Source organism: Streptomyces anulatus, from assembly GCF_014650675.1.
GTDB lineage: Bacteria > Actinomycetota > Actinomycetes > Streptomycetales > Streptomycetaceae > Streptomyces > Streptomyces anulatus.
The window spans coordinates 696,551-809,124 of sequence record NZ_BMVK01000002.1 but is presented as its reverse complement, the minus strand read 5'-3'; the positions used below and the strand labels follow the sequence as shown (position 1 = coordinate 809,124).

Sequence of the window (112,574 nt, the reverse complement as noted above, 5' to 3'; positions counted from 1 at the left end):
CTTGGAGCCCATCACGTCGTACGCGCCGCCGAAGGCCTTGCGGGTGATGACGGTGATCAGCGGGACCGTCGCCTCCGCGTAGGCGTAGATCAGCTTCGCGCCGCGCCGGATGATGCCGCCGTACTCCTGGTCCACGCCCGGCAGGAAGCCCGGCACGTCCACGAAGGTGATGACGGGGACGTTGAACGCGTCGCAGGTGCGGACGAAGCGCGCCGCCTTCTCGCTGGCGTTGATGTCCAGGCAGCCGGCGAACTGCATCGGCTGGTTGGCGACGATGCCGACCGGGTGGCCCTCGACCCGGCCGAAGCCGGTGATGATGTTCGGCGCGAACAGGGCCTGGGTCTCCAGGAACTCGCCGTCGTCCAGCACGTGCTCGATCGCGGTGTGCATGTCGTACGGCTGGTTCGCCGAGTCCGGGATGAGCGTGTCCAGCTCGCGGTCCTCGTCGGTGGTGGCGAGGTCCGCCTCCTCCGGGAAGGACGGGGCCTCGGAGAGGTTGTTCGACGGGAGGTACGACAGCAGCGACTTGACGTACTCGATGGCGTCCTTCTCGTCGCCCGCCATGTGGTGCGCCACCCCGGAGGTGGTGTTGTGCGTACGGGCGCCGCCCAGCTCCTCGAAGCCGACGTCCTCGCCGGTGACCGTCTTGATGACGTCGGGGCCGGTGATGAACATGTGCGAGGTCTGGTCGACCATCACCGTGAAGTCGGTGATCGCGGGGGAGTAGACCGCACCGCCCGCGCACGGGCCGACGATCAGCGAGATCTGCGGGATCACCCCGGAGGCGTGCACGTTGCGGCGGAAGATCTCGGCGAACAGGCCGAGCGCGACGACGCCTTCCTGGATCCGCGCGCCGCCGCCGTCGTTGATGCCGATGACCGGACAGCCGGTCTTCAGCGCGAAGTCCATGACCTTGACGATCTTCTCGCCGTAGACCTCGCCGAGCGAACCGCCGAAGATCGTGAAGTCCTGCGAGTACACGCAGACCGGGCGGCCGTCGACCGTGCCGTAGCCGGTGACGACGCCGTCCCCGTACGGGCGGTTCTTCTCGATGCCGAAGTTGGTGGAGCGGTGCCGGGCGAACTCGTCGAGCTCCACGAAGGAGCCCTCGTCCAGCAGCAGCTCGACCCGCTCACGGGCCGTCAGCTTGCCCTTGGCATGCTGCTTCTCGACCGCGCGGGCCGAACCGGCGTGCGTCGCTTCGTCGATGCGGCGCGTCAGGTCCGCGAGCTTGCCCGCGGTGGTGTGGATGTCGCTTAGCGGCTCGGACATCGGGGGGCGGCTCCCTGCCTGGTCACGGGGACGACGTCTGGCACCGGTCACGGGGGGACGGCCAGCCGTCAGTCCGGCTCTGGCTACTGACTCGTAGGGTATCGGCGCGCCTCCGGAAAGGCAGTGCGTCCTTTGCCACACCTAGGCTGGGTTGCATGACACCACCGGATGCGCCACACAACCGCTGGTCGGACCTCGACCGGCCGCCCCTCAACGGGACCGCGCTGCGGCGCGGACTCCTGCGGCCGGACGCGCTGTGGACGTCGCTGGAGGTCGTGGAGTCCACCGGATCCACCAACACCGACCTCGCCGGGCGGGCCCGTGGCGGGGCGGCGGACGAGGGCACGGTGCTGGTCGCCGAGGAGCAGACCGCCGGGCGCGGACGGCTGGAGCGGACCTGGACCGCACCGCCCCGCTCCGGGCTGTTCTTCTCGGTGTACCTGGAGCCCGGCGACATCCCCGTGGAGCGGTGGGGATGGGTCCCGCTGCTGGCCGGGGTCGCCGCCGCGACCGGGCTGGCGAAGTCGGCCGGTGTCGACATGTCGCTGAAGTGGCCCAACGACCTGCTGGTCACGGTGGAGGGCGAGGAACGCAAGACGGGCGGCATCCTCGGCGAGTTCGCCGGGGACGGCATCGTCGTCGGCCTGGGCATCAACGTCTCGCTCCGCGCCGACGAACTGCCCGCCCCCACCGCCGGGTCGCTGGCGCTCGCCGGGGCGGTCTCCACCGACCGGGAGACCCTGCTGCGCGCCGTCCTGCGCTCGCTGGAGGACTGGTACGGCCGGTGGAAGGCGGCCGACGGCGACGCGGCCGCGAGCGGGCTCCAGGCCGCCTACGCGGCGGGCTGCGCGACGCTGGACCGGACCGTGCGGGCGGAGCTGCCGGGAGGGACGTCCCTGGTCGGCGAGGCGGTCGCGATCGACGGGGACGGGCGGTTGGTCCTCTCCACCGAGGGCGGGCTCCAGCAGCCGGTGTCGGCCGGGGACATCGTCCACCTGCGGGGCGCGGCGGGCGGCCTGACCTGAGAGGGCGCCGCCCCCGATGGGCGTACGGGCGGGTACCGCGTATGCCTGAGATGTCACGCGCGACGCACCGGGAGCGGGCAACCAAGGACGTGAGCTGGGGCACACCTGCCGTATCGTTGAGGCGATCCAGCGACAGATCGGCAGGGCAGTGCGCAGGGAACGGGCAGGAGGCGGCTGGTGACCGTCGGCGACACGACGTCCGGCGCGGGTGAGGAGCCCGGGCAGGACTCCTCGGTCCACGCCACACCCCACCACGAGGTCGACCACACGGTGGAACCGACCGACGACCCCCTCGCCATCCGCCTCGAAGCGCTGATCCTGGGGGCCGACCGGCGCTACACGCCCTTCCAGGCGGCCCGCACCGCCGGGGTCTCCATGGACCTGGCCTCCCGGTTCTGGCGGGCCATGGGCTTCGCCGACATCGGCCAGGCCAAGGCGCTCACCGAGGCCGACGTGCTCGCGCTGCGGCGGCTCGCCGGTCTCGTCGAGGCGGGGCTGCTCAGCGAGCCGATGGCGATCCAGGTCGCCCGGTCCACCGGGCAGACCACCGCCCGGCTGGCCGAGTGGCAGATCGACTCCTTCCTGGAGGGTCTGACCGAGCCGCCCGAGCCCGGCATGACCCGCACCGAGGTCACGTATCCGCTGATCGAGCTGCTGCTCCCGGAGCTCCAGGAGTTCCTCGTCTACGTGTGGCGGCGCCAGCTCGCCGCCGCCACCGGCCGGGTCGTGCAGGCCGCGGACGACGAGGAGATGGTCGACCGGCGGCTCGCCGTCGGCTTCGCGGACCTGGTCGGCTTCACCCGGCTGACCCGGCGCCTGGAGGAGGAGGAGCTCGGCGAACTGGTCGAGTCCTTCGAGACGACCGCCGCCGACCTGGTCGCCGCGCACGGCGGCCGGCTCATCAAGACCCTCGGCGACGAGGTCCTCTTCGCCGCCGACGACGCGGGCACGGCCGCCGAGATAGCGCTCCGGCTGATCGAGGCCATGTCCCAGGACGAGACGATGCCCGCCCTGCGCGTCGGCATCGCCTTCGGCACGGTCACCACCCGGATGGGCGATGTCTTCGGCACCACGGTGAACCTCGCCAGCCGGCTGACCTCGATAGCGCCGAAGGACGCCGTCCTGGTCGACGGGGCGTTCGCCAAGGAGCTGGTCCGGCACGGCGATGCCCCGGAGTCCGAGGCGCAGGCCGCCGAGGCCGTCGCGGCCGCCGCCGAACGGGTCCGGGTCGCCGAGAAGGAGGGCCGCGAGCCCGACGACGAGCCGCCGCTGCCGACGTACCGCTTCGGGCTCCAGCCGATGTGGCAGCGCCCGGTGCGCGGGCTCGGCGTGGTGGAGCCGTGGCTGCTGGCCCGGCGGGGGAAGACCGGCTCCTGAGCGCGCCCCGCCCCTCCGTCACGCCCTCTGTCGTCGCGCCCTTGCCCCGGTCGTCACGTGCCCGTCCCCGTCCCGCCCTGTCCCGGCGGGGACGTCCTGTCTAGGATCCGTGACGGTAACGCTCGTTAACAGGCCGTCCATGACAGGGGTGCAGCCATGACCGTCACGTCCGAGCAGCGGTACGGGGAGTTCGTCGTCGTACGACGGCACGAGGGGCAGGACCACGTCGCCGAGCTGGTCCTCGACCGGCCCAAGGCCATGAACGCCGTCTCCACCGACATGGCCCGCTCCATCGCCGCCGCCTGCGACGCGCTCGGCGCCGACCGGGACGTCCGGGCCACCGTCCTGACCTCCAGCCACGAACGGGCCTTCTGCGTGGGCGCGGACCTCAAGGAGCGCAACTCCTTCACCGACGCCGACCTCGTACGCCAGCGGCCCACCGCCCGCGCCGCCTACACCGGCGTCCTGGAGCTGCCGATGCCGGTGATCGCCGCCGTGCACGGCTTCGCCCTCGGCGGCGGCTTCGAACTCGCCCTCGCCTGCGATGTGATCGTCGCCGACGCCACCGCCGTGGTCGGGCTGCCCGAGGTGTCCGTGGGCGTCATCCCGGGCGGCGGGGGTACGCAGTTGCTGCCGCGCCGGGTGGGGGCGGCGCGCGCCGCCGAGCTGGTGTTCAGCGCCCGCCGTGTCGAGGCCGCCGAGGCACGCGAACTGGGGCTGGTCGACGAGCTGGTCGGGGCGGGGCGGGACCGCGAGGAGGCCCTCGCGCTCGGCGGCCGGATCGCCGCCAACTCGCCGGTCGGGCTGCGCGCGGCCAAGAAGGCGCTCCGGCTGGGGCAGGGGCTCGACCTGCGGGCGGGCCTGGAGGTCGAGGACGCGGCCTGGCGGTCGGTGGCCTTCTCCGGGGACCGGGCGGAGGGGGTGGCCGCGTTCAACGAGAAGCGGCGTCCCGACTGGCCCGGCGAATGAGATCCGATGACACAGCGTGAGCATCGTGCGGTATCTCGCGCAAAAATAGTTGAAATTAGTTACGCATCAAACTGATCAAAAGGGGACAAATCTACATAAGCTGTAGCAATGGGTGGTGACGATGCGCGGCTGCGGGCCGTGGTTTCGCTGGCGCAGGCCATGGCCGCGGCCTACACGCCGCGCGAATCGTGGCGGGCGGCGGCGCTGGGCGCCTGCGAGGCGCTGAGCGGCAGCTTCGCCGCGCTCTCCGTGTGGGAGCGGGACCGGGGCAGGCTGCGGGTGCTGGTGAACGCGGGGCAACGGGCCGAGGGGGAGGAGGAGTTCCCCGAGGAGGAGGCCTACCCGGTCCACGAGTTCCCGGAGATCACCGAGTTCCTGCACGAGCGCTGGGCCGGCGGCGGCGAGCCCGACGCCTGGGTGGAGACCGCCGACGGGCAGCCCGGCGCGGGCGGTCCGGCGCGCGGGGCCCGTCCCTACTGCCATCAGCGGGTCGCGGCTCTGCGGCGGCGCGGCCGGGGCTGCTGCGTGGTCGCGCCGATCGTGCTGCACGGCCGGGCGTGGGGCGAGCTGTATGTGGCGCGGCCGGCCGGGCAGCCCGTCTTCGACCGGGCCGACGCGAACTTCGCGACCGTGCTCGCCGCCGTCGTGGCCTCCGGGATCGCCCAGACCGAGCGTCTTGAGGAGGTCCGCAAGCTGGCCTTCACCGACCCGCTCACCGGTCTGGCCAACCGCCGCGCGGTCGACATCCGGCTCGACGAGGCCGTCGAGCGGCACCGTGTCGACGACACGGTCGTCAGCCTCGTCGTCTGCGACCTGAACGGCCTCAAGGCGGTGAACGACACCCATGGCCACGCCGTCGGCGACCGTCTGCTGGAACGTTTCGGCTCGGTGCTGTCCCTGTGCGGGGCGATGCTGCCGGAGGCGCTGGCGGCCCGGCTGGGCGGCGACGAGTTCTGTCTGCTCGCGGCGGGCCCCCCGGCCGACGCGGTGGTCGGCGTCGCCACCGAGCTGTGTGACCGGGCGGCGGTGATCGAGCTGGGCGACGGGGTCGCCTGCGGGGTCGCGTCGACCGGCGACCCGATCGGCCCGGTGCGCTCGGCCCGCCGGCTGTTCCGGCTCGCGGACGCCGCCCAGTACCGGGCCAAGGCGGCCCGCTCGCTGGGCCCGGTGGTGGCCGGGCGGGACGGCGAGGTCATCCGGCTCGCGGACTCCCCGCCGAAGTCCGCGCACGACCGGCGCAGGCTGCGCGGCAACCGGCCGTGAGCCCGGGTGGCGCGCCGTCCGGGGCGAGCCCGGGCGCGTCGCTCGGCGTGGTGGCGCATCAGACCCCGGCGCGGAGGCGCCTGAAGGTCTCGGTGCGCTCGGTGCGCTCGGCGTGGATCGGTGCGGCTCAGTGCGGTGGCGGCATCCGGTCCAGGGCGTTCTGGATGGTGCAGCCGCCCTCTCCGCGCATCCGCTGCACCCGGGACGGCACCCACACCTCGGTGGCGCCCGGGCTCACCCGGCCGAGAAGGCAGTCCTGCGGGTCGTAGCCGTTGCCCTCCACCGACAGGAGGACGCCGACCCGTCCGGCGCCCGCCTTCACCTCGGTACGGATCGCCCGGTCCATGTCCAGCGCGGCGACCACCCGGCGCACCTCGGCCTCGTCCACCCGGCCGCCCTCCGGCACCCGGGGAAGCTTCGCGCGCAGCTCCTCGTGCGGCAGCGCGGGCGGTTCGGGCGGCGGCGCGAAGGTCAGCCGGGGGCCGTCCGGGCAGTCCACGTCACGGGGGTCCTCGCGCCACTCCGACTTCGGCGACACCCGCACCGCGAAACAGCGCCGCACGGTGACCGGCTCGGGGTCGAACTTCTGGTCGTACGCCGTGCCGGACGTGCGGACGACCACCTCGATGCCGTCCCCGTCGCGGGTCGAGGCGCCCTTCACCCGCAGTACCTCGACCCCCTCGATACCGGAGGTGATGTACCCGACCTCCTCCGCCGTGCGCGGACGCTGACCGTAGAGCCGCTCGCCCGCCTTCCTGGCCACGTCCCGTGCGGAGTCCGTGGCCTCGTCCTCGGAGGACTGGAGCACGCCGCAGCCGGAGACGGCGAACAGCAACAACGGGGCGAGCAGCAGGAGTCGACGCATGGGTGCAGCCTCCCGGCAGCGCGCGCGGCGGGCAACCCGTTCACGTACTCATCCGCTCCCGTAAGGGGCCCTGCGCGGCACCACTAGTGACATGAAGGCTTTCAATACGTACGCTGCTGAATATGGATATGCACACTGTTGTGGTGGGGACGTCCGGAACCACCGCCGAGGACGTCGTCGCCGTGGCCCGCCACGGCGCCCGGGTCGAGCTCTCCGCCGCCGCCGTGGAAGCCCTGGCCGCCGCCCGTCTCATCGTGGACGCGCTGGCCGCCAAGCCCGAGCCGGTCTACGGCGTCTCCACCGGCTTCGGCGCCCTCGCCAGCCGCCACATCAGCCCGGAACTGCGGGCGCAGCTCCAGCGCAACATCGTCCGCTCGCACGCGGCCGGCATGGGCCCCCGCGTCGAGCGTGAGGTCGTGCGCGCGCTGATGTTCCTCCGGCTGAAGACGGTCGCCTCCGGACACACCGGCGTACGCCCCGAGGTCGCACAGACCATGGCCGACCTGCTGAACGCGGGCATCACGCCCGTCGTCCACGAGTACGGCTCGCTCGGCTGCTCCGGCGACCTCGCCCCGCTCTCGCACTGCGCGCTCACCCTGATGGGCGAGGGCGACGCGGAGGGCCCCGACGGCACCGTCCGCCCGGCCGGCGAACTCCTCGCCGCGCACGGCATCACCCCCGTCGAGCTCCGCGAGAAGGAGGGCCTGGCCCTCCTCAACGGCACCGACGGCATGCTCGGCATGCTGGTCATGGCCCTCGCCGACCTGAAGAACCTCTACACCTCGGCCGACATCACCGCCGCCCTCTCCCTGGAGGCGCTGCTCGGCACGGACAAGGTCCTCGCCCCCGAACTGCACGCCATCCGCCCGCACCCCGGACAGGGCGTCAGCGCGGACAACATGCTGCGGGTGCTGGCCGGTTCCGGACTGACGGGGCGGCACGCCGACGTCACCGGCGACGCGCCCCGGGTCCAGGACGCCTACTCGGTGCGCTGCGCCCCCCAGGTCAACGGCGCGGGCCGCGAACTGGCCTCCTCCGTGGACAACCCGGTGGTCCTCCCCGACGGCCGCGTCGAGTCCAACGGCAACTTCCACGGCGCGCCCGTCGCGTACGTCCTGGACTTCCTCGCGATCGTCGCCGCCGACCTCGGCTCGATCTGTGAACGCCGCACCGACCGGCTGCTCGACAAGAACCGCTCGCACGGCCTGCCGCCGTTCCTCGCGGACGACGCCGGGGTCGACTCGGGCCTGATGATCGCCCAGTACACCCAGGCCGCCCTGGTCAGCGAGATGAAGCGGCTCGCGGTCCCCGCCTCCGCCGACTCCATCCCGTCCTCCGCGATGCAGGAGGACCACGTCTCCATGGGCTGGTCCGCCGCGCGCAAACTCCGTACGGCCGTGGACAACCTGGCCCGGATCGTCGCCGTCGAGCTGTACGCCGCGACCCGCGCCGTCGAGATCCGCGCCGCCCAGGGCCTGACCCCCGCCCCCGCCTCGCAGGCCGCCGTGGACGCGCTGCGGGCCGCCGGCGCCGAGGGCCCGGGCCCGGACCGCTTCCTCGCGCCGGACCTGGCCGCCGCCGACACGTTCGTACGGGAAGGGCGTCTGGTCGCGGCCGTGGAGCCGGTCACGGGGCCGCTGGCCTGAGCCGGCCCCGTACGCACGGAAGAGGGCCCCGCGCCATCGTCGCGGGAGCCCTCTTCCGTGCGTACGGGATGCTCAGAGCACCGGGCGCGTCCCGGAACCGGAACGGCGCACCGAGTAGGTGACGAAGCCCGCGCCGAGGCCCAACAGGGCTGTGCCGCCGATGAGATACGGGGTCGTGTCCGGGCCCGGCCCGGTGTCGGCGAGGAGCGCGCCGGAGGCGTCGTCGGGGCTCCCGGCGGACTGCCCGGCGGTCCGGTCGGAGGTGGCCGCCGGGGCGCCCTGGGCGCCGTTCTCACCGGTCGCGTTGGCCGACGGGACGAACCAGAGAGCGGCCAGCAGCGTGCCTGCGGCGGTGGCGGTCAGGAGTGTGCGACGAGCGACGGACACAGATTCGATCCCCTTGCGACAACCATGAGTTAGCCCCGTACGCCGATGCTAAGCAAAGCAGCGGGTCGGTGGAAAGTCGTGGCCCCGCCGGGCCTTACGCTCCGGCCTATGAGCACAGAAGAGACATCCAGGTTTGTTCGACTTCGCGTGGAGATGGTGCTGGAGGTCACCGACCTCGACGCCCTGACCGGCACCGCCCTCGAATCCATCGCCGCCGAGTACGGAGAGCCCGTCGCCGCGGTCGCCGGGAGCGACACCGCCGAGGAGCGGATGCATGCCGAGGCCACGGTCCGGGCAGACGGAGCGGAGGCCCTCGCCTCGCTGGTCGACCCCTTCGACCTGGTCAGCGAGGTGCCCGGGGTCGAGCTGGCCCAGGCCTCCTGGAGCAGCGAGAGCATCGAGTACGACCCCGACGCGGAGGGCTGGGACGACGCGGACGACGGCGACGAGGAGCTCTTCCTGCCGCCGGACGAGGACGACGAGGAGGGGTATGGCGACGCGGTCGCGCACAATGGGAAGAACGACGGCGAGGACGGTGACCCCGCGCAGCGGGTGTGACGTGTGAGAACACCGGCCCCGGCCCCGCTCACCGGCGGACCGGGGCCACGGCGCACGGCGGCGGAAAGCGGGACCGGGATGCGGGAACCACCGCTGCCGGGGACGCGTCGATGAGTGGTGTTCCCCACATCTGTCATGGATGTGGAACGGAGCACCCTTTCCGGGTGTTCTTGGAACATTGACGGGGAATAGCGGCCTGGCGGCCCCGTCCGGGGATTTTGGGGAATCGGCAACGATGGAGAAGCGTGTGATGACGGACAGCAAGCGGCGCAGGGGCCTCATGGCCATGTCCGCACTGCTCGGCGGCGTGCTGGTGCTTTCGGCCTGTAGCGACGACGGCGACAAGGGCGGCAAGACGAACGCCGGGAGCTCGGAGTCGTCGCAGCAGGAAGTGGACAAGGCGGCAGCCGCGGACGCCTCCGAGGCGCAGATAGCGATCAAGCCGAAGAACGGCGCGACCAACGCCAGCATCAACAACGCGGCCCAGGTCACCGTCGCCAAGGGCAAGCTGACCAAGGTCGTCATGACGACCGCGGCGGGCGACCCGGTCGAGGGCACGCTGGCGGCCGATGGATCCAGCTGGAAGCCCGCGGGTCAGCTGGAGCGGTCCACCACGTACAAGATCGACGCCACGGCGGCCGACTCGAAGGGCCGCGAGGCCCACGAGAACAGCTCCTTCACCACCGTCTCGCCCGACAACAGCTTCATCGGGAACTTCACCCCCGAGGACGGCTCCACGGTCGGCGTCGGGATGCCCGTCTCGATCAACTTCAACAAGGCGATCACGGACAAGAAGGCCGTCCAGGACGGCATCACCGTGACCTCCAGCAGCGGCCAGGAAGTCGTCGGCCACTGGTTCAACTCCCAGCGCCTGGACCTGCGCCCGGAGGACTACTGGCAGGGCGGCTCCACCGTCACCCTGAAGCTGGCCCTCGACGGCGTCGAGGGTGCGGACGGCGTCTTCGGCGTCCAGCAGAAGACCGTGACCTTCAAGGTCGGCCGCAACCAGGTCTCCACCGTCGACGCGAAGACCAAGCAGATGACGGTCACCCGCGACGGCAAGACGATCAAGACGATCCCGATCTCCGCGGGCTCCCCCGAGAACCCCACGTACAACGGTCAGATGGTGATCTCCGAGAAGCACAAGGAGACCCGGATGAACGGCGCCACCGTCGGCTTCACCGATGACGACGGCAAGGGCGAGTACGACATCAAGGACGTGCCGCACGCCATGCGCCTGTCCACGTCGGGCACCTTCATCCACGGCAACTACTGGGGCAAGGGCATCTTCGGCAACGCCAACACCAGCCACGGCTGCGTGGGCCTCGCCGACGTGAAGGGCGCGAACGACTCCAGCGCGCCGGGCGCCTGGTTCTACGACAACTCCCTCGTCGGCGACGTGGTCATCGTCAAGAACTCCCCGGACAAGACCATCACCCCGGACAACGGTCTCAACGGCTGGAACATGAGCTGGGCCGAGTGGACGGCCGGCTCCCAGGCCTGATCCACCCGCCGTTCCCCCTCGGCACCACCCCCGTCCCCGCCCGAAGGCGGCGGCCCCGGAAGACTCCGGGACCGCCGCCTTCGGCGTGTCCGGCGCGCCCCTGCGACGCTGTGTCCGGTCGGTTCGCGCGGAGGCGTACGCCGGGGCTCAGGCCGGCCGGGCCGGCCGTCCTGGCCGGGTTGGCCGGGCTGGTCAACAACCCGCCCCCCGACTTGACTTCGGGGCGGGGGAGGCGCCGCGCGCGCCGCCTCCCGGAACCCGGTTCGTGGAACACTCCGGCAGGTGTCTCACTGGATAACCTGGATAACTCCGCGCCGCCTGGGCGCCGCCGCCGCCCTGTACGCCATCTTCGTCTGCGGTTGGTACCTCGGCCAGCCCCTTCCTCTCGTCGGCTGCGAAGAGGAGACGACAGCCGCTTCCTCCGTCCCGGTGACGATCGGGGAACCCGGGGACGTCAGCGGTGGCCTCAACCGGGTGGCCCGGGATGTCGGGCAGGTCGTCACCCGGGACTTCGTCTCCACCAGGGTGATCGCCGCATGCGACCCGTACACCGCCCACCCCCGCCTCGTGGCCTGGATCACCGGCGACTGGCGCTGAAGCGGCCCTTCTCGCCCGGGGGCGTCACGGAGCAGGCTCAGCCCGTACGCCCCTGCACCGCCGCCCGGTAGGACCGCAGGTCACTGCGGCGGACCTGGCGCACCCCCGCGAGGTCATCGGGCGCCTCGGTGCGGTGGCCCGGGGCTCTCTCCGGGCCACCGGCCGCCGCCCGGTCGCGGAACCGGCGCCACGGCTGGCGCGGCAGCCAGAGGAGCCCGTACAGCCAGCGCAGCACCAGCAGGCGGAATCCCGGCCGGCCCGCGTCGGGCAGCCGGATCACCCGGACGCCCATGATCAGCTTTCCGGCGCTCGCCCGGACGGCCAACGTCAGCAGCACCTGGTTGGCGAACGACAGCGCGACCAGCTGGACGACCAGCAGGGCGACCGCGCGCCCCGTCCCGCCGGAGTCCAGGCACGACCGCACCAGGAGTCCGACGGCCAGCAGGCACAGATAGCTGTCGAGCCCGACCGCCAGATAGCGCCGCATGTCGCCCGTGCCCTTGGGGATGCGCGGCTGCCCCCGGGGCGCCGGGGCGGGATACGCCGAGCGGGCGTACGCCGGATAGGCCGCGCGCGGAAGCGCGTGCCCGTACGGCGACCGGCCCGGCGTCGAGGGCGGGCCCGGAGGCGTGGGCGGGGCCGGCCGGGGTCGGGCGGTGCCGTTCCCGGTCCGGCGCACTCCGTACAGCGCCTGTAATGCGTCAGGAGGCTGTCCTCTCCGACGCCCCCGCGGCTTCGTCATGGGGGCATCATGACTGATCGTCAGGCGGGGTGTCCCTGTTCCTGACGGGTAACTCCCGTGCCCCGGCGTTGTTTTCACGGGACCGCTACGGTTGCCTTCCGCCGGCTCCACGCGTGCTTTCCCCGCGGACCGGCTCGTCATGGCCCTCGGCCCGCGCCGCCCGCCCCCGGGAGGGGGTGGAGCCTGCTGCACCCCCGATACGGGGGCCCGCTCCCTCCTCGCGGCGCGCCCCGGCCGACAGGCTGGACGTATCACCGACCACGGAGGCATCACCGTCATGAAGTCCTTGCTCTGGCTCGTCCTGTCCGCCGCGCTCGCCGCCAACGTCTTCCTCAGCATCGCGGTCGAGGAAAGCGGCTTCCGGATCGCCCTGAGCGCCGTCGCGGGGGTCATCGTGCTCGCCTCCGGAGGCGGGCTCTGGGCGCTGCGGGGCTCGCGTGAAAGCCGATCCGACATGTGACCTTGGCCACTCGGGGCGTCGCGGCCGGGGAGCGGACCCGAGCCGCTCGGGCCGCCCGGAACGCTGGATCGGGGCCCGGCCAGGGCCCCGCGCGGCGGTCCGGGCGCTGATCAAAACGGCTGATCATGGCCAATATGTGGATGGTCCTCGAAGATCATCGGGCCGCACGGGAGAATCGGACCGTACGACGGTCCTGCGCATCGCCCTGCCGGGCGACGGCCACGCGGTCCTCCCGGGAGGGAGTCCGCGGGGCTCCGGCGGGGGAGGCGGACCGGTGGTGCTCCCCGGGGCGGGAGCGCCGACGCGCACGAGCCGACCACGGAAGGTCTTGATCAGATGCCGGTCATCCCCGACTCGCCCGACTCCGCCCGCACGCACGATGCCGCGGCCCGCGTCATCGAGCCGCTCTACGCCGAGATCCTGCGCCGCAATCAGGGTGAGCAGGAGTTCCACCAGGCGGTCCGCGAGGTCCTGGAGACGCTCGGGCCGGTGCTGACCCGGCGCCCCGAGTTCGTCGACGCGCGCATCATCGAGCGCATATGCGAGCCCGAGCGCCAGCTGATCTTCCGGGTGCCGTGGTCGGACGACTCCGGCGACATCCACGTCAACCGGGGCTTCCGGGTGGAGTTCTCCAGCTCGCTCGGCCCCTACAAGGGCGGGCTGCGCTTCCACCCCTCGGTCAACCTCGGCATCGTGAAGTTCCTCGGCTTCGAGCAGATCTTCAAGAACGCCCTCACCGGCATGCCCATCGGCGGCGGCAAGGGCGGTGCGGACTTCGACCCCAAGGGCCGGTCCGACGCCGAGATCATGCGGTTCTGTCAGTCCTTCATGACCGAACTCCACCGCCACCTGGGGGAGTACACGGACGTTCCGGCCGGTGACATCGGTGTGGGCGGCCGCGAGATCGGCTATCTCTTCGGCCAGTACAAGCGGATCACCAACCGCTACGAGTCCGGCGTCCTCACCGGCAAGGGCCTCGGCTGGGGCGGCGCACAGGCCCGTACGGAGGCCACCGGCTACGGCACGGTCCTGTTCACCGCCGAGATGCTGCGCAGCCGCGGCGAGTCGCTGGAGGGCCAGACCGTCGCGGTCTCCGGTTCCGGCAACGTGGCCATCTACGCCATCGAGAAGGCCCAGCAGCTCGGCGCGACCGTGGTGACCTGCTCGGACTCCAGCGGCTATGTCGTCGACGAGAAGGGCATCGACCTCGCCCTCCTCAAGGAGATCAAGGAGGCCGGCCGGGGCCGGGTCTCGGAGTACGCCGAACGGCGCGGCGCACACGCCCGGTTCGTACCCGGTACGGGGGTGTGGTCGGTCCCCGTGGACGTGGCCCTTCCCTGCGCCACGCAGAACGAACTCCACGAGGCCGACGCGCTGGACCTCGTGCGCAACGGGGTCAAGGCGGTCGCGGAGGGCGCCAACATGCCCACCACGCCGGAGGCGGTCCGGGTGTTCCAGGAGGCGGGCGTCGCCTTCGCCCCCGGCAAGGCGGCCAACGCGGGCGGCGTCGCGACGAGCGCGCTGGAGATGCAGCAGAACGCGTCCCGGGACTCGTGGACCTTCTCCCACACCGAGGAGCGGCTCGCCGAGATCATGCGGCACATCCACGACTCCTGCTACACGACCGCGGAGCGGTACGGCAGCCCCGGCAACTACGTGGTGGGCGCGAACATCGCGGGCTTCGAACTGGTCGCGGACGCGATGCTGGCGCAGGGTCTGATCTGACCGTACGCGGGGAGGCGTCGGTGTTGCGCCGCCGCCGGTACCGCTACCCCGCGCGGGCGAGGCTGCCAGGTGTGGTCTCCCCCGGGCGGGGGAGCGGGTTGGCTCGCGCGGGTGATTCGTCGTCGTGCCTGCCCCGCGAGGGTGGAGTCATGACGCTGAAGATCCTTCACCGGCCCCCGCCCGTCGATGACACCGAGCGGCCCGTTCCTCGCTGGGCGATGCGCCTGGCCCACGCGCTTCCGCTGCTTCTGCTGCCGTCGTGCCTGTGGCGGCTGCCCTTCGCGCTGCACTTCGAGATGGGGCAGGTCCAGGACGGCGGTATGCCCGCCTACTGGCTGAGCGTTCCGTACGTTCTCGGGCTCAGCTTGTTGACGGAAGTGATCGCGATCCTGACCATCGGTCTGGTCCGGGGCTGGGGCGAGGTGGCGCCCGCCTGGATACCGGTCATCGGCGGCAGACGGGTCCGGCCGATGGCGGCTGTCGTCCCCGCCGTGCTCGGCGGCCTGATACTCACCGCCCTGTTCACCGCCTTCCCCATCGGCGGCGATCGCCATCTCACCCTGTTCGGCGTCATCGACTCCGTCGCCTACGTCAACGGCGCCTGGAAGGCGCTGGCGACGGTGTGCGTCACCCCCATCGCCGCTTGGGGGCCCATCACCATCGCTCTCGCGATCGCCTACTACCGGCGTCGATCCTCCGCCGTCGCCGTCACCGGGTGAGGCTCGTTCAGGTGGGCGGGCGGCGGCGGTAGTACTCCGCGCACCCCGTGTTCAGGGCCAGGACGACGGTGAACACCCCGGCCACGACCGGGTGCCCCGTTCCGTACACCGCCGCAGCGCTGCCACCGAGGACCAGGGTCTTCACCGCCAGCACCCCCGCGAGCGGCGGCCTGAACCGGGCGCGGGGCGCGGCGAACAGCCCCCACAGGGTCACGGCCGCCGCAGGCACCCCGAGGCCGAGCAGGACCGATACGAGGACCCCGTCCACGGCGGTGAAGCCCCACCAGGCGAGGCAGCCGATCGCCACGAGCTCCAGCAGGAAGGCGAGGATTTCGTTGGCGGCGAACCAGGGGCGCCGCCGGAGCGCCTGCGGATCGTGGTGCCCCGAACGCCCTGCTGCCTGCTCCCGTGTCATCCCGAACCCCCTACGGAGAAACCGCTGTCGGGCGTGACGATAGCGGCCGCGCCCTGGACCTGCCTGTTTCCCCGGAACCGGCAGTCTCCCGGGGCCGGCGGCCTGTCACGCGACTTCGCCATCAGCAGATCTGCCCGGAGCGCAACGCCGGACCGGTGCGGGGGAGGCGCGGCGCTCCTAGGCTGGGGAAGGTGAGCATCCGAGCGACGAACCAGGCCGACGTGATCCCTCTGCGCCCGCTCCCGGCGGTGGCCCCGGCTCTGCCCCGGGAACCGCTCTGGCGTGACCTCGTCGGGGAGGTGCTGCGCCGCGAACGCCAGGCCCAGGGGCGGACGTTGAAGGACGTCGCCGAGGCGGCCCGGATCTCCATGCCGTATCTCTCCGAGGTGGAGCGGGGCCTCAAGGAGGCCTCCTCCGAGGTGCTGGCCGCCGCGGCCCAGGCGCTCGGCCTGAACCTCGCCGACATCCTGGCGTTGGCGGGGGAGCGGCTGGTCAGCCTGGCCGCGGCCCGCTCCCGGCCGCGTTCGCTCGGGTCGAGTGCGGCCGGCGGCCACCGGTCCGTGCGGTCGACAGGTCCGGCCGGTTCGGTCGGTGCGATGCGCCCGTCGGGCCCGATGGGCGGCGTGCTGCTGGCTGCCTGACCCGGGGGGCCGGGTCGTTACGCACGGCTGCCTGACCCGAGAGGGAGGGGTGTTGGCGTGCGGCCGCCTGGCCGGGGAGACGGCCGTTACGTGTGGCCGTCGACCCGGGCGGCCCGGTCCGCGAGCGCCCGTATCTCGGCGGCGACGGCGGTGTGCCGCTCGCGGGGGATGTCGTGGCCGACGCCGGGCTGGAGGACGAGCCGGGCGCCGGGGATCGCCGCGGCGGTGGCCCGGCCGGCGGAGGGCTTGAGCAGCGGGTCGTCCGTGCCGTGCAGCACCAGTGCGGGGACGCGCAGTTCGGCCAGGGACGGGCCGTGCCAGGGTGCCCCGATCTGGCGGGACTGGGCGTCCGGGTCGGCGATGCCGGTGTCCACGTCGGCGGTGATCCGTTCCAAGGCCTCCGCCTCGTCGAACGGGTAGCCGGGCGACGCGCAGAGCCGCGCCACCGCGAGCCCGGCCGCGATCCGCTCCTCCCGGTCCTGGGCGGGCTTGATGCGGGCGAACTTCGCGAGCGTGCCGAGCCGCAGATGGCGGAAGGCTCCCAGGCCGCCGACATCGCTGGGGAGCGCGGCGGACGAGGTGAGCGTGCGCACCCGGCCCGGGTGGCGCAGGGCGACGCGCTGGGCGACGACGCCGCCCAGCGAGTGCCCGAAGAGGTGGGCCGACTCCCAGCCGAGCGCGTCCATGACGGCGACGGCGTCGTCGGCCATGTCCTCGGCGGTGTAGGCCGCACCGCGGCCGGCGGCCAGGGCGGCGAAGGGATTGCCCCGGGCGGTGCGCTTGGGCAGCCGGGTGGACTCGCCCGCGTCCCGCTGGTCGTAGCGGGCGACGGCGAACCCGGCGTCGGCGAAGGCCGCGCACAGCTCCCCGGGCCACCAGTGCCGGGAGACCGCCAACCCCATCACCAGGAGCAGCGGTTCGCCGTCCGCGCCCTCCTGGAGCCGGTCGTGGGCGAGCTCGACCGCACCGTTGCGGGCGAAGCGGCGTTCGGTCCAGGTCATGACGGGCTCCTCCGATGGGCGAGAATACTGCGAACGATGTTCGCAGTATTAGACTACAGCCAGTTCCGGACCCCGGACGGGGACCTGAAGGGAAGGTGGCGGCCCGTGGCCGATCGCGAGACCCGGCCGACGACCGTATGGTCACGCCCCGAGCGGGGCGCGCGTGGACCCGCACCCGAACGGAGCCGTCCCCAGATCGCGGCGGCCGCCCTCGCCCTCGCCGACGCGGAGGGACTGGCGGCCGTGTCGATGCGCGCGCTCGCGCAGAGGCTGGGCACGGGACCCGCCTCGCTCTACCGCTACGTGGGGAGCCGGGACGAGCTGCTGGACCTCATGGCGGACGCGGTCGCGGGCGAACTGGACCTCTCCGGGGCCACCGGCGGCGACTGGCTGGACGATCTCGTCGGCCTGGCCCTCCAGTCCAGGGACGCCCACGTCCGGCACCCGTGGCTCGCCGATCTGAACGACCGGCGCGGCGAGGTGCTGGGCCCGCACGCGATCGACTACCTCGACCACGCGCTCGGCATCCTGGCCCCCGCGCCGGGCACCGCCGGGCAGAAGCTGGAGGCCATCGGCCTCCTCGGCGGCCTGGCGGTCCTCTTCGCCCGCCGCGAGGCCGCCGCGACGCCCGCCGGCGCCCCGTCCACCGGCGACCCGGCCGGCCGGGCGGCCCACCTGGCCGCAGTCGCCGCCGAGGGCCGCCACCCGCACCTGCTCGCCGCCCTCACCGCGGCGGGCGCACCGCCCCCGGCCGACCGGGACGCCCTGTTCGTACGGCTGCTGCGGCGGCTGCTTCCGGCGATGCTCGGCCAGGGGGAGCCGTAGGGCCCGGGATCAGCCCTCGACCGGGGCCACGCCGATCGGGCAGGAGACGCCCGTGCCGCCGATGCCGCAGTAGCCGCCCGGGTTCTTGTCCAGGTACTGCTGGTGGTACGCCTCCGCCGGCCAGAACGGGCGGCCCTCGGCCGGGAGGATCTCCGTGGTGATCTCCTTGTGGCCCGACGCCGTCAGGACCTTCTGGTACGCCTCGCGGGAGGCGTCGGCGGCCGCTGCCTGGGCGGGGGAGTGGGTGTAGATCGCGGAGCGGTACTGGGTGCCCACGTCGTTGCCCTGGCGGAAGCCCTGGGTCGGGTTGTGCGACTCCCAGAAGAGCTTCAGCAGCTCCGTGTACGGGACGACGGCCGGGTCGAAGACCACGCGTACCGCCTCCGTGTGCCCGGTCAGGCCCGAGCAGGCCTCCTCGTACGAGGGGTTCTCCGTGTAGCCGCCCTGGTAGCCCACGAGCGTCGTCCAGACGCCCTCGGTCTGCCAGAACTTCCGCTCGGCACCCCAGAAACAGCCCAGCGCGAAGTCCGCCACCTCCAGGCCCTCCGGATACGGGCCCACCAGGGGGTTGCCGAGGACCGTGTGGCGGGAGGGGACGGTGAATTCGGGGACGGGGCGGCCGCGCAGGGCCTGCTCCGGGGTGGGGAGCTCGGGGGTGCGGTGGTTCAGGAACATGCGGGGGCTCCTCCGGGGGTCGGTGTTCGGTACGTACAACACGGGAGCGGCCACCGGGATTCCGGGGCAGCGGCATGGGCAGGGGCGGGGCCGGGTGCCCGCCACCGGCCCCCGCCGTTCATCCGGCGGACGCGGCGGCGGACGCCAGTGCCCGTGCGAAGCCCCGCGTCCGGGCCGTCTCGTGGTTCCGGTGCCACACCAGTGCGAGGGACGAGTCCGGGAGACCGGTCACCGGGACGAAGGCCACCGCGTGACTGCCGTAGTAGTCCGCCGTCGGGTCGCACAGCAGCATCGCGCCCCGGTCCGCCCGCACCAGGGCCAACCCCTCCTGCAGGCTGCTCACCGCCGGCCCGGCCGGGATCGCGCGGCCGCCGGGTGTGACGGCCGGGGCCTGGGCCAGCCGCCAGTACTCCGGGGCCGCCCCGGAGACGCCGATGAGCGGGCAGCCCGCCAGGTCCTCGGCGTCGATGCCGGGGCGGCGCGCGTACGGGTGCCGGTCGGAGACGGCGAGCGTCAGCGGCCGGGCGGAGAAGACCGGGCCGAGCACCAGCGCGTCGTCCAGGACCGGCATCAGCACCACCGCCGCGTCCACCTCCCCGCGGTGCACCGCGCCGAACGGGTCGGAGAGCGGGATCTCCACGATCTCGGCGGCGCAGTCGGGGTGCCCGTCCCGGAAGGCCGTGACCGCCCGCATGAACGGGTCGTTCGCCGTCCCCTGGAAACCGACGCGGAACACGCCGCCGACGCCCCGTGCCACCTCCCGCACCTCGTCGATCGTCGCGACGATCGCGTCGAAGGCGGGACGCAGACCCGCGTGGAGCTGTTCGCCGAGCGGGGTGAGCCGGACCCGGCGGCTCGTGCGGTCGACCAGCCGGCCGCCGATCCTGCTCTCCAGGGCCCGCAGCAGTTGGCTGATCCGGCTCTGCGAGAGAAAGAGCCGCTCTCCGGCCCGGCCGAAGTGCAGCTCCTCGGCCAGCGCGAGGAACGCCTCCAGCTCCCGGATCTCCGGGTTGCTCATGCGGCCCCGCTTTCCTGGCCCGGATCAGCTCCGGATCGATGAGTCCACCTCATAGAAGGATGAGGGTTCGGCCGTTGTTCCCGGCCCCCGCCCCCGATTGGCTGGGGACATGACGCAGGTTCAGGAATCCTCAGCAGCCCGGGCCGCCCGCCCGGCGCCCTCCCGCAACGGCTGGCCGGGTGTGGCGGCCCTCGCGCTCGGCACGTTCACGGTGGTCACGTCCGAGATGCTGCCCGTCGGGCTGCTCACGCCGATGGGCCGCTCGCTCGGCGTCCCGGAGGGCGTGGCCGGTCTGACGCTGACCATCACCGGCCTCGTCGCGGCCCTCTCGGCCCCCGCCCTCGTCCCGCTGCTCGGCCGCGCCGACCGGCGTACGGCCCTGTGCGTGCTGGTCGCGGTGCTGGTCGTCGGCAACCTCGGTGCGGCCTGGGCGCCGGACTTCGGGACCATGGTCGTCGCCCGCGTCCTGGTCGGCATCGGCATGGGCGGCGTCTGGGCCGTCGCGGCGGGGCTCGCGGTGCGCCTGGTCCCGGCGAAGTCCGCCGGCGCCGCCACCTCCCTGGTCTTCAGCGGCATCGCCGTGGCGTCCGTCCTGGGCGTCCCCGCCGGAACGTACCTCGGCGCCCTCGCGGGCTGGCGCGCCGCGTTCCTGGCGGCCGCCGGGCTCGGGGCCGTGGTGCTGGTCGCGGCGGCGCTCCTGCTGCCCCGGCTGCCCGCCGAGCGCACGGTTCCGCTCGGCGGGGTGCTGCGGCTGACCCGCGACCCCCGGCTGCGCACCGGTCTCCTCGTCGTCGGCCTCCTCGTCACCGGGCACTTCGCCGCGTACACCTACGTCAGGCCGGTCCTGGAGGACGTCACCGGCGTCGGAGCGGGCACGATCGGCGCCCTGCTCCTGGTGTACGGAATCGCCGGAGTGGCCGGGAACTTCCTCGCCGGGGCCGGAGCCGCCCGCTCACCGCGCACGACGCTGCTGGTGATCGGCACGGTCCTGGCGCCCACCGTGGCCGCTCTGCCGTGGCTGGGCGGTTCCCCCGCCCTCGCAGCCGTACTGATGGCGGTCTGGGGCCTCGGCTACGGCGGTGTCTCGGTGGCCACGCAGACCTGGGTGCTGCTCGCCGCCCCCGACGCCCGCGAGGCCGCCTCCTCGCTGTTCGTCGGGGTGTTCAACGGAGCCATCGCGCTCGGGGCGCTGGCCGGCGGACTGGTCGCGGACCGCGTCGGCGTCACGGCGGTCATGGGGACGGGCGCGGCTCTCGTGGCCGGTGCGCTGGTGACCACGGCGGCAGGCCGGGCCCCCGCACCCGCGCCTGAACCCGCGCCCGCGCCCGCCAGGACGTGATCCCCGTACGGAGATCAGTGCGGCAGCGTCGCCGGGCTGCCGCCGTTCGCCTCGTAGCCGGCGACCGCCAGCGCCCGGTAGACCGTGTACTGCGCGGCCGGGTCCGCGTCCGCCGTCCACGGCAGCGCGCCCACGTGGCCGTCGATCCGGATCAGCTGGTGCATCGCCTCCGACCAGCGCTCCATGTGGACCAGGAACAGCACCAGCAGATGGCGGACATGGGCCAGCATCGGATCGTCCGACCGCGCCGCGTGCACCGCGAACATCGCGCCCTCGACCGCCTTGGTCACCACCTGGCCCCGGTAGAAGCCCTGCACGAGGTTGACCTCCGGCAGGTGCTCGTACACCGCGAACAGCGGCAGCGCCGCGAGCAGCGAGCCCTGCGGGGCGCGCGCGGCGGCGGCCGTGGCGAAGGCGTCGGCCTCCGCGCGCGAGCCGTGCCACCTCTCGGAGTGGAAGTGCAACGCCGCGATATGCGCGCCCATATGGGCCGGAGCCCGGTCGATGATCTTCGCCCAGAGCTGGTCGAACTGCTCGGGGGTGTAGCCGAGCCCCCGGGCCACCGCCAGCTCCACGATGTACGGGACGGGGTCGCCCGGCGCCAGGAGGGCCGCCTCGCCGCAGACCGTGCGGGCCTCCTCCAGAATAATCCGGAAGTCGTCGCTCCCCGCCGACGAGGACCGCCACGCCTGCTGCACCAGGAACTCCGCGTGCACCGCCGCCCCGCCCGCGTCCTTCGGGGACTCCGCGCGCCAGGTCCGCAGCCACGCGCCGCCCACCCCGGGCCGCTGCGCCAGCTCCAGCGAGGCCGCGCCCGCGAAGGCCTGGATCCGCTGCCAGCGGACCTCGCCCTCCTTCGGCGTCCCCGCGAGCAGCTGGGAGGCCGCCCGCCAGTCCTGGGTGCCCTGGACGACGTCGAGCACGTCCAGGAGGTCCTGGTCGGGGCCGGGCATCCGGACGTCCAGCTCCTCCTGGCGGGCGAAGCCGTACGTGTCCGGATCGGCGGCGTCCGGCGAACCGGGGGCGACCTGGCGGATACCGCCCCGGCGGCGCATGACCCAGGGGCCTACGACCGCCGCGAACAGGCACATCGCGAGCAGGAACAACAGAATCTCCATGGCTCCATTGTCCCCGGAGCGGCGAGTGGCCGGTAAGGGCCTCCGCCAGGAACTACGCTCGGGCCTCATGAGCGACCAGCACAGCTTCGAAACCCTCGCCATCCACGCGGGGAACACCGCCGACCCCCTCACCGGCGCGGTGGTTCCGCCGATCTACCAGGTCTCCACGTACAAGCAGGACGGCGTGGGCGGACTGCGCGGCGGCTACGAGTACAGCCGCAGCGCCAACCCGACCCGCACCGCGCTGGAGGAGAACCTCGCGGCCCTCGAAGGCGGCCGCCGCGGCCTCGCCTTCGCCTCCGGCCTCGCCGCCGAGGACTGCCTCCTGCGTACGCTGCTGACCCCCGGCGACCACGTGGTCATCCCGAACGACGCCTACGGCGGCACGTTCCGGCTGTTCGCGAAGGTCGCCTCGCGGTGGGGCGTGGAGTTCTCGGTGGCCGACACCTCGGACGTGGCCGCCGTACGGGCCGCGCTCACCCCGCGCACCAAGGCGATCTGGGTGGAGACCCCGTCCAACCCGCTGCTCGGCATCACCGACATCGCCGCCGTGGCGCAGGTCGCGCGGCAGGCCGGGGCCCGCCTCGTCGTCGACAACACGTTCGCCTCCCCCTACCTGCAGCAGCCCCTCGCGCTCGGCGCGGACGTCGTCGTGCACTCCACCACGAAGTACATGGGCGGCCACTCCGACGTCGTCGGCGGCGCGCTCGTCGTCAGCGACCCGGAGCTCGCCGAGGAACTGGCGTACCACCAGAACGCCATGGGCGCGGTCGCCGGACCCTTCGACGCCTGGCTCGTGCTGCGCGGCATCAAGACCCTCGCCGTCCGCATGGACCGGCACACCGAGAACGCGACCAAGGTCGCCGACCTGCTGACCCGGCACCCCAAGGTCTCCCAGGTCCTCTACCCGGGCCTGCCCGAGCACCCCGGCCACGAGGTCGCCGCCAAGCAGATGAAGGCCTTCGGCGGCATGGTGTCCTTCCGCGTCGCGGGCGGCGAGGAGGCGGCGGTCGAGGTCTGCAACCGGGCGAAGCTCTTCACGCTCGGCGAGTCCCTCGGCGGGGTGGAGTCCCTCCTGGAGCACCCGGGCCGGATGACGCACGCCTCCGCCGCGGGCTCCCCGCTGGAGGTCCCGGCCGACCTGGTCCGGCTCTCCGTCGGCATCGAGAACGGCGACGACCTGATCGCCGACCTCACCCAGGCACTGGGCTGATCCCGGAGCCCTGAGCACGGAACACCAGGGGCGCCCGCCGGAACCGGTGGGCGCCCCGCACGTTCAGACGCTCACCCTCTCGTCCTCCAGCATGCCCCTGATCTGCTCACGCAGTTCGGGATTGTTCTCGTGTCCATGGACCGACGCGGCGTGCTCGCTCGCGGCCCGGACGACCTCGTCCTCCTCACCGGCGATGGTGAGGGTGCAGTTCATCTCGCTCGGATACTTGCGGCAGTCAGCGATCTTCCTCGTCATCACGGCCTCCTCGGCTCGTTCGACGACCGACCCCTCCAGCGTAGGCCCGCAGGGGGGCGGACCCCAACGGCTCACCAGCCCTCCAACGGCGGAGTGACCTGCGCGGGCTCGGTCGCCCACGGCTGCTCGACCCCGACCCAGACGAGGAACACCGCGAGCACCACCGCCAGCAGCCAGCCCGCCGTCCGTTGTACCGCCCGGCGCTGCCGCAGGCGCCGTCCGCCGCGCCGGACCGCCCGCGCGGCCAGGTCCGGCGGCAGGGCCGGGTGCGGGCCGTCCAGCATGCGGCGGACCTGCTCCTCGCGCGGGTCCCGGCGGCCGGCGCTCACGGTGTCGCCCGGGAGTCCGGGGCCGGCCGCGGCCCGGCCGTACCGTGCGGGGCGGTGGGCGCCGCCCCGGGCCGCCGCCCACCCGCGCGCAGCGTCGCCACCGCCCGGGCGGTGACCGCGCGGACCCGGTCGGCCGGCAGCCCGAGCAGCGCTGCCGTCTGTTCCTCGCCGACCTCCTCGTACATCCGCAGGACGAGAACGAGCCGCTCGACGGGCGTCAGCCGGTCCAGCAGACCGCCGCGCGGCCGCTGGTGGCGCCGGGCCTCCCGGGCGAACCGGAGGGCCAGCTCCCGGCGGGCCCGGTCGTAGGGGTCGCCGCCGTGCAGCCGGTCCCAGTCGGCGTACGTACGGGCGAGCGCCTCGTACAGCAGCCGCTCGGCCCGCGGATACGCGCCCGGCGGGTGCGACGGTTCGCCGGTGAGCAGCGTCGCCGTGTGCAGCAGGCGTCCGCCCGCGCCCGCCACGAAGGCCTCGAACTCCAGGGCGCGGAGCCGGTCCCGGTGGGTCGCCCGCTCTGCCATGGACCACATACGAGCCCCGGCGCACCGCCCCGGTCAAGAGGCCGGACGCGGCGCTCTCGTCGTCAGTCGGACTGCGGCGGGTGGTGCGCCGCCTGCCGGGCGGCGAGGGAGGAGTTGAACCGGGTGAGCAGGGCGCAGAACGTGTCCCGCTCCTCCTGCGACCAGCCGTCCGTCACCTGGGACATCAGCTCGCGCCGCGAGGCCCGGACCTCGTCGAGGCGGGCCTGGCCGCGCGGCGAGAGCTGGAGCACCACGGCCCTGCCGTCCTCCGGGTGCGAGGTGCGCTTGACCAGACCGGTGTCGACGAGCGGCGCGACCTGCCGCGTCACCGTCGAGGAGTCGATGCCCATCCCGGCAGCCAGCGCCTTGACGCCCATCGGACCTTCCCGGTCCAGCCGGTTCAGCAGCAGATACGCCGCCCGGTCCATCGAGTTGCGGACCTGGCCGACACCGCCGAGGCGGGTCTGCTCGGCACGTCGGGCGAAGACCGCCACCTGGTGCTGGAGCGAGTCCAGCAGGCGGTCGGGGCCCGGGTGTTCGGGGACGGCGCCCCCGGAAGGAGACGCAGCAGTCGTCATGTCCTGAGGGGGCATGGCCGGGGGCTCTCTTCGTGCGGTGTCGGGTGGGTGGGGGACAGAGTACGCGGCCCCGGGGCAACGCGTACCAGTGCCGCACAAACCTGCGGACACCACCGCAGGCCCCCATGAGACAAGTCTGCCGAGCGGTGTCCGAGCTGCAAGACTTGCGGACATGAGCTTCCGCACGACCGCCCCCCACCCGGCCCTGATCCTCGACGACGTCCGGGGCGCACAGAAAATGCTGTCGGGGGTGGCGAGGGTGACCGCCCTGGAGGGAAGCCGTCATCTGACCGAGCTGGTCGGCTCCCCGGTCCACCTCAAGTGCGAGAACCTCCAGCGCACCGGCTCCTTCAAGCTGCGCGGCGCCTACGTCCGGATCTCCGGCCTCACCCCGGTGGAACGGGCGGCCGGGGTGGTCGCCGCCAGCGCCGGGAACCACGCCCAGGGCGTCGCCCTCGCCTCGTCCCTCCTCGGCGTGCGCTCCACGGTCTTCATGCCCGTCGGGGCGCCCCTGCCCAAGGTCGCCGCGACCCGGGAGTACGGGGCCGAGGTGCGGCTGCACGGCCAGGTCGTCGACGAGACCCTCGCCGCGGCCCAGCGGTACGCGGAGGAGACCGGCGCGGTCTTCATCCACCCCTTCGACCACCCCGACATCATCGCGGGCCAGGGCACCGTCGGGCTGGAGATCCTGGAGCAGTGCCCCGAGGTCCGCACGATCGTCCTCGGCATCGGCGGCGGCGGTTTCGCCGCGGGCGTCGCCGTCGCGGTGAAGGCCCTGCGCCCCGACGTCCGGATCGTCGGCGTCCAGGCCGAGGGCGCCGCCTGCTACCCGCCCTCCCTGGCCGCCGGGCACCCCGTCTCGCTCGACTCCCCGGCCACGATGGCCGACGGCATCAAGGTGGGCCGCCCCGGCGACGTACCGTTCGCACTGATCGAGGAGCTGGTCGACGAGGTCCGCACGGTCACCGAGGACGAGCTGTCCAGTGCGCTGCTGCTCTGCCTGGAGCGGGCCAAGCTGGTCGTGGAGCCGGCCGGGGCCAGCCCGGTGGCCGCGCTGCTCAGCGACCCGAAGGCGTTCCGGGGGCCGGTGGTGGCCGTGCTGTCCGGCGGCAACGTCGACCCCCTGCTGATGCAGCGCATCCTGCGGCACGGAATGTCCGCCGCGGGCCGCTACCTGAGCCTGCGGCTGCGTCTGACCGACCGCCCGGGAGCGCTGGCCGCCCTGCTGGCCGCGCTGACCGTGGCCGACGCCAACGTCCTCGACATCAGCCATGTGCGCACCGATCCGCGCCTCGGTCTGACCGAGGCGGAGGTCGACCTGCACCTGGAGACGAAGGGGCCGCAGCACTGCGCGGAGGTCGAGGCGGCGCTGCGGGCGGCGGGCTTCCGGGTGATGGGCTGAGGAACCCGCCCGGAAGGGCCGCTCCCGTGCCGGGTGGCCGCGATGTGCCCGTTCACCGGGCGGTGGGGGCCCGCCGATCCTAGGATCGGACCGGAAAGCCGCCACGACACCATCCGCGAGTGACGGGGGAGCCTCTCCATGCCAGGTGCGATCCACGCCGAAGGACTGGTGAAGACCTTCGGCGACGTACGAGCCCTCGACGGCGTCGACCTCGATGTCCCCGAGGGCACGGTCCTCGGGCTGCTCGGGCCCAACGGCGCGGGCAAGACCACCGCCGTACGCGTGCTGACCACACTGCTGCGCCCGGACAGCGGCACGGCGTTCGTGGCCGGGATCGACGTACTGAAGAAGCCCGACGACGTACGCCGCTCGATCGGGCTCTCCGGACAGTTCGCCGCGGTCGACGAGTATCTGACCGGCCGGGAGAACCTCCAGATGGTCGGGCAGCTCTACCAGCTGACCGCCCGGGACGCGAAGGCCCGGGCGGGCGTCCTGCTGGACCGGTTCAACCTCGGCGACGCCGCCGACCGCACCGCCAAGACGTACTCCGGCGGTATGCGCCGGCGCCTCGACCTCGCGGCGGCGCTCGTCGTGTCGCCGCCCGTGATGTTCATGGACGAGCCGACGACCGGCCTCGACCCGCGCAACCGGCAGCAGCTCTGGGACGTGATCGAGGATCTGGTGGCGGGCGGTACGACCCTGCTGCTGACCACGCAGTATCTGGAGGAGGCCGACCGCCTCGCCCACGACATCTGCGTCATCGACCACGGCAAGGTCATCGCCCGCGGCACCTCCGACCAGCTGAAGGCCCGCACCGGCGGCGAGCGCGTCGAGGTCGTCGTGCACCGCCCGGACGAGATCGAGCGCGCCCGGTCCGTGCTGACCGCCCTCGGCAAGGGCGAGGTCACCGTCGTCCAGCTCTCCCGGAAGCTGACCGTCCCGGTCAGCGGCGGGGCCAAGCTGCTGGCCGAGATCATCCGCGACCTGGACGCCCAGGGCGTGGAGATCGACGACATCGCCCTGCGCAGGCCCACTCTCGACGACGTCTTCCTCTCCCTCACCGGCCATGCGGCCGAGGTGCACGAGAACGGGGACGAGGAGTCCGCCCGGGCTCAAGCGGAACGTTCCACCGACGCCCGGAGCAAGGAGGACACCCGGTGAGCGCGATCGCCAAGGACGCCCCCGCACTGGTTCCCCGTCCCGCCGGGGGCATCACGAAGTCCGTGAGGGACTCCCTCGTCGTCGCCAAACGGAACCTGATCCGGATGACCCGGATCCCCGAGATGGTGATCTTCGGGCTGATCCAGCCGATCATGTTCGTGGTGCTCTTCACCTACGTCTTCGGCGGCTCCATCAGCATCGGCGGTTCCACCGACCCGCAGCTGTACAAGGAGTTCCTGATGGCGGGCATCTTCGCCCAGACCGTCACCTTCGCCACGGCGGGCGCCGGTGCCGGCATCGCCGACGACATGCACAAGGGGCTCATCGACCGCTTCCGGTCGCTGCCCATGGCCCGGGGTGCGGTCCTCACCGGACGGACGCTCGCCGACCTCGTCCAGACCACGCTCACCCTCGTCGTGCTCGCGGGAGTCGCCCTGATCGTCGGCTGGCGCACCCACGAGAACCTCGCCAAGGTGATCTGCGGCTTCCTGCTGCTGCTCCTCCTGGGCTACGCGTTCTCCTGGATCGGCGCCCTGATCGGCCTGTCCGTGCGGACCCCGGAGGCGGCGACCTCCGGCGGGCTGATCTGGCTGTTCCCGCTGACGTTCATCTCGAACGCCTTCGTGCCGGTCACCGGCATGCCGACGTTCCTCCAGCACGTCGCCGAGTGGAACCCGTTCAGCGCCACGGTGGCGGGGGCCCGCGAGCTCTTCGGGAACACGATGCCGGGCGTGCCGAAGTCCGTCACCGGGGCCTGGCCGATGGAGCACCCGATCCTCGCCTCGGTCATCTGGTCCGTGCTGATCATCGTGGTCTTCCGCACCCTCGCGGTCCGCAAGTACCGCTCGGCCGCCGTCTGACGCCCGCCCCGGGCGTCGCGATGAGTTCCGGCGGCGCCGCGAGTCCGTACTGGTGGGCGCCGCCGGGCGTCGCACGACGGCCCGGGCGTCCCCCGTGACCGCGGCATCCCCCGGCACGCGACACCAGGGAGGACACCATGACCACCGCACCGGACGACCCGGCCACCGAGCTGCCCGGCGCCCCGCCCGTCGTCGACCTCGCCACCTGGCAGGCCGCCCGGGACGAGCTCCTGGTCCGCGAGAAGGCCCACACCCGCCAGGGCGACGCGCTCGCCGCGGCCCGCCGCCGACTGCCGATGGTGGAGGTCGACGGGACGGCCGAGGTCGTCGGACCCGAGGGCCCGGTCCCGTTCCTGGACCTCTTCCAGGGCCGCCGGGAGCTCGTCGTGTACCAGCACATGTGGTACGACGGCGCACCGCACCAGGGCCAGTGCGAGGGCTGCACCGACGCGGTCTGGCACATGAAGGACGCCGTCTACCTCAACGCCCGGGGCGTCTCGTACGCCGTCCTGACCACGGGGTCCTGGGAAGAGGTGGCCGCCTACACCGCGTTCATGGGCTACACCCAGCCCTGGTACTCGGTGCGGGGCCTGGACGCGCCGATCGGCGGCGAAATGGGACACCTCGCCTGCTTCCTGCGCGACGGCGGGCGGGTGTTCCTCACCTACTCCACGACGGGCCGCGGAATCGAGTCGGCCAACGGCTCCTTCGGCCTGCTCGACCTGACGCCCTACGGCCGCGGCGAGGCGTGGGAGGACCGGCCCGAGGGGCGGCCCGCGATCGGCAGCGTCCGGGAGGGGTATCCGGGCGAGGGCGGCCAGGCCTGCTGGTACTGGCGCACCGACGCGGACGGGACCGCGAGCTGGGGCGAGGCCAGCCGCCCCACCCCGCAGTGGACCCGCCCCGGCGTGACGCCCGAGAAGACCCTCGGCCGCAGCGGCGACTGCTCCTGACCCGGTCCGGGGGAGCGACCCGGGTAGGGGCGACGACGCACGGGAGCCCCGGCCGTACCCGGCCGGGGCTCCCGCGTCGTTCCGTCGTGACCGGCCGGATCAGCCGGCGTAGGGCTTCGCCGCCAGGATCCTCACCGAGGCCGTCTTGCCGTTCGGCAGCTCGTAGTCCGCGTCGTCGCCCGTGCGCTTGCCGTTCACGCCGAGGCCGAGCGGGGACTGCGGGGAGTACGTCTCGATGTCCGCGCTGGCGTACTCGCGGGAGGCGAGCAGGAAGGTCAGCGTGTCGCTCTCGTCGCCGTCGAAGGCGATCGTGACGACCATGCCGGGCTCGACCACGCCGTCGTCGGCCGGCGCCTCGCCGACCTTCGCGTGCTCCAGGAGCTGGGTCAGCTGGCGCACCCGCAGCTCCATCTTGCCCTGCTCCTCCTTGGCCGCGTGGTACCCGCCGTTCTCCCGGAGGTCACCCTCCTCACGGGCCGCCGCGATCTTGACGGCGATCTCCGTGCGCGCGGGACCAGACAGGTGCTCCAGCTCGGCCTTGAGCTGGTTGTACGCCTCCTGCGTGAGCCAGGTGACGTTTTCGCTGGTCTGGGTCACAGGGTGCTCCTCGTCGGTGCTGGGAAGTGCTGGGAATACAAAGCAACGCCCTACCCAGAAGCATGTGCCTCTGTGGGTGGGCGAAACCACGAGCCTAACAATTCCGCAGGAAAAGGGGGAGAAGGTAAACCGTCACACCCCCCGCCCGGCCGATGTGACCTGCATCGTCACAGGTCACAGGGGGTGCGGCTGGGATCAGCCGGTCGGGCCGTCGTCGGCGGTGCAGCCCATCGGCTCGACCGCGGTCGCCCTGGACCGGGTCACCACGGTCACGACCTCGTCGATCCGGTCCACGGCCCGGTCGAAGCGGACCTCCTTGCGGCCCACCTCGGAGCCGTCCTCGCTGAGCGCCCGCACCAGGCAGTAGCCGTGGCCCTCGCGGTCCTTGCGGACCTCCAGGTGGACATCGGCCCGCGCGTCGGAGACGACCTTGAACTTGATCATCTCGGCGCTGATGCCCTGGCCGCCCACGTAGTCGAAGCCGATCCACCCGATCACGCCGAGCAGGGCGACGCCCAGGACCGATCCGACGATCTTCAGCTTGCGGTCCGCACGCTGATCCTCGGTCCGGCCGTACCGCCCCTCGGGCAGGGCCTCACGAACCGTCGTCATGATCGTTCCCTCCGGACCGGGCATCGAGGAATTTTCCGGCCCCTCGTTCAGTCACTATAGAAGCCGCCCGCCCGGCGCCCGACCGCGCCCCACATCGATGCCGCGCGGGCGCGGCACCTCTTGAGACAGAGACCCGGACCGGCTCCGACAGCGACCCGGACCGGCCTGACCGACCCATGATCGACCAGAGCGACCAATGACTGAGGATCGAGCTTTGACTGAGCAGCTGCGACTGATGGCCGTTCACGCCCACCCCGACGACGAGTCGAGCAAGGGCGCGGCCACCATGGCCAAGTACGTGTCCGAGGGGGTGGACGTGCTGGTCGTGACCTGCACGGGAGGCGAGCGCGGCTCCATCCTCAACCCGAAGCTCCAGGGCGACGCGTACATCGAGAAGAACATCCACGAGGTGCGCAAGAAGGAGATGGACGAGGCCAGGGAGATCCTGGGCGTCCAGCAGGAGTGGCTCGGCTTCGTCGACTCGGGGCTCCCCGAGGGCGACCCGCTGCCGCCGCTGCCCGAGGGCTGCTTCGCCCTGGAGGACCCCGAGGTCGCCGCGGGGCGCCTGGTGGCGAAGATCCGCGCGTTCCGGCCGCAGGTCATCACCACGTACGACGAGAACGGCGGCTACCCGCACCCCGACCACATCATGACGCACACGATCTCGATGATCGCGTTCGACGGTGCGGCCGACGCGGAGCGGTTCCCGGAGGACGAGTTCGGCCCGGTCTGGACGCCGCGGAAGCTCTACTACAACCAGGGCTTCAACCGGCCGCGCACCGTCGCCCTGCACGAGGCGCTCCTCGCCCGGGGCCTGGAGTCCCCGTACGGCGAGTGGCTGGAGCGCTGGGAGGAGTTCGAGCGCGTGGAGCGCACGCTGACCACGCACGTTCCCTGCGACGAGTTCTACGAGATCCGCGACAAGGCGCTCATCGCGCACGCCACGCAGATCGACCCCGAGGGCGGCTGGTTCCGCGTCCCGATGGACATTCAGCGCGAGGTCTGGCCCACCGAGGAGTACGAGCTGGCGAAGTCTCTGGTCGATACCTCCCTCCCCGAGAGCGACCTCTTCGCGGGCATCCGCGACAATGCCTGATATGTACGCGACCCAGGCACTGACGCACCTCGTCCCGCTCGCCGCCGAAGAGCTCGACAAGAACAAGGTCACCCCCGGCGTCCTCGGCTTCCTCGTCTTCGCGGCGCTCGCCGTCGGCGTGTGGGCCCTGATGAAGTCGATGAACCGCCACATGGGCCGGGTGAACTTCGAGGAAGCGCCCGACCCGGACGCGGTGGCGGCCGAGCCCGTCGCCGACGGGGCGGCCGCCCCCCGGAAGTAACCCGCGCCGGGCATCGCGCGTGCGGGAAGGGCGTCCGGCCCCGGTGCCGGACGTCCGTCAGCCGGTGACCGGACGGGCGCCGGTCCCCGACGCCCGTCCGTGCACGCCCGTCCGTGCACGCCCGCGCCCGGCCACGGCCGTTCGTGCGGGCCCGGTCACGGCCGGGCCAGCCACGGTTGTTCGTGCACGGCCGCCCAGCCACGGCCGCCCAGCCACGGCCGCCCAGCCACGGCCGCGCCGTGACGCCCGCGCCGTGACGCCCGCGCCGTGACGCCCGCGCCGTGACGCCCGCGCCGTGACGTCACGGACGTGCCGTCACGGCCGGGCCGGCTCCGCCGTGACGCCCATGATCTGGCCGGCGGCGCGGGTCGGGGTGAGCCCGAGCCGCCACGCCTGCCAGCCGTCCTCCAGGTCCACGCCCCGCTCCAGGGCCACCGCGAACGCCGCCGCCGACTGCTCCAGCTTGCCGTCCCGCGCCGGATGCCGGGCCCCGATCAGCTCGGCCAGCTCCTGCTGCGCCACCACCGTGCCCACCTCGATGCCCCCGGGCGAGGCGTACGGCAGCAGCGTGCACCGCAGGAACCGGGCCCAGTCGCCGCCCCGCGCGTCCCCGTACGAGGCGAACAGCTCCGCCGCCTCCCCGCACAGCTCCAGCGCCTGCGGCGCCCGCCCGTTGCCCGCGTCGATCAACGCCAGCTCCACGCACGCCCACGCCTCCCCGTACGGCACCTTGATCCGCCGGAAGTCGGCCCGCGCGTCCATCAGCAACTGCCGGGCGAACCCTGAATTGCGCAGGTTGCCCGTCTGCGCGGCCCGCTGGTCCCGGGTCACCCGGCCCGAATGGTGCCGGGCGCAGGCCAGCCCGTACACGTCCCGCATCCGCGAGAACATCGTGCGGGACCGCTCCAGCTCACGCACCGCCTGATCGGTGTCCCCCTCCTCCTCCAGCGCCTGCCCCAGGTAGTACAGGGTCCACGCCTCGCCCCGCGCGTCCTCGTTGTCCCGGTGCCGGTCCAGCGCCTCGCGCAACTGCTCCAGGGCGGCCGCCGGATCGCCGTCCAGCAGCCGGGCCCGGGCCAGCTGGGTGAGCGCCCACGCCTCGCCGCGTCCGTCGCGGGTGCGCCCGTACAGCTCCAGGGCGGTGTTCAGCGCCTCCTCGGCCGGGGCGACCTCGCCCGTCCGCAGCCGCACCTGCCCCAGCTGGAACTGGGTCCAGGCCTCACCGTGCAGCGACTCGCCCTCCCGGTGCAGCCGCAGCGCGTCGGCCAGCAGCGACAGCGCCCGCGCCAGATCGCCCCGGTCGCGCTCCACGGCGGCCAGGGCGTGCAGGGTCCAGGCCCGGTCCTCGGCCTGCGCCTCGGACGACTGGAGCGCCAGCGCCTCGCCCAGCCGGGCCGCCGCCTCGGTCAGATTGCCCTGGTGGTGCAGGGTGATCCCGAGCGAGCACAGCGCCAGCGCCTCGCCCGCGTCGTTCTGCGCCTCGTGGTAGAGGCCGACGACGGAGGACAGCGTGGTGCGGGCCTTGTCCAGCTCGCCGAGCTGCCGGGCCGCGATACCCGTACGCCACTGCACCGAGCGCTCCAGCAGCCCCTGGTCCACCGCCTGCGTCAGCTCGCTGATCTCGCCCAGGCGGTACAGGTCGCCGCGCAGCAGGCAGTAGTCGCACAGGGCGCCCAGCAGATGCAGCACCGTGCCCTGGTCGACGCCCTCCGCGTGCCGCAGCGCCGACGTGATGAAGCTCGACTCGTCGTCCAGCCAGCGCAGCGCCGAGTCCAGCGAACCGAAGCCGTGGGAGCCGAACTGTCCGGCCCGCGTCGACATCTTCCCGTCGACCATCCGGATCACCGCGTCGGCCAGCTCCGCGTAGTTCGTCAGCAGCCGCTCCTGCGCCGCCGTCCGCTCGGCCGGCTCCTCCTCGTCCAGCAGCCGGGCCAGCGCGAAGGCCCGCACCAGGTCGTGCAGCCGGTAGCGCGATCCCCGTACGCGGGTGAGCAGCCCGGCCCGCGCCAGCACGGTCAGCAGCCGCTCCGCCTCCTGCTCGTCCGCCGCCAGCAGCGACGCCGCCGCCGCCGCGCCCAGGCTCGCCCGGCCCGCCAGCGCGAGCCGCCGCAGCAGCCGCCGGGCCTGCTCGCCCTGGTCGGTGTAGCGCAGCCAGAGCGCCCGCTCCACCGGGTCCACGGGCCCGTACGCCCCCAGGTCCTCCGCCAGCGTGTGCCGACTGCGCGCCCCCAGCGCGGAACCGGCCACCCGCAGCGCCAGCGGCAGCCCGCCGCACAGCTCCACGACGGCGTCCGTGGACGGGTAGTCGTACGGCCCGGCCTCCTCTTCCTCGGCGACCTCGCGCAGCAGCTCCTCCGCGCCCGCCGCGTCCAGCGGGCCGACCGGCAGGTGGTGCACCCAGGCCGGTAGGTCCCCGGGCAGCTCCAGCGGTTCCCGGGCGGTGACGATCACCAGACTGTCCGAGCGCTCCGGCACCAGGGTGCGCACCTGCCCGGCGTCCGTCGCGTCGTCGAGCACGATCGTGACCGGCGTCCCCGTGAGGTGCTGGTGGTACAGCTCGCCGAGCCGCCGCACCTGCTGCTCGGCCGAAGCGCCTTCCCGGAACAGCAACTGCTCGCGCGGTGCGCCCAGCCGGTTCAGCAGGTGCAGCAGGGCGTCCCGGGTCGGCAGCGGGCTCTCCCCGGCCACCTCGCCGCGCAGATCGACCACGCACGCGCCCCGGAACTGGTCCTTGAGCGCATGGGCGGCCCGCACCGCGAGCGCCGTACGCCCCGCCCCCGGCTCACCGTGCAGCACGACGACCGTCGGCCGGGTCTGCGTGGAGGCGCGGGCCGCGTGCACCCACTGGGCGATCTGCGCCAGCTCGGCCCGCCGCCCGGTGAACGGCCCGTCCGCCTGCGGGAGATGCCCGAAGGACTGCTCCAGCACCACCCGGGTGCGGGCCGCCGCGCTGCGGTCCCCGCCGCGCAACTGGCGCCCCACCGGGGCGGTTTGCTTCTTCGGGGCGCGCGCGGTGGGCGTCAGCATGCGCTGCTGGTCCAGGTACGGGCGGATGCCCCGTACCTCCAGGGCGGTCAGCCACTGGAGCCGCAACTGCTCGGCCCCACCCGGCTGTCCGGCCGCCCCGGCGCGGCGGTGGGCGGCGGGCCAGTGCGAGGCGGTCGCCTTCGCCACGGTCGTCGCCGTGCCGGCCACCGCGACGGCCGCGCCCGCGCCGAGCGCCAGGCCGGTGTTCGCGCCGAGTGCCAGATCCGCGCCGAACGCGGCTGCCGCGGCAACCCCCGTCACCAGCAGGGGGGTTCCGAGAGTCGCTCTGCTGAAGCGCTCCGAGAGCGGGCGCTCTCCCGCCGCCACGGAGTCCAGTGCCTGGGTGTACGCGGCGTACTCCTCGCCCGCGTTGGCGGCCATGGTGTCGAGCGCGGCCCGCGCCCGCGACATCAGCGCACCGGCATCCGTCCGTCCGCCGGTGCGCCGCGTCTCCTCCTCCACGGCGCGCACCAACAGCCTCTCGGCTTCCGCCCGATGGCTGTCCCGCATATGCGTCCCCCTCCGAGTGCCGCGCTCCGGACCTCGGGTTCCGGAGCGTCGGATACCAAGCGTCAGATACCAAGCGTCGGGGTCAAGTGTCCTGCGTGGCGCGCTCCGGCGCGAGGGGTGCCGGGCAAGGGGCGGGTCAAGGCGTGGGCCGGCGCCTCACCCCTGCTGCTCGCCGCCGCCCGCCTCCTCGTCCTCCACCGGCAGCACCAGAGCGAGTCGGGCCTCCCACTCCTCCCCGGACGCGTCCTCGTCGCCGTCGATGTCCCAGCGCTTCTCGAACTCCGCCCGGGTGGGGGCCCTTGACGCGGACCGGTGGATGCCGGACAGGGCGTCGAGCCGGTTCGCGAGCGCGGTGACCGGGCCGCGTGCCCGCGCCGGGAGGCCGTCGATCGCGCGCAGCAGCTTCGCCGACTCGACGCCGCCCTCCGCCATCCGCTCGGCCCACGCGGTGGCCGCGGCCAGGTCGGTGTCCACCTTCCCGGAGGCGCTGAACCACGCTTCGGAGGAGGGCCGCATCGCCTTCAGGTACGCCCGCTGACCGGCGTCCCACGCGCCCGGGTCCTGCCGCAGGGAAACCTCCGGCAGACCGTCCTCCGCGCCCAGCCAGCACCGCACGGTCCGGTCCCCGCCGGTCCCGCTGACCGACTCCGGGTAGTAGGAGGAGAACCCGACGTCCGGCAGGGCCCAGGTGTCCGGTGCGAAGTCGTGGAGCAGCGGCACGCAGCCCTCGAAAGCCTGCGCCGAGACGGTCGCGGGGTCGGAGATGGCGTGGTCACCCTTCAGCCGGAACGTTCCGTAGACCTGGGCCGGATGAGGCCGGTCGCACGGCACGATCTCGACGGACGTGTCCGTCATCCGTTCGTGCTCGACCTCTTGGGGGGAGAACAGCCCGCCCGCCGGCGCGAAGCAGTCCCCGGCCTTCAGGTGGATCAGGGTTCCCGCCTTCGTGTCCCGGGAGCCGAGGAGGCCCCCGCCCTCCTCCGTCCAGGCGTCGAACCGTGCCCCGCCGACCACCAGCAGCAGGGTGGCCAGCGCGACCACCGCCCCGCCGACGGCCGTCCCGGCAACGGCCAGCCCCTTGCCGCGCTTGCCGTTGCCGGGGATCCGCACCAGCGCGACGATCCCGAGGACCAGCCCCAGCGGCGCGAGGCAGACGAGCAGCGACAGGACGAGCGAGGCGACGGCGACCCCGCTGAGCGGCGGCTGCGGGGCGGGCTGCCCGGGGCCGTACGGGCCCACCGCAGGGGCGAGGTCAGGCGCGGGAGGCCCGGAGGCAGGGGAGGACGGCGGAGGCGGCGGCACGGTCATGACCCTGTGCCCTTTCGTCAGGGTGAGCAGCGGGGGAGTCCGTGTGGGGCCGGTGTGCCGGAACGGTAGCACCGTGAATCTCCGCGTTCCTGACCGCCCGTCCCGCTCCACCTCCGCGTTTCCCTCGCGGAGGGGCCGAGCTGTCACCGATGGCTGAAGGTCACCGCCTTCGCGTCCTCCGTGTAGTCGAAGTCACCGGCGAAGCCCCAGTTCTTCCAGCCGCCGTCGCCCCGATTGGTGATCGTCCCGCTGTCGACGGCGAACACGTCGACCCCGTCCACCACCGCGAGGTGCTCCAGGCCGGAGACTCCGGAGAAGGAGAGGTCGTCGAACGACTTGGCGGTGATGATGTTCTTGCCGGGGAAGCTGCGGCCGTACGCGTCGAGGAGCGAGTGCGTCAGCTCGGCCTTGTCGCCGGGCACCTCGCCGGAGTAGTCGGTGCCGGGATACGGGCCGCCACCGGTGTACTTCGGTGTCCCGTCGTCGAAATGGACGGTGCCGGATCCGGTGGGCGTGGAGTCCGCGTCCAGGTCGGCGGGGGCGGGCCGGTCGAAGGCCGCCTCCATGCCGTCACGCTCGAAGTTCCCGTACATGGCCCAGTTGGTGTAACCACCGTCGCCGTCGTTCCTGAACGTGCCCTTGCCGAAGACGTGGACGTCGAACACGGCCCGGCCCGAGGCGATGTCGTCGCCCTCCTCGTCCTCGTGGTGCTCGCTGGAGTTCAGCCGGTACCGGCCCTGGTGCACGAAGGAGTCAGGCTCCTCGACCCAGTGCGAGTCCTGCTCGGAGTGCATCGCGACGACGTTGTAGTCCGGGTAGCAGCGGCGCATGTCGTTCACCAGCATGCGTACCGCCTGGGTTGATCCCTCGTCGTCCAGCGGCGAGTACGTGTTGTAGTACCGGCTGCGGTCGGGCGGCTTCCGGCCCTCGACCTGGCAGCCCTCGTCGCCCGGCTTCCAGCCCTCCTTCCGCTTCGGCTCGGGCGGCTCCTGGAACGTGACGGTGCGGCGGTCCTCGCTGACGTCGAACACTCCGTGGAACGCCCGGTTCTTCCACCCGAGGTCGGCGTCCTCGGCCCAGGTGAACTTCCCGGTCCTGAAGGCGTAGACGCGGTAGGTCGTGCCGCTGATCCGCACGGTCTCGATCAGTGCGGTGCCGTCCATCTCCTGGAGATTTCCCTCGTGGGGCTGCGCGATGACGATGTTGTAGTCCGGCAGGCAGTAGGCGAGGTCGTCGAGCGCCAGCTTGACCCGCTTCTCCTTGTTCTTCTCGTTGTCGATCTTGTCGATGACGAGGTTGACCAGCCAGGAGTAGCCCCAGGCCGCTGTGTTGCCGAGCACGCCGCTGCCCGGCACCTTCACCGAGGAATTCGACTCCCGGGGCTCGAAGCACAGGTCCGGCAGGGCGTTCGGCTCGCTGCCGGGAGGCAGTTCCACGGACCTGCGGACCGGTTCGTCGAGCGTCACTCCGAGGGGTTCGCCGGCGCCGTCGTCGACAGGCGCGGCGGATTCGGAGGTGTCCGGCCCCGCCGCCCGCACGGTTTCGACATCGTTGTCATCGGAGCAGTCGACGCCCACGAATCCCGCAGGGCCGATGCGGCAGACCTGCTCCTGGGCGGATCGGGACAGCGAGCCGCCGATGCCGGTCGCGACGATCCCACCGACCACGGCGAGCACCACGGCGAGCAGCGCCAGGTACTCGATGGCGGTCTGCCCGGTGCTCGCGCGCACACCCAGGCGTATCCGGTCGCTGCGTTTCACGCGTCACCTCATCCTCGCCGCCGTACGGCCGGGCACACGCCCGCCGGGCATCGACGGTAGCGACGGCCCGGGGCCCGGGCACAGGGCCTGCGGGCCCGTCGGCGGGCCCAGACACGGGCTTCGCGACCCCGGGACGCCGACCGTCGGACGGTTCCCGGGCCCACGGTCACGGCGAGGGCGCGGCGCCCTCGGTCACGCCGGGACGCCCGTCTTCCGAAGGCGCTGAGTGAACAGGCGCTCAGAAGGCACCAGGGGTGTCGGTGTAGTAGTCCAGCTTTCGCAAGTCGTCCAAGATCCTCTTGTCGATGTGATTGACCACCGGCCAGCCGAAGAGAGCGACCGCCATGGGCACTGTGGCCGGGTCGTACGCTTTCGAGGCATTCCGCGCCCTCGGGTCCAGCTCCGCGTGGTGCTCACGCGCGAGTCGCAGGGCGAGTTCACCCTTGCCGGTCGCAACGGGCAGCGTCGGCGCGTGCACCGCTCCCGAATCCGATGCCACGCCCAGCGACACCAGACCGAAGACCAACACCAGGCCGGCCCGGACCCACGCGTGGTCCAGCGCCAGTACGACGGCCACCCCCACAGCCGCCGCCGCGGCCGCCGTCGACCACCACCCCCTGCGTCGCCGCACATCCGGAAGGGGTTGCCCCGGCTCCCGCACATAGCCTTCGTCGAGCATCCACGTCACGACGCCGGCCTGGAGGTGGGGCCCGTCCGGCAGGTCGTACAAGTAACACCCGTGCTCACCACCGGACGCTTCCAGCAGCTCACGTTCGTACTCGTCCAGCCCCTTGGGCAGGGGACCACCGGCACGCCACCGCTCAGGGCTCACGGCATCGGCCGACGACCGGTGCAACGCCCCTTCGGCCACAAGCCTGGCCACCGCCCGGAGTTTCGGTGAGCTTTTCCCGTCTAGCCGACTCAGAGTCATCGGATCGAGCTGCCGCACGGCATCCGGCTCGACACCGGCATCGCGCCGCTCGTCGGCCTTGAACGCCTCGAGCCGGGCCTCCACGGCAGCCCTGGCCGCCCTGACGTCCAACCGCCAGGCCGCCGACGCGATCATCAGGAAGCCCACGAAGATCAGCCAGTCAGTCATGCCACCGAGTATGAGCCGCCGTGTCATGCGCACGGAAGACGCTGACCCGCGTCGGAGCCGTCTCCGGGATGCAGCCCAAACCGCATGACGTCAATCGCCAAAGCCATCCTCACCCTGGAGAGGCAACGTTGAAGAAGCTCAGTGATTTCACGAGCGCCGAAAGTGATGACCTTGACGCCCAGATCGACGCCTGGACGCAGGAGCAGCTAGCCGCCTCGCCTGCTTGGTCCGTGGAGAAGTGGACGAGCGTCATGGCGATCCTAGAGCCGGACGACCGAGGCAACCCCACCTCGCGACAGGCTGGCATGAGATGACCTGCCCGCCCGTCAACCTCGTTTCTTTCTCCGCACGGAGTGGTGGGCATGGAACCGTGCTCGCAGGTTCACCGAGATTAGCCGCACAAGCCTCCTCGTACCGGGGGTGGTCTCGCCTGGACACGCTGTCCGTACCTAGGAGTGCTGGTGCGTTGTTGCATTTCTAGCCTGGCCCCCGCAGGGTAAAGGGGTGGGAGCAGGATGCCGAAGATGCCTGAGATTCGTCGCGTTGGGCGCATGGCCGTGAATGCTGGTTTGGGAGCGTCAAGGGGTCGGCCGCTGGGCTGACATGGCGGACGGAACGAGTACGGCGAACCCATGATCTTCTGGCAGAAGACAGCGCGGAAGCGCACTGGCTCACGGGGTGCTTCAGTTCCACAGAGTGGTGCCGCCGACCGGTCGAGTGAACCGATCTTTCCTCACGGCGAGGTTCCTTGGCGCTGCTACATCTGACGTCGCGCCTGTCACTTCAACGTCTCATCAATGTGGGTGAGCGGAGGGGTGATCACGTCGAACTGCGTGTGGGGTGGCTGCCCACGTCGGCAACTGCTCGGGCGAAGGCACGGAAGGTCAAGACCCGCTCGGGCGCACCAAGGCCGCGTAGCGCGCACAAGAAACCGACCAGAAGGGTCAGGGGGTAGATGGCGCGCTGGAGGGTGAGTGCACCAGCGCAGATCACGGTAGACAGCAGTGCCACGGTCACGATGTGAATCCTTTCGGGCCGACGGCGCACCGCCCGGTGCGCTGACCTCATACAAGGCTGCGCGGTGCCTGAACTCCGAGGCGCGTTGCGTGCCAAGGCGTTCAAAGTTCCTGGTCGAGCCGACAATGTCCGGATTTCCGGTCCGGATCGTCTACCGGGAGTTGTCGTCCCGCCTCGTGTTCACATCTGGGTCGAAGGAGGAGTGGCGGCTGCCCGTAAAGTCGGTTCCTTTGTCGAGGCTGAGGCGGATGGCCGCCTTTGCTGCCGCGCCGGAGCCGCTTGCGGATTTGGTCAGCCCGCTCGGGAACATGCGCGGGATCCCGGGTGTCGCAGCCAGGTCCGGACTGCTCCGGAGGGCGCAGCCCTTGGTGCTCCAGCCGCGTCCAAGGGCCCCTCTCGCGTCCATCGCCGCGTGAACCGCATGCAGTCGTTGGTGTTCCGGCCTGCGACACTCAGGAGGGCCAACGGCCCAGCGCACCAGAAGCCAGGTCCATCCTGGCGGTCGATTCTCCGGAAAGCGGCCGAGTGCCAGGCCGTGGAGACCCTCTCTCGATGCCTGACGGCAGGCTGGTGAGCTTCTACAAGGGTGGAGTTCACCGGACCCCAGTCAGTCGATGTAGCGGGATCGGATCCCCTGGAGCAGCTGCTTGGAGGCGCGGTCCTTGGCCTTCTGGCGGAACGGGTGTGCAGACGGCTTGGGTGTGTTCCGCCCAAGCCGTATTGGTGGGAACTTTCAGGCGATTCCATTCGGCACGTTCCGGTCGTCAAACCGTTGCCGACGTCGTAGTACCCGGAAGGCGGTTGCTGGGAGAATGCCCACTTGATATCGAACGAGTTATTAGCCCATGATGACGTAATACTCGATCATGATCCACCAGTAAAGATCGGTACGCTGTACGCGATTCAGCGGAATCACGTCAATGTGTGAATCCTCGGGATGGATCGCGAGGTGGCACGTTACAGAATTCCTCGAACCATCCTTCTGGCCGCAGGTCTCCAATGCCCATGCGTTGGTTGAGCGGGTTGTCGGGGTGCTCCAGTCCTTGCATCATCGGGTCGTAGAGGAAAAGCACATCGTGGTCCTGGAAGAGCAGGTCCGAACAAACACCCCAGTCGTAGTCGCCCTGCTGTTCGGGGAGCCCTTGAGTGAACTCAGCCACCAGATCCGGTTCATCGCATGTCATCGCCGAAGCGCTCTCAAGAGCGAAGTGGAGCGCCAGTTCCTCCGCCGCGCAGCGTGGTTGGGGAGAGCGGCCGAGAGTGATGTCCTCGTTGAGATCATCCAGGGCTCTTAGCACCCTGCGCCGCCAATTCCGTGGCTGGTTCCATGTAGAGGCCGGCAAGAGTGCAAAGAAGATTCCGAAGCTGTTCGAGGAGACCGGCTGGTCACCCAGCTCGGTCAACTCGTCGTGAGCCATATCGGCGAGGATCTCCAGGTTACAGCTGAGGATGCGTGATGTGCGGGCCGTCATCTGCCATGGCTCTTCGTCCTCCTCATCCCATTCGACGTTCGGATCCCAAGTTTCCGAACCCAGCTCGTGTCCCATTTCGGGCCGGTAGATTCTTGGTTCATTGAAAAATGCGATTGCAACTGCATCTCCGCCTTCTGCAGCGCGGACGTACCACTTATGAGCTTCGCCGTCTTGCCTACGCCGCTGAGCAATCACACCCCGGAGTCGCATGGCAAGAGCATCTCCCTGACCGGCGGCCCTCTCGTAGCAGGCCGCTGCTTCGTCCCATCGCCCTTCAATTTCGTGGAGGGCGCCAAGGGTGCGGGCCTGCAATGGAGTTCCTGTCTCAGATACGGTCCGGTACCACGAAGGCCAGGTGTGTTCCGGCCGTCTTTCGCGTTGTACGAACCCAAGGTCGTGCATTGCGACATGGTTACCTCGGGCCGCCAGCGGAGAGAAGCAGCGCTCGGCGAGCACCAGACGACCGAAGCGGAAGGCAGACCGTCCGACAGGTAGCAGCTCGCTACCGCCATTCGCGTGTGTGACCGCAGCTTCCCAAACCTCGTCGGGGATGGCCGTAGCTTCGACGGCACTGGCAACGGCGTCCACGAGGTAGTCGAATGGCCGCCAAGCCTCGGTGGTATCCGTGGCAACCAGCATTCCTGCCACACCGAACTGGATCTCGGTTGCCCACACTAGAGCCTGCTCGGGGCTCTCAGCTTGGAGGCGTGAGGCATCCCCGGCACTGAGATAGCACGTGGACAATTCCAGCAGGGTCTCGGTGGGCAGAGGGGTGGAGATGCCTGCCCGCGCAAGATCGATCGCCGCCTGAACCAGGGCAGCGCCACGGGGATGGCCTTTCGGCTGGAGTCGAGTCATCAGGAATTCCTCGAGCAGCTTCGGGCCGGCTGCGAGGTATTCCGCGATGCCGTGAACCCCGTGGTGATGGGCTGCGTCAGCCAAACGGTTGTCGGAGTTTGGGTTCGCCAGGTGTGCGCGGAGCCTACCCATTTCCGTCTCGGACCACTGCCGGTCCAGTACAAGGGGCTCGATGAGGTTCAGGACCCGGGATCCGAGGCGGCGCACGGATGTCACGTCAGCGCCCATGCCTCGCAACGCGCGCTCACTGTAATTGCCATACGCTTCGGAACGCATGGTTGCCATGACCACAACCCGTTGCTCTAGAAGCGCGGACAACATGCCTTGATCGAGGCCGCCGGGGAGGAGGAAGCGGTCGAGGTCGTCCAGCCAGAGCACCCACCTCCGGTGGCCGGGCCTCGGTAGGGATACATGCGCTAGCACGGGGCTCAGGTCGCTGGCTGCAGGTGGCGCAACGATCCAGTGATCGGGCAGTTCGCGTCGTACAGCCTCGAAAGCGCACCGAGATTTTCCGGCTGTGGACTCGCCGACCAACAAGACGAAGCCTCCGGTCTCCCTTGCCTCCGCCAGCTGGGCCGAGACCGTAATATCTGCGTCCCGCGGTACATAGGCCGGTAGTGGAGGAGCGCCCTCAAGGCGACTTGTTCGGTGTACGCCCAGTTCCAGAGGGTCGGACTCAGCCACAGGGCGGATCGGGATCCGGACTGCGCCTACCGTGATCTGGCGCGATTCTTCCTGCGGCGGAGTGGGAGTCTTTGATCGCGCCGCGCGCAGTAGGCGATCCCAAACTGCCGGGTCGGCGAGTGCGGCAGGGAGAGCGATGTTTCGCTGCCGAGCCAAGCTGTCGACCGCCCTGAGAAACTCTCGGAAGAGCTTATTGGTCGGTGTGTGCTTCCCGCTTCGCCAGTCGCTGATGCGCTGCACAGACAGGGAACTTTGCCCCAGGCGGTCCCTGCCCGCAGAGCAGATGGCGGCTGGCTTAGGGGAGCCAGCCGCAGCGAAAAGAGCCTCCAGGTGCTCCCGGAATTTGCGCTTTCCCTTGTGTTCGGTCACGGGGAATCTTCCGGCGCTGTCAGACGGCACCCAGGTCGACGGTGACGGGGAACGGCGCGGCAGTCTTGATCACGCCGGTGAACATCTCGCCGTCCCGGTAGGCCTTGGTGGCGGGGTCGAGGACGTAGGTGTACACGATCGGGACACCGGTGGCGGCCTGTTCAATGCGCCAATAGAAGGGGATGCCCGCCTTGGCGTACTGGTCCACCTTCACGATCCGGTCCGTGGTCTCTGAGCCGGGCGACACCACCTCGACGACCAGGAGCACGTGCTCCGGGCGGGTCGGCGTGAGGTCGATGGTCTCCGCTCGGTAGACGATCACGTCAGGTCGGCGGTTGGTGAGGGGAACGTCCTGCAGACGGACGTCGAAGTCCGTGTCCGCGTTCCAGTCCGGGCCCGCGGCGGCGTCCAGGGCATTGGCCAGGATGCGGGCCAGCCGGTTGTGGCGCTTGGAGGCGCTCGGGCTCACGACGACCATCCCGTCCACGATCTCGATGCCGGCGCACTGCTCCTCGGACCAGGAGTCGTACTGCTCCGCGCTGATCTGCGTGTGCATCCACGCGGGCGCCACCATCTCGGCGGTCATGGTGTACCTCCTTCGAGAGGCCTCGGCAGGTCCGGCGCTGCTGCGCCAAGCCTACTGTTCCGAGGTGCTGGGCTGCCCGACTCGGAAGAGAAGGAGCCGCTTGCCACGTCATGGCGCATAAGGGGAATTCGGCCAAGTGAGGTGGGCTCGTCAGTGTTTCACTGGTCGTGGCAGACGCTGTGAGAGGCTGGGCCGTATGAACCGGTTGGCTGGTGTGACCTCGCCTTATCTGCTTCAGCACGCTGACAATCCGGTCGACTGGTGGCCGTGGGGATCTGAGGCGTTCGAGGAAGCGAAACGGCGTGATGTACCCGTTCTGCTGTCGGTCGGCTACAGCGCGTGCCACTGGTGTCATGTGATGGCCCACGAGTCGTTCGAGGACGAGACCGTCGCCGCCTACCTCAACGCGCACTTCGTGCCGGTGAAGGTCGACCGGGAGGAGCGGCCCGACGTCGACGCCGTCTACATGGAGGCCGTCCAGGCCGCCACCGGGCACGGCGGGTGGCCGATGACCGTCTTTCTCACGGCGGACGCCGAACCCTTCTACTTCGGGACCTACTTCCCGCCCGAGGCCCGGCACGGCTCGCCCTCCTTCCAGCAGGTTCTGGAGGGTGTGGTGGCCGCCTGGACCGACCGGCGCGAGGAGGTCGCCGAGGTCGCCGGGCGGATCGTCGCGGATCTGGCGGGGCGTTCGCTGGTGCACGGTGGCGACGGGGTGCCGGGGGAGCAGGAGACCGCGCAGGCACTGCTCGGGCTGACCCGGGAGTACGACGAGCAGTACGGCGGGTTCGGGGGCGCGCCCAAGTTCCCGCCGTCCATGGCGGTGGAGTTCCTGTTGCGGCACTACGCCCGTACCGGGTCGGAGGGGGCGCTCCAGATGGCCGCCGACACCTGCTCGGCGATGGCCCGGGGCGGGATCTACGACCAGCTCGGCGGGGGCTTCGCGCGGTACTCCGTGGACCGGGAGTGGGTGGTGCCGCACTTCGAGAAGATGCTGTACGACAACGCGCTGCTCTGCCGCGTGTACGCCCATCTGTGGCGGACCACCGGGTCGGACGAGGCCCGGCGGATCGCCCTGGAGACCGCGGACTTCATGGTGCGGGAGCTGCGGACCGCCGAGGGCGGCTTCGCCTCCGCGCTGGACGCGGACAGCGAGGACGCGGACGGCAGGCATGTCGAGGGCGCCTTCTACGTGTGGACGCCCGGCCAGTTGCGTGAGGTGCTGGGCGAGGACGACGCCGCCTTCGCCGCCGCGTACTTCGGGGTGACGGAGGAGGGGACGTTCGAGGAGGGGGCCTCCGTGCTCCGGCTGCCGGGGGACACGGGGCCCGTGGACGCCGCCCGGGTTGCGGACGTACGGGCCCGGCTGCTGGCGGCACGCGCGGAGCGGCCGCGCCCGGGGCGGGACGACAAGGTGGTCGCCGCCTGGAACGGGCTCGCCGTCGCCGCGCTCGCCGAGACCGGGGCGTACTTCGACCGGCCGGATCTGGTGGAGCGGGCCACCGAGGCCGCCGATCTGCTGGTCCGGGTGCATCTGGGCGAGGTGGCCCGGCTGACCCGTACCTCCAAGGACGGGCGCGCCGGTGACAACGCCGGGGTGCTGGAGGACTACGGCGATGTCGCCGAGGGCTTCCTCGCGCTGGCGGCGGTGACGGGGGAGGGGGCCTGGCTGGAGTTCGCCGGGTTCCTGCTGGACATCGTGCTGGAGCAGTTCACGGGGGAGGGCGGTCAGTTGTACGACACCGCCCATGACGCCGAGCAGCTCATCCGGCGGCCTCAGGATCCGACCGACAGCGCCACCCCGTCCGGCTGGACGGCCGCCGCGGGGGCGCTGCTCTCGTACGCCGCGTACACCGGGTCCGAGGCCCATCGCACCGCCGCCGAGGGTGCGCTCGGCGTGGTGAAGGCGCTGGGGCCGCGCGTGCCCCGGTTCGTCGGCTGGGGGCTCGCGGTGGCCGAAGCGCTGCTGGACGGGCCCCGCGAGGTCGCCGTCGCCGGGCCGGTCGGCGGGGAGCTGCACCGTACGGCGCTGCTGGGGCGGGCCCCGGGCGCGGTGGTCGCGGCGGGCGAGGGGCCGGGGGCGGGGGCCGAGTTCCCGCTGCTGGTGGACCGGCCGCAGGTGGGCGGGGAGCCGACCGTGTACGTCTGCCGGCACTTCGTGTGCGACGCGCCGACGACCGACGCCGCCGAGCTGGCGGCGAAGCTCGGCGGCTGAGCGCTGTCGTGGAAGCGCTGAGGGGCCGGTCGCCCGTGCGGCCGGCCCCTCGGTCGTACGGGTAACGCCTATCCGTGCTGGTACGCCACCAGCGAGATGCCCACGTAGTGCGCGACGAAGGCCGCCAGCGTCAGCGAGTGGAAGACCTCGTGGAAGCCGAACCAGCGCGGCGACGGGTTCGGCTTCTTGATCCCGTAGATCACACCGCCCGCGCTGTACAGCAGCCCGCCGACCACGACGAGGACCAGGACCGCGATGCCGCCGGTCCGCATGAAGTCGGGCAGGAAGAAGACCGCCGCCCAGCCCATCGCGATGTAGCACGGGGTGTAGAGCCAGCGCGGCGCGCCGACCCAGAACACCCGGAAGGCGATGCCCGCCGCCGCGGCCGCCCAGACCGCCCACAGCAGGGGCCGGGCGGTGGACTCGGGGAGCAGGAGCAGCGTCAGCGGCGTGTAGGTGCCCGCGATGATCAGGAAGATGTTGGCGTGGTCCAGGCGGCGGAGCACCGCCTCGCCGCGCGGTCCCCACGTGCCGCGGTGGTAGACCGCGCTGACGCCGAACAGCAGACAGGCGCTGAGGATGTAGACGCCACAGGCGATCCGGGCCGTCGTGCTGTCGGTCAGGGCGATCAGGGTGATCCCGGCGATCAGCACCGCTGGGAACATTCCGGCGTGCAGCCAGCCGCGCATGCGCGGTTTGACGGGGGTGGGGTCGAGTACGACGGGGCCCGGGGTCGCGGCGTCAGCGGCAACGTCAGTCATGACCCGCATGCTACCTACGCCACCGTAAGTAGTGGATTTGGGGCGTAAATGAGTGGCGATGCTCACGTGTGAGCCCCCCTGGACATATGGGCGGAACGGTCGGATGATCAAATGAGTGCAGTCGGCACCGGATGAGCGCCAGGGGAATTCGAAGGGTACGAAGCATCCGGGTCGCAGCCCCCACGGGGCCTACAGACAACTGACACCCTCAACTAGGAGCGATCGTGGCGCGCGACATCGCGGCTCCCCTCACTGTCCCCACCCACCACCAGGAGCTGGTCTCCTGGGTCGACGAGATCGCAGCGATCACCCAGCCGGACCGGGTGGTCTGGTGCGACGGCTCCGAGGCCGAGTACGAGCGCCTGTGCGGGGAGCTCGTGGCCAAGGGCACGTTCACCAAGCTGGACGAGATCAAGCGGCCGAACTCGTACTACGCCGCGTCCGACCCGAGCGATGTCGCCCGCGTCGAGGACCGTACGTTCATCTGCTCCAAGGAGGAGAGGGACGCGGGTCCGACCAATCACTGGAAGGACCCCGCCGAGATGCGGGCCATCTTTACCGGGGAAGAAGGAAACAGCTTCACCGGTGCGGACGGTGTCTTCCGCGGGTCCATGCGTGGGCGGACCATGTACGTCGTGCCCTTCTGCATGGGGCCCGTCGGCTCGCCGCTCTCCGCCATCGGCGTCGAGATCACCGACTCCGCGTACGTCGCCGTCTCCATGCGCACCATGACCCGCATGGGCCAGGCCGTCCTGGACGAGCTGGGCACCGACGGCTTCTTCGTGAAGGCCGTCCACACCCTGGGCGCTCCCCTGGAGGAGGGCCAGGAGGACGTCCCGTGGCCCTGCAACACCACCAAGTACATCTCGCACTTCCCCGAGGACCGCGAGATCTGGTCGTACGGCTCCGGCTACGGCGGCAACGCCCTGCTGGGCAAGAAGTGCTACGCCCTGCGCATCGCGTCCGTCATGGCCCGCGACGAGGGCTGGCTCGCCGAGCACATGCTCATCCTGAAGCTCACGCCGCCGCGCGGTGAGAGCAAGTACGTCGCGGCTGCCTTCCCCTCGGCCTGCGGCAAGACCAACCTCGCCATGCTGGAGCCGACCATCCCCGGCTGGACCGTGGAGACCATCGGCGACGACATCGCCTGGATGCGGTTCGGCGAGGACGGCCGCCTCTACGCGATCAACCCCGAGGCCGGCTTCTTCGGCGTCGCGCCCGGCACCGGCGAGCACACCAACGCCAACGCCATGAAGACCATGTGGGGCAACTCCGTCTTCACCAACGTCGCGCTCACCGACGACGGCGACGTCTGGTGGGAGGGCATGACCGAGGAGGCGCCCGCGCACCTCACCGACTGGAAGGGCAACGACTGGACCCCCGAGTCCGGCACGCCCGCCGCCCACCCCAACGCCCGCTTCACCGTCCCCGCCGGACAGTGCCCGATCATCGCGCCCGAGTGGGAGGACCCCAAGGGCGTGCCGATCTCGGCGATCCTCTTCGGCGGCCGCCGCGCCTCCGCCGTCCCGCTGGTCACCGAGTCCTTCGACTGGCAGCACGGCGTCTTCCTCGGGGCCAACGTCGCCTCCGAGAAGACCGCCGCCGCCGAGGGCAAGGTCGGCGAGCTGCGCCGCGACCCGTTCGCCATGCTGCCGTTCTGCGGCTACAACATGGGCGACTACATGAACCACTGGGTCAAGGTGGGCGCCGACAAGGCCGACCAGTCGAAGCTCCCGAAGATCTACTACGTGAACTGGTTCCGCAAGAACGACGCGGGCAAGTTCGTCTGGCCCGGCTTCGGCGAGAACAGCCGCGTCCTGAAGTGGATCGTGGAGCGCCTGGAGGGCAAGGGCGAGGGCGTCGAGTCCCCGATCGGCATCCTGCCGGCCAAGGGCGCGCTCGACACCGAGGGCCTGGACCTCTCCGAGGCCGACCTCGACTTCCTCCTCACGGTCGACAAGAAGGTCTGGCGCGAGGAGGCCGCCCTGGTCCCCGAGCACCTCAACACCTTCGGCGACCACACGCCCAAGGAGCTGTGGGACGAGTACCACGCGCTGGTGAAGCGCCTCGGCTGAGCCCCGCGCTCCCGCTGAACCCCGCGGCCGGGTCCGTCGGACATCCGCCCTGACCTGTGGGGCCGAACGACCCGCCGCGGTACGGGGCCTGTCCGCGCCGACAGCCCCGGAGGGCCTGTCCCCGACCAAGGACACCCTCCCGGCCCCCGGAACCCCCTCACGGTTCCGGGGGCCGCCCCTCCTTCGCGGGAGACGTGCGCCGCAGGCCGCCCCCGCCCCGGTCCTCCAGGTACTTCGTGTGGGACCGCTGGCGCAGCTCCTCCGCCTCCCGCAACCCGTCCACCAGCTCCTGCGCCTCCCCGTGCAGCAGCGCCACCTGCCGCTCCAGCTCCTCCTCCGGAGCCCGCGCGCCCGGCGCGAGCCGCGTCCACCACCGAGTCCGCAGATACGCGTCGACGGACTCCGGGACATCCCGGCGCACCGCCCGCGCCACCACGTGCACGCCCTCCGGATCCTCCGCCAGCGCCTCGGAGACCCAGCCGGGGGCCAGCAGCCCGTCCAGCAGGCCGGTCAGCGCGGTGAGCCGTTCCGTCGCGGCGTCCGGCAGGTCCACCCGGTCCAGATACGCCCGCAGGGTCACCAGGCCGGCCCGCAGCTCGTCCAGCCGGGACGACGGCTCCTCGAACGCGGGGGCGGCCGGCCGGGGCGGCGGGGCGAGCAGCGCGCCCGCCCCGTACAGCCCGCCGACCACCACCGGCCAGTACGCCCCCGCGAACCCGGCGAAGGTGAGGGCGAGACCGCCGAGGGCCGCGGCGCTGCCGGTCAGATTCCGGGCCGACTCCAGATAGCCGGCCGCGCGGGCCGCCACGGATCTCCCTCCGCCCCGGTTCCTACTGGTAGCCACGGATCTCCTCGAACGCCCCGTCCAGCGACCCGGGACCCTCCTCCTTCGTCCCGTCGAAGAGCCGGCCGCCGGTCAGTGAGGCGATCGATTCCAGCTCCGAGCGGTCGGAGTCGCCGAACACGATCGGGAACACCGGGGTGACCTGCCGGGCGGCGGGCAGCGCCCGGTAGAACGCCGCGAACTCCGCCGCCGACCGGCCCGCCGTGTTCTCGCCGTCCGTCATCAGCACGACGGAGGTGAACGCCGATTCGGTGTCCGGGCCGAGGTGGTCGTAGGCCGCGGCGAGCGACGAGTAGATCGCGGTGTCCCCCTCGGCCGTCAGCGCCGCGGCGTCCGCCCGGATCGCCGCCGGGCCCGCCTTCGGGTCCGCCGGGTCGACGGTGTGCGTGCGGACCTGTTTGACGGTGGACCCGAACGGCAGCAGCGTGACCTGTTCACGCTCACGGAAGTCGCCGGTCAGCCCGTTCAGCGCGGACTTCAGCTGCGCGAGCCGCCCGCCCTTCATCGACCCGGAGGTGTCCAGTACGTACACGGTCCGCGACGGCCGCCTCAACCGGTGCTCGTACGAGGACAGCAGCCCGTCCGCGACCGACCGCGTTCCGGGGAACGGCAGTTCGCGGCGCTGCTCGGGGGAGAGCGGATCGGCGGGACGCGCGGCGGCGACGACCGGCCGGCGCAGGGTCCGCGCGGTGATCTCCCGCTGCACCCCGGTGGACCGGAAGTGCTCGGCCAGGGCCCGCACCGCGTCCCGGGCGTCGGGCGTGGCCCCGGTGAGCGCGCTCAGCGGGTAGTCGGCGGTCACCACCCCGTCGCGGGGGCGGATCACCGTCAGCCCGGCGCCGGTGTCCCGGTTCAGGGACAGCAGCACCGACTCGTAGTTGATCAGCGCGTCCACCGTGGAGCGCCGGGCGTACGCGGAGGCCAGCCAGCCCGAGGAGCCGGAGGTCAGCCGCTGCCCGGCGAAGAACTCCTTCAGCTTCGGCCCGGCCTTGCGGACATCGGCGTCGGTGAGCGCCGCCTGCGCGCCGGAGAGCCCGGACGCCACCGAGATCAGCGCGGCGAAACCGGAGTTGGAGCGGCTCGGATCGGTCATCCCGTACGTCAGGTCCCCGGCCGCGACCGCCCGGTGGACCTGCGCCCAGCTGACCGCCCCGGCATCCCAGCCGAGCCGCCGTACCGTCGCGGGCCGTACCCCGAGGGCGACCGGGGAGGCCATCAGCGGGGTCTCGGAGGCGATCCGGCGCGCGGCCTCCGGGTCGAGGCGCAGATAGTCGTTGGACGACAGCCACACCGCGTCGAACGCCCCGTCCGCCTTCCCGGACGCCAGGCGCTCCACGGCGTCCAGCGTGCCCGCCCAGGTGGGGCGCACGGTGATCCCGGTCGCCTCGCGGGCCTTCTCCAACAGGGGTTCCATGTCGCTGAGTTCGCTGGAGGCCAGCACCCGGACGGTTCCCGTGCTAGGCCGTCCGTCGTCGTCCCGGCCGGTGTCCCGTCCGGCGTCCCGGTCCGTCGTGCAGGCGGCGAGCGGGACGAGCAGGGCCGCGGCCAGCAGCGGGAGGAACGCGCGCCGGGCCGGGGAGCCCTTTCCCGGGCCGCTGTTCATGAGCGGCCTCCTTCCAGCGTGGAGTCGGCGGCCCGGCTGCGTTCCAACCGGGCTCCGGCCTCCTGGAGTTCGGCGGTCAGCGACTCCACGGTGGCGGCCATGGTCTCGGTCGCCCGCGCCTTGTAGGTGTCGATGGCGTCGAGCGTCGCGTAGATCTGCCCGAACGCGGTGCGCAGGGTCTCGACGCCGACCGCGGGGTCGGCCGCGATGCGCTGGATCTCCCCGCTCTGCGTGGCGAGCATCTCCGCGTTGCCCCGGATCAGGTCCTCGGTGGTCGAGCGCAGCACCTGCACCTGCTCGGTCACCCGGCGCTGGTTCTCCAGCGCCGAGGACAGCATCACCGCGATCCGCAGCGCCGACACGGTGGTGGTGGCCGCCCGGTCGACCCCCTTGATCAGCTCGTCGTTGTTGCGCCGTACGACGTCCATCGCCAGGTACCCCTGCGCGCAGACCGCGATCTGGGTCAGCAGGTCCTGGTGCTTCTGCCGCACGGGGAAGAGGACGTCGGCCCGCAGCGCGTCCGCGCGTGCCGGATCGCCCATGGCCCCGGCCTCCGCGATGCGCCGCTCCACGACGCCGTCGAGGGCCTCGGTGAGCACCGCGTACTCCTGCAACTTGCCCATGGAGTCCCACAGACGGCTGCGCTCGGTGTGCAACGCGGCTTTGTCGCGCCGCAGTTCGTCCTGGCCGCTGCGGAGCGATCCGACGATCCGGTCGAGGGTCCCCTTGGCGGAGGCGTACTTCGCGACGTGGTCGCGCAGCCGGCGCCCGCCCGGCAGCCGGGACAGCAGCCGGCGGGCCCCGCGCCCCGGGGTGTCGCGCGGATCCAGGTCCTCCACCGTGCGGCGCAGTTCGACGAGCGAGGACCCCACACGGGCCGGGGCGTCGCCCTCGCCGGAGGCGAGCGCGCGGACGGTGCGGTCCAGCATCCGGTTGGACTGCTGGGCGGCGCTGCGGATGTCGCCCTGCCCGAGCGCGGCGATCTCGCCGACCCGGGCGCCGAATTCGGGGGAGCGGGCGTCGAGTCCGGCGAGGCTGTCGACGTACTCCTCGGCGCGCCGGACCATGTCGGCGCGCACGGCCTCCGCGACCGGGACGAGCCCGGCTGCCTGCTCGGCGCGGACGGGGGCGACGGGCGCGGGCGGGGTGAGCACGAGCGGGGTGGTCGGCGGGTCGAACGGCCGTCGGGGGTCCGGGGGTCCGGCGGGCCTGGATCCGGCGTCCTGAGGCCCGGCGTTCCGGGCTCCGGCGTCCTGGGGCATGGTGGCGGTCTCCTGTGCTGCGAGTGCGGGTCCGGAAGCCGGGAACAGGCCCGGCTGCCGGGACCGCGGGACAGGGCTGAGTGCGGGCGGTGGCGTCGTCAGCCGCGGGCCCGCCGTGCCATCGAGCGCAGCACCTCCGCGGTGGGCACGGGCGCCTGGCGTACGCCGGTCAGCCGCTGGTCGATGTAGGCGGTGTGATCCGCGGTCGCGGTGATGAACTCGGCCGCCGCGCCCTGGGGCCGGAAGCCGTGCCGTACAGCCAGCTCCCGCAGCCCGGGGTCGGTGGACAGCAGCTCGCCGAGCTCGCGGCCGTGGTCGGTCAGCGGTACGAGAGTGTGGTCGCTGGACACCGTGGTGTCCGGGTAGAGGACGACGAGGTCGCCGATCTCCTGTCGCTGACTGCTCATCAGGAGCGAGGCCACCTGCGACTCGTAGACCAGCACGATGGGGTTGCCCACTCCGCTGATGAAGTCGCGGAACGGCGCGTCGCTGCTCGTCTGCTGCGCGCCCTGCACCTGGACGAGCTTGCGCATCAGGGGCGCGGTGCGCTCCACGGCCTTCGCGTCCGTGGCGACCCGGCCGCCGTCGGCGACGTACGAGGCGGCGGCGAGGTAGAGCGCGCCGGAGTTGGAGGCGACGGGGTCGGTGCTCGTGATGAACACCGTGCCGCTCAACTCGGAGTGCCCGGACGCCCCCTTGAGCTGCTGCCAGGTCCGGTCGTCCTCGGCCGCCGCCAGGTAGGGGCCCATGAGCAGCGTCCCCTGTGTGGTGAACTTCGACCCGCCGTCGGCCCGCAGCCGGGCCAGCCCGTTGTCCGCGAGGACCTCGGCCGCGTTGCGGTGGGCGACCACGACGAGCGGCGAGTAGAACGGCCGCAGCGGGCCGCCCTGGGCCTCGGACCCCCGGCGCAGCTCATCGGCCGGGGCCTTCGAGCCGGGGAAGGCGAAGTCGTAGCCCTTCAGGGGCAGTCGGTCCATCGCCCAGGAACCGGAGGTCTCCGTCCGGACGGTGAACCCCTTGGCCGCGAGGGCCTTCACGGTGTCGGGGTCGGCGAAGAACTCGGCCTTCTCCGACCCGATCACTCCGCGCACGGTCTTTCCGGCCGTGCCGCTGTCCCCGCTGTCGCGGCCCAGGGCGACGGCCGCGGCCACACCGGCGATCAGCACGACCGCCAGGACGATTCCCACGATGCGTCTCACCTGCGCAGCGTGCTCGCGGAAACCCACATTCCGGGCCGAGTTGGGTGGACGGCAGATGAAGGGGCCATCCCAGAACGCAACGGCCCCTGCGGAGAGGGGTCATGGCACCCGGTCCGCGCGCCTCGACGGCACGCGGACCGGGGCCGTCAGTGGGCGCCGACCAGCTGCCCGGAGGGGGCGGGTCCGGCGAGGGCCGCGGTGTGGGCGTCCATCCGTATCGCGGCGAGGATGGCGGCCGTTGTGTCGGCGCGGGACGCGGCCACCAGCAGGGCACGGCCCGCGAGGGCGTGGGCGCGGCGGTGGAGGTCCGCGGGGGCGGCGTCGGTCAGGCCGGCGTGCCGGGCGGGCGGGGCGCCGCGCAGCCGGGCCACCTGCTCGGCGATACGGTCGCCCGCCGCGCCGAGGCCCAGCTCGTCGGTGACCGCGAGGAGGGCGGCCAGGTGCCCGGCGAGCTGGATGTCCAGCTCCTCCTCGCGGCTGCGGTGCGGAAAGTCCGCGTCGGCCGGGGTGTGGACCGAGGGGCTGCGGATCGGCTCGTACATGGATGGCCTCCCGATGGTGCGTGGAACCATCCTACATTGGATTGAGTCTAAAGTTGTGTCCGGTCCGGAAGAGTGATGGGCCTAAGGCTGTCCGTAACCGTCCAGGAAGGTGCCGATCCGGGTCACGGCGTCGGTCAGGTCCTCGACCGTCGGCAGCGTGACGATCCGGAAGTGGTCGGGCTCGGGCCAGTTGAAGCCGGTGCCCTGCACGACCATGATCTTCTCGGCCCGCAGCAGGTCCAGCACCATCTGCCGGTCGTCCTTGATCTTGTAGACCTTGGGGTCGAGCCGGGGGAAGAGGTACAGCGCCCCCTTCGGCTTCACGCAGGTCACCCCGGGGATCGAGGTCAGCAGCTCGTACGCCGCATCCCGCTGCTCCAGGATCCGGCCGCCGGGCAGCACCAGGTCCTGGATCGACTGCCGTCCGCCGAGCGCGGTGGCCACCGCGTGCTGCGAGGGCATGTTGGCGCAGAGCCGCATGTTGGCGAGGATCGTCAGCCCCTCGATGTACGAGGTGGCGTGCGCCTTCGGGCCGCAGACGGCCATCCAGCCGGAGCGGTAGCCGGCCACCCGGTAGTTCTTGGAGAGCCCGTTGAAGGTCAGCACCATGAGGTCCGGGGCCAGCGCCGCCGTCGGGGTGTGGGTCGCGCCGTCGTAGAGGATCCGGTCGTAGATCTCGTCGGAGCAGACGATCAGGTTGTGCCGCCGGGCGATCTCGGTGAGACCGCGCAGCATCTCGTCGTCGTACACCGCGCCGGTCGGGTTGTTCGGGTTGATGATCACCAGGGCCTTGGTGCGGTCGGTGATCTTCCGCTCGATGTCCGCGAGGTCCGGCATCCAGTCGGCCTGCTCGTCGCACCGGTAGTGCACGGCCGTCCCGCCCGCCAGCGAGACCGAGGCGGTCCACAGCGGATAGTCGGGGGCCGGTACGAGCACCTCGTCGCCGTCGTCCAGCAGCGCCTGCATCGACATCTGGATCAGCTCGGAGACACCGTTGCCCAGGTAGATGTCCTCGACGTCGAGGTCGATCCCCTTGGTCTGGTAGTGCTGCATCACCGCACGGCGCGCGGACAGCAGGCCCTTCGCGTCGCCGTAGCCGTGCGCGCCCGCGACGTTGCGCAGGATGTCCTCGAGGATCTCCGGCGGGCACTCGAACCCGAAGGCGGCGGGGTTGCCCGTGTTCAGCTTGAGGATGCGCTGGCCGGCCGCTTCCAGCCGCATCGCCTCCTCCAGCACGGGACCCCGGATCTCGTAACAGACGTTGGCGAGCTTCGTGGACTGGATGACCTGCATGTCCGCGAGCTTACGGCGGCGTTTCGCGAGGTGCGCGGGGATTGCTCCCGGCGTACACCCTCCGGGGCGACTCCCCGCCCCGCCCCGTCTTCCATCGCCATGCCCGCCGCCGCCCCGGACCGTGGGATCGCCCGGTCGGGGCGGCGTCGCGGCTTGGAAAGGGGCGTGGGCGGCCGGAACGGGTGAGATGCGCCACGCGGGGTCCCCGGGCGCCCGCCCGGTGCCGTCACTCCGGCAGCCGGGCCCCCTCCGGGAGCCGGATGCCGAAGTCGTCCGCCAGGACCCGCAGCGCCTCGTCGCCGTCCTCGAGCCGCCGCTCCCGGATCGTGCCGTCGTCGGCCGTCTCCACCAGGTCGAGCCCGGACAGCGCGAGGTGGGATCCGATCCGGGTGCGCTGCGCGTACACCGCCTGCCGGAACGGTGAGCGCGGGTGCGTCGCGATGAACCAGTTGATCACTTCGTAGTCCGGCTTCTCGTACGGGTCCAGGGTGAACCCGTACTGCGGCTCCCACGACCCGCCCTTCTCGGCCTGGAGCTCCCACAGGGGCAGCGGACCGTGGTGCGGTGCGTGGACCAGGCGGTGGTGGCGCGGCGCGTCGAACAGTTCGGCGCCCTCCACCAGCTCGATCGGCTCCAGCAGGGCTCCGACCGTCCCGAATCCGACGTCCGCCAGATACGGGTGCGGCTCGCCCGCCACGTCCACCCGCATCAGCATGTGCGTACGGGGCCGGATGTCGCCCGGCGCGGCGCCCAGCACCACCCGGGCGGTCAGCGGAGTCACGGAGAAGCCGATCTGCCTCAGCGCGGTCGAGAAGAGGGTGTTGTGCTCGTAGCAGTACCCGCCGCGCCCGCCGCGCACGAGCTTCGCCTCCAGGTCGTCGAGTGCCAGCGACGGGGCGGAGCCGAGGACGGCTTCCAGGTTCTCGAACGGGATGCCGATCAGGTGGGCGCGGTGCAGGGACCGCAGCACCTCCAGCGTGGGTCGGGGCTTTCCGGTCCAGCCGATGCGGGCGAAGTACGCGTCGAGGTCGAGAGTCATACGCCGACCGTACGCAGCCGGGGCGCGGGCGCGCCTCCGGCTGCGGACCGAAGTGCGCGACCGGACGGCCTCGGTCTCCGGACCGACACCCGGGAGGCCCGGACCGGGGCGCCGGGTCCGCGCTCCGGGCGGGTGCGGCGGCTCAGATCTTGCTCAACTCGGGTGAGAGCCGGGCCGGGCCGGGTAGCGGTGGACCCATGAGCATGTTCCGGAAGCCCCAGCCCCTCGCCGTACTCGTCCTCCGCGACGCCCCCGATGTCGTCGCCGGGCTCCGGCATGCGCTGGAGAGCGCCACGGACGCCGAGCGCCCCGGTCTGGAGCGTGCCCTCGCCCTGGCCGAGGACTCCGCCGCCCGCCCGGACGCGGAGCTGCGCGGCCGGTGGGTGCGACAGCGGCTCGCCGCCGCAGGACACGAGGGGCCGGCGGACTCCGTGGAGGCCATCAAGATCCTGCGCCGGGCCGAACCGGGCCTGACGCTGCTCCAGGCCGTGACGTACGCGAAGGAGGCCGAGGCGGCGGAAGCCTGACGCGGACGGGTCCGGAACGCCGGGGCGGGCGGTTCCGGAAAGCCCGAGGCGGACGGGGGCCGGTGCGCGGGGTCGGGCCGGGCCGGGCCGGGGGCGCGCTGTCACATGCCGCTCACCGACCCCGCCGACGCGACCAGCAGGGCCGTGTCGACGCCCTGCTCCTGTGCCGTGCGGAGCAGCGCCGCGTCCCCCGCCGCCGCCACGGCCGGGCTCGTGGGGTCCTCGGCCACGGGTCCGCCCGCGTAGGCCGCCGTCGCCGGGGCCATCGCGGTGAGCCAGCCGGCCAGCAGCGCGCCGAACTCCTTCCGGTCGATGCCCGCGTTCTCCACCAGCGCGGCCGCGTGCCGGGCTCCGGCGAACATGGCGGTCATCGCGCTGAGCAGCGCCACGTCGTGGAGTGCGGCGAAGCCGGGGTCGGCGCCGACGTACCGGGTGGCGGCGGGCACGGCCAGCACCTCGCGGTGGGCGTCGAAGACCTCGCGGGAACCGCTGTAGAAGACATAGCCGCCGGCCTCCGGGACGCCGATCATCGGCGGTACGGCCATGATCCCGCCGTCCAGGAAGTGGGCGCCGCGCTCGTTCGCCCAGGCCGCCCGGGTGCGCGACTCGGCGGGGGTGGAGGTGGTGAGGTCGACCAGGTCCTTGCCCGTGAGGTCGGCCTCCGCCAGCGCCTCGCGCACCGAGGCGTCGTCCAGGAGGCAGGTGACGACGAGCGGGCTCGCGGCCACCGCCTCCGCCGCCGTCGCGGCCACCCGCGCGCCGGCGGCGGCGAGTTCGGCGCTCCGGCCGGGGCTGCGGTTCCAGACGGTCAGGGGGTGGCCGGCGGCGAGCCAGGTACGGGCGAGCGCGACGCCCATCGCGCCGAGGCCGAGCAGGGTGAGAGGGGCGGGCCGGGTGGTAGCAGAGGTGTTGTCGGACATGCCGATTAGGCTGGTCGAAGGCGCCGGGGGCAACAAGTACGCACTACGGAGTGGGTGGTTACCTCGCGGTTAGCGACCAGGTGGGGGAGGGCGGACGATGCGGATCGTACGGAGGCCAGGGGCTTTCGTCTGCGGGATCGACGCGGCGATGGACGTGATCGGCGGCAAGTGGAAGGTGCTCATCCTGTGGGCGCTGAACGAGCGGACCTGCCGCTTCGGTGAGCTGCGCCGCGCCGTGACCGGGGTGACCGAGAAGGTGCTCAGCTCCCATCTCAAGGAGCTGGAGGACGACGGCATCGTGCACCGCGAGGTCTATGCGGAAGTGCCGCCGCGCGTGGAGTATTCGCTCACCCCGCTGGGCCTCTCGCTGAACGCCGCGCTGGAACCGCTGGGGCTGTGGGGGCGCGAACACATCTATCGCGGTGCGGAGGAGGCCGGAGGCGGTGTCGATGCCGGAGTCGGTGTCGATACCGGAGTCGGAGTCGGTGTCGGTGTCGGTGTCGATGCCGGAGTCGGCGTCGGCGTCGGAGTCGGCGCCGGGGCCGATTGCGGGGCCGAGCCGCAGGTCGTGGCGGGGCTGGGGCACGGGTAGCGGCAGCCCCGGCCGGAACTGACCCCTTGTGATGGCCTGACATCTGCGCCAACATGCGCATGTCAAACGCCGGAAGATCTCCGGTCCTTGGCATCACTGGAGGGGACCCCCCACATGAACAAGCCTCTCGTCGGTGCGTTTCTTGCTGCTCTGCTCCTGGGAGCGGGTGTCGCGCCCGCCGTGGCGGCCGAGCCCGCCGGAAGCACGAGCGAGGTTTCGGCCGAAGCCGCACCGCAGACGAAGTACACCGCACCGGACACCGTGCCCGCCGCGAAGGCCGTGACCTTCGCCGGGACCGTCGCCCTCAGCAACTGTTCGGGCTCCGTGGTCCGTTCGCCCGACGCCGCCCCCACCGACCCCGCCCTCGTGCTCTCCAACGGGCACTGCATGGAGTCCGGCTTCCCGGGCCCCGGCGAGGTCGTCGTCGACCAGCCGTCCTCCCGGACGTTCACCCTGCTCAACGCCTCGGGCAGCGGTGTCGGCACGCTGAAGGCGAGCAAGATCGCGTACGGCACCATGACCGACACCGATCTCTCGCTCTACGAACTCACCAGCACCTACCAGCAGATAGAGGACAGCTACGGCATCCAGGCGCTGGAGCTGGAGACCGCCCACCCGACGGCGGGCACCGCCATCACGGTCGCCTCCGGCTACTGGAAGCGCACCTACAGCTGCGACATCGACGGCTTCGTCCACCAGCTCAAGGAGGGCCGGTGGACCTGGAAGGACTCGGTCCGCTACACCCCGGAGTGCCAGACCATCGGCGGTACGTCCGGCTCGCCGGTGATCGACGACGCCACCGGCAAGGTGGTCGCCGTCAACAACACCGGTAACGAGAGCGGCCAGGAGTGCACGGACAACAACCCGTGCGAGGTCGACGAGAACGGCGAGGTGACCGTCCGCGAGGGCATCAACTACGCCCAGCAGACGTACAACATGGTCCCGTGCATCGGGGCCGGCAGCACGATCGACCTCACCCGTGAGGGCTGCGCGCTGCCCAAGCCGTAGCCGCAGGTGATCCCGGCGCGCGCCGGGCGGTCCTGACATCCTCAGGGCCGCCGGGCGCGCGCCGTCCCGATTCCGCGGGAGCCCTCAGGGGGTCCCTGCGCCCGCTCCCCGGACCGCCCGGCCGGCGAGCGCCGAGGTCCGTCGGCCGTCCTCGATGACGAACCGGCCGTCGATCAGCACATGCGGGATGCCGACCGGGAGCGCGCGCGGCTCCTCGAACGTGGAGCCCGCCGCCACCGTGTCCGGGTCGAACAGCACCAGGTCCGCGCGGTACCCCTCGCGCACCAGGCCCCGGTCCGCGAGCCGCAGCCGGGCGGCCGGGCGCGAGGTCAGATGGGCGACGCACTCCTCCAGCGAGAGGATGCCCAACTCCCGGACGTACCGGCCGAGATACTGCGGGAACGTGCCGTACGCCCGGGGGTGCGGCTTGTCGCCCTGGAGGATGCCGTCGCTGCCTCCGGTGTGCACCGGGTGCCGCATGATCTGCTGGACGTTCTCCTCGTGGCCCACGTGCTGGAGGATCGTCGTCCCGAGCCGGTCCTCGGTGAGCAGCCGCCGGGCGGTCACCCAGGGCTCCTCGCCCCGCAGCGCCGCCGACTCCGCCACCGTACGGCCCACGTACCCGGCCAGCCGTGAAGTGCCGACGCCGGAGATCTCGATCGTGTCCCACTCGATCGGCACCCCGTGGCAGCCGTCCGAGCCCAGCACCTCCAGGTGGTGCCGGATCCTCTCCGCGCTCTCCGCGTCCGCGAGCCGGGCGAGGATCGCGTCCGGGCCGCCCTCGCTCACCCAGCTCGGCAGCATGGCCACCAGCGTGGTGCAGCCCGGGGTGTACGGGTAGGTGTCGAGCGAGATGTCGGCCCCGGCGGCCAGCGCCCCGTCGAGCAGGGCGAGGAGATCCGGCGCCCTGCCCTTGTTCACGCCGAAGTTCATCGTGGCGTGGGCGAGATGCAGGGCGCAGCCGGCGTTCCGGGTGAGCTGCACCATCTCCTCGTACGCTTCGAGCGCCCCGGCCCCGTAACTGCGGTGGTGCGGGCAGTAGTAGCCGCCGTGGCGGGCCACCACCCGGCACAGCTCGGTGAGTTCGGCGTCGTCCGCGTACATCCCGGGCGTGTAGGTGAGGCCCGAGGACATGCCGACCGCGCCCTCCCGCATCCCCTGGTCCACCAGCTCCTTCATCCGGGCCAGCTCGGCGGTGGTGGCGGGCCGGTCGTCCCAGCCCACCGCGTACATCCGGACCGTGCCCTGCGGGATGAGGTAGGCGGCGTTCACCGCGATGCCCTGGCCGCCGAAGTTCCGGTCGAGACGGTCCAGATAACCGCCCACGGTGCGCCAGTCGAAGTCGATGTCGCTCCCGTCGCCGTTCCAGCCGGTGATGGAGCGCCGGACCTCGGCGAGTGTGCGGTCGTCGGCCGGGGCGTACGACAGCCCGTCCTGGCCCAGTACTTCGAGTGTGACGCCCTGCGCGGCCTTCGCGCTGTGGTCGGGGTCGCGCAGCAGCGCCAGGTCGCTGTGGGCGTGCATGTCGATGAAGCCGGGGGCGAGTGCGAGACCGTCCGCGTCCACGGTCCGCGCGGCGGTGGGGCGGGGGCCGGCGGAGCCCTCGGGGTGGATCTCGGCTATGCGGCCGCCGTCGAGGGCCACATCGGCGCGGTAGGAGGGCGCGCCGGTGCCGTCGACGACGAGCGCGTCACGCAGGACCAGGTCCATGGGTCACCTTTCCGATCGGGGGGCGGGGCCGCGGCTCTAGAAGAACGTGCGGATGTAGTCGGTGACCGTGCCGTCCGCCGTGACCAGTGGGATCAGCTGCCACTTGTCGAAGCTGGTGCAGGGGTGCGAGAGGCCCATGCCGACCCAGTCGCCCACCTCCAGCTCCGTGCCCGCCTCCGTGCGTACCCAGGTGTGCTGGTCGGAGAGGCCGGTGACCGTGACCCCGGTGGCGGGCCGGACCGAGCCGTCCCGGCCGGAGCGGACCACCTGCGCCTCGGGCAGATCGAGGTCGTAGGCCGCGTCCCGCTTGCCCGCGTTCAGGAACGCCTGCTCGCCGGAGGGGCGGGAGACGACCTGCGCCCAGAGGCGGAAGGCGGGCTCCAGCGCGCCTTCCGCGGGGACGCGGTTGAACGGGGTGAGGTGCTTGTAGTGCCCGTCGTCGTGCGAGACGTACGCACCCGAGCGCAGCAACTTCAGCACCGGCAGACTGAGTCCGGGGATCTCGGCGAAGACGTCCGCGACCGCGTCGAACCAGGCGCTGCCGCCCGCGCTGACGACGATCTCCTCGGCACCGGAGAACCGGCCGGCCGCGTCGAAGGAGGCCGCGAGCGCGACGAGCCGCCGCAGCCACTCCCGTACCCGCTCGGGATCGGCGTCCGGCACCTCGCCCTCGTACCCGGCCACACCCACCAGCCGCAGCGAGCCGGCCGCCGCCACCGCGTCGGCCACCGCCGCGCAGTCGGCCTCCGTACGGGCCCCGGTGCGCGCGCCCTCGCCCGCGCCCAGCTCCACGACCACGTCGACCGGGCGGGTGGCGCCCGCCGCGCCCAGGGCCGCCTCCATCAGCTCGACGCCGCGCACGGAGTCGACGTAACAGACGAAGCGGAACTCCGGGTCGGCCGTCATCTCGCCGGCCAGCCAGCGCAGGGCGACGGCGTCGACCAGCTCGTTGGCGAGGAAGATCCGCCCGATCCCGTACGCCCGGTAGACCCGCGCCTGGTGCGGCACGGCGGCCGTGATGCCCCACGCGCCGCGCTTCAGCTGGTCGACGAAGAGCTGCGGGGACATGGACGTCTTGCCGTGCGGGGCGAACGCGAGGCCGTGGCGCTCGGCGTACGTCTCCAGGAGGTCGAGGTTGTGCGCGACCGACTCGGCGGAGAGGGCGAGGACGGGGGTGGTGAACCCGCCGGTGAAGAGGTTGCGCCGCTCGGCGGCCAGGGCCCCGACGGTCAGGCCCTCCGCGTCCGGCGGCAGGGCCTTGAAGCGGTGGTCGACGCGTTCGTCGGCGAGGCCGGACGCCAGGGACGCGGGGGAGGCGCCGGGGGCGGAAGGCGCGGGGGCGGCGGTGTGGCCGGTGGGGCGTTCGGCTGCCAAGGGGAGCTCCTCGAAGTTCGTTGCAACATATGCAACACCCATTGCGTATATCGCTCAACGCTGTCTAACATCCGAGCCGATGCCCGGTCAATGGTGACCACCGGCCCGCACGCCGATCAGCGAGGAGCCCTCAGTGTCCGGACCCGCAGCAGGGACGGCCGACGCCGCCACGACCACCGATGTCGTCTGTCTCGGTGAGTCCATGGTGACGTTCCTGCCCTCGCAGCCCGGCCGCCTCGCCGACGTGCCCTCGTTCGGGCGCGGGATCGGCGGCGCCGAGTCCAACGTGGCCTGCGCGCTCGCCGCCGCCGGGCACCGGGCGGCCTGGGTCGGCCGGGTCGGCGCGGACGGCTTCGGCGACCACCTCGTCGAGACGATCGCGTCGTACGGGGTCGACACCTCGGCCGTCCGCCGCGATCCGGTGCGCCCGACCGGCATCTACTTCCGTACGGCCACGGACCGGGGGACCGACACGCACGAGGTCGCCTACTACCGGGCGGGGTCGGCGGCTTCCGCGATGTCCCCGGACAACGTTCCGTACGAGGACCTCCTCGCCGGCCGCATCCTGCACCTGTCCGGGATCACGGCCGCGCTGTCCGCCGACTGCCTGGCGTTGCTGCGGGACCTGACGGCTCCGCGGCCCGGCCGTCCGCTCGTCTCCTTCGACGTCAACCACCGGCCGCACCTGTGGCGGGGCGGGGGCGCCGACGCCTCCGTGCTGCTGGAGCTGGCCCGGCGGGCCGATCTGGTGTTCGTGGGCGAGGACGAGGCGGAGGAGGCGTGGGGGATCGTCGGCGCGGAGGCGATCCGGGCGGCGCTTCCGGAGCCGGCCGTGGTGGTCGTGAAGCGGGGGAGCGCGGGCGCGACGGTGTTCTCGGGGCTCCGCCCCGGACCCCGCTCCTCAAACGCCGGAGGGGCTGGAAATGCCGCCGGAGCCGGGTCCTCGGGTGCCGGAGGGGCTGAAGGTGCCGACACCGTCACGCTCGTCCCCGCCCTCCGCGTCGACGTCGTGGCCGCCGTCGGAGCGGGGGACGCGTTCGCCGCCGGGTTCCTCTCCGCCACTCTGCGCGGGCTGCCCGTGCGGGAGCGGGTCCGGCACGGGCACCTCATGGCCGCCGCCGTCCTCACCGTCCCCGGCGACCTCACCGACCCGCCCGCCCGCGACCACGCCGACCGCCTCGCGGCCCTCGACGACGACGCCTGGGGGAGACTTCGTCTCGGCCCCGGCTGGACCGCAGCCGACCGGGCCCCCGAGGAGGTACGCACACCATGAGCCAGACCGTCGACCGGGCACTGAGCATCCTGCCGCTGCTCGCCCAGGGACCCGCCGACCTCGGCCAGGTCGCCGAGCGGCTCGGCGTCCACAAGTCCACGGCGCTGCGGCTGCTGCGTACGCTCCACGAGCACGGCCTCGTCTACCGCCAGGAGGACCAGCGCTACCGCCTCGGCGCCCGGCTCTTCGCGCTCGCGCAGGAGGCCGTCGAGAACCTCGACGTACGCGAGATCGCCCACTCCCACCTGGTCGCGCTGAACGACCGGTGCGGGCACACCGTCCACCTCGCCGTGTACGAGGAGCAGGAAGTCCTCTACATCGACAAGGTCGAGAGCCGCTACCCGGTCCGGATGTACTCACGGATCGGCAAGCCCGTGGCGATCACCGTCGCCGCCGTGGCCAAGCTGCTGCTGGCCGACCTCACCGAGCCCGAGCGGCGCGTCATCGCCGAGAAGCTCGACTACCCCATGTACACGTCCCGTTCGACGCCCAACGCCGCCGCGTTCCTCAAGGAGCTCGCCGTCGTCCGCGAACAGGGATGGGCCACCGACCTCGGTGGCCACGAGGAGTCCATCAACTGCATCGGCGCCCCCATTCGCGGCGCGGACGGACGGGTCGTCGCGGCCATGTCGGTGTCCGCACCCAATGTGGTCGTCACGGCCGAGGAACTCCTCACCCTGCTCCCGCTGGTCCGGCGCACCGCCGAGACCATCAGCCGGGAGTACTCCGGCACCACCCGACCCAAGAAAGCCTGATCAGCCATGACCGAGAAGACCGCCCTCACCCCCTCCACCCACACCACGCCGCCCGCGAAGTTCTCGCACGGCGTGAAGAAGGGGAACATCCTCCAGGTCGCCGGCCAGGTCGGCTTCCTCCCCGCCGTGGAGGGCCAGGCCCCGACGCCCGCCGGTCCCACGCTCCGCGAGCAGACCCTCCAGACCTTCGCCAACGTCAAGGCGATCCTGGAGGAGGGCGGCGCGAGCTGGGACGACGTGATGATGATGCGCGTCTACCTCACGGACGTGGACCACTTCGCGGAGATGAACGAGATCTACAACACGTACTTCGCCGAGCAGAACCTCAAGGAGGCCCCCTCGGCCCGGACGACGGTCTACGTCGGCCTGCCCAAGGGCCTGCTCATCGAGATCGACGCCCTCGCGGTGCTCGGCTGACCACCCCGGCCCGCCGACCACCCCGGCCCGCCGACCACCCCGGCCCGCCGACCACCCCGGCCCGCCGACCACCCCGGCCCGCCGACCACCCCGGTCGGCCGACCACCGTGGTCAGTTGACCACCCCGGCCACGCCGCCGCCTCGGCCCGCCGACCCCCGTCCCCCGATCGCAGGCCCCCGCTGATCGCTTCACCCCATCCGCAGGACCGCTCCAGCACGCCGTACGGCACGGCGCCCCGCCCCCCGGGGGCGCCGTGCCGCGCTCCCCCCTGCCCTCCAGCACCACCGGAGTCCCCATGCTGCTCGCCGCCACCCCACCGCCGGTCGAGGCGCCACCGCACACCGGTGGCCTGCTCCTCCTGATCGACGGCACCGCCGGTCTGCTGACCGTCGCCGCCCTCGGCATCGCCCTCCTGCTCTTCCTGATCATCAAGGTCAGGCTCCAGCCGTTCGTCGCCCTGCTCGCGGTCTCCATAGCCGTCGGCCTCGGCGCCGGGCTCTCGGTCACCGAACTCTTCGGCACCGTGCAGAAGTCCGCCGCCGTCTCGGTCATCGAGTCCGGCATGGGCGGCATCCTCGGCCATGTCGCGATCATCATCGGGCTCGGCACCATGCTCGGCGCGATCCTCGAAGTGTCCGGCGGGGCCGAGGTGTTGAGCGCCCGCCTGCTGAACGCCTTCGGTGAGAAGCGCGCCCCGCTCGCGATGGGCATGACGGGCCTCGTCTTCGGTATCCCGGTCTTCTTCGACGTCGGCATCTTCGTCCTCGCGCCGATCGTGTACGCCGCCGCCAAGCGCTCCGGAAAATCGATCCTGCTCTACGCGATGCCGTTGCTGGCGGGCCTGTCGATGACCCATGCGTTCCTGCCGCCGCACCCGGGACCGGTGGCCGCCGCCGGACTCTTCAACGTCTCGCTCGGCTGGGTCATCCTGATGGGCGTCGTCGTCGGCGTCCCGTCGGTCATCGCCGCCTGGGCGTACGCGGCCTGGATCGGCAAGCGGATCTTCGTCGACGTCCCGCAGGACATGGTGGAGGCCGCCGAGGAGGCCAAGGCCGCCGTCGCCGCCGAACAGCGCGCCGCCGGGGTCACCCCGCACGAGAAGCCGGTTCCGCTCGCCACGGTCCTCGCGATCATCGGCACCCCGCTGATCCTGATCCTCGCCGCGACGTTCTCCTCCATCGCCCTGGACCCCTCCACGCTCCGCTCGGTGATCGAGTTCTTCGGCAACCCGTTCGTCGCCCTGACGATCGCCCTGTTCCTCGCGTACTACCTGCTGGGCATCCGGCGCGGCTGGTCCCGCAAGTCCCTGGAATCGGTCTCCACGTCCTCGCTCAAGCCCGTCGGCAACATCCTGCTGGTGGTCGGCGCGGGCGGCATCTTCGGCGCCGTCCTCAAGGGCAGCGGCATCGCGGACGCGCTGGCCGACACCTTCAACGACGTCGGCCTGCCGGTCATCCTGCTCGCCTGGCTGATCTCGGTCGTCCTGCGCGTCGCCCAGGGCTCGGCCACCGTCGCGATCGTCACGACGGCCGGGATCGTGGTCCCGCTGGTCGAGGGCCAGGACCTGTCCCAGGCCCACCTCGCGCTGATCATCATGGCGATCTCGGCGGGCTCGATCTTCGCCTCGCACGTGAACGACGGCGGCTTCTGGATGGTGTCGAAGTACTTCGGCATCAGCGAGCGCGACACCCTGAAGTCCTGGACCGTCCTGGAGACGGTGCTCTCGGTCGCGGGCTTCGTCGTCGCGGCGCTGCTCAGCCTGGTCATCTAGCGAACCGGCACACACGGGGACGTTCCCCGTCCCCATGTGTGCCGGTTCCGTGCGCACCCCTTGTGCCGGCCCGCCGATTACGCTTCCTTGATCGGCATGGCGGAGACAAGAGCAACCACAGGGACAGGGGAGCCGGCCTCCCGACCACGTAAGTCCAGCTGGAAATACATCGGCCCCGGCATCGTCGTCGCGGCGACCGGGGTCGGGGCGGGCGACCTGGTCGCGACGCTCATCGCGGGAAGCAAGTTCGGATACACCCTGATGTGGGCGGCGGTGATCGGCTGCGTCGTCAAGATCTCGCTCGCCGAGGCGGCCGGCCGCTGGCATCTGGCGACCGGCCGCACGCTCTTCGACGGCTGGCGCAGCCTGGGCCCCTGGACCACGGTGTACTTCGCGGTCTACGTCGTGCTCTGGGGCTTCATCTACGGGGCGACGGCCATGTCCTCCAGCGCCCTGCCCATCGTGGCGCTGTTCCCCGACGGTCCCGGGCTGAAGTTCTGGGCGATCGTCACCGGACTGATCGGGCTGGCCTTCGTCTGGTTCAACCGGTACGCCGTCTTCGAGAAGGTCATGACGGTCCTGATCGGCATCATGTTCGTGGTGGTCGTGTACGTGGCCGCCCGCGTCGTGCCGGACGTCGGGGCCTCGTTCGCCGGGCTGCTGCCCGTGCTCCCGGACGGCTCGCTCCTCTACACCCTCGGGCTGATCGGCGGCGTCGGCGGCACGATCACGATGGCCGCGTACGGGTACTGGGTCAACGCCAAGGGCTGGAGCAACTCCTCCTGGATGAAGGTGATGCGGCTCGACAACCGGGTCGCCTACATCACCACCGGGGTCTTCGTCGTGGCGATGCTCATCGTCGGCGCCGAGCTGCTGCACGCCTCCCAGGTCGCCCTCACCTCCGGCGACCGGGGCCTGATCGACCTGGGCAAGGTGCTGGAGGACCGCTTCGGCGCGGGCACCGCCAAGCTCTTCCTGGTGGGCTTCTTCGCCACGTCGTTCTCGTCGCTGATCGGCGTCTGGCACGGGGTCAGCCTGATGTTCGCCGACTTCGTGGAGCGGTTCCGGGCTCCGGCGGCCGAAGGGGCGAAGACCGAGGCGCACGAGGGGGCGGACGTCGCCGAGCGCCGGCAGCGGTCGTTGCCGTTCCGCGCGTACCTCCTGTGGCTGACCTTCCCGCCGATGACCCTGCTCTGGCTGGACGAGCCCTTCGGCCTGGTCATCGCCTACGGGGTGCTCGGCGCGTTCTTCATGCCGTTCCTCGCCCTGACCCTGCTGTGGCTGCTCAACTCCTCCCGTACGCCGGGGGAATGGCGCAACGGATGGGTCAGCAACGGGATGCTCGCCCTGTCCGGGCTGCTGTTCATCGTGCTGTGCGTCCAGCAGGTGCGCGAACTGCCCTGGTGACCCGGCCGCCGTCGGCGTAACGCCGCAGCGCCGCCGGGGGAGCGGCGGCGCTGCAGGTTCCGGGGTGGTGCGGTGTGGTGCGGTGTCGTTACGGGAGGCTGCGGACGTGCGGGCCGACCGCCTTCGACCAGGCGAACCCGGCCGTCGCGTCCCAGTTCGTCGACCAGGTCATCGCGCCGCGCAGCGACGGGTAGGTCTTGGACGGCTTGAACGAGCCGCAGTTGGTGCCCTTGGCGAGGCAGTCCAGCGCCGCGTTCACGATGGACGGGGAGACGTAGCCGCTGCCCGCGCCGCGGGTGGAGGCGGGGACGCCGATGCCGACCTGGGACGGGTCGAGGCCGCCCTCCAGCTGGATGCAGGCGAGCGCGGTGAGGAAGTCCACCGAGCCCTGCGAGTAGACCTTGCCGTCGCAGCCGAGCATCGAACCGCTGTTGTAGTACTGCATGTTGACGACGGTCAGGATGTCCTTGACGTTGAGCGCCGTCTTGAAGTACTCGCCCGACGTCGACTGCATGTCGATGGTCTGCGGGGCCATCGTGATGACCAGCCCGCTGCCCGCCTTCGCCGACAGCTGGCGCAGTGCCTTCGTCATGTAGGTGGCGTTGAGGCCGTTCTCCAGGTCGATGTCGACCCCGTTGAAGCCGTAGTCCTGCATCAGCGCGTACACCGAGTTGGAGAACGCGGTGGCGGAGGCGTCGCTGTCGACGCGGACCGTGCCCAGCTCGCCGCCGATCGAGATGATGACGTTCTTGCCGGCCGCCTGCTTGGCCTTGATGTCCGAGCGGAACTGGGCGTCGGTGTAGCCGTTCAGCCCGGCGGTGTCCAGGTTGAAGGTGACCGCGCCCTGGGTCGCCGTGGCGTCCGCGAAGGAGACCGCGATGATGTCGTAGTCGGCCGGGACGTCGCTGAGCTTCTGGACGGCCGCGCCGTTGTTGAAGTTCTGCCAGTAGCCGGTCACCGCGTGCTTGGGCACGGTGGTCACCGGGCCGGTGCCGTTCTTGGCCGTACGGGCGCTGACGGCGGCCGACTTGACCGACTCACCGGCCGCGTTGGTGGCGCTCACCGAGAACTGGTAGGCGGTGTCCGCGGTGAGGCCCGAGACGGTCGCCGAGGTTCCGGTGGAGGTGGTGGCCTTCGTGCCGTCCCGGTACACGGTGTATCCGGTGGCGCCGGAGACCGCGTTCCAGGAGAGGGAGACGGAGGACGTGGTGGTGGCGCCCGCCGCGAGGCCCCCGGGAGTCGCCGGGACGACGGGGCCGGGCTCCTCGCCGCCGCCGCCGTCGGGGCCGGTCACCTCGAAGTCGTCGGCGAGGTAGGCGGCCTGCCCGTACCAGCCGTGGGTGTAGACGGTCACCGAGGTGGTGTTCGCGCCGGTCTTGAAGCTGGTGGACAGCTTGGTCCAGGTGGCGGAGCCCGGCGACCAGGTGGACACGTCGGTGGTTCCGGTGCCGCTCACGCCGAGGTAGGCGTAACCGCCCTGCACCCAGGAGCTGAGCGTGTACGTCGAGTTGGGCTTCACCTTGACGGCCTGCGAACACTTGGCGTTGTCCTGGCCGGCCGGGGTGGCCTTCAGCGCGGACGTACCGCCGTGCACGGGGGAGGAGACGATGGCGCCGCTGTTCCCGGCGCAGGTCCAGTTGGCGAGGCCCGACTCGAAGCCCGCGTTCCTGGCGTTGTTGACGTCGGCGGCCTGGGCGGTGCTGACGAGCCCGGTGACGGTCAGGGCCGCGGCCGCGACGACGGCCATGGTGCCGCCGAGCACGGGACGGGAGCGACGCCTTCGGCGACTGCTGCCTGCGGAGCGTTCCACTGGTTCCTCCGTGGGGAGTTGGTGGTCCTGGCGGGGGTCGTGCAGGAGGGCCGGACGGACGACGGGCCGGGGCTGCACGGGTGGGCCGGGAGAAGCGGGGATCCGTGACGACGCATCACGGTGAAACACGATGAAGCACGATGAAGCGCGGTGAATCGGAGTTGACCGGGGTTGATCGGGGGGTGTCGTACGGCGGTCGTGCAGGGGGTGCTGAACCGGGGACATGGAACACGAGGTGTCCTGCCGGGAGCGGTGGCCACCGCTTGGCGCATAAAACTGGTCCAGACCAATCAAGTTGTCAAGACCTCTGGCGGTGAAAAGCCTTCCGCGAGGGTGGGCGCGAGGTTGTGCCGAGGGGTCGGCGACGGGGCGTCCGAGGGTCCGTGGAGGGTGCCGGACCGGGGTTTTTTCCGCCGGGAACGCCTCCGGGACCGTACATCGCACCCCGCACGGGTGATCTTGTGGGAGATCTTCGGACGGTCACGGAAACGCCCTTACGAAAAGGAGGGTGACGCCCCGGAATCCAGTCTGACGTGCGCGAATGGATACGTGATCGAAAGCCGGACGCAGGCTTCGGTAACGCTCCGCAGTGATAGCCGAGTTGGGCGGAATCGATTTCGTCCCGTTTAGCACCCGGGCCCCGTAGGAACGGTGTTCGCATGATGCCGTACTGGTCTCCGATAACTGTTCTCTGCCTGGTGAGACGTGGCTAAAGTGCTGGGTCAGGAGCACGGAGCAGGAGCGTTTGCGGCCGACGTCCCCACGTCGACCGGAGCCGAAACGGGGAAGAGCGTGCCGACCGCAATAGCAGTGACGAGCGCAGACCTGGTGCTGCCGCCCACCGACCAGCAGACACCGACCGCCGCTCTGCTCCAGGCCCCCGAGGCCCAGGTGCTGGAGCTGGCGATCGGTGACATGCACCTGCTGCTGGAACAGCACGGGTATGTGATCGCCCTCTATCCCTCGGGCATCCGGCCCGAGCACGAGCGGCGCCTCCACTCCATCCGCTCGGTGCTGGAGAGCGACCGGATCGCCCTGGTCAAGGTGGACCTCCCTCCCCTCGGCCTCGCCGTACTGGTACGTCAGCTCCGGCAGTTGTCCGTCTGCGACTTCAGTCCCGGGGTGGTCGCCTCCGCCGCCCGGCTGCTCTCGCACTACATCTACGCGGGTGCCCTCCTCAACTCCGTCGCCCGCCTCGACCGGGTCCCGGTCAGCCTCAAGAGCCACGCCACGTCCTGGGTCCCCGGATCCCAGTTCGCCGTGCTCGCCGGGCCCGAGGCGCAGCTGATGAAGGTGGGCCCGACCGTCGAACCGCCGACGGGACCGGATTTCGGTACGCATCTTCTGGTCGCGAAAGGGAATCTGCAGTCGGACTGGGTACAGGAGACCCTCGCGCCCGCCTGGAAGGTCCAGGCCATTCACGACGCCACGGTCCCGTCCGACTCACCGCGCTGGTGGGGGACGGGAAAGCTGGTGGAGTTCGCCGCCCATCTTCCGGACCTCTCCGTGCTCTACCAGCTGGTCTCCTCCGTACGCCGGGAGAAGTGCCACTGGTGCTCCATGGAACTCATCGGTGACCGCTGCGCATTCTGTTCCGCTCCTCTCGCGGCTTCGGAGAACCGCATGCTCCCCACCGGTGTCCTCCATCACGGGGCCGGCGAATCGCCGGGCCCGTAGCGAGACCGCTCCTCCCCGCAGGGCCGCTCCTCCCGGTCCCTGCGTGTCCCCCGTACTCCCGTACGCCCGTACGAGACCTTCACCGCTCCGGTCGGCCCCGCAGCAGCGCGCCGCCGCAGATGTAAGCGCGTAACCGCACCACACAGATGTAAGCGCGTAACCGCACCACCGCACCGCTCTCTCTGTCCGCAGTCCGTCCCACACATCCGATTCGAACGAGGTTGTCCGGACCATGAACTCCCGCCAGCGCCGCGGCGTGATACTCCTGCTCCTGTCGGTCCTGTGTGCCTTCGCGGCCTTCGCCGGCGTGCTCTCGGTGATCAGCGACGTCAACTCGAAGGTCGGACCCGAGGTGACGGCGTACCAGCTGAAGACCAACGTGGCTCCGTACACAGCACTGAACAGCGGCCAGTTCGAGAAGATCAAGATGCCCAAACGCTGGCTCTCGGAGAACGCCGTGACCGACCTGCAGGAGGTCGAGTCGAAGATCGCGGTCACCGAGCTCCGCGAAGGCTCGCTGCTCCAGTCGGACATGATGGTCCGCAAGCCCGAACTCCGAGCCGGTGAGCAGGAGATCGCCATCATGATCGACGCCTCCACCGGTGTCGCCGGCAAGATCACACCGGGCGCGACGGTCAACATCTACGCCACGTTCGCCGGTGAGCAGCAGGGCGCCGCGGCCCAGTCCAAGGTCATCGTCTCCAATGCCAAGGTGCTGGACGTCGGCGAGCTGACCGCTCTGGACCCCAGCGCGGACGACCGGGGCACCCGGGCGACCGAGGCCGTGCCGATCACCTTCGCCCTGAACACGCTGGACACGCAGCGTGTCGCCTATGCCGAGTCCTTCGCGGAGCACGTGCGTCTCGCGCTCGTCGCCCCGGGCAGCGACGGCACCATCCGCCCGGGGGACCGCACCTACACGCTCGACAAGGACAAGTGAGGATGGGATGACCACCAGAATCCTCCCCGCCGTCGGTGACCTCGACGCGGCCCGCTCCGTCACCACCCTGCTCAGCCAGCTGCCCGACGCCGAACCCGCCACCCCGGTCGGCGACTCCACCCAGCTCATCGACACCCTGGCCCGCCTCGCGGGCGAGGCGCTCGACGAGCTGCCCGAGGTGGTGCTGGTCCACGAGCGGATCGGCCCGGTGCCGGCCCTGGAGCTGATCCGGGAGGTGTCGATGAGGTTCCCGTCCGTCGGTGTCGTCATGATCACCGCGGACGCCAGCCCGAGCCTCTTCGCCGACGCGATGGACTCCGGGGCGCGCGGCCTGGTCACCCTGCCGCTGAGCTACGAGGAACTCGCCAACCGCGTGCAGGCGGCCGCCCAGTGGTCCGCCGGCGTACGCCGCCACCTCACCTCCGGGAACGAGGTCTTCACCGGCCCCGGCGGCACGGTGGTCACGGTCACCGGCGCCAAGGGCGGCGTCGGCGCGACCGTCACCGCCATCCAGCTCGCCCTGGCCGCGCAGGCGTCCGGCAACACGGTGGCGCTGGTGGACATGGATCTCCAGACCGGGGACATCGCCTCGTTCCTCGACGTCCAGTTCCGCCGCTCCCTGGTCGACCTCGCCCTGATCACCGACATCTCGCCCCGGGTGCTGTCGGACGCGGTGTTCTCCCACTCCACCGGCCTCGCCCTGCTCCTCGCCCCCGGTGAGGGCGAACGCGGCGAGGAGGTCAGCGACCGCTCGGCCCGCCAGATCGTCAGCGCGCTGCGCACCCGCTACGAGATCGTCGTCATCGACTGCGGCGGCCAGATGAACGGGGCCAACGCGGCGGCCATCGAGATGGCGGACGTGGCCCTGCTGGTCACGACCCCGGACGTGGTCGCGGTGCGCGGCGCGAAACGCATCGTACGGATGTGGGAACGGCTCCAGATCCGCAAGGCCGAGGAGACGGTCACCCTCGTCAACCGCTTCACCCGCAACACCGAGATCCAGCCGCCGCTGATCCAGAAGATCACCGGCACCCGGGTCGCCTCGGCGGCGATCCCCGCGAACTTCAAGGAGCTCCAGGCGTCCATCGACTCCGGACGCCTGCACGAGCTCGACGCCAAGAGCACGGTCAAGCAGGCGCTCTGGGGCCTGGCCGGAGAGCTGGGCATCGTCAAGGAGAGCGCGACGGCGAAGAAGAGCGGCAGCGCCCTGGTCAAGAAGAACAGCGGCGCCTTCAAGAACGACCGGGGCTCGATCGGACGCCCGCGCCGCCGGCGCGACGGCTCCGGCCGCGGGCCCGGAGACTCCGAGGGGACACGTTGAGCGATGACCACCACAAGGACGGCACGAAGCGGCATACGGGGGCGGATCACCGCCCTACGTGACCGCCGGGACCGGGACCGCGGACAGACCGCGGTCGAGTTCCTGGGCATGACCCCCTTCATCATCCTGATCATGCTCGTGCTCTGGGAGTGCGCCCTGATCGGCTACACCTTCAGCCTCGCGGGCAACGCGGCCGACGTGGGCGCGCGCAAGGGCAGCGGTGCGGAGTACGGGGCGGGCGCGGCCTGCCGGGCGGGCGCGATGAAGGACCTCCCCGGCGCGTGGAAGGACGGGGCCCGGATCCGCTGCAGCGGGGGCAGCCGCCTGTACGAGGCCACGGTGGAGCTGAAGGTCCCGGTGCTGGTGCCGGGACTGTTCGACCTCGACACCAAGATCAAGGGCACGGCCGGATCGCCGAGGGAGAACCAGTGATGACGACGACGCGTCCGCACGGCGAGCGCACCCGTCCCGCACGCGCGAAGGGCGACCGGGGCCAGGTCGCCATGGAGTACCTCGGCTTCCTCCCCCTGCTGCTCCTCGTAGCGATGGCGGCCATCCAGCTCGGACTGGCCGCGTACGCCGCCAGCCAGGCGGGCACCGCGTCCCGCGCCGGAGCCCGTACGGCAGCCAGCGTGGACGCCCGGGGCAGCGGTCAGACCAACGCCCGGGACGCCGTGAGCGACTGGGTGGAGGAGGGCGGGTTCCGCTACCGCCAGCGCGGCGGGCAGGACATCACGGTCACGGTCCGGGTCAAGGTGCCCTCCGTCGTGCCGGGACTGGACGACTGGTGGGCCGAGCGGAGCACGACCATGCCCAACGAGAAGTCCCGGATCGGTTTCTGACCCCCCACCCCCACCCCCGGCCCTGACCCGGGCCGGACCGGACCTGCCGGACCAGCACCGTCCGCGAACACCGAGGAGAGCTACGCCGATGAGCCTGCGGGCACGCATGACCGCTCCTGAGGAGCAGGGCGGGGCACGGGAGGACGGCCACATGGTGGCCACCTACCGGGCCAAGCTGCTGGAGGAGATCGACCTCGCGGAGATGTCCTCGCTGGCCGCCGCCGACCGGCGGGCCCGGCTGGAGCGCGTCCTCGGGCACATCATCAGCCGCGAGGGCCCGGTCCTCTCCACCGTGGAGCGCTCGCAGCTGATCCGCCGCGTCGTCGACGAGGCGCTCGGACTCGGCATCCTGGAACCGCTCCTGGAGGACGCCTCCATCACCGAGATCATGGTCAACGGCCCCGACCAGATCTTCGTCGAGCGCAACGGCAGGGTCGAACAGCTCCCGATGCGCTTCGGCTCCCACGAACAGCTGATGCAGACCATCGAGCGGATCGTGTCGACCGTCAACCGCCGTGTCGACGAGTCCAACCCGATGGTCGACGCCCGCCTGCCCAGCGGTGAACGTGTCAACGTGATCATCCCGCCGCTCTCGCTGACCGGCGCGACGCTCACCATCCGGCGGTTCCCGCGCTCCTTCACGCTCCAGGAGATGATCGGCTTCGGTTCGCTGGACGAACAGATGCTGGTCCTGCTCGCCGGACTGGTGCAGGCCAAGCTCAACATCATCGTCTCGGGGGCCACGGGCACCGGCAAGACGACCCTCCTCAACGCGCTGTCCGGGCTGATCCCGAACACCGAGCGCATCGTCACCATCGAGGACTCCGCCGAACTCCAGCTCCAGCAGAGCCACGTCATCCGGCTGGAGACCCGCCCGGCGAACGTCGAGGGCAAGGGCCAGATCACCATCCGCGACCTGGTCCGCAACTCCGAGGCGGCGAGTCCCTCGACATGCTCCAGGCGATGTCCACCGGTCACGACGGTTCGCTCGCCACCGTCCACGCCAACAGCGCCGAGGACGCGCTGATGCGTCTGCAGACCCTCGCCTCGATGTCGGAGGTCGAGATCCCCTTCGAGGCGCTGCACGACCAGATCAACAGCGCCGTCGACGTGATCGTCCAGCTCACCCGGCACGCCGACGGCACCAGAAAGATCACCGAGATCGCCGTCCTGGACTCGCACGGCCGCGACCCGTACCGCATCGTCACGGTCGCGCGGTTCAACGCACAGCCGATGGCCCCCGACGGCCGCATCTACGGCGACTTCCAGTACCTCCCGCTGCCCCGGAAGCTCGCCGAGCGCCTCTACCTGGCCAGTCAGCCCATCCCGCAGGCGTTCGGCGTCGCCCAGTCCGCCGAACAGCTCGCCACCCGAGAGGCCAACTAGGTACCGAGCCATGGACAACGTCAACCTCCCCCTGGTCACCGTCGGCGTCACGCTGCTGTGCTGCGTGCTCGGCGTGATGGGCCTGTACGCCTACTCCGGCGGCAAGGCCGACCGCGACGCCCTGGTCGACCGGCTCTCCCACGTCGGGCAGATCCCCGAGACGGGCCGCCGCCGCCGCTTCAAGGTCCTCGACCGCAGGCTGCGCGCCACCGCGCTCGGGCGGAAGCTGGAACTGAAGCTCGCGGCGACCGGCATGGACCTCACGCCCGGCGAGTTCCTCGTCTACGCGCTCGTCGCGATGGCGGGGCTCTGGATGATCGCCTCCTCCCTGCTCGCCGCCTTCTTCGGCCCGGTCGCCGCCCTGATCGGCCTCTGGGGCACCAACGCGTTCCTCAACTGGCAGCGGGTCAAGCGCACCGAGCGCTTCATCAACCAGCTCCCCGAGCTCTCCCGGATCCTCGCCAACGCCACCCAGGCGGGCCTGGCCCTGCGCACCTCGCTGTCGATGGCCGCCGAGGAACTGGAGGACCCGGCCGGCGAGGAGCTGGCCCGGGTCGCCAGGCGGCTGGCCGTCGGCGAGCCCCTGGAGGACGCGCTCAGCGAGCTGACCGACCGGCTGCCCTCCCGCGAACTCGTCGTCCTCGTCACCACGCTGGTCCTCTCCAACCGGGCCGGCGGTACGGTCGTCAGCTCGCTGCGCAACCTCACCGAGACCCTGGAGGAGCGCAAGGAGACCCGCCGCGAGGTCAAGACCCAGCTCTCCCAGGTCACCGTGACCGCCTACGCGGTACCCCTCTTCGGCATCGGCGCGATGCTGCTGATGAACGCGGTCATGCCCGGCGCGCTGGACCGGATGACAGGGGCGTTCCCCGGCCAGGTGGCGGTGGTCGTCTCCATCGTCCTCTACGCCATCGGCTTCGTCGTCATCCGCCGCTTCTCCCGTATCGACGTCTGAGACCAGGAACCAGGAAGGAACGGTACGGATATGGACCTGCTGCTAGCCCTGGTCGTCGGCCTCGCCGTCTACGGGGCCATCCACGGCATCCGGATGTACCGGGCCGACGCGAAACTCCCCGGTGACCTGGCCGTGGCCCTGGAGTCCGGGGCCTCCCGCACCAGCGCGGTCGGCTCCGGCATCGACCGCCTCGGCATCCGCTGGGCACCCGCGGTGCTGCGGATGATGGGCCCCAAGGCCGTCAACAAGAAGCGCCGCCAGATCGACCTGGCGGGCAACCCCGGCGGCCTCACCCTCGACCGTTACGCGGCCCGCCGTGCGGTCTACGGGGCGCTGGGCGTCCTCGGCGCGTTCTCGATGCTCCTGCGCGGCCAGCTGTTCCTGGCCCTGGTGATGGTCGCCTTCGGCCTGTTCTGGGTGGAGGCCGGGATCTGGTCGGCGATCCGGGTGCGCCGCGAGCACATCGAGCGGACCCTGCCGGACTTCCTCGACGTCCTGGCCGTCGTCGTCTCGGCCGGACTCGGCTTCCGGCAGGCGCTGGACCGGGTGGCGGAGAAGTACGAGGGCCCCTGGTCCGACGAACTCCGCATCACCCTGCGGCAGATGGACATGGGCGTCAGCCGCCGCCAGGCCTTCGAGGAACTGCGCAGACGCAACGACTCCGAACAGGTCGCCATGTTCGTCACCACGCTCCAGCAGGGCGAGGAGCTGGGTGCGCCGATCGTCGAGACGCTCATCCAGATCGCCAACGACATGCGCCGCACCGACGCCCAGAACGCCCGCCGCAAGGCGGCCAGGGCGGTCCCGAAGGCCACCTTCGCGGTGACCACGTTCCTCCTCCCGGGCACGCTCGTCCTCCTCACCGTCGGTTTCGTGTACGGAGCCGACGTCGACCTCTCGTCCATCACGGGCGGATGACATGAACGCGGGCGGGACGACATGAACGACGGGCCGGATGGGGACGGAACTCCTACGTTCCGGAACAGCCGCTGAAGCGGTTGCCCGAAGAGGCGGGCGGACGGAGCACCAGCCGTACGGAGCACCAGCCGTAGGGAACACGAGCGTTACGGGGAAGGAGACGGAGGTGACAGGCTCATGGCATTCCAGCTCAGTGGCGCCCAGCCCGGACTGACCGCGGAACTGACCCGCGCCCACACCGGCACCCCGGCCCGCCCGGCCTTCGCCATCCAGGTCAACGCCCTCCAGGCGATGTGCCGCCAGGTCTTCGGCTTCCGCCTGGCGATGATCGCGATAGCGACCCCGTACGCCATCAGCCACACCGCCCCCGGCCTGCCCACCTGGTTCATCGGCTCGGCGATCCTGGTCACCTTCATGGGCTCGTACCTGCTGTTCCGGGACTGGGAGCGGTTCGGCCCGGTGCTCCTGCGCCACCCCTGGCTCCTGGCCGTCGACGTGTTCTTCGGCGCGCTGCTGCTGATCACGGCGACCCCCGAGTCGACCCTCGCGTACGTCACCGTCTGCACCCCGATGCTGGCGGGCCTGATCCAGGGCTGGCGCGGGGCGGCGATCTTCGCCGCACTCCAGGTGGTCATCGTCTTCGGCGTGTACGCGAGCGTCCCGAAGCTGGAGCCGGGCGGTGCGCCGGCCCTGCTGCTGCCCGGCTTCTGCGTGATCGCCGGGGCGGTCGGGGTCACCCTGCGCAATCTCCTCCTGCGCTTCGGGACGGCCACCCAGGCGCTCACCGAGACCCGGGCGCGGCTCGCGGTGAACGAGGCGGTGGAGGGGGAGCGCACCCGGCTGGCCCGGGAGATGCACGACTCGGTCGCCAAGACCCTGCACGGCCTGGCGCTGGCCGCCGACGGACTGGCGGGCTCGGCCGACCGCATGGACCCGCCCACCGTGAAGCTCCAGGCGGAACTGGTCGCCCGCGCCGCCCGCCGGGCCGCCGCCGAATCCCGGGAACTGCTCACCGACCTGCGCCGGGAACAGGGCCTGGACGGCGGCGTCGACCTGCTCGCGGAACTGGCGGCCCACGCCGAGGACTTCACCCGCCGCCACCCGGTCACGGCCACCTTCCGCCGCCTCGCCGAGGAGACCCCGGTCCCGCCCGTACCGCAGGCGGTCGCCCGGCAACTCCTCACCGTCGCCTCCGAGGCGCTGGAGAACGCCCACCGCCACGCCGGTCCCTCGTACCTGATCGTCCTCGCGGGCGTGCAGGGCGACATGCTCCGCATCAGCGTGTACGACGACGGGCGCGGCCTGCCCGCCGGAACGACGCTCGACACCCTCCGCCGGGCCGGCCACTTCGGCCTCGTCGGCATGGTCGAGCGCGCGGCCTCCATCGGGGCCCGCATCCGGATCGGCCGGGGGAGCGCTGAGAAGGGCACCGAGGTGCGGGTGGAGCTCCCCCTGGCGGCGCTGACGAGCCCGGCCGCCGGGGAGAACACCCCGTCGGCCTCCCCGCCCGCCCCCGCGCGGTCGTTCGCGCCGTCGCCCGCGCCGCCGTCCCCGTCGTCGCTCGCACCCGAGAACGTCACGACCACCCACCCATGACCCCGACCCTGAGAGGAGGTCGCAGCATGCCGGACGATGTCTTCCCCGCGCCGAACCGCAACGGGGCGGCGGCTCACCACCACGCCCCCCCGTACCCGTCGTCGCACATCCCGCTCGCCCAGGCCCCCGGCCCCGCCGGACACCCCGGACACCAGCACTCTGCGATCCAGCCCCCGGCCGCGCCGACGCCGTACCCCGCGTTCGGAGGGCCCACCGCGTCCCCCTTCCCACCGGCTCCCCCGGTTCCCGGACCGGCCCGGCTCCGGGTGGTCGTCGCGGACGACAACCCGGTGGTCCGGGCGGGCCTGGGCGTCCTGCTCTCGGGCCGCGCCGACATCCAGGTCGTGGCAGAGGCGGCGGACGGCCGCGAGGCCTACGAGAAGACCCTCGAACACCGCCCCGACGTGGTCCTGCTCGACGTCCGGATGCCCGGCGTGGACGGCATCTCGGCCCTGCCGCACCTGGTCGGCATCGCACCCGTGCTCATGCTGACGTACAGCCGCGAGAGCGAGATCGTCCACGAGGCGCTGCGCCTGGGCGCGGGCGGCTACCTGGTGCACGGCGAGTTCACGGCGGACCAACTGGTCCGGGCGGTGCGCGACACGAAGGACGGCCGCGCGAACTTCACCGCCACGGCGGCCGACGCCCTGCTGGCCCACATGCGCCTGGGGTCGGCGCCGCCCCGGGGCCCCCTCCCCGAGGGGCTCGGATCGGCCCTCACGACAGCGCCCGTACCCGTGCACCCGGCGCCACGCCCCCTCGAAACTTCGGAAAGTCTTTCGCAACTGCAACCTTCTGTGGGACAGTCTTCTGTGTCCGGGGGATCGGTTCCCACCCCCAACAGGCAGCAGTACAAGCTGAGTTCGAGGGAGGTGGAGGTCATGGACCTGATTGCGTCCGGAATGAGTAATCAGCAGATCGCCGCCACCTGCTTCATCAGTGAGAAGACGGTCAAGAACCACATCAACCGCATCTTCACCAAGCTCCACAGCGCCACCCGCAGCGAGGCGATCGCCCACTGGCTCGGCACCGCGCCCCGGAACCCCGGACGGCAGCCATGACCGAGCGATCGCGCAACGAGAGGGCCCAGGAAGCCTTTTGGGCCCGGGAATGGGCCCACGGGCCCTCTGGGGCAGCGGCGGTCTCCCCCTATGTTTCTCACGTCGCCAACGGCACCGGCCGGGAGGAAGCCGGTACCGGGGGCGACACCGCAGGAACGTGCGAGTCGGCCGGCAAACGGTCGGCCGAACCCGGAGGGGAACACCATGTCGAACATCACCCTGAAGACCGCCGTCCGCGTCAACGGCTGGGCCAACACCGCCGTCAGCAGCATCCAGAAGCGCTACGAGGCGAAGGACCGGGGTCAGACGGCGTTCGAGTACCTGGGCATCATCCTGGTGGTCGTGGCGATCATCGGTGCGATCGCGGCGTCCGGGATCGGCGGGAACATCTCCAGCCGCATCGACGGACTGGTGACCTCCATCACCTCTGGCTGATGCGTACGCGTCTACGCGGCAGCGCAGGGCAGGCCTTCCCCATCTACATCATGATGGTGGCGGGCCTGCTCTTCCTTGCGTTGGCCTTCTTCGCCGTCGGCAAGGCCGCTGCCTTGCGCAATGATTCCCAGGGCGCCGCGGACGCCGCCGCGCTGGCCGCCGCCCAGCAGGCGCGTGACGACTTCGGGACCGGGTTCTACGCCTCGCTCCCCGGCAACACCCTGGACATCTTCCTGGGCGCGCCCTTCGTTCCGCCCTGCTACGAGGCTGAACGGCTGGCCAACGCCAACGAAGCCGACATGACCCTCTGCGTGCCGAGGTACGGCTACCTCCGGGACACGATCAAGGTCGAGGTCATGGGCCGTGATCCGGTGGACTCGCCGGTGCTCCCCGGTTCGGACAACAAAAAGGCCGAGGCCGAGGCCACCGCGCTCATCGAGTTCCGCTGCCCCAACCCGAAGGCCATCGACTTCAACAGCGACGGCGTCCAGGACCTCTTCATCTTCACGTGCCGGAACGGCAAGATCATCGAGATCGCGCCCGGCAGCCCGCCCCCGTGGAAGAGCGTGAGCACGACGCTCTTCGACGTGCGGTTGGTCGACCAGTGACAGCGAAGCGAACGACGAGTAGAGGAATCGGACCATGAGCATGCGGCGGACCACGACGACCAGAAGGGCGATGGCGGCTGTCTCCATGACGGCTGCCCTGGCCCTCGCGCTCGCCGGCTGTGGCGACGACGGAGGCGAGGAGCCCGGCACCGAGGGCTCCGGCGCACCGTCCGCCCCGGCCAGCCCCTCCGCGGAGGACAAGGGCGAGACGCAGCAGGAGGACACGGCTGCGGGCGAGAACGTGGACCCGGACGTGAAGCTCGCGGAGACGCGCGGGCAGGGCGGCATGGTTCTGGTCGTCAACGAGGTCAAGCGGGACTCCGGCGGCTTCCTCACCATCCAGGGTGCGATCACCAATGAAGGTGACCAGGCCCGGACCACCACGCCGTGGTCAGGGTCCGAGGTGAACATCGTCAACAAGAACCCCAACTCGGTCGCCGGCGCGACGCTGGTGGACAAGATGGGGAAGAAGCGCTACTACGTGCTCCGGGACACGGACTCCCGCTGCCTGTGCACCACGTCGATCACGTCCCTGGCGCCGGGCAAGACGACGCCGTTCTTCATCCAGTTCCCCGCTCCGCCGCAGGGCACGACCGAGGTCGACTTCAGCCTTCCGACCTTCGCCACCACCTCGCTGAAGATTTCTGGGTGAGTGCGGCCATGAAGACCACCAAGCGCCCCCGGGCGACCCGCACCATGGGCCAGGCCGTCGCGGTCGCCGTGCTGCTCGCCGGCACCACGCTGCTCGGAGCCTCACCCTCGTACGCCGACGACGGGCCGAGCGTCCCGCCCGGGACGGAGGCGACGTCGGAGCCGCCCGTTCCTGTCGACCCGGCCGACCCGGACCTGAAGATGCCGGAGGGCGGCACCCTCGCCCCCGGCCGGGTCCTCGACATCGTCCAGGTCGTGGAGGACCTCGGAGGCGAGGAACGCCGCGAGGACAGCAACGCCGACATCAAGTTCGCGCTCCAGGCCGAAGTCCTCTTCGGCAAGGACAGCGCGAAGCTCAGCTCGGCGGCCAACGCCCGTATCGCCGCCATCGCCGACGAGATCAAGAAGCAGAACGCGACCAAGGTCCGCGTCTTCGGCTTCACGGACAACCTCGGCTCCTCGGCCCACGGCGACGTCCTGTCCAAGCAGCGCGCCGACGCCGTGCACGGGGTCCTGTCGAAGGAGCTCGGCGCCACGATCACGTACGAGATCCGGGGCTACGGCGAGCAGTACCCGATCGCCACCAACAGCAACGAAGAGGGCCGCAAGAAGAACCGCCGCGTGGAGGTCTCCTTCCCGCGCGGCGCGGGGTCCTGACCTCCTCCGCACCCACGGGAGACGGCCCGGCCCGGCACGCGACGACCTCGCGCGCCGGGCCGTTCGTCGTCCCGGCGGACGGCTCGCCCGGCCGCCCGCCAGGGTCGTGAACCGGCCACATCCTTCCCGAGCCCGTCACCCGAACGGCGGACCGTCGTTTGCGTTGTGGATCAGACACATCTCATACGGAGAAGAGCACGGTGGGTCCCTCGTGCGGCCGGACCGGAATCCGGACCGGCCGGCGCAGCGGGATGCGACATGCCGCGTGCCGCGGACCCACGTGTGAGCCCGGGTGCCGAGGTGCGCGGACGAATCAGGCGTCGAGGAGGGTGTGATGGGTGTGGAGGCCCACGCGACGAACGAGCGGGCGACGGGACGCACATGGACGGTGCGGCTGGACCCTGTCGGCCGCGGCCGTGCGGACGTACGCGTCTCGTGCAGCCGCCCGGCCTGCGCCGCGCAGGTGCTGCCCTCCGCGGCCGTCGGCCGTACGGCAGCGGTCGAGCATCTCAAGGCCCACCTGCGCGCGGGCCCGGCCCCCCGCCCGTCGGCGTACTGCGCCTGCCGGGCCGAGGAGTGCCACACCCACATCCGCCCCGCCGGACCGAGGGAGCGCCGCCCCGCGCCCTGGAGGTGCGGGGGCGCGGTCGTCCTGGCCGTCGTCACGGACCGGGAAGGGCGCTGGTGGCAGGTGATGGAGTGCTGCTCGCGCTGCGCGGCCGCCCACCCCACGGCGAAGATCGCCGCCACCGCCCCGGCCCCCGACAGAACGGCTCCGGCCGACGCCTTCCGGGCCGCGGCGGCCTCCGTGTCGACGGTGCCGGCCGTCGGCCCCCACTTCTCGCACACCGCTTCCGGTGCCACCGTCCCGCACGAGGTGCCACCGCCCCGGGCCCCGAGGCCGACGCGGCAGCGCGCCCGGCGGGGGAGGATCGCCCAGCGCTTCGTGCCGCACGAGCTGCGGCCCGTCGCGCTGCGGGACGAACTGACCGAACTCGGTGAACTCTTCCGCGCCTACCAGCAGCGTGCCGAACCCGACCTCGCCGTGCTCGCCGGCCTCCACGCCCGCAAGGCGAAGGCCTTCAGAGCCTGGGCCGAAGTCACCGCCGACACCGGACTGCGCCTCGACGCCGAGCGGGCCGAACAGGCCGCCGCCACCGCCCGTCTCCAGCATCTGCACCGCAGCGGCCAGGCTCCGGAAGGCGTCGGGCCCGCCGTGACACGGCTGCTGACCGCCTCCGCGCAGTGGAACCACGCACGGGCGGTCCTCACCCACGTGGCCGACCACTCGCCGCTGCCGGGGCCGGAGGCCCGCCTGCTGGTGGTGATGCTGACGCTGCGTACCGCGCAGTCCGGCGTCGGCAATCTCGTCGGGCAGGACCTCAAGGGGCTGCCCCTGCCGGATCCGGAGCATCTGGTGGGGCAACTGGTGGAGTGCGGCTGGCTGGATATCGCCGGGACCGTCGACGAACTGATCGCCTCCCGCCCGGAGAACCCCACCCGCATCGGCGTGCCGTCCCTGACGCCCGACGAGAGCGACCCGGGGCCGTTCACGTTCGGCAGGAAGATGCGTCCCAAGCTCAGCGGATGGGCCCAGCGGGTCGTCGGCGAGAAGAAGCTCCGCAAGGCCAAGACCGCGGCCGACGCCCGGTTGCTCGCCCTGGCGCTGGCCACCGGCGTCAGCCTCGACGGACAACTGGGGCCCGAGGGCGAGGGCCTGCCCCTGGAAGACCTTGCCTCCTGGTGTGCCGTCACCCCCGCTGAACTGCTGGAGCTGGTGGACCGGCTGACCGCGACGGACTGGCTGACGGAGGTTGCCGTCACCGACACCGTCCTCACCGGCCGGCTGACCGAACGCGTCCTGCCCCTCAGCTGCCCGCTCACCTGAGGAACGGAACGAAACACCCCCCGGGGCGGCCCGGCCACCAGGGATACGCCCTAACGCACCCCGAGTTGCCACGCCAGATCCGCCAGGCCCTCCGCGTACAGGTCGAACCGGTCCGAGGGCGTGGGCGGGTCGCCGACCGGGCGGGCCACATAGGCCGTGCGCAGGCCCAGCGCCTGCGCGCCGCGCAGGTCCCAGGCGTGGGCGGCGACCATCAGCAGGCGCTCCGGCGGCACCCCGGCGACGGTGACGGCCAGCCGGTAGACCGCCGGGTCCGGCTTGTAGGTGCGGGCGTCCTCGGCGGACAGGGCCTGGTGCCAGCGCAGTCCGGCGTGGGCGTTCAGACCCAGCAGCGCCGTCCGGCTCGCGTTGGAGAGGCCGATCAGCGGGAAGCGTCCGGCGATCCGGGCGAGCCCCGCCACGGTGTCGGGCCACGGCGGGAGGCGGCGGGCCGACCGGGCGAGCGCCTCCACCGCCGCCGGATCCCCGACCCCGGCGGCCTCCGCGACGAGCCCGGCGGCCTCGCGGTCGAGGAGGTCGCCGGGGACGTAGGGCCGGTCGCCGTCGAGGACGCGGCGCTGCTCCCGCTCGATGTACCGCTGCCACAGCAGCAGGAGCCGCTCGGTCCCGGCGGCGTCGGGGGACGGGGTGAGCGCGCGGATGCCGGCGCGGAGTCCGGCGGGTTCGTCGACGAGCGTGCCGAGTACGTCGAACACGACGGCGTCGATCTTCAGCTCTGCCATGGCGGGGTCTCCTGGAGACGGTGGCGGAAGGAGCGGCAGATCGCACAACACCGCGAAGTGGCTTCGCATGCCCCGCTCGCCCCTGCCCCGCCCGGCGGAGATCCCCCCGGCCCGGCGGAGATCCCCCCGGCCCTGCGGAGACCCCGGCCCGGCGGAGGCCCCCGCCCCCACCTCGCCCCCGCGCTCGGCTACTTGACCGTGATCGACTCCACGAACGCGTCCAGGTCCTCCGCGTCGACCGCGTCCTTCACCGCGTTCAGGCGCACCACGAACGGAACGCCCTTCGAGTCGACGCCCGCGACCAGGACCCCGGTCATCGGGGTCCCCACGTTCGGGGTGTCGTCCTGGCCGTCCGCCGTGAAGTCGTAGTCGATCCGGCGGGCCTCGCGGGCCTCGCGTGCGTCGTCAGGGCCCGCCAGGCGTACGTCCTCCGTCGCCCTGCGGGTGGAGTTCATGCCGATGCCGGCGCCCGCCGCGGCTGCCGCCCCGGCGGCGTCGCTCACCCCGGTGGCGAAGTCCAGCTGGACCGAGACCATGCCGGTCCGGATGCCGTCCTTCTTCCGGAGCGCCACGGCGGCGTTGCTCTTCGCCCGCTCGGCCGCGGGCTGTTCCGCGTACCCGTCGTTCTCCGGGTAGCCGACGCTCAGGCTCCTGGTCTCCAGCGTGCCCCAGCCCTCGGGCACGGACGCCGTGTCCTGGCCGTCGCCGCATCCGGTCAGCAGGAGGGCCGCTCCCATGACGGACACTGCCATGACGGCCGCCGTGGTGGCCGTCATGCGGCGCCGGGTCCTCCCCGCCGCCGGGGTCTTCCGCGTCCTGGCTCTCATCGCTCGTGTCACCGCCCCTTCGCTCCGGTCTCTTCGCCTCGTCAGTTCGCGCAGTAGCTGTACGGAAGATACGTGCGCGCGTCGCCCTGCGGGGCCCCGAGGAACCGCGCGTCCGTCAGGGTCTCCTTCTTCTCCTCCGTGGAGAGGGAGAATCCGAGGCTCATGCCGAGCGAGATCTCGAAGCCGAACTCCTGGGCGTCGCTCGCGCCGGTGTACCGCATGGAGCTGGACAGCCCGTCCTCGAACATCAACTGCTGGAACGGGTCGTTGCCCTCCGGCCGGTTCTCCATGCCGTGGTCGCCGAAGAGGTACTCGAACGGGGCGGTGTTGTTCCCGGAGCCGTCCAGCCACTGTTCGGCCACGCCGCGCTTGGCCTCCGTGCCGGCGTCCGTGTCCTTGCCGAAGACGATCGAGTTCGTCACCACGTCGATGCCGGTCTCGCCCGAGGAGTCCGAGGCGCTGCCCTTGCCGCCGCGCTTGTCCTTGCCGCTCTCGCCGTTGTCGCCGCCGACCTCGACCTTGCCGGAGGTCGAGCCGTTCTCCACCGTCTGCGTCATGTCGATGCGGACGATCTTCCCGGTCTTCTGGTCGCGGGTGACGGTGATGGCGCCGGTGCGGTTCTGCTTGCCGCCGACGGTCCCCTTGACCGGGCCCACGTTTCCGGCGGCCTTGCCCTCCAGTTCGAGCTTGGCGGTGTACGTGTACGACTCGTTGCCGTTCACGTCGTCCTTGGTGATCGTCACCTCGGGTGAGAACTTCGCCTTGCCGCCCAGCTTCGCGCCCAGTTCGCCCTCGTCGCCGCCCTTGAGGGAGAGGCCGCCGTCCGCGTAGGCGTTGAGGCCGACGGTCGAGTAGGAGATCTTCTTGTCGCCGATCTTCCTCTCGATGTCCTCCTTCTTCTCCGCCCACTTCATCGCGGAGTACCAGCCGCCGCCGTAACCGCCGCTGTGCTTGGTGGAGGTCTCCCACATCTTCATTTCCTCGATGTCGTCCCGCATCTTCTGCGCCTCCTCCTCACTCGCGAAGATCCAGGTGTCACCGTTGGTGATCTTGATGCCGCCGCCGATGTCGACGTCCGCCTTGCCGAGGCTCCCGAGCTTGACGCCCGGGGTGCTGGCGGTGGCCCCGGCGGACGCGGCGTCGGTGAACGTCATGGAGACGACCTTGTCCTTCCCGTCGACCGTGCCGTCGCCGTTCACATCGGTGCTCGCCTGGGAGACCTTCTGCTGGAAGCCGTACTCCTCGCCCCACTCGAACCAACCGATCTTGACCTTGCCGCCCGCCGTGTCCGTGATGCTGGAGACCTGGCACATCTTGGGCTCGTAGTCCTTGTCCGTCTTCGGCTTCGCCTCGGGGTCCTGGCCGCCGGCCGAGCACGAGCCGCCACCGCCGGCCAGCGAGCTGATCGCGCACCGCAGGCGCTCCCCGATCTTCCCGCCGACCCCGGCCATCGCCATCGCGCCGATCAGCATGGTGACGAGGACGACGAGGCCCAGGTACTCCATCGCGGTCGCGCCGCCGTCCCGCCAGTTGTACGCGTAGCGGGGCGGCTCCGGGGTCCGGGTGGCGCGCTCCTCCAGGAGCCGGTCGACGGCCACCCCCGACGCCGCGCCCGCCGCCAGCGAGACGGCCGGCATGAGGACGCCCTCGATGCCGACGACGTCCCCGGCGACGGCGAAGCCGTACAGCAGACCGGCCAGCGGTACCGCGAGGGCGGCGGCCAGGTACAGGGTGCGGGAGGACTCGCGGTACTCCTCGGGGAGGATCCGGGCCGAGGCCAGGACCGTCAGGAGCGTCACGACGAGGGCGGGCAGATGGAGCAGGGCCAGCCGCCAGCCGAACGTCTCCAGGCGCTCCTCGGTGCCCAGCAGATCGACCAGGACCCGGCTCATGACGAATCCGAGGGCGAGATAGACGAGGCCGCCGATCACCCAGCTCCGGGTCAACGCGAAGAACCGGCTGCCCTGTTGGCCGCCACGGGCGGCGCCGGACCCCGCGATGCCGTGGCGCCCCTGCGGTATGTGGCCCGCGCTCCGGTCTCCCCAGCCCCCGTCACCGCTCACGGTGCACCTCTCCATCGACCCGCGCGTGTTGCCCGACGGCTGAGAGCGTACGGCCGAAAAGCTGCCCCGGCCCGGGCCCCCGGCCCCAAAACCGGGCCCAAGTGCGAGGAGCGGACGTCGTGTTGCGCCGGGGCGCGGCGGCCGTTCCGCTTGGGGCCGCCCGTGGGTCCGTGGGCCCACGCCGCCCCGGCCGCGGCTCAGTACGCTCGGATGTGCCGGTGGTCGCCGACCTCGACGCCGCGAAGAACTGCGATGGGGGTGGGGCGTCGATGGATGCCGGATTCTTCTACTCGTACCACTTGGGCTGGACCCGGCTGGACGCCCGGACACTGCTGGGCGACCTGGAGGCCGAAGGGCTCCGCCCGGCGCACCCGGTGACCGGCCGCACGGTGCTCGTCAGCCTCGACTCCGCCTCCCTCGGGGCCCGTTCGCCCGTCACCCGCGAGCAGTTGCTGTCCATCGCGGGTCTCCAGCGGCTGCGCGAGGTCGGATTCCGGTTGTGGACCGACGGGGGCCTCGACCTCCTGGTGCGCATCCGGCAGGCCAGGTCCGGTGTCGTCGCCGTGGAGTTCTCCGTCGGGGAGCTGCCCGAGCCGGAGCGGGAGCACGCGGTGAGCGCCATCCGGCGGACCGTCGGACGGGCCTCCGTGCTCTGTATCGGCTTCGTCGTCGACCGGAGCGGCGCGACGGCCGCCACCGACTGGGACGGCGTCGTCATCGAGGGCGACGCACACCTCCACTCCTGGCCGGACACCGTCGCCGTACGGGACGAGACGGCCGCCCGCCACCCGCAGCTGGCCGTCATGGACGGGGTCGAGATGTCGCCGTGGAAGGTGTACGGGAACGAGGTGCTCGGCGTCTGAGCCGGGCCCCCGCGAACGCCCGGACACTCCCCGGGCCCCGGCCCCCGGTGCGGGGGGATGCCCGCCGACGACGTCATAATCGGCCGTATGTCCGATCACCAGCTCCGCACCCGGACGCCCGCCGGTCCGGCCCCGGGCCCCCGCACCCCCGGGTCCCGGGCCGCCGCCGCGTTCCGGGCCGCCGCGCCCGCGCTCGCGGTCTACGCCGGCGCCCGGGCCCTGGGGCTCCTGGCCTTCTGGGCAGCCGCGTCGGCCGCCGGGAAGGACCCCCTGGGGCCGCTCAGCGGACGCTGGGACTCCGTCTGGTACCAGCGCATCGCCGAGAACGGCTACCGCTACACCGTCACCCTCCCGGACGGCTCCGTCCACTCCGACCTGGCGTTCTTCCCCCTGCTCCCGGCCCTGGAACGCGCCATCTCCGAGGTGACCCCGCTCACCCTCGGCGGTGCCGGACTCCTGGTCGCCTGGACGGCCGGGCTGCTCGCCGCCTGGGGCGTCTTCGCCGTCGGCGCCCAGCTGCGCGGACGGCGTACGGGCGTGGTGCTGGCCGCGCTGTGGGGGGTGTACCCGACAGCGTTCGTCCAGTCGATGGCGTACACCGAGACCCTGTTCACCGCGCTCGCCGCCTGGGCGCTGTACGCCGTCCTCAGGGGCCGCTGGATCGTGGCGGGCGCGCTCTGCGTCCTGGCGGGGCTCACCCGGCCCACGGCGGCGGCGCTCATCGCCGCCCTGGCGATCACCGCGGCCGTCACCCTCGTACGGGAGTACCGCGACGAGCGCCGCGCCGGCCCGGTGCTGCGCCGCAACGCCCGGATGATCGCGGGCGTGGCGCTCGCACCGCTGGGCTGGCTGGCGTACGTGGTGTTCGTGGCCGTCCGCGAGGGCAGCCCGTTCGCCTACTTCGACGTCCAGGCGCAGTGGGGCAACAACATCGACGGCGGTCGCGCGCTCGCCGCCTTCATCGCCGGACTCCCGTGGCCGGCCGCCCTCGGCCTGTGCGCGGCGCTCGGGCTGCTGGGGTGGCTGGTGGTGCTGTGCGTACGGCAGCGGCAGCCGCTCCCGGTCCTCGTCTACGCCATCACGATCGTCGTCATCTCCCTGATCGGCGCCGGGTACTTCGGCTCCCGGCCGCGCCTGATGATGCCCGCGTTCCCGCTGCTGCTCCCGCCCGCCGTCGCCCTGCTGCGGCTGCGCACGACGGGGCGTACGGCCGCCGTCCTCGCCGTCCTGGCCTGCGCGTCCGCCGCGTACGGGGCCTGGACCCTGCTGGGCCCGGGCCCGCCGTAGCCCTGTCGGCCCGGACGCCCCGGCCCCCGGATGCCCGGGGAGCCGGGAAGCCAGGGAGCCTCGGCAGTGTCGGGTAGCCGTTCTCAGGCCCCGGAAGCCCCGGAGGCGCCCGACGCCCCGGAGGCGGGGGCCGTCGCGCTCAGCTCCACCCGTACGCCCGGCCGCACCCCCCACCGTTCCATCGCCCCGGCCTCCGCCTCCACCACGTGCCGGGCCCGCAGCCGGGGCAGGCCCAGGCGGCCGGGCTTCATGGTGCGGACGGCCAGGACCGTGAACTTCCGGTCCAGGTACACCACATCGATGGGGAACCGCATCCGGAAGGTGTGCACACTCCCGCACGGGGTGAGCATCATCGCCCCCTCGATCCCGTCCCGCCCGAGCAGCCCCTTGGTACGGGCCCGGTACGACGCCGCTATCCGCAGCGGCACCTCCCGGGTCCCGGAGTCCGTGCCGACCGTGAGCGTCCCGTCGCCATCGCGCCATGTCCTCATGGGCACCGACCGTAGCCCCCGGCGGTCGCGCCCGGGTCCGATACGCCGCGCTTGGGCCCCCGGGCCCAAGACCCCTGTTCCCGCAGCCCATTAGGGTCGTCCCGTGGACGCCGCGCTGCTCGCCCTCGCCGCGGTCTGGGGTGCCGTCACCGGACTGCTGATCCCGCGTGCCGCCTACCGGTTCGCCGTCGAGCCGGAGGAGCCCTGGCGTACGGCGTGCCCCGCGGGACACCCATGTACCGGCCCGGTCCGCGGCTGGCTCGGCCCGGCCCGGTGTGCGCCCTGCGCCGCCGCCCCGGGAACGCCGGCCGCGCCCGGGACCGACACCACCGTCGGCACCGAAGCCGCGGGCACCAAAACCGCGGGCACCGAAACCGCGGGCGGCACCGAAACCGCCGTCGGCCGGTCGTCCGCCGCCGTGCCCGGGGCGGCCCCTGCCGAAGCGGGCCGCGTCGCCGGAACCCCCGCCCACGGCCCGGTCGCTTACGCCCCCGGTGTCCTCGCCCCCCTGGTCACCGTGGTCGCCTGTGTCGCGCTCGCCGCCGCCACCGGGGCCAGGCCCGAGCTGATCGGGTGGCTGGCGCTGACCCCCGTCGCCGTGCTCCTCGCCGTCGTCGACCGGCGGGTGCACCGGCTGCCCGACCCGCTGACCCTGCCCCTGGCGGCCGCGGTCGTCCTGCTGCTCGGCGGCGCCGCCCTGCTTCCCGGGCACGCCGGATCCTGGACCTCCGGACTGCTGGGCGGCCTGGCCCTCGGCGGCTTCTACTTCGTGCTCTTCCTGATCAACCCGAACGGCATGGGCTTCGGCGATGTGAAGCTCGCCCTCGCCCTGGGCGTGGCCCTCGGCTGGTACGGCTGGACCGTGCTGTTCGTGGGCGGGTTCGCCGGGTTCCTGTTCGGGGCGCTGTACGGACTCGCCCTGGTGCTCCTGCGCCGGGCGGGGCGCAGGACCGGCATCCCGTTCGGCCCGTTCATGCTCGGCGGGGCGCTGACCGGCCTGCTGCTCGGGGCCCTGGCCGGGTGAGGACGGCCGCGTGCGGGAGCAGCCGCCCGCGCGGGCCCGCCCGCCCGCGCCGCGCGCCCGCACCCGCGCGGAATCCGTTCGCGCGCCCCGGGCCCGCCTGACACGATTCCCGTATGCCCGAACCATCCGCTCCCGCCCCCCTTCCCTTCGACTCCGCGGCCTCCCGCGACCGGTTCGAGGCCCTCGTCGCCGAGGCCGACGCCGTGTCCGTGGACGGATGGGACTTCTCCTGGCTCGACGGCCGCGCCACCGAGGAGCGCCCCTCCTGGGGGTACGCACGCGCGATGGCCGACCGGCTCGGCCGGGCCCACGCCGCGCTCGACCTCCAGACCGGGGGCGGCGAGGTCCTGGCCGCCGCGCCGAAGCTCCCGCCGGTCACCGTGGCCACGGAGGCCTGGCCGCCCAACATCGCCCGCGCCACCGCCCTTCTGCACCCGCTCGGGGCGGTCGTCGTCGCCGACGCGGACGAACCGCCGCTGCCCTTCGGGGACGCCGCCTTCGACCTCGTGGTCAGCCGCCACCCGGTCACCACGTGGTGGGAGGAGATCGCGCGGGTGCTCGCTCCCGGCGGCACGTACTTCTCGCAGCAGGTCGGCCCGGCCAGCGTCTTCGAACTCGTCGAGTACTTCCTCGGCCCCCAGCCGCCCGAGGTCCGGCGCGGCCGCCACCCCGAGGACGCGCGGGCCGCCGCGACGGCGGCCGGTCTCGACGTGGTGGACCTGCGCTCCGAGACGCTGCGCACCGAGTTCCGCGACATCGGCGCGGTGGTCTACTTCCTGCGCAAGGTGATCTGGATGGTGCCCGGATTCACCGTCGAGCAGTACCGTCCCCAACTGGCCGCGCTGCACCGGCAGATCGAGGCGGAAGGACCGTTCTTCGCCCGCACGGCCCGCTTCCTGATCGAGGCCCGCAAGCCCCGGTGACGGCGGCCGGTGGTCACCCTCCGGTCAACCCGCCTACCCCGTACGCCAGTTCAGCCTTGCCCCGGAGGCAACGGGATCGCGCGGGCGGCCGTCCTACTCGACGGGACGCACGCACAGTGAAGGAGGGGGAGCGGTCATGACCGTGGAGAGGGGAGACTGCGCGGCGCCTGCCGGGCGCGCGCGGCACGGCAACGCCGACTGGCTCACGGGGGCCAGGATCACCGCGGTCCTCGGGGTCTACTACCGACCCGAGGGCCGGGCGGGCGAGCCGGAGGCCGTCGAGTTCGTCCTCTCGGCGGACCAGTCCGTCCTGCTGACCTGCGCCTCCGACCGGACGCTGCACGTCACCCCGGGATCCTGGCCGAAGCTGCCCGACTGGTGCGTCCCGGCGAGCCAGTGGCAGCACGCCCCGCCCGCCCTCCTCCCGCCGGTGCCGTACGGGGGCGCGTGGACGGTCGTGGGCACCCAGGAGCTCAGGGACGCCGACGGGGAGGTGCTCCGGGCCGTCATCCGGTGCGAGGAAGGGGACTTCGTGGTGGTCGCCGGAGACACGATGGCGATCCGCTTCGAGCCCCGCCCCTGACCCGCACGCGCCGGGCGGACCCCGCACCCGCCGCCACGTACACCCCCACCCGTACGCCTCACACGCCCGATCGCTCACCCGGACTCCTCCACCCGGACGCCCGGCCCGTGCGCCGCGCCCCGGCCCCTACGCGTGCGGCCCCACCGTCACCGGGCCGACCGTCAGTTCCGCCGTCCCCTCCATGATCGCGGCGACCCGCTCCACCTGCTCCTCCAGCGCGCGCAGCCCGGCCTTGGGCAGGGGCTCCAGCGGCTCCACCGTCACCGCGATCCGGCGGCCCGAGCGGCGCAGGTGCCAGACGCCGGCCACCGTGCCGTCCACCAGCAGCACCGGGAAGTTGCCCGCCTGCCCGCCCGCGAGAGCCCGCTCGTACGCCGCCCCCGGGAACAGCCGCTCGCGGGGCTGGGAGGCGATGGCGAACGCGTCGAAGTACGGGAGCAGGCGCACGCCCCGCACCGGTGAGTCCGGGAAGTCCGTGTCGCCCGCGACCACCCACGCCGGGCCCCGGTCCGCGAACGTCACCTTCTCGATCGCCCCCGCCGCCGCCAGCGCGGCGAACTGCTCGGCCGCCCAGGGCTTCGGCGCGGCGAGCCACCGCGCGAAGTGGGCGGGGGTGGCCGGCCCGTACGCGTGCAGATACCGCTCGATCAGGGCGGCCTGCGCCCCGGGGCCGGGCAGCGGGGTGCACCCGGGGTTGGTGTACGTCGCCTTCCGCCCCCGGTTCGGGGCGTAGACGAGGGCGCCCCGGTGGCCGGCCAGGTGCAGGACCTGCCGCCAGCGTGGCCACATCGTCCGGAATCCCGGCATCACCAGGTCCCCGGCCCACGGCCCGGTCCGCGCGACGACCTCCTCGGAGAGTTCGTCGATGGTGAGTTCCGTCCCCGTCAGCGCCTCCGCGACGGCGGCGACGACCGCCTCCACCTGGTCCGGGGTCATCCGGGCGTCCTTGGGGAAGGGGTTCGTGCCCGCCGGCACGGCGGACAGGGCCCCGGTCCACAGGGGCAGGTCCGCCGCGGGCAGCAGGTGGACCGTGCCGCGCGGTCCGAACGTCTTGACCAGGGTCCGGTCGGTCCACAGAGCCGTACGGACGTCCGTACGGGTCAGTCCGTCCCCGCGCAGCCCCACGGACAGCTCGGCCGCCGACAGCACCTGGGCGTGCGCGCCGAGCATCGCGGCCACCGCCGCGCCGGGGGAGGTGGCGGGTGACGCGCCGGCGGCGGCATCCGGGTGGAGGTGCTGGCGGGCCAGCCTCCGGGCGTTCGCCCCGGTCCAGGTCACGGTCGCTGTCGCGGGGGATCGTGTCGTCATGCGTCGAACCTAGAGCCACAAGAGGTCAGGTTCTGTCCTCTGCCGACTCCGACGGCGTCAAGCCGACGCCGTACCGCGACCCCTCGCTACCGGGGCCGATACCGGGCCGGTGACGGGAGTCCGGCGGGCGTCAGCCCTGTCCGGAACGCAGTCCGGCGAATCCGGAGAGTAATTGTGGAGTGGCGCGGCACGCGCCAGTACTTACGAAGGGTTATGGTGGAAACCCCCCCTCGGGCCGGTCCGTATCCCCCCCCACGGACCGGCCCGTTTTTTTTACGGGCCGGCGTCGGCGCTGCCGCGCGGCCCCGGGGCGCTCCCGTTCTCCCCCGCACGCGAGCCCCGTCGGGCCGAGGTCAGCTGCGACCGGCCCAGATGTTCGTGCCCGCCGTGTCCACGGCGAAGGCGTCGATCTCCTTGAGCTCGTCGGCGGTCAGCGCCGGGCCCGCGAGGGCCGCCACGTTCTCCTCCAACTGCTTCACGCTCGACGCGCCGATCAGCGCCGAGGTCATCCGGCTGTCGCGCAGCACCCACGCGATGGCGAGCTGGGCGAGCGACTGGCCGCGGCCCTGCGCGATGTCGTTGAGCCCGTTGAGCCGGCGGACCACCTCGTCGGAGAGCAGACCCGGGTCGAGGGACTTGCCCTGGGTGGCGCGCGAGCCCTCCGGAATGCCCTTCAGGTACTTGTTCGTGAGCAGGCCCTGCGCGAGCGGCACGAAGGAGATGCATCCCATCCCGGCCGCCTCCAGGGTGTCGAGCAGCCCGTCGTCCTCGATCCAGCGGTTGATCATGGAGTAGGACGGCTGGTGGATCAGTGCGGGCACCCCCATCTCCTTGAGCAGCCCGGCAGCCTGGGCGGTCTGCTCCGCGGTGTACGAGGAGACGCCCACGTACAGCGCCTTGCCCTGCTGGACGGCGGACGCCAGCGCGCCCATCGTCTCCTCCAGCGGGGTGTGCGGGTCGAAGCGGTGCGAGTAGAAGACGTCGACGTAGTCGAGGCCCATCCGCTTCAGGGAGGCGTCGAGCGAGGACAGCAGATACTTCCGGGAGCCCCACTCGCCGTACGGGCCGGGATGCATCAGATAACCGGCCTTGGTGGAAATGACCAGCTCGTCCCGGTACGGCGTGAAGTCCTGGGCGAAGAGCTTGCCGAAGTTCAGCTCGGCCGAGCCGGGCGGCGGACCGTAGTTATTGGCCAGATCGAAGTGGGTGACCCCGAGATCGAAGGCGCGACGCAGGATCGCCCGCTGGGAGTCCAGGGCCCGGTCGTCGCCGAAGTTGTGCCACAGACCCAGCGAGAGAGCGGGGAGCTTGAGGCCGCTGCGCCCGGTCCGGCGGTACTCCATGGAGTCGTAACGGGAATCGGCGGCGCGGTGGCGCAGGCCGGGGGAGAGGTAATCAGTCACGTTTCATTCCTTATCACGGAGTTGTGACAGACCGGGTTGGGCCCCCGTGGCCCGGTCGCAGTAATGTGGCGGCTTCGGGGAATGCCGATGTGCGGCGCGGCGAAGGCCCGCGTGGCCGTGCCCAGTGGTAAGGGCGCGGACCGCCGAGGGATCGTGCGGGCGGCGCAGACCGTGCAGCGATCCCCTGCGGGGGGACGGCCCCCGGACCCCCGGCGACGGGGAGGGCGGGCCCCGGGCCCGTACGGAACCGAGAGGGTGAACGCAGTGAACTTCCGCGACCTGGTGTACAGGCTCTACGCGCGCCGGGTGGGAGGCCGCCTGGACCACGACCAGGTGCCGAAGCACATCGGGGTCATCCTCGACGGCAACCGGCGCTGGGCCAAGGCGTCCGGCGGATCGGCCGTGCAGGGCCACCAGGCCGGTGCGGACAAGATCTCCGAGCTGCTCGGCTGGTGCAACGAGACCGATGTCGAGGTCGTCACCCTCTGGATGCTGTCCACGGACAACTTCGACCGGCCCGAGCACGAGCTGAAGCCGCTGCTCGGCATCATCGAGAACACCGTGCGCAACCTCGCCGCGGACGGGCGCTGGCGCGTCCATCACGTCGGCACGCTCGACCTGCTTCCGCCGGAGACGCAGTCGGTGCTCAAGGAGGCCCAGGAGGCGACGTCCGACATCGACGGAATAATCGTCAATGTCGCGGTCGGCTACGGCGGCCGCCAGGAGATCGCGGACGCGGTGCGCTCCCTGCTCCTGGAGCACTCGGAGAAGGGCACGACCTTCGAGGAGCTGGCCGAGGTCGTCTCCACCGACCTCATCTCCGAGCACCTCTACACCCGGGGCCAGCCCGACCCCGACCTGGTGATCCGGACGAGCGGCGAGCAGCGGCTCTCGGGCTTCATGCTCTGGCAGAGCGCCCACTCGGAGTACTACTTCTGCGAGGTCTTCTGGCCGGCCTTCCGCAAGGTCGACTTCCTCCGGGCGCTGCGCGACTACGCCGCCCGCCACCGCCGCTACGGGGCCTGAGCTGCCCTGAACACCCCTCCCTCCCGCACGTCCGTCGACGGCTCCCCTATATAGGGGAGCCATCGCCGTAGGCAAGGGGGTCACCGCGCGTCCACCGGGACTTCTCCACACCGTGTCATATGCGGCGGCATGGCTTCGCGCGGAAAAGGGAATACCCCTGTCAGGTCGACGTCCGGTCATCAACCAGGCGGATGTCGCATCCAAGTGAGCGGCACCCAGCCCGCTCGCCCGGGAGGCCCTTTGCACACGAAGGACCGTAGACAGTCTGCGGCCGACGCGGTGGCCGTGGTCCGGCCCGCGCACAGGGGCCCGATCCCGGTCCGTCCTCTCCCTTCGGGAAGCTCCGCGACCGTCCGTCGCACTCCCCGACCTCGTCCGAGGGGGTACGTCCTTCCGTGGTGACCAGCAGCAAGCGCCGCATGCCCGACCGGCGCACATACGTTCTCGACACCAGCGTCCTGCTGGCCGATCCCGGTGCCATGGCCCGCTTCGACGAGCACGAAGTCGTGCTCCCGATCGTGGTGGTCACGGAACTGGAGGCCAAACGGCATCACCCCGAGCTCGGATACTTCGCCCGGCAGGCCCTGCGCCTGCTGGACGACTTCCGGGTCCGGTACGGCCGGCTGGACGCCCCGATCCCACTCGGGGATCTGGGCGGGACGCTCCGAGTCGAGCTCAACCACTCCGATCCCGGTGTCCTGCCCGCCGGCTACCGGTTGGGGGACAACGACTCACGGATTCTCGCGGTCGCACGCAACCTCCAGGCCGAGGGGTACGACGTCACGGTCGTCTCCAAGGACCTGCCGCTCCGTATCAAGGCGTCCTCCGTGGGTCTCCTCGCCGAGGAGTACCGCGCGGAGCTCGCCATCACGGACTCCGGCTGGACCGGTATGAGCGAACTGTCCCTCGCCGGGGAACAGATCGACCTGCTGTTCGGCGAGGAGACGCTGTACGTCCCCGAGGCCGCCGAACTGCCCGTCCACACCGGTCTGGTCCTCCAGTCCGAGCGCGGCAAGGCGCTCGGCCGGGTGACGGCCGAGGGCAACGTACGGCTCGTGCGGGGCGACCGGGAGGCCTTCGGCATCCACGGGCGCAGCGCCGAACAGCGGATCGCCCTCGACCTCCTGCTGGACGCCGACGTCGGCATCGTGTCGCTGGGCGGCCGGGCCGGCACCGGCAAGTCGGCGCTGGCCCTCTGCGCGGGGCTGGAGGCGGTGCTGGAGCGCCAACAGCACAAGAAGGTGATGGTCTTCCGCCCGCTGTACGCGGTGGGCGGGCAGGAGCTCGGCTATCTCCCCGGCAGCGAGGCCGAGAAGATGAGCCCCTGGGCGCAGGCGGTCTTCGACACGCTCTCGGCGGTCGCCGGGCGCGAGGTCATCGAGGAGGTGCTCGGGCGCGGGATGCTGGAGGTCCTGCCGCTCACCCACATCCGCGGCCGGTCCCTGCACGACGCCTTCGTGATCGTCGACGAGGCGCAGTCGCTCGAACGGAACGTCCTGCTGACCGTGTTGTCCCGAATCGGGGCGAATTCGCGTGTCGTGCTCACCCACGACGTGGCCCAGCGGGACAACCTCCGGGTCGGCCGGTACGACGGAGTCGTCGCCGTCGTCGAGAAACTGAAGGGCCATCCGCTGTTCGCCCACGTCACGCTCACGCGGTCGGAGCGTTCGCAGATCGCCGCGCTGGTGACCGAAATGCTGGAGGAAGGCCACATCTGACACGCATATCCCTTTGATGCCGCCCGGCGAGCCAAGGAGCTTAGCCGGGCGGCATTGTGCTGCGCCGTCATTTCCGAAAAACCGGGGGGCCAAACGGGGTGTGACCTTTCCCACGCAACACAGAATTGCCTCCCGGCGCTCCCGTCCGGCAGAGTCTTGCTTCCGTCAGGCCCCGCATACGGCACTTGGGCACCTCCAGAGGCGCCACGCACCACACAACTCAACACAAGACGCCCGTATGCCGCCCGCGAGCACCACGCGGCAGCCCCTCACCGGGGTTGCCCATCGGGCCCGTGCCTCCCGTGACCCACGCAGTAGGGAGGCCAGTGTCAGGGGCACGAACGCGCCCGCGAGGTCACCTAAGCGGGCGATGCTGGAAGGACACCATGTGAGCCGGATCTCGGTCCGGGGGTTCGCCGTGGCATCCGCCACCGCGGTCACCACCGTTGGCGCCGTCGTAGGCGTTGCTGCGGGCGGCACACCTGCCGCCGACGACAACAACTTCGAGGCGGCCGCAGCCGACACCACGCTGCTCGCAGACATCCCCGCGGGCCAGCAGGCCCAGGTCCAGACCGCTTCGCTGACGCAGCAGGCCGATGCCCAGGCATCCGCCGCCGACGCCGCCGCGAAGAAGTCGGCCGAGGAATCGGCCCGCCTCCAGGCCGCCAAGGACGCCAAGTCCAAGAAGCAGGCAGCCGAGGACCGGGTCGAGGCCGAGCGCAAGGCGGAGCAGAAGAAGAAGGAAGAGGCCGAGCGCGCCAGCCGTTCTTCCGTCCGCGACGCCGCTTCGTTCTCCGCGCAGGGCTCCTACAGCGTGGCCGACGTCAAGGCGATGGCCCGTCAGATGGTCCCCGCGGACCAGTTCCAGTGCTTCAGCAACATCGTGAACCACGAGTCGACCTGGAACTACCGCGCGAGCAACCCGTCCTCCGGGGCGTACGGGCTCATGCAGGCGCTCCCGGGTCACAAGATGTCGTCCGCCGGTGCCGACTGGCAGACCAACCCGGCCACCCAGATCAAGTGGGGCCTCAGCTACATGGACGGCCGTTACGGCAGCCCGTGCGGCGCCTGGTCCTTCTGGCAGGCCAACAACTGGTATTAGAGGGAGCGGGCGAAGTCCACGGACCGCCCTCTCAACCTCGCGAGGCCCCTCACCGTCCAGACGGTGGGGGGCCTCGCGCGTGTACGGTCGCATCCTGGCGGTCCCGGGGAGCGTTGGGGAAAACGCTGAGGAGCGCTGGGACGGGAAGATGGGGGAAGGAAAGCAAGCATGTCGAAACTGCCGGGCTGGCTGGACCGCTTCGGGTCCGAACTGACGGAGCTGGGTGCGCGACTGGACGAGCGACGGGCGCGCGCCGCCGCGGATGACGAGGACCCCCTCGCGGCGCGGGGGGCTCCCGCCGTCCCGGAGGACGACGGCACCGGGCAGGTGCCCGCGCCGCCCTCGTACGCCCCCTCGGTCGCCGCCAAGCCGGATCCGGTGGCGGCGATCCCGTGGGGGATGCGGGTCGCCGCCGAGGCAGGCTGGCGCCTCCTCGTCCTGGCCGGGACGCTCTGGGTGCTGATGCGGGTGATCAGCGCGGTCCAGCTCGTGGTGCTGGCCTTCGCCGCCGCGCTGCTCGTCACCGCGATGCTCCAGCCGACCGTCGTCCGGCTCAAGCGGTTCGGGCTGCCCCACGGGCTCGCCACCGCCGTGACCGCCGTCCTCGGCTTCGTCATCATCGGACTGGTCGGCTGGTTCGTGGTGTGGCAGGTGATGGACAACCTCGACACGCTTTCCGACCGGGTCCGCGACGGCATCGACGAGTTGAAGCGCTGGGCGCTCGACAGCCCCTTCCACGTCACCGAGTCGCAGATCAACGACATCGCCAAGAACCTCAGCGACACCATCGGCACCAACACCGAGGAGATCACCTCCGCCGGGCTCCAGGGCGTCACCGTGATGGTGGAGTTCCTCACCGGGCTGCTGCTGGCGATGTTCTCCACGCTGTTCCTGCTCTACGACGGCCGGCGCATCTGGGAATGGTCGCTCAAGCTGGTGCCCGCCGCGGCCCGCCCCGGGGTCGCCGGCGCCGGACCGCGCGCCTGGCGCACCCTGACCGCGTATGTGCGCGGCACGGTGCTCGTCGCCCTGATCGACGCCATCTTCATCGGGTTCGGCCTCTACGTCCTCAATGTGCCGCTCGCGGTGCCGCTGGCCGTCTTCATCTTCCTGTTCGCCTTCATCCCGCTCGTCGGCGCCGTGGTCTCCGGGGCGCTCGCGGTCGTCGTCGCGCTGGTCACCGAGGGAGTGTGGACCGCGCTGTGGGCGCTGGTGGTGGTCCTGGCGGTGCAGCAGATCGAGGGCCACATCCTGCAGCCGTTCATCCTCGGCCGCGCCGTCCGGGTGCATCCGCTCGCGGTGGTCCTCGCGGTGGCGACCGGCGGTCTGGTCGCGGGCATCGGCGGCGCGGTGGTCGCCGTACCGCTGGTCGCCGTGATCAACACGGTGGTCGGCTATCTGCGTTCGTACGGGGAGCCGGGTGAACGGGGCGGTCATCACGGGGCCACCGCCCTGTCGATGAGCCCGGCGCACGCGGCGCCCGCGCCCCCGGGTCCGCAGGACTCCCCGGGCGAACCCGCGCAGGAGAAGCGGCCGCCCCAGGAGTAGCGGAACCGCACGGAAGCCGGATCGGGAGACGGCGCGGAAGACGGCACGGAACGAAAAGAAGAGCCCCGGGGACGGTCGGTCGTCCTCGGGGCTCTTCTCGTATCAGGGGTGGTGCGGTGTCACTACTCGGCGAGTACGGCCTCGGCGTCGAGGGTCACACCGACCGCCTGGATCACCGAAGCGACCTTGACGGCTTCCTGAATGGTCTCACGGTCCACGCCGGCCTTGCGCAGCACCTGCTCGTGGGAGTCCAGGCACTGGCCGCAGCCGTTGATCGCGGAGACGGCGAGCGACCACAGCTCGAAGTCGACCTTCTCCACGCCCGGGTTGCCGATGACGTTCATCCGCAGGCCCGCGCGGAGCGTGCCGTACTCCGGGTCCGACAGCAGGTGCCGGGTCCGGTAGAAGACATTGTTCATCGCCATGATCGCGGCCGCCGACTTCGCCGCGGTGTACGCCTCGGCGGAGAGGTTGGCCTTCGCCTCGGGCTCCAGCTCGCGCAGCACCTTCGGTGAACGCGAGGCGATCGCGCAGGCCAGCACGGTGCCCCACAGCTGCTGCTGCGGGAGGTCGCTGTTGCCGATGACCGAGCCGAGGTTCAGCTTCAGGTCCTTGGCGAAGTCCGGTATGGCGGACTTCAGTTCGTCGAGAGCCATGTCGGTATCAGCTCACTCGCCCGAGAGGAGCGCGACCGGGTCGAGGGTGTTCTCGCCCTTGGTCCAGTTGCACGGGCACAGCTCGTCGGTCTGCAGGGCGTCGAGGACCCGCAGGACCTCCTTGGGGTTACGGCCCACGGAACCGGCGGTCACCATCGTGAACTGGATCTCGTTGTTCTGGTCGACGATGAAGACGGCGCGCTGGGCGAAGCCGTCCTCGCCCTCGATGCCGAGGTCACGCATGAGCTCGTGCTTCGAGTCGGCCAGCATCGGGAAGGGCAGGTCGGTCAGGTCCGGGTGGTCCTTGCGCCAGGCGTGGTGCACGAACTCGGAGTCACCGGAGAAGCCGAGGACCTGGGCGTCGCGGTCCGCGAACTCCTCGTTCAGCTTGCCGAAGGCGGCGATCTCGGTGGGGCACACGAAGGTGAAGTCCTTCGGCCACGCGAAGACGATCTTCCACTTGCCCTCGTAGGTCTTGTGGTTGATCTGCTCGAACTCCTTGCCGCTCTCCAGCGAAACACAAGCAGTCAGGTCGAACTCGGGGAACTTGTCACCGACAGTGAGCACGCGCTCTCCTTGCAACGTCTGGAATTCCCCTTTTGGGGGCGTTCCTGAGGGTTGGACGAGTTCCACCTTGGCACAGAGTGCATTGATCACGGAAATAGCTACACTCGGTCGAGATGATCGGAGGTGCCTATCAGTGGGCCAGGGTAATCAGGGCATACGCCCCAAGCAGTCCGGTAAGCCGACCGCCAAGCAGCCCAGCCTGTCGCAGCTGCGCGCCTTCACGGCCGTGGCGGAGCATCTGCACTTCCGGGACGCCGCGGCAGCAATCGGGATGAGTCAGCCCGCACTCTCCGGAGCGGTGTCGACCCTGGAGGAGGCACTGGGTGTCCAGCTCATCGAGCGTACGACGCGCAAGGTGCTGCTCTCGCCCGCGGGGGAGCGGCTCGCGGTGCGGGCCGGGGCGGTGCTGGAGGCCGTCGCCGCGCTGATGGAGGAGGCGGAGGCGGTCCGGGCCCCGTTCACCGGAGTGCTCCGGCTCGGCGTGATCCCGACCGTCGCCCCGTATCTGCTGCCCACCGTGCTCCGCCTCGTCCACGAGCGGTACGTGGACCTCGACCTCCAGGTCCACGAGGAGCAGACCTCCTCACTGCTGGAGGGCCTCGCCGCCGGGCGGCTCGACCTGCTCCTGCTCGCCGTGCCGCTCGGGGTCCCCGGAGTGAGCGAGATCCCGTTGTTCGACGAGGACTTCGTGCTGGTCATGGAGCAGGACCACTGGCTCGGCGGCCGGGCGGACATCCCGCGCGACGCCCTGCGCGAACTGCCGCTGCTGCTCCTGGACGAGGGGCACTGCCTGCGCGACCAGGCCCTGGACATCTGCCGTGAGGCGGGCCGCACCGAGGGCGCACCGGTGACCACGACCGCCGCCGGGCTCTCCACCCTGGTCCAGCTGGTGGCGGGCGGGCTCGGGGTGACGCTGCTGCCCCGGACCGCGGTGACGGTGGAGACCGGCCGCAACGAGGCGCTGGCCACCGGGTACTTCGCGGACCCGGCGCCCACTCGGCGGGTGGCGCTGGCGATGCGGTCGGGGTCGGCGCGGGGCGGCGAGTTCGAGGAGTTCGCGGCCGCCCTGCGCGAGGCGATGCGACCGCTGCCGGTGCGGCTGGTGGCGGAGAGCCCGTAGAGCGCGCCCCCGCACGGAACGCGGGCAGGGGCCCCTGCCGTACGCGGTCGTGCGGGTGTCACTCGGTGCGCAGTCCGTCCGGGCGCATCATGCGCCACAGCGGCGGCAGCGACAACAGGGTGACCAGCAGGATCAGCGCGCCCCCGACCCCCGCCATCGGCCAGAACAGCCACCAGTCGGAGACATCCTTCTCGATCAGGTGGACGAGCATCGCCCCGAGGCCCAGGCCGCCCGCGACCGCCACCGCCAGACCGAGCACCACCGGCACGGCGGTCTGCCACAGCACCGACCAGCCGAGCGTGGCGCGCCGGGTGCCGAAGGCCACCAGCACCGACAGCAGCCGCCTGCGCTCACGCAACTGCTCCAGCTGGGAGACCAGCATCGACAGGGCGATCAGCAGCAGCACCGCGCTCGCGCCCACCTGGAGACCGGTCTGGATGCTCGCGTACTGGCGGTTGCGTTCGACCGATTCGATCGTGACGAAACGCATCCCGGGGTCGATCCTGGCCGCCGTGTTCCGTACGTGCTCGGCGACGTCCGGCACGCTGTGGTCGACCCGGATCTGGGTGGTGATCGTCGCTCCGGGCACCTTGCCCGCGTCGATCGCACCGGTGGTTGCCATGATCCCGTAGTGGGTCTCGCCCATCGGGTCCTCGCGGCCCTGAACGGTCGGGGAGTCGGCGGGCAGCGTCCACCGCATCACCTTGTTCCCGTAGCCGATCTCGACCTCCTCGCCCTTGCGGGCGGTCTCGTCGACCCAGGCGCTCATGTCCTTGTCGCCCGGCGGGTGGACCACGAACGTGTCGCCGTCCTCGCAGGCGCCGATCCGCGCCAGCTCGCGCAGGGTCTCGCAGGTGCCGACGGTCAGCGAGGTGGTGGGCTCGACCTCGTCCTCGGCGTAGTCGCCGGGCTTGGACGCGTACGCCTCCACCGATCCGATGACCACCTCCACACCCTTGGTGGCGCGGAACTGCTCGATGGCCGAGGTGGCCGCCTCGCCGGTGACGTCCTCGGAGTACCCGGCGAACTGGGCCCGGCTGGGGTCCGCACCCGTCATCCGGTTGAAGTCGGCGTTCATCGAGGCGAACAGCATCTGCAGCGCGATGGCTCCCGCCACCGCCACGGTGACCCCGCTGACCGCGCGGGACGCGGCCCCGCTGCTCAACTGGAGCCTGCGGGTGGCGAGCTGCCAGGGCACCGGGCCGCCGCGCAGCCGGTTCACACAGGCCTCGACCAGCCAGGGCAGCAGCAGGGCGAGCCCGAACAGCACCAGCACGGCGCCCGCGGTGATCGGGAACGGGTTCACCGGGGCGTACTCCTCGACCCGGCCCCAGAGCGCGAGCACCGCGAGACCGGCCAGCGGCACCGGCAGCCGCCACCACAGGCGGCGTCCCCGCTCACGCCCCCGGCGCACGACGCCGAGCGGCTCGATCACCACGGACCGCATCGCCACGAGGGTGACGAGGACGGCCGTCAGCGGCACGGCCACCGCGATCAGCGACGCCAGCCGGAGGTCCGGCGCAAGGTCGGCCGGGAACGCGCTGACGTCCCAGATCTCCACCGCGCCGACGAACTGCCGGCCCACCAGGAAGAACGCCAGGCCGAACAGCAGCCCGAGCAGCGCGCCGAACAGCGCCTCCCCGGCGGCGATCCGCCGGGTCGTCCGGATGTCCGCGCCGACCAGTCGCAGCGCGGCCAGCCGCCGGTCGCGCCGGTCGCCGCCGAAGCGCACGGCGGTGGCGATGAAGATCGCGACCGGTGCCAGCAGCACGACGCAGACCATGATGACGAGCACGATCAGCAGGGGCGGGAGGGGTTCGCCCTGGCGGTCGTCGCCGTACCCGCCGATCCGGTGGCCGCCGTTGGCCGGCGTCAGGGTGTCGCTGCCCGCGTAGTAGAGCAGTTCACCGGGGGAGCGCAGCCCGGCGTCTCGAATCGTGCCGGTGATCTCGTACGGCAGCCGCTCCCGCAGCAGTTCGTTGCCCGGCTCGTCGAGGAGCTCCCGCAGGGCGGGGGAGACGACCATCGTGTCCGGCGCGGGGATGCGGTCGATCCCCGGCGGCAGGACGGGCGTCGAGCCGTCGGCGCGCATCAGGAAGCCGGCGACGGTCCGGTCGTGGTACTCGGTGGTCGTGTTGACCAGCAGCACCGAGCTGTCCGACTTCGGGGCGTTCGTCTCGGAGTAGGCGGAGGCCCGGTTCTCACTGCGGGCCTGCTCGCGGGCGTTCCGCGCGTCGAGCAGATGCGGTACGGAGGAGGCGAGCAGCAGCAGGGCGACCCCGAGGCCGACGCCGACGGCGGTCAGCAGCGTACGGATCCAGCCCTCGCGGCCCCCGGCGGCGGCGAACCGGATGCCGAGGCCGAGGTCGCGGAGGGTCACCGAGCCCCGCGAGGGCGATGCCGGACGCGGTGGCGCCGCGGGCAGCTTCTCTTCGAGCAGGGTCATACGGCGTGCTCCATGTCGCGGGCCCGGCCGTCGCGCACGGTGACGTCACGGTCGGAGTAGGCGGCGACGCGGGCCTCGTGGGTCACCAGGACCACGGCGACGTTGGCGGAGCGGGCGGCCTCGGTGAGCAGCTCCATCACCCGCTCGCCGTTGAGGGAGTCCAGCGCGCCGGTCGGCTCGTCGGCGAAGATCACCTTCGGCGACGCCGCCAGCGCACGGGCCACGGCGACCCGCTGGCCCTGTCCGCCGGAGACCTCGCCGGGACGCTTGGTCCCGAGGTCGTCGACCTCCAGGCGCTCCATCCACTCCAGGGCGGTGCGCTCGGCGGCCTTGCGCTTGACGCCGTTCAGCCGCAGGGGCAGGGCGACGTTCTCCACACAGGTCAGCTCCGGGACGAGCTGGCCGAACTGGAAGACGAAGCCGAAGTCGCTGCGCCGCAGGGCGCTGCGCTCGGCGTCCGACATCGCGGACAGCTCGCGGCCCGCGTAGGTGATGGTGCCGGAGTCGGGCGTGATGATCCCGGCCAGGCAGTGCAGCAGCGTCGACTTGCCGGAGCCGGAAGGGCCCATCACGGCGACGACCTCGCCGGGGTGCACGGAGAACGACGCGCCGTCCAGGGCGGGCGTGGAACCGTAGGTCTTGCGCAGATCGTGCGCGGCGAGCAGGGAGCCTTCGGGAATCACGGAGCCACCACCTTGGCGAGCTGGTCGAGACGGGCGGAGGTCAGTTCCAGCCAGCGCAGATCGGCTTCCAGGTGGAACAGGGCGTGGTCGCAGATCAGCTGGTCGGCGAGGTCGCCCTTGCGTTTGCGGTCGGTGAGGATGCGCATCATCCGCAGGTGCGCCGAGCGCTGGGAATCCAGCAGATCGGCCGCGCTGCGACCGGTCAGGAGCGCCAGGACGACCTTGGTGTAGAGCGTCGACTGGAGGTAGGGCTCCGGCTTCTCGGGCTGCGCCAGCCACTGCGAGACATCGGTGATCCCGGCGTCGGTGATGGCGTACCGCTTGCGCTCGGGGCCTCCTTCGCTCTCGACGCCGTCGACCTCGACGAGTCCGTTCTTCAGGAGCCGGGACATCGTCGAGTAGACCTGGCCGTAGTGCAGCGGGCGGTCCTGGCCGAACTTCTCGTCGAAGGTCCGCTTCAGGTCGTAGCCGTGTCGGGGGCCGGACTCCAGGAGCCCGAGGAGGGTGTGACCGATAGACATGGGAAGAACTGTACACGGTGTGTATACCTGCCGTGTATACGCGTCCGAAAGGCAACCCCCGCCCCGTGGTCCGGGGCGGGGGTTCGGGGGCGCACGGGGCCTAGGGGGCGTCCGGGGCGTCGGGCGCGGACGGGGGCTCGGGCCCCTCCGGCGGCTGTTTGGGCGGCCGTCCCCGGCGGGCGATCGGACGCGCGGTCCCCGGCAGCCGGCCCGCCTCCGCGAGCGCCCGCCGCAGCAGGAACTCGATCTGCGCGTTGGCGCTGCGCAGTTCGTCGGAGGCCCAGCGGGCGAGTGCGTCGTGCACCGCGGGGTCCAGCCGCAGCAGCATCTGCTTGCGCTGCTGCGGCCGGGACGCCGGCGTCCGCCGGGGAGGCGTCTGGTCGGTCACTGGTAGAGGGAGCCCGTGTTGAGGACCGGCTGGGCCGCGCGGTCGCCGCACAGCACCACCATCAGATTGCTGACCATGGCCGCCTTTCGTTCGGAGTCCAGCTCCACGATGTCCCGCTCGGCGATCCGGTCGAGGGCCATCTCGACCATGCCCACCGCGCCCTCCACGATCAGCTGGCGGGCCGCGACGACCGCCCCGGCCTGCTGGCGCTGGAGCATGGCGGAGGCGATCTCGGGGGCGTACGCGAGGTGGCTGAAGCGCGACTCGATGATCAGGACGCCCGCGGCCTTCACCCGGGCGGTCAGCTCGACCGCCAGCTTCTCGGTGATCTCCTCCGCGTTGCCCCGCAGGGAGAGGCCGTCCTCCTCGTGGGCGTCGTACGGGTACTCGATGGCGATGTGCCGCACCGCCGCCTCGGTCTGGGTGGCGACGAACTCCCGGAAGTCGTCGACCTCGAAGAGCGCCTGGGCGGTGTCCTCGACCTTCCACACGACGATCGAGGCCAGCTCGATCGGGTTGCCGTAGGCGTCGTTGACCTTGAGGACGGCGGTCTCGTGGTTGCGGACGCGGGTGGAGATCTTGCGGCTGGAGGTCAGCGGGTTGATCCAGCGCAGCCCGTCGGCGCGGATGGTGCCGACGTACCGGCCGAACAACTGGATCACCCGGGCCTCGCCCGGAGCGACCATCTTCACACCGCTCATGCAGAAGAACGAGGTGATCACGAGGAGCACCCCGAGGATGAGGAGCGGAACGCCGACCGCGTTGTTGCCACCCGCCCCGGTCACCCCGCCGACGATGGCGAGGCCGACTCCGGCGAACACCCCGACCACGGTCAGGAGCAGGCCGACGCCGCCCGGGATGGAGTGCGCGGTGACCTCTCTGACCTGGGGTGCGGGCATGTCGGGGGCGTCGATGGCGAGGTCGCCCGCCGGTGCGCCCGGCCGGTGGTCGTCGTGCTGTGCGGTCATGGGATCCCCCGTTCGGCGCGGTCTCGCACCGCGCTATCAATGTGATTACACATTAATGGCTTTCGCAACCTTGTCCACCCCTGGGGAGTCGGTTCCTAGAGAACGGGTGCTGATTGTCACGTCCGTAAAAGACCGGATCGCTTGTCTTTTGTCCCTGTCGGCGGTGTTAGCTGGCAGGTCTGAGCGAACTGAGGAAAACCGAGCGAGCCGGTCGAGCAGAGAAGCGGGAGCAACACACCAATGGGTCGAGCGGATGCGCGACGAGCCCAGGCGCGGGAGTCGCGTCGGGCCCCGAAGAGCGGCGGCATACGCAGACTCTTCACGTGGAAGAAGCTGCTGGGCACGTTCTTCGGGATCGTCCTGCTGGGCATGGGCGCCTTCGGGGCGCTCTACGTGTACGTCGACGTCCCCGCCGCCAACGCCATGGCCGAGCGGCAGAGCAACGTCTACAAGTACAGCGACGGCTCGGTGCTCGCCCGGACCGGCAAGGGCGTCAACCGCCAGATCGTCGACCTGGACGAGGTGCCCGAGAAGGTCCAGCACGCCTTCGTCGCCGCCGAGAACAAGTCCTTCTACAAGGACCAGGGCGTCGACCTGAAGGGCACCACCCGCGCCCTCCTCAACACCGTCAGCGGCAAGGGCAAGCAGGGTGGCTCGACCATCACCCAGCAGTACGTGAAGAACTTCTACCTGACGCAGGACCCCACCGTGAGCCGCAAGCTCAAGGAGCTGGTGATCTCGCTCAAGGTCGACCAGCAGGAGTCCAAGGAGAAGATCCTCGCCGGGTACATCAACACCGCCTACTACGGGCGCGGCGCGAGCGGCATCCAGGCCGCCGCCCAGGCGTACTACGGCGTCGACGCCAAGGACCTGAACGTCTCCCAGGGCGCCTACCTCGCCTCCCTCCTCCAGGCCCCCAGCCAGTACGACTGGAACACCGCGACCGACACCGGCAAGAAGCTGGTCAAGGAGCGCTGGGCCTACACCCTGCGCAACATGGTCGAGATGAAGTGGCTGACCGAGTCCGAGAAGGCCGGCCTGGAGTTCCCCTACCCGGACAAGCCCAAGCCCGCCCAGGGCATGGAGGGCCAGACCGGCTACCTCGTCGAGGCCGCCAACAAGGAGCTGGAGAAGCAGGGCGTCTCCGCCGAGGACCGCGAGGCCGGCGGCTGGACCTTCACCCTCACCGTCGACAAGAAGCGCCAGAAGGCGCTGGAGAAGTCGGTGGACGACCAGCTGGAGTCCAAGCTCGACCGCGAGGGCAACAAGGTCGACGCCACCGTCCAGGCCGGCGCCACCTCCGTCGACCCGAAGACCGGCAAGGTCGTCGCCCTGTACGGCGGCGAGGACTACATCAAGCACTACATCAGCAACGCCACCCGCCAGGACTACCAGCCCGCCTCCACCTTCAAGCCGCTGGTGCTCGCCTCGGCCCTGGAGAACGAGTCGAAGACGCAGGACGGCAGCCTGATCGGGCTCAACACGGTGTACGACGGCACCAGCAAGCGGCCCGTCGTCGGCAGCGACACCCCGTTCGCCCCGCAGAACCAGGACGACCAGAATTACGGTCAGGTCTCCGTCCAGAAGGCCTTGAACAGCTCGGTCAACTCCGTCTTCGCGCAGATGATCGTCGACGTGACGCCCGCCGCCGTGAAGGAGACCGCGCTCGCCCTCGGCGTACCGGACAAGAACTTCCCCGAGCGCCCCGCCGTCACCCTCGGCACCATGAACGCCTCGACCTGGGACATGGCCGGCGTGTACGCCACGCTCGACAACCACGGCCGGAAGGTCACCCCGCACATCCTCCAGTCCGCCGAGCACCGCGACCGCACGGTGAACGCCGAGAAGCCCAAGCGGGAGCAGGTCATCAGCCGTGCCTCGGCCGACACCGTGACCAAGGGGCTCACCGGGGTCGTCGACGCCGGTTCCGGGGGCGCGGCCAACAGCCCCGCCTACGACGCGGCGGCCAAGACCGGCACCTCCGAGGACAACAAGTCGGCCTGGTTCGCCGGATACACCCCGGAGCTGACCACGGTCGTGGCCCTCTTCGGTGAGGGCGACGGCGGCCGCAAGCAGGTCTCCCTGACCGGTACGGCCAACTCCGGCCGCGCCAGCGGCAGCGGCTTCCCGGCCAGGATCTGGGCCGACTACACCCTCGGCGCCCTCGGCGGCGGGTCCGACAAGACGTTCGACCTCCAGGACGTGGAGCGCGGCGAGGTGCCCGCCCCGCCGACGCCGTCCGACACCCCGTCCGAGGACCCCACCCCGTCCAAGGACCCGACCCCGTCGGACACCCCCTCCGAGACGCCGAGCGAGACGCCCAGCGAGACGCCGCCG

Annotated in this window: 103 protein-coding genes and 1 pseudogene (2 of these 104 running past the window's edge); 57 read left to right on the top strand and 47 right to left on the bottom strand. The window is 71.7% G+C overall.

Annotation, left to right across the window (positions count from 1 at the left end):
* On the bottom strand, positions 1-1,272 hold the 5' portion of the coding sequence (locus IE272_RS08260) for an acyl-CoA carboxylase subunit beta (RefSeq protein WP_047178450.1). Its footprint begins 309 nt before the window's first position; the window shows 1,272 of its 1,581 coding nt (coding positions 1-1,272); the start codon lies at positions 1,270-1,272; the stop codon falls past the left edge of the window.
* A 155-nt stretch (positions 1,273-1,427) separates the two neighbouring features.
* Between IE272_RS08260 and IE272_RS08255 the strand changes: the two genes are divergently transcribed.
* The 4 genes from IE272_RS08255 (at position 1,428) to IE272_RS08240 (ending at position 5,906) form a co-directional block, all read left to right on the top strand.
* Complete coding sequence (locus IE272_RS08255; protein ID WP_057665430.1) at positions 1,428-2,297, top strand: biotin--[acetyl-CoA-carboxylase] ligase; 870 nt, start codon at positions 1,428-1,430, stop codon at positions 2,295-2,297.
* A 177-nt stretch (positions 2,298-2,474) separates the two neighbouring features.
* A complete protein-coding gene (locus IE272_RS08250) occupies positions 2,475-3,674 on the top strand; it encodes an adenylate/guanylate cyclase domain-containing protein (RefSeq protein ID WP_057665431.1) in 1,200 nt (399 codons plus the stop codon).
* 156 nt (positions 3,675-3,830) lie between these two features.
* On the top strand, positions 3,831-4,643 hold the full coding sequence (locus IE272_RS08245; protein WP_073957837.1) for an enoyl-CoA hydratase/isomerase family protein: 813 nt from the start codon (positions 3,831-3,833) through the stop codon (positions 4,641-4,643).
* Positions 4,644-4,751: 108 nt separating this feature from the next.
* Complete coding sequence (locus tag IE272_RS08240) at positions 4,752-5,906, top strand: GGDEF domain-containing protein (RefSeq protein ID WP_050360194.1); 1,155 nt, start codon at positions 4,752-4,754, stop codon at positions 5,904-5,906.
* 127 nt (positions 5,907-6,033) lie between these two features.
* Here IE272_RS08240 and IE272_RS08235 read toward each other — a convergent pair whose 3' ends face one another.
* Positions 6,034-6,771, bottom strand: a complete 738-nt coding sequence (locus IE272_RS08235) for a translation initiation factor IF-2 (RefSeq protein ID WP_190006535.1) — start codon at positions 6,769-6,771, stop codon at positions 6,034-6,036.
* A gap of 122 nt (positions 6,772-6,893) precedes the next feature.
* Between IE272_RS08235 and hutH the strand changes: the two genes are divergently transcribed.
* Entirely contained in the window at positions 6,894-8,417 is a 1,524-nt protein-coding gene (gene hutH / locus IE272_RS08230; protein WP_190006534.1) for a histidine ammonia-lyase, read from the top strand.
* A gap of 72 nt (positions 8,418-8,489) precedes the next feature.
* Here the strand turns inward: hutH and IE272_RS08225 are convergent, their stop codons facing one another.
* Positions 8,490-8,804 carry a hypothetical protein gene (locus IE272_RS08225; RefSeq protein WP_050360191.1) on the bottom strand — a complete coding sequence of 105 codons (315 nt, stop codon included), beginning with the start codon at positions 8,802-8,804 and terminating at the stop codon, positions 8,490-8,492.
* A 153-nt stretch (positions 8,805-8,957) separates the two neighbouring features.
* Between IE272_RS08225 and IE272_RS08220 the strand changes: the two genes are divergently transcribed.
* From IE272_RS08220 to IE272_RS08210, 3 genes are all read left to right on the top strand, one after another.
* Positions 8,958-9,362, top strand: a complete 405-nt coding sequence (locus IE272_RS08220) for a hypothetical protein (protein ID WP_050360337.1) — start codon at positions 8,958-8,960, stop codon at positions 9,360-9,362.
* A gap of 235 nt (positions 9,363-9,597) precedes the next feature.
* A complete protein-coding gene (locus IE272_RS08215) occupies positions 9,598-10,866 on the top strand; it encodes a L,D-transpeptidase (protein ID WP_050360190.1) in 1,269 nt (422 codons plus the stop codon).
* A gap of 282 nt (positions 10,867-11,148) precedes the next feature.
* Positions 11,149-11,463: a hypothetical protein gene (locus IE272_RS08210; RefSeq protein ID WP_229897233.1), complete on the top strand. Its 315-nt coding sequence runs from the start codon at positions 11,149-11,151 to the stop codon at positions 11,461-11,463.
* 37 nt (positions 11,464-11,500) lie between these two features.
* Here the strand turns inward: IE272_RS08210 and IE272_RS08205 are convergent, their stop codons facing one another.
* Positions 11,501-11,950 (bottom strand): RDD family protein, encoded by a 450-nt coding sequence (locus IE272_RS08205; protein ID WP_190006574.1) that lies wholly within the window; start codon positions 11,948-11,950, stop codon positions 11,501-11,503.
* 532 nt (positions 11,951-12,482) lie between these two features.
* Here IE272_RS08205 and IE272_RS08200 point away from each other — a divergent pair.
* From IE272_RS08200 to IE272_RS08190, 3 genes are all read left to right on the top strand, one after another.
* Positions 12,483-12,665, top strand: a complete 183-nt coding sequence (locus IE272_RS08200; RefSeq protein ID WP_050360189.1) for a hypothetical protein — start codon at positions 12,483-12,485, stop codon at positions 12,663-12,665.
* Positions 12,666-13,001: 336 nt separating this feature from the next.
* Positions 13,002-14,390 (top strand): NADP-specific glutamate dehydrogenase, encoded by a 1,389-nt coding sequence (gene gdhA, locus IE272_RS08195; RefSeq protein ID WP_050360188.1) that lies wholly within the window; start codon positions 13,002-13,004, stop codon positions 14,388-14,390.
* 149 nt (positions 14,391-14,539) lie between these two features.
* On the top strand, positions 14,540-15,109 hold the full coding sequence (locus IE272_RS08190) for a hypothetical protein (protein WP_190006533.1): 570 nt from the start codon (positions 14,540-14,542) through the stop codon (positions 15,107-15,109).
* A 7-nt stretch (positions 15,110-15,116) separates the two neighbouring features.
* On the opposite strand, the gene IE272_RS08185 is transcribed toward IE272_RS08190, so the two are convergent.
* A complete protein-coding gene (locus tag IE272_RS08185) occupies positions 15,117-15,524 on the bottom strand; it encodes a YrdB family protein (protein ID WP_190006532.1) in 408 nt (135 codons plus the stop codon).
* 191 nt (positions 15,525-15,715) lie between these two features.
* On the opposite strand from IE272_RS08185, the gene IE272_RS08180 reads away from it, so the two are divergent.
* Positions 15,716-16,165: a helix-turn-helix domain-containing protein gene (locus tag IE272_RS08180; protein WP_179890851.1), complete on the top strand. Its 450-nt coding sequence runs from the start codon at positions 15,716-15,718 to the stop codon at positions 16,163-16,165.
* 86 nt (positions 16,166-16,251) lie between these two features.
* Here IE272_RS08180 and IE272_RS08175 read toward each other — a convergent pair whose 3' ends face one another.
* Complete coding sequence (locus IE272_RS08175) at positions 16,252-17,166, bottom strand: alpha/beta fold hydrolase (protein WP_057665441.1); 915 nt, start codon at positions 17,164-17,166, stop codon at positions 16,252-16,254.
* A 105-nt stretch (positions 17,167-17,271) separates the two neighbouring features.
* Here IE272_RS08175 and IE272_RS08170 point away from each other — a divergent pair, with 105 nt between their 5' ends.
* Complete coding sequence (locus IE272_RS08170; protein WP_190006573.1) at positions 17,272-17,991, top strand: TetR/AcrR family transcriptional regulator; 720 nt, start codon at positions 17,272-17,274, stop codon at positions 17,989-17,991.
* 9 nt (positions 17,992-18,000) lie between these two features.
* Here IE272_RS08170 and msrA read toward each other — a convergent pair whose 3' ends face one another.
* Entirely contained in the window at positions 18,001-18,666 is a 666-nt protein-coding gene (gene msrA, locus IE272_RS08165; protein WP_050360183.1) for a peptide-methionine (S)-S-oxide reductase MsrA, read from the bottom strand.
* A 118-nt stretch (positions 18,667-18,784) separates the two neighbouring features.
* The gene (locus tag IE272_RS08160) at positions 18,785-19,684 is read right to left on the bottom strand and encodes a LysR family transcriptional regulator (protein WP_050360182.1); all 900 of its coding nucleotides are present in this window, start codon (positions 19,682-19,684) and stop codon (positions 18,785-18,787) included.
* Positions 19,685-19,793: 109 nt separating this feature from the next.
* Between IE272_RS08160 and IE272_RS08155 the strand changes: the two genes are divergently transcribed.
* Positions 19,794-21,023 (top strand): MFS transporter, encoded by a 1,230-nt coding sequence (locus IE272_RS08155; protein ID WP_056700961.1) that lies wholly within the window; start codon positions 19,794-19,796, stop codon positions 21,021-21,023.
* Between the two features lie 14 nt (positions 21,024-21,037).
* Here the strand turns inward: IE272_RS08155 and IE272_RS08150 are convergent, their stop codons facing one another.
* The gene (locus IE272_RS08150) at positions 21,038-22,141 is read right to left on the bottom strand and encodes a hypothetical protein (protein ID WP_056700960.1); all 1,104 of its coding nucleotides are present in this window, start codon (positions 22,139-22,141) and stop codon (positions 21,038-21,040) included.
* A 67-nt stretch (positions 22,142-22,208) separates the two neighbouring features.
* On the opposite strand from IE272_RS08150, the gene IE272_RS08145 reads away from it, so the two are divergent.
* Entirely contained in the window at positions 22,209-23,354 is a 1,146-nt protein-coding gene (locus IE272_RS08145; RefSeq protein ID WP_047178470.1) for a cystathionine gamma-synthase, read from the top strand.
* A 63-nt stretch (positions 23,355-23,417) separates the two neighbouring features.
* Here IE272_RS08145 and IE272_RS08140 read toward each other — a convergent pair whose 3' ends face one another.
* The 4 genes from IE272_RS08140 to IE272_RS08125 form a co-directional block, all read right to left on the bottom strand.
* Entirely contained in the window at positions 23,418-23,609 is a 192-nt protein-coding gene (locus tag IE272_RS08140; RefSeq protein WP_050360179.1) for a DUF1059 domain-containing protein, read from the bottom strand.
* Positions 23,610-23,680: 71 nt separating this feature from the next.
* Positions 23,681-23,938 (bottom strand): hypothetical protein, encoded by a 258-nt coding sequence (locus IE272_RS08135; RefSeq protein ID WP_056700956.1) that lies wholly within the window; start codon positions 23,936-23,938, stop codon positions 23,681-23,683.
* Positions 23,935-24,459 carry a sigma factor-like helix-turn-helix DNA-binding protein gene (locus tag IE272_RS08130; protein ID WP_050360333.1) on the bottom strand — a complete coding sequence of 175 codons (525 nt, stop codon included), beginning with the start codon at positions 24,457-24,459 and terminating at the stop codon, positions 23,935-23,937. Before IE272_RS08130 ends, IE272_RS08135 begins: the two co-directional genes overlap by 4 nt.
* A 62-nt stretch (positions 24,460-24,521) precedes the next feature.
* Complete coding sequence (locus IE272_RS08125) at positions 24,522-25,052, bottom strand: MarR family winged helix-turn-helix transcriptional regulator (protein ID WP_032794136.1); 531 nt, start codon at positions 25,050-25,052, stop codon at positions 24,522-24,524.
* Between the two features lie 157 nt (positions 25,053-25,209).
* Here IE272_RS08125 and ilvA point away from each other — a divergent pair, with 157 nt between their 5' ends.
* The 4 genes from ilvA to IE272_RS08105 all read left to right on the top strand — a co-directional run bounded on the left by ilvA (position 25,210) and on the right by IE272_RS08105 (position 29,413).
* Positions 25,210-26,439 carry a threonine ammonia-lyase gene (gene ilvA / locus IE272_RS08120; protein WP_050360177.1) on the top strand — a complete coding sequence of 410 codons (1,230 nt, stop codon included), beginning with the start codon at positions 25,210-25,212 and terminating at the stop codon, positions 26,437-26,439.
* Between the two features lie 138 nt (positions 26,440-26,577).
* The gene (locus IE272_RS08115) at positions 26,578-27,600 is read left to right on the top strand and encodes an ATP-binding cassette domain-containing protein (RefSeq protein ID WP_050360176.1); all 1,023 of its coding nucleotides are present in this window, start codon (positions 26,578-26,580) and stop codon (positions 27,598-27,600) included.
* Entirely contained in the window at positions 27,597-28,460 is an 864-nt protein-coding gene (locus IE272_RS08110; protein WP_007458367.1) for an ABC transporter permease, read from the top strand. The genes IE272_RS08115 and IE272_RS08110 overlap by 4 nt, the downstream gene beginning before the upstream one ends.
* 137 nt (positions 28,461-28,597) lie before the next feature.
* A complete protein-coding gene (locus IE272_RS08105) occupies positions 28,598-29,413 on the top strand; it encodes a DUF899 domain-containing protein (RefSeq protein WP_050360175.1) in 816 nt (271 codons plus the stop codon).
* Positions 29,414-29,512: 99 nt separating this feature from the next.
* On the opposite strand, the gene greA is transcribed toward IE272_RS08105, so the two are convergent.
* Together greA and IE272_RS08095 are read right to left on the bottom strand one after the other, a co-directional pair.
* Positions 29,513-30,010, bottom strand: a complete 498-nt coding sequence (greA, locus tag IE272_RS08100) for a transcription elongation factor GreA (RefSeq protein WP_050360174.1) — start codon at positions 30,008-30,010, stop codon at positions 29,513-29,515.
* A gap of 195 nt (positions 30,011-30,205) precedes the next feature.
* Positions 30,206-30,622, bottom strand: a complete 417-nt coding sequence (locus tag IE272_RS08095; protein WP_007458364.1) for a DUF4307 domain-containing protein — start codon at positions 30,620-30,622, stop codon at positions 30,206-30,208.
* 214 nt (positions 30,623-30,836) lie between these two features.
* Here IE272_RS08095 and mca point away from each other — a divergent pair, with 214 nt between their 5' ends.
* Together mca and IE272_RS08085 are read left to right on the top strand one after the other, a co-directional pair.
* Positions 30,837-31,718 (top strand): mycothiol conjugate amidase Mca, encoded by an 882-nt coding sequence (gene mca / locus IE272_RS08090; RefSeq protein WP_063739583.1) that lies wholly within the window; start codon positions 30,837-30,839, stop codon positions 31,716-31,718.
* A 1-nt stretch (position 31,719) separates the two neighbouring features.
* Positions 31,720-31,959, top strand: coding sequence for a hypothetical protein (locus tag IE272_RS08085; protein WP_050360173.1), 240 nt, complete (start codon positions 31,720-31,722; stop codon positions 31,957-31,959).
* Positions 31,960-32,274: 315 nt separating this feature from the next.
* Here IE272_RS08085 and IE272_RS08080 read toward each other — a convergent pair whose 3' ends face one another.
* From IE272_RS08080 to IE272_RS08050, 7 genes are all read right to left on the bottom strand, one after another.
* Positions 32,275-35,496 (bottom strand): tetratricopeptide repeat protein, encoded by a 3,222-nt coding sequence (locus IE272_RS08080; RefSeq protein WP_190006531.1) that lies wholly within the window; start codon positions 35,494-35,496, stop codon positions 32,275-32,277.
* A gap of 156 nt (positions 35,497-35,652) precedes the next feature.
* Positions 35,653-36,804 (bottom strand): DUF4190 domain-containing protein, encoded by a 1,152-nt coding sequence (locus tag IE272_RS08075; protein ID WP_229897232.1) that lies wholly within the window; start codon positions 36,802-36,804, stop codon positions 35,653-35,655.
* A 143-nt stretch (positions 36,805-36,947) separates the two neighbouring features.
* Positions 36,948-38,564 (bottom strand): hypothetical protein, encoded by a 1,617-nt coding sequence (locus tag IE272_RS08070; protein ID WP_190006530.1) that lies wholly within the window; start codon positions 38,562-38,564, stop codon positions 36,948-36,950.
* Positions 38,565-38,802: 238 nt separating this feature from the next.
* Positions 38,803-39,663 carry a hypothetical protein gene (locus IE272_RS08065; RefSeq protein WP_190006529.1) on the bottom strand — a complete coding sequence of 287 codons (861 nt, stop codon included), beginning with the start codon at positions 39,661-39,663 and terminating at the stop codon, positions 38,803-38,805.
* Positions 39,664-40,482: 819 nt separating this feature from the next.
* Positions 40,483-40,680, bottom strand: a complete 198-nt coding sequence (locus IE272_RS08060; protein WP_190006528.1) for a hypothetical protein — start codon at positions 40,678-40,680, stop codon at positions 40,483-40,485.
* A gap of 917 nt (positions 40,681-41,597) precedes the next feature.
* A complete protein-coding gene (locus IE272_RS08055; RefSeq protein WP_190006527.1) occupies positions 41,598-43,388 on the bottom strand; it encodes an SEL1-like repeat protein in 1,791 nt (596 codons plus the stop codon).
* Between the two features lie 694 nt (positions 43,389-44,082).
* Positions 44,083-44,649 (bottom strand): Uma2 family endonuclease, encoded by a 567-nt coding sequence (locus tag IE272_RS08050; RefSeq protein ID WP_103502459.1) that lies wholly within the window; start codon positions 44,647-44,649, stop codon positions 44,083-44,085.
* A 196-nt stretch (positions 44,650-44,845) separates the two neighbouring features.
* Between IE272_RS08050 and IE272_RS08045 the strand changes: the two genes are divergently transcribed.
* A complete protein-coding gene (locus tag IE272_RS08045) occupies positions 44,846-46,864 on the top strand; it encodes a thioredoxin domain-containing protein (RefSeq protein ID WP_190006526.1) in 2,019 nt (672 codons plus the stop codon).
* A 68-nt stretch (positions 46,865-46,932) separates the two neighbouring features.
* Here IE272_RS08045 and trhA read toward each other — a convergent pair whose 3' ends face one another.
* Positions 46,933-47,625 (bottom strand): PAQR family membrane homeostasis protein TrhA, encoded by a 693-nt coding sequence (gene trhA / locus IE272_RS08040; protein ID WP_050360332.1) that lies wholly within the window; start codon positions 47,623-47,625, stop codon positions 46,933-46,935.
* Between the two features lie 224 nt (positions 47,626-47,849).
* Here trhA and IE272_RS08035 point away from each other — a divergent pair, with 224 nt between their 5' ends.
* Complete coding sequence (locus IE272_RS08035; RefSeq protein ID WP_190006525.1) at positions 47,850-49,700, top strand: phosphoenolpyruvate carboxykinase (GTP); 1,851 nt, start codon at positions 47,850-47,852, stop codon at positions 49,698-49,700.
* Positions 49,701-49,857: 157 nt separating this feature from the next.
* Here IE272_RS08035 and IE272_RS08030 read toward each other — a convergent pair whose 3' ends face one another.
* From IE272_RS08030 to IE272_RS08000, 7 genes are all read right to left on the bottom strand, one after another.
* Entirely contained in the window at positions 49,858-50,544 is a 687-nt protein-coding gene (locus IE272_RS08030) for a hypothetical protein (RefSeq protein ID WP_373304159.1), read from the bottom strand.
* Entirely contained in the window at positions 50,531-52,147 is a 1,617-nt protein-coding gene (locus IE272_RS08025) for a vWA domain-containing protein (RefSeq protein WP_098892515.1), read from the bottom strand. The genes IE272_RS08030 and IE272_RS08025 overlap by 14 nt, the downstream gene beginning before the upstream one ends.
* Positions 52,144-53,409 carry a toxic anion resistance protein gene (locus IE272_RS08020; protein ID WP_190006524.1) on the bottom strand — a complete coding sequence of 422 codons (1,266 nt, stop codon included), beginning with the start codon at positions 53,407-53,409 and terminating at the stop codon, positions 52,144-52,146. Before IE272_RS08020 ends, IE272_RS08025 begins: the two co-directional genes overlap by 4 nt.
* Positions 53,410-53,507: 98 nt before the next feature.
* Complete coding sequence (locus tag IE272_RS08015; RefSeq protein WP_229897231.1) at positions 53,508-54,635, bottom strand: hypothetical protein; 1,128 nt, start codon at positions 54,633-54,635, stop codon at positions 53,508-53,510.
* 119 nt (positions 54,636-54,754) lie between these two features.
* Positions 54,755-55,150 carry an SCO4983 family protein gene (locus IE272_RS08010; RefSeq protein ID WP_050360164.1) on the bottom strand — a complete coding sequence of 132 codons (396 nt, stop codon included), beginning with the start codon at positions 55,148-55,150 and terminating at the stop codon, positions 54,755-54,757.
* A gap of 81 nt (positions 55,151-55,231) precedes the next feature.
* On the bottom strand, positions 55,232-56,443 hold the full coding sequence (locus IE272_RS08005; protein ID WP_050360163.1) for a pyridoxal phosphate-dependent aminotransferase: 1,212 nt from the start codon (positions 56,441-56,443) through the stop codon (positions 55,232-55,234).
* Positions 56,444-56,669: 226 nt separating this feature from the next.
* Positions 56,670-57,482, bottom strand: a complete 813-nt coding sequence (locus tag IE272_RS08000; RefSeq protein ID WP_050360162.1) for an arylamine N-acetyltransferase family protein — start codon at positions 57,480-57,482, stop codon at positions 56,670-56,672.
* Between the two features lie 197 nt (positions 57,483-57,679).
* Between IE272_RS08000 and IE272_RS07995 the strand changes: the two genes are divergently transcribed.
* On the top strand, positions 57,680-58,009 hold the full coding sequence (locus IE272_RS07995) for a hypothetical protein (protein ID WP_050360161.1): 330 nt from the start codon (positions 57,680-57,682) through the stop codon (positions 58,007-58,009).
* 101 nt (positions 58,010-58,110) lie between these two features.
* Here the strand turns inward: IE272_RS07995 and IE272_RS07990 are convergent, their stop codons facing one another.
* Positions 58,111-58,929, bottom strand: a complete 819-nt coding sequence (locus tag IE272_RS07990; protein ID WP_190006523.1) for an NAD(P)-dependent oxidoreductase — start codon at positions 58,927-58,929, stop codon at positions 58,111-58,113.
* A 97-nt stretch (positions 58,930-59,026) separates the two neighbouring features.
* Between IE272_RS07990 and IE272_RS07985 the strand changes: the two genes are divergently transcribed.
* Both IE272_RS07985 and IE272_RS07980 read left to right on the top strand, forming a co-directional pair.
* Positions 59,027-59,521, top strand: a complete 495-nt coding sequence (locus IE272_RS07985; protein ID WP_190006522.1) for a winged helix-turn-helix transcriptional regulator — start codon at positions 59,027-59,029, stop codon at positions 59,519-59,521.
* A 114-nt stretch (positions 59,522-59,635) separates the two neighbouring features.
* The gene (locus IE272_RS07980) at positions 59,636-60,529 is read left to right on the top strand and encodes a S1 family peptidase (protein ID WP_050360158.1); all 894 of its coding nucleotides are present in this window, start codon (positions 59,636-59,638) and stop codon (positions 60,527-60,529) included.
* Positions 60,530-60,613: 84 nt separating this feature from the next.
* Here IE272_RS07980 and IE272_RS07975 read toward each other — a convergent pair whose 3' ends face one another.
* Together IE272_RS07975 and IE272_RS07970 are read right to left on the bottom strand one after the other, a co-directional pair.
* Complete coding sequence (locus IE272_RS07975; protein WP_190006521.1) at positions 60,614-62,239, bottom strand: N-acyl-D-amino-acid deacylase family protein; 1,626 nt, start codon at positions 62,237-62,239, stop codon at positions 60,614-60,616.
* 36 nt (positions 62,240-62,275) lie between these two features.
* Positions 62,276-63,613, bottom strand: coding sequence for an alanine racemase (locus tag IE272_RS07970; protein WP_056700923.1), 1,338 nt, complete (start codon positions 63,611-63,613; stop codon positions 62,276-62,278).
* 133 nt (positions 63,614-63,746) lie between these two features.
* On the opposite strand from IE272_RS07970, the gene IE272_RS07965 reads away from it, so the two are divergent.
* The 5 genes from IE272_RS07965 (at position 63,747) to IE272_RS07945 (ending at position 69,237) form a co-directional block, all read left to right on the top strand.
* Positions 63,747-64,886 (top strand): sugar kinase, encoded by a 1,140-nt coding sequence (locus IE272_RS07965; RefSeq protein WP_190006520.1) that lies wholly within the window; start codon positions 63,747-63,749, stop codon positions 64,884-64,886.
* Positions 64,883-65,641 (top strand): IclR family transcriptional regulator, encoded by a 759-nt coding sequence (locus IE272_RS07960; protein WP_007460289.1) that lies wholly within the window; start codon positions 64,883-64,885, stop codon positions 65,639-65,641. The genes IE272_RS07965 and IE272_RS07960 overlap by 4 nt, the downstream gene beginning before the upstream one ends.
* Positions 65,642-65,647: 6 nt before the next feature.
* Positions 65,648-66,058: a RidA family protein gene (locus IE272_RS07955; RefSeq protein ID WP_007460291.1), complete on the top strand. Its 411-nt coding sequence runs from the start codon at positions 65,648-65,650 to the stop codon at positions 66,056-66,058.
* Between the two features lie 296 nt (positions 66,059-66,354).
* Entirely contained in the window at positions 66,355-67,830 is a 1,476-nt protein-coding gene (locus tag IE272_RS07950; RefSeq protein WP_069753717.1) for a GntP family permease, read from the top strand.
* 96 nt (positions 67,831-67,926) lie between these two features.
* The gene (locus tag IE272_RS07945; RefSeq protein ID WP_098892510.1) at positions 67,927-69,237 is read left to right on the top strand and encodes an Nramp family divalent metal transporter; all 1,311 of its coding nucleotides are present in this window, start codon (positions 67,927-67,929) and stop codon (positions 69,235-69,237) included.
* 88 nt (positions 69,238-69,325) lie between these two features.
* On the opposite strand, the gene IE272_RS07940 is transcribed toward IE272_RS07945, so the two are convergent.
* Positions 69,326-71,047, bottom strand: a complete 1,722-nt coding sequence (locus IE272_RS07940) for a chitinase (RefSeq protein ID WP_050360152.1) — start codon at positions 71,045-71,047, stop codon at positions 69,326-69,328.
* 810 nt (positions 71,048-71,857) lie between these two features.
* On the opposite strand from IE272_RS07940, the gene IE272_RS07935 reads away from it, so the two are divergent.
* The 15 genes and pseudogenes from IE272_RS07935 (at position 71,858) to IE272_RS07865 (ending at position 85,982) form a co-directional block, all read left to right on the top strand.
* A complete protein-coding gene (locus IE272_RS07935; RefSeq protein ID WP_078961327.1) occupies positions 71,858-72,724 on the top strand; it encodes a hypothetical protein in 867 nt (288 codons plus the stop codon).
* 232 nt (positions 72,725-72,956) lie between these two features.
* The gene (cpaB, locus tag IE272_RS07930) at positions 72,957-73,664 is read left to right on the top strand and encodes a Flp pilus assembly protein CpaB (protein WP_047178506.1); all 708 of its coding nucleotides are present in this window, start codon (positions 72,957-72,959) and stop codon (positions 73,662-73,664) included.
* 7 nt (positions 73,665-73,671) lie between these two features.
* Positions 73,672-74,985, top strand: coding sequence for a CpaE/TadZ family protein (locus tag IE272_RS07925; protein WP_073740214.1), 1,314 nt, complete (start codon positions 73,672-73,674; stop codon positions 74,983-74,985).
* A gap of 3 nt (positions 74,986-74,988) precedes the next feature.
* Complete coding sequence (locus tag IE272_RS07920; protein ID WP_056700917.1) at positions 74,989-75,417, top strand: TadE family protein; 429 nt, start codon at positions 74,989-74,991, stop codon at positions 75,415-75,417.
* A complete protein-coding gene (locus tag IE272_RS07915; protein ID WP_050360148.1) occupies positions 75,417-75,827 on the top strand; it encodes a TadE/TadG family type IV pilus assembly protein in 411 nt (136 codons plus the stop codon). Before IE272_RS07920 ends, IE272_RS07915 begins: the two co-directional genes overlap by 1 nt.
* An 88-nt stretch (positions 75,828-75,915) precedes the next feature.
* Positions 75,916-77,213: pseudogene (locus tag IE272_RS07910) on the top strand (TadA family conjugal transfer-associated ATPase).
* Between the two features lie 10 nt (positions 77,214-77,223).
* Positions 77,224-78,168: a type II secretion system F family protein gene (locus tag IE272_RS07905; RefSeq protein WP_050360146.1), complete on the top strand. Its 945-nt coding sequence runs from the start codon at positions 77,224-77,226 to the stop codon at positions 78,166-78,168.
* 30 nt (positions 78,169-78,198) lie between these two features.
* Complete coding sequence (locus IE272_RS07900) at positions 78,199-79,086, top strand: DUF5936 domain-containing protein (RefSeq protein ID WP_050360145.1); 888 nt, start codon at positions 78,199-78,201, stop codon at positions 79,084-79,086.
* Between the two features lie 177 nt (positions 79,087-79,263).
* The gene (locus IE272_RS07895; RefSeq protein WP_190006519.1) at positions 79,264-80,682 is read left to right on the top strand and encodes a DUF8745 domain-containing protein; all 1,419 of its coding nucleotides are present in this window, start codon (positions 79,264-79,266) and stop codon (positions 80,680-80,682) included.
* 26 nt (positions 80,683-80,708) lie between these two features.
* On the top strand, positions 80,709-81,743 hold the full coding sequence (locus IE272_RS07890) for a response regulator transcription factor (protein ID WP_056700913.1): 1,035 nt from the start codon (positions 80,709-80,711) through the stop codon (positions 81,741-81,743).
* Between the two features lie 204 nt (positions 81,744-81,947).
* Positions 81,948-82,178, top strand: a complete 231-nt coding sequence (locus IE272_RS07885; protein ID WP_047178515.1) for a hypothetical protein — start codon at positions 81,948-81,950, stop codon at positions 82,176-82,178.
* Positions 82,178-82,786, top strand: a complete 609-nt coding sequence (locus tag IE272_RS07880) for a pilus assembly protein TadG-related protein (protein ID WP_050360142.1) — start codon at positions 82,178-82,180, stop codon at positions 82,784-82,786. The genes IE272_RS07885 and IE272_RS07880 overlap by 1 nt, the downstream gene beginning before the upstream one ends.
* A gap of 34 nt (positions 82,787-82,820) precedes the next feature.
* Positions 82,821-83,438, top strand: coding sequence for a hypothetical protein (locus tag IE272_RS07875; RefSeq protein WP_050360141.1), 618 nt, complete (start codon positions 82,821-82,823; stop codon positions 83,436-83,438).
* Positions 83,439-83,446: 8 nt separating this feature from the next.
* Positions 83,447-84,094 carry an OmpA family protein gene (locus IE272_RS07870; RefSeq protein ID WP_050360140.1) on the top strand — a complete coding sequence of 216 codons (648 nt, stop codon included), beginning with the start codon at positions 83,447-83,449 and terminating at the stop codon, positions 84,092-84,094.
* A gap of 334 nt (positions 84,095-84,428) precedes the next feature.
* Positions 84,429-85,982: a hypothetical protein gene (locus IE272_RS07865; protein ID WP_190006518.1), complete on the top strand. Its 1,554-nt coding sequence runs from the start codon at positions 84,429-84,431 to the stop codon at positions 85,980-85,982.
* Positions 85,983-86,032: 50 nt separating this feature from the next.
* Here IE272_RS07865 and IE272_RS07860 read toward each other — a convergent pair whose 3' ends face one another.
* The 3 genes from IE272_RS07860 to IE272_RS07850 all read right to left on the bottom strand — a co-directional run bounded on the left by IE272_RS07860 (position 86,033) and on the right by IE272_RS07850 (position 89,612).
* Entirely contained in the window at positions 86,033-86,722 is a 690-nt protein-coding gene (locus IE272_RS07860; protein WP_190006517.1) for a haloacid dehalogenase type II, read from the bottom strand.
* Positions 86,723-86,910: 188 nt separating this feature from the next.
* Entirely contained in the window at positions 86,911-87,498 is a 588-nt protein-coding gene (locus IE272_RS07855; RefSeq protein WP_190006516.1) for a hypothetical protein, read from the bottom strand.
* A 92-nt stretch (positions 87,499-87,590) separates the two neighbouring features.
* Positions 87,591-89,612 (bottom strand): hypothetical protein, encoded by a 2,022-nt coding sequence (locus tag IE272_RS07850; protein ID WP_073740203.1) that lies wholly within the window; start codon positions 89,610-89,612, stop codon positions 87,591-87,593.
* 269 nt (positions 89,613-89,881) lie between these two features.
* Here IE272_RS07850 and IE272_RS07845 point away from each other — a divergent pair, with 269 nt between their 5' ends.
* Positions 89,882-90,475 (top strand): hypothetical protein, encoded by a 594-nt coding sequence (locus IE272_RS07845; protein WP_050360330.1) that lies wholly within the window; start codon positions 89,882-89,884, stop codon positions 90,473-90,475.
* Between the two features lie 87 nt (positions 90,476-90,562).
* Positions 90,563-91,762: a putative hexosyltransferase gene (locus tag IE272_RS07840; protein ID WP_057668449.1), complete on the top strand. Its 1,200-nt coding sequence runs from the start codon at positions 90,563-90,565 to the stop codon at positions 91,760-91,762.
* An 83-nt stretch (positions 91,763-91,845) separates the two neighbouring features.
* Here IE272_RS07840 and IE272_RS07835 read toward each other — a convergent pair whose 3' ends face one another.
* Entirely contained in the window at positions 91,846-92,253 is a 408-nt protein-coding gene (locus tag IE272_RS07835) for a DUF192 domain-containing protein (protein ID WP_050360135.1), read from the bottom strand.
* Positions 92,254-92,356: 103 nt separating this feature from the next.
* Between IE272_RS07835 and IE272_RS07830 the strand changes: the two genes are divergently transcribed.
* From IE272_RS07830 to IE272_RS07820, 3 genes are all read left to right on the top strand, one after another.
* Positions 92,357-93,277, top strand: coding sequence for a prepilin peptidase (locus IE272_RS07830; protein ID WP_190006515.1), 921 nt, complete (start codon positions 92,357-92,359; stop codon positions 93,275-93,277).
* Positions 93,278-93,390: 113 nt separating this feature from the next.
* On the top strand, positions 93,391-94,200 hold the full coding sequence (locus tag IE272_RS07825; RefSeq protein WP_057665495.1) for a class I SAM-dependent methyltransferase: 810 nt from the start codon (positions 93,391-93,393) through the stop codon (positions 94,198-94,200).
* Positions 94,201-94,336: 136 nt separating this feature from the next.
* Entirely contained in the window at positions 94,337-94,783 is a 447-nt protein-coding gene (locus IE272_RS07820; protein ID WP_050360697.1) for a hypothetical protein, read from the top strand.
* Between the two features lie 126 nt (positions 94,784-94,909).
* On the opposite strand, the gene IE272_RS07815 is transcribed toward IE272_RS07820, so the two are convergent.
* Both IE272_RS07815 and mgrA read right to left on the bottom strand, forming a co-directional pair.
* The gene (locus IE272_RS07815; RefSeq protein ID WP_190006514.1) at positions 94,910-96,091 is read right to left on the bottom strand and encodes a winged helix DNA-binding domain-containing protein; all 1,182 of its coding nucleotides are present in this window, start codon (positions 96,089-96,091) and stop codon (positions 94,910-94,912) included.
* A 353-nt stretch (positions 96,092-96,444) separates the two neighbouring features.
* Positions 96,445-97,494 carry an L-glyceraldehyde 3-phosphate reductase gene (mgrA, locus tag IE272_RS07810; protein WP_073957803.1) on the bottom strand — a complete coding sequence of 350 codons (1,050 nt, stop codon included), beginning with the start codon at positions 97,492-97,494 and terminating at the stop codon, positions 96,445-96,447.
* A 264-nt stretch (positions 97,495-97,758) separates the two neighbouring features.
* Here mgrA and IE272_RS07805 point away from each other — a divergent pair, with 264 nt between their 5' ends.
* The 4 genes from IE272_RS07805 to IE272_RS07790 all read left to right on the top strand — a co-directional run bounded on the left by IE272_RS07805 (position 97,759) and on the right by IE272_RS07790 (position 102,888).
* The gene (locus IE272_RS07805) at positions 97,759-98,520 is read left to right on the top strand and encodes an isoprenyl transferase (RefSeq protein ID WP_007452446.1); all 762 of its coding nucleotides are present in this window, start codon (positions 97,759-97,761) and stop codon (positions 98,518-98,520) included.
* A 395-nt stretch (positions 98,521-98,915) separates the two neighbouring features.
* Positions 98,916-100,238, top strand: coding sequence for an RNA 5'-3' helicase PhoH2 (phoH2, locus tag IE272_RS07800; RefSeq protein WP_050360695.1), 1,323 nt, complete (start codon positions 98,916-98,918; stop codon positions 100,236-100,238).
* 388 nt (positions 100,239-100,626) lie between these two features.
* Positions 100,627-101,340 carry an aggregation-promoting factor C-terminal-like domain-containing protein gene (locus tag IE272_RS07795; protein ID WP_050360694.1) on the top strand — a complete coding sequence of 238 codons (714 nt, stop codon included), beginning with the start codon at positions 100,627-100,629 and terminating at the stop codon, positions 101,338-101,340.
* Positions 101,341-101,508: 168 nt separating this feature from the next.
* Positions 101,509-102,888 carry an AI-2E family transporter gene (locus tag IE272_RS07790; RefSeq protein ID WP_050360693.1) on the top strand — a complete coding sequence of 460 codons (1,380 nt, stop codon included), beginning with the start codon at positions 101,509-101,511 and terminating at the stop codon, positions 102,886-102,888.
* 122 nt (positions 102,889-103,010) lie between these two features.
* Here the strand turns inward: IE272_RS07790 and IE272_RS07785 are convergent, their stop codons facing one another.
* Both IE272_RS07785 and IE272_RS07780 read right to left on the bottom strand, forming a co-directional pair.
* On the bottom strand, positions 103,011-103,544 hold the full coding sequence (locus tag IE272_RS07785) for an alkyl hydroperoxide reductase (RefSeq protein ID WP_003966620.1): 534 nt from the start codon (positions 103,542-103,544) through the stop codon (positions 103,011-103,013).
* 12 nt (positions 103,545-103,556) lie between these two features.
* On the bottom strand, positions 103,557-104,111 hold the full coding sequence (locus IE272_RS07780; RefSeq protein ID WP_007452441.1) for a peroxiredoxin: 555 nt from the start codon (positions 104,109-104,111) through the stop codon (positions 103,557-103,559).
* Positions 104,112-104,244: 133 nt separating this feature from the next.
* On the opposite strand from IE272_RS07780, the gene IE272_RS07775 reads away from it, so the two are divergent.
* On the top strand, positions 104,245-105,231 hold the full coding sequence (locus tag IE272_RS07775; protein ID WP_073802345.1) for a hydrogen peroxide-inducible genes activator: 987 nt from the start codon (positions 104,245-104,247) through the stop codon (positions 105,229-105,231).
* A gap of 58 nt (positions 105,232-105,289) precedes the next feature.
* On the opposite strand, the gene IE272_RS07770 is transcribed toward IE272_RS07775, so the two are convergent.
* From IE272_RS07770 to IE272_RS07750, 5 genes are all read right to left on the bottom strand, one after another.
* The gene (locus IE272_RS07770; protein WP_190006513.1) at positions 105,290-107,677 is read right to left on the bottom strand and encodes an ABC transporter permease; all 2,388 of its coding nucleotides are present in this window, start codon (positions 107,675-107,677) and stop codon (positions 105,290-105,292) included.
* Positions 107,674-108,360 carry an ABC transporter ATP-binding protein gene (locus IE272_RS07765; RefSeq protein WP_050360691.1) on the bottom strand — a complete coding sequence of 229 codons (687 nt, stop codon included), beginning with the start codon at positions 108,358-108,360 and terminating at the stop codon, positions 107,674-107,676. The genes IE272_RS07770 and IE272_RS07765 overlap by 4 nt, the downstream gene beginning before the upstream one ends.
* Positions 108,357-108,881: a PadR family transcriptional regulator gene (locus IE272_RS07760; protein WP_007452436.1), complete on the bottom strand. Its 525-nt coding sequence runs from the start codon at positions 108,879-108,881 to the stop codon at positions 108,357-108,359. Before IE272_RS07760 ends, IE272_RS07765 begins: the two co-directional genes overlap by 4 nt.
* Positions 108,882-108,981: 100 nt before the next feature.
* On the bottom strand, positions 108,982-109,269 hold the full coding sequence (locus tag IE272_RS07755) for a type II toxin-antitoxin system antitoxin (protein WP_050360690.1): 288 nt from the start codon (positions 109,267-109,269) through the stop codon (positions 108,982-108,984).
* Entirely contained in the window at positions 109,266-110,237 is a 972-nt protein-coding gene (locus tag IE272_RS07750) for an SPFH domain-containing protein (RefSeq protein ID WP_050360689.1), read from the bottom strand. Before IE272_RS07750 ends, IE272_RS07755 begins: the two co-directional genes overlap by 4 nt.
* Before the next feature lie 240 nt (positions 110,238-110,477).
* Between IE272_RS07750 and IE272_RS07745 the strand changes: the two genes are divergently transcribed.
* Positions 110,478-112,574, top strand: partial view of a transglycosylase domain-containing protein gene (locus tag IE272_RS07745; protein WP_190006512.1) — the 5' portion only. It continues 138 nt past the right edge of the window; the window shows 2,097 of its 2,235 coding nt (coding positions 1-2,097); the start codon lies at positions 110,478-110,480; its stop codon lies beyond the right edge, outside the window.

Bases quoted from the DNA above. Each gene is read 5' to 3' on its own strand.
- IE272_RS07870 (WP_050360140.1), top strand. From the start codon at position 83,447: ATGAAGACCACCAAGCGCCCCCGGGCGACCCGCACCATGGGCCAGGCC.
- IE272_RS07785 (WP_003966620.1), bottom strand. From the start codon at position 103,544: ATGGCTCTCGACGAACTGAAGTCCGCCATACCGGACTTCGCCAAGGAC.
- IE272_RS08140 (WP_050360179.1), bottom strand. From the start codon at position 23,609: ATGACGAGGAAGATCGCTGACTGCCGCAAGTATCCGAGCGAGATGAAC.
- IE272_RS08080 (WP_190006531.1), bottom strand. From the start codon at position 35,496: ATGCGGGACAGCCATCGGGCGGAAGCCGAGAGGCTGTTGGTGCGCGCC.
- IE272_RS07890 (WP_056700913.1), top strand. From the start codon at position 80,709: ATGCCGGACGATGTCTTCCCCGCGCCGAACCGCAACGGGGCGGCGGCT.
- IE272_RS07905 (WP_050360146.1), top strand. From the start codon at position 77,224: ATGGACAACGTCAACCTCCCCCTGGTCACCGTCGGCGTCACGCTGCTG.
- IE272_RS07900 (WP_050360145.1), top strand. From the start codon at position 78,199: ATGGACCTGCTGCTAGCCCTGGTCGTCGGCCTCGCCGTCTACGGGGCC.
- IE272_RS07750 (WP_050360689.1), bottom strand. From the start codon at position 110,237: ATGACCGCACAGCACGACGACCACCGGCCGGGCGCACCGGCGGGCGAC.
- ilvA (WP_050360177.1), top strand. From the start codon at position 25,210: ATGAGCTTCCGCACGACCGCCCCCCACCCGGCCCTGATCCTCGACGAC.
- IE272_RS07770 (WP_190006513.1), bottom strand. From the start codon at position 107,677: ATGACCCTGCTCGAAGAGAAGCTGCCCGCGGCGCCACCGCGTCCGGCA.
- IE272_RS08125 (WP_032794136.1), bottom strand. From the start codon at position 25,052: ATGCCCCCTCAGGACATGACGACTGCTGCGTCTCCTTCCGGGGGCGCC.
- IE272_RS07865 (WP_190006518.1), top strand. From the start codon at position 84,429: ATGGGTGTGGAGGCCCACGCGACGAACGAGCGGGCGACGGGACGCACA.
- IE272_RS08245 (WP_073957837.1), top strand. From the start codon at position 3,831: ATGACCGTCACGTCCGAGCAGCGGTACGGGGAGTTCGTCGTCGTACGA.
- msrA (WP_050360183.1), bottom strand. From the start codon at position 18,666: ATGTTCCTGAACCACCGCACCCCCGAGCTCCCCACCCCGGAGCAGGCC.
- IE272_RS08085 (WP_050360173.1), top strand. From the start codon at position 31,720: ATGTACGCGACCCAGGCACTGACGCACCTCGTCCCGCTCGCCGCCGAA.
- IE272_RS08065 (WP_190006529.1), bottom strand. From the start codon at position 39,663: ATGACTGACTGGCTGATCTTCGTGGGCTTCCTGATGATCGCGTCGGCG.
- IE272_RS08000 (WP_050360162.1), bottom strand. From the start codon at position 57,482: ATGACTCTCGACCTCGACGCGTACTTCGCCCGCATCGGCTGGACCGGA.
- IE272_RS08095 (WP_007458364.1), bottom strand. From the start codon at position 30,622: ATGACGACGGTTCGTGAGGCCCTGCCCGAGGGGCGGTACGGCCGGACC.
- IE272_RS08235 (WP_190006535.1), bottom strand. From the start codon at position 6,771: ATGCGTCGACTCCTGCTGCTCGCCCCGTTGTTGCTGTTCGCCGTCTCC.
- IE272_RS07840 (WP_057668449.1), top strand. From the start codon at position 90,563: ATGTCCGATCACCAGCTCCGCACCCGGACGCCCGCCGGTCCGGCCCCG.
- IE272_RS07860 (WP_190006517.1), bottom strand. From the start codon at position 86,722: ATGGCAGAGCTGAAGATCGACGCCGTCGTGTTCGACGTACTCGGCACG.
- IE272_RS07835 (WP_050360135.1), bottom strand. From the start codon at position 92,253: ATGAGGACATGGCGCGATGGCGACGGGACGCTCACGGTCGGCACGGAC.
- IE272_RS08175 (WP_057665441.1), bottom strand. From the start codon at position 17,166: ATGACCTGGACCGAACGCCGCTTCGCCCGCAACGGTGCGGTCGAGCTC.
- IE272_RS07790 (WP_050360693.1), top strand. From the start codon at position 101,509: ATGTCGAAACTGCCGGGCTGGCTGGACCGCTTCGGGTCCGAACTGACG.
- IE272_RS07885 (WP_047178515.1), top strand. From the start codon at position 81,948: ATGTCGAACATCACCCTGAAGACCGCCGTCCGCGTCAACGGCTGGGCC.
- IE272_RS07980 (WP_050360158.1), top strand. From the start codon at position 59,636: ATGAACAAGCCTCTCGTCGGTGCGTTTCTTGCTGCTCTGCTCCTGGGA.
- IE272_RS07895 (WP_190006519.1), top strand. From the start codon at position 79,264: ATGGCATTCCAGCTCAGTGGCGCCCAGCCCGGACTGACCGCGGAACTG.
- IE272_RS08255 (WP_057665430.1), top strand. From the start codon at position 1,428: ATGACACCACCGGATGCGCCACACAACCGCTGGTCGGACCTCGACCGG.
- IE272_RS08185 (WP_190006532.1), bottom strand. From the start codon at position 15,524: ATGACACGGGAGCAGGCAGCAGGGCGTTCGGGGCACCACGATCCGCAG.
- IE272_RS07915 (WP_050360148.1), top strand. From the start codon at position 75,417: ATGACGACGACGCGTCCGCACGGCGAGCGCACCCGTCCCGCACGCGCG.
- IE272_RS08115 (WP_050360176.1), top strand. From the start codon at position 26,578: ATGCCAGGTGCGATCCACGCCGAAGGACTGGTGAAGACCTTCGGCGAC.
- IE272_RS08215 (WP_050360190.1), top strand. From the start codon at position 9,598: ATGGAGAAGCGTGTGATGACGGACAGCAAGCGGCGCAGGGGCCTCATG.
- IE272_RS08200 (WP_050360189.1), top strand. From the start codon at position 12,483: ATGAAGTCCTTGCTCTGGCTCGTCCTGTCCGCCGCGCTCGCCGCCAAC.
- IE272_RS08025 (WP_098892515.1), bottom strand. From the start codon at position 52,147: ATGAACAGCGGCCCGGGAAAGGGCTCCCCGGCCCGGCGCGCGTTCCTC.
- IE272_RS08050 (WP_103502459.1), bottom strand. From the start codon at position 44,649: ATGACCGCCGAGATGGTGGCGCCCGCGTGGATGCACACGCAGATCAGC.
- IE272_RS08155 (WP_056700961.1), top strand. From the start codon at position 19,794: ATGACGCAGGTTCAGGAATCCTCAGCAGCCCGGGCCGCCCGCCCGGCG.
- IE272_RS08145 (WP_047178470.1), top strand. From the start codon at position 22,209: ATGAGCGACCAGCACAGCTTCGAAACCCTCGCCATCCACGCGGGGAAC.
- IE272_RS07985 (WP_190006522.1), top strand. From the start codon at position 59,027: ATGCGGATCGTACGGAGGCCAGGGGCTTTCGTCTGCGGGATCGACGCG.
- IE272_RS08160 (WP_050360182.1), bottom strand. From the start codon at position 19,684: ATGAGCAACCCGGAGATCCGGGAGCTGGAGGCGTTCCTCGCGCTGGCC.
- IE272_RS08010 (WP_050360164.1), bottom strand. From the start codon at position 55,150: ATGTACGAGCCGATCCGCAGCCCCTCGGTCCACACCCCGGCCGACGCG.
- IE272_RS07825 (WP_057665495.1), top strand. From the start codon at position 93,391: ATGCCCGAACCATCCGCTCCCGCCCCCCTTCCCTTCGACTCCGCGGCC.
- IE272_RS07925 (WP_073740214.1), top strand. From the start codon at position 73,672: ATGACCACCAGAATCCTCCCCGCCGTCGGTGACCTCGACGCGGCCCGC.
- IE272_RS08240 (WP_050360194.1), top strand. From the start codon at position 4,752: ATGGGTGGTGACGATGCGCGGCTGCGGGCCGTGGTTTCGCTGGCGCAG.
- cpaB (WP_047178506.1), top strand. From the start codon at position 72,957: ATGAACTCCCGCCAGCGCCGCGGCGTGATACTCCTGCTCCTGTCGGTC.
- IE272_RS07990 (WP_190006523.1), bottom strand. From the start codon at position 58,929: ATGTCCGACAACACCTCTGCTACCACCCGGCCCGCCCCTCTCACCCTG.
- IE272_RS07955 (WP_007460291.1), top strand. From the start codon at position 65,648: ATGACCGAGAAGACCGCCCTCACCCCCTCCACCCACACCACGCCGCCC.
- trhA (WP_050360332.1), bottom strand. From the start codon at position 47,625: ATGACTGACGTTGCCGCTGACGCCGCGACCCCGGGCCCCGTCGTACTC.
- IE272_RS07855 (WP_190006516.1), bottom strand. From the start codon at position 87,498: ATGACGGCCACCACGGCGGCCGTCATGGCAGTGTCCGTCATGGGAGCG.
- IE272_RS07920 (WP_056700917.1), top strand. From the start codon at position 74,989: ATGACCACCACAAGGACGGCACGAAGCGGCATACGGGGGCGGATCACC.
- IE272_RS07995 (WP_050360161.1), top strand. From the start codon at position 57,680: ATGAGCATGTTCCGGAAGCCCCAGCCCCTCGCCGTACTCGTCCTCCGC.
- IE272_RS08205 (WP_190006574.1), bottom strand. From the start codon at position 11,950: ATGCGGCGCTATCTGGCGGTCGGGCTCGACAGCTATCTGTGCCTGCTG.
- IE272_RS08220 (WP_050360337.1), top strand. From the start codon at position 8,958: ATGGTGCTGGAGGTCACCGACCTCGACGCCCTGACCGGCACCGCCCTC.
- IE272_RS08190 (WP_190006533.1), top strand. From the start codon at position 14,540: ATGACGCTGAAGATCCTTCACCGGCCCCCGCCCGTCGATGACACCGAG.
- IE272_RS07875 (WP_050360141.1), top strand. From the start codon at position 82,821: ATGAGCATGCGGCGGACCACGACGACCAGAAGGGCGATGGCGGCTGTC.
- IE272_RS07820 (WP_050360697.1), top strand. From the start codon at position 94,337: ATGACCGTGGAGAGGGGAGACTGCGCGGCGCCTGCCGGGCGCGCGCGG.
- IE272_RS08020 (WP_190006524.1), bottom strand. From the start codon at position 53,409: ATGCCCCAGGACGCCGGAGCCCGGAACGCCGGGCCTCAGGACGCCGGA.
- IE272_RS07845 (WP_050360330.1), top strand. From the start codon at position 89,882: ATGGATGCCGGATTCTTCTACTCGTACCACTTGGGCTGGACCCGGCTG.
- IE272_RS08105 (WP_050360175.1), top strand. From the start codon at position 28,598: ATGACCACCGCACCGGACGACCCGGCCACCGAGCTGCCCGGCGCCCCG.
- IE272_RS07945 (WP_098892510.1), top strand. From the start codon at position 67,927: ATGGCGGAGACAAGAGCAACCACAGGGACAGGGGAGCCGGCCTCCCGA.
- IE272_RS07975 (WP_190006521.1), bottom strand. From the start codon at position 62,239: ATGGACCTGGTCCTGCGTGACGCGCTCGTCGTCGACGGCACCGGCGCG.
- IE272_RS08045 (WP_190006526.1), top strand. From the start codon at position 44,846: ATGAACCGGTTGGCTGGTGTGACCTCGCCTTATCTGCTTCAGCACGCT.
- IE272_RS08075 (WP_229897232.1), bottom strand. From the start codon at position 36,804: ATGACCGTGCCGCCGCCTCCGCCGTCCTCCCCTGCCTCCGGGCCTCCC.
- IE272_RS08005 (WP_050360163.1), bottom strand. From the start codon at position 56,443: ATGCAGGTCATCCAGTCCACGAAGCTCGCCAACGTCTGTTACGAGATC.
- IE272_RS07950 (WP_069753717.1), top strand. From the start codon at position 66,355: ATGCTGCTCGCCGCCACCCCACCGCCGGTCGAGGCGCCACCGCACACC.
- gdhA (WP_050360188.1), top strand. From the start codon at position 13,002: ATGCCGGTCATCCCCGACTCGCCCGACTCCGCCCGCACGCACGATGCC.
- IE272_RS07960 (WP_007460289.1), top strand. From the start codon at position 64,883: ATGAGCCAGACCGTCGACCGGGCACTGAGCATCCTGCCGCTGCTCGCC.
- hutH (WP_190006534.1), top strand. From the start codon at position 6,894: ATGGATATGCACACTGTTGTGGTGGGGACGTCCGGAACCACCGCCGAG.
- IE272_RS07760 (WP_007452436.1), bottom strand. From the start codon at position 108,881: ATGTCTATCGGTCACACCCTCCTCGGGCTCCTGGAGTCCGGCCCCCGA.
- IE272_RS08150 (WP_056700960.1), bottom strand. From the start codon at position 22,141: ATGGAGATTCTGTTGTTCCTGCTCGCGATGTGCCTGTTCGCGGCGGTC.
- IE272_RS07880 (WP_050360142.1), top strand. From the start codon at position 82,178: ATGCGTACGCGTCTACGCGGCAGCGCAGGGCAGGCCTTCCCCATCTAC.
- IE272_RS07815 (WP_190006514.1), bottom strand. From the start codon at position 96,091: ATGACGACACGATCCCCCGCGACAGCGACCGTGACCTGGACCGGGGCG.
- IE272_RS08130 (WP_050360333.1), bottom strand. From the start codon at position 24,459: ATGGCAGAGCGGGCGACCCACCGGGACCGGCTCCGCGCCCTGGAGTTC.